109 protein-coding genes, 3 pseudogenes and 1 riboswitch (1 of these 113 running past the window's edge) are annotated in these 109661 nt (G+C 67.7%); of the genes and pseudogenes, 64 read left to right on the plus strand and 48 right to left on the minus strand.

The window, feature by feature from the left end; translation table 11 throughout:
• The 4 genes and pseudogenes from AC1Q6V_RS12345 to chrA all read left to right on the plus strand — a co-directional run.
• Nucleotides 1-426 (plus strand): annotated as a pseudogene (locus tag AC1Q6V_RS12345) (ISNCY family transposase); the annotation flags it as partial.
• A 390-nt stretch (nt 427-816) separates the two neighbouring features.
• Nucleotides 817-1440 carry a hypothetical protein gene (locus AC1Q6V_RS12350; RefSeq protein ID WP_439669071.1) on the plus strand — a complete coding sequence of 208 codons (624 nt, stop codon included), beginning with the start codon at nt 817-819 and terminating at the stop codon, nt 1438-1440.
• A gap of 25 nt (nt 1441-1465) precedes the next feature.
• Nucleotides 1466-1678, plus strand: a complete 213-nt coding sequence (locus AC1Q6V_RS12355; protein ID WP_454750691.1) for a hypothetical protein — start codon at nt 1466-1468, stop codon at nt 1676-1678.
• 109 nt (nt 1679-1787) lie between these two features.
• Nucleotides 1788-3020, plus strand: a complete 1233-nt coding sequence (gene chrA, locus AC1Q6V_RS12360) for a chromate efflux transporter (protein ID WP_454750692.1) — start codon at nt 1788-1790, stop codon at nt 3018-3020.
• 35 nt (nt 3021-3055) lie between these two features.
• Here chrA and AC1Q6V_RS12365 read toward each other — a convergent pair whose 3' ends face one another.
• The 3 genes from AC1Q6V_RS12365 to ampC all read right to left on the minus strand — a co-directional run bounded on the left by AC1Q6V_RS12365 (nt 3056) and on the right by ampC (nt 6227).
• The gene (locus AC1Q6V_RS12365; protein WP_454750693.1) at nt 3056-4435 is read right to left on the minus strand and encodes a YncE family protein; all 1380 of its coding nucleotides are present in this window, start codon (nt 4433-4435) and stop codon (nt 3056-3058) included.
• A gap of 36 nt (nt 4436-4471) precedes the next feature.
• Nucleotides 4472-4918 (minus strand): CopM family metallochaperone, encoded by a 447-nt coding sequence (gene copM, locus AC1Q6V_RS12370; protein WP_454750694.1) that lies wholly within the window; start codon nt 4916-4918, stop codon nt 4472-4474.
• Between the two features lie 157 nt (nt 4919-5075).
• On the minus strand, nt 5076-6227 hold the full coding sequence (gene ampC / locus AC1Q6V_RS12375; protein ID WP_231881511.1) for a class C beta-lactamase: 1152 nt from the start codon (nt 6225-6227) through the stop codon (nt 5076-5078).
• Between ampC and AC1Q6V_RS12380 the strand changes: the two genes are divergently transcribed.
• On the plus strand, nt 6120-6374 hold the full coding sequence (locus AC1Q6V_RS12380) for a hypothetical protein (protein ID WP_231881523.1): 255 nt from the start codon (nt 6120-6122) through the stop codon (nt 6372-6374). The two genes, ampC and AC1Q6V_RS12380, sit on opposite strands and share 108 nt — an antisense overlap.
• Before the next feature lie 72 nt (nt 6375-6446).
• On the opposite strand, the gene mdeB is transcribed toward AC1Q6V_RS12380, so the two are convergent.
• The 3 genes from mdeB to AC1Q6V_RS12395 form a co-directional block, all read right to left on the minus strand.
• Nucleotides 6447-9143: an alpha-ketoglutarate dehydrogenase gene (mdeB, locus tag AC1Q6V_RS12385; RefSeq protein WP_454750695.1), complete on the minus strand. Its 2697-nt coding sequence runs from the start codon at nt 9141-9143 to the stop codon at nt 6447-6449.
• Between the two features lie 165 nt (nt 9144-9308).
• Nucleotides 9309-9788, minus strand: coding sequence for an Lrp/AsnC family transcriptional regulator (locus AC1Q6V_RS12390; RefSeq protein WP_010809356.1), 480 nt, complete (start codon nt 9786-9788; stop codon nt 9309-9311).
• A gap of 168 nt (nt 9789-9956) precedes the next feature.
• Nucleotides 9957-10889, minus strand: coding sequence for a LysR family transcriptional regulator (locus AC1Q6V_RS12395; protein ID WP_454750696.1), 933 nt, complete (start codon nt 10887-10889; stop codon nt 9957-9959).
• 165 nt (nt 10890-11054) lie between these two features.
• Here AC1Q6V_RS12395 and AC1Q6V_RS12400 point away from each other — a divergent pair, with 165 nt between their 5' ends.
• From AC1Q6V_RS12400 to AC1Q6V_RS12425, 6 genes are all read left to right on the plus strand, one after another.
• Entirely contained in the window at nt 11055-11819 is a 765-nt protein-coding gene (locus AC1Q6V_RS12400) for an SDR family oxidoreductase (RefSeq protein WP_010809358.1), read from the plus strand.
• A 129-nt stretch (nt 11820-11948) separates the two neighbouring features.
• On the plus strand, nt 11949-12803 hold the full coding sequence (gene phnC, locus AC1Q6V_RS12405) for a phosphonate ABC transporter ATP-binding protein (protein WP_011617129.1): 855 nt from the start codon (nt 11949-11951) through the stop codon (nt 12801-12803).
• 55 nt (nt 12804-12858) lie between these two features.
• Nucleotides 12859-13851: a phosphonate ABC transporter substrate-binding protein gene (phnD, locus tag AC1Q6V_RS12410; protein ID WP_454749449.1), complete on the plus strand. Its 993-nt coding sequence runs from the start codon at nt 12859-12861 to the stop codon at nt 13849-13851.
• A 78-nt stretch (nt 13852-13929) separates the two neighbouring features.
• Nucleotides 13930-14742, plus strand: coding sequence for a phosphonate ABC transporter, permease protein PhnE (gene phnE, locus AC1Q6V_RS12415; RefSeq protein ID WP_010809361.1), 813 nt, complete (start codon nt 13930-13932; stop codon nt 14740-14742).
• 4 nt (nt 14743-14746) lie between these two features.
• Nucleotides 14747-15283: a phosphonate degradation HD-domain oxygenase gene (locus tag AC1Q6V_RS12420; protein ID WP_010809362.1), complete on the plus strand. Its 537-nt coding sequence runs from the start codon at nt 14747-14749 to the stop codon at nt 15281-15283.
• On the plus strand, nt 15280-15744 hold the full coding sequence (locus AC1Q6V_RS12425; RefSeq protein WP_011617128.1) for a GNAT family N-acetyltransferase: 465 nt from the start codon (nt 15280-15282) through the stop codon (nt 15742-15744). The genes AC1Q6V_RS12420 and AC1Q6V_RS12425 overlap by 4 nt, the downstream gene beginning before the upstream one ends.
• 41 nt (nt 15745-15785) lie before the next feature.
• Here AC1Q6V_RS12425 and phnN read toward each other — a convergent pair whose 3' ends face one another.
• From phnN to phnF, 3 genes are all read right to left on the minus strand, one after another.
• Nucleotides 15786-16376 carry a phosphonate metabolism protein/1,5-bisphosphokinase (PRPP-forming) PhnN gene (phnN, locus tag AC1Q6V_RS12430; protein WP_010809364.1) on the minus strand — a complete coding sequence of 197 codons (591 nt, stop codon included), beginning with the start codon at nt 16374-16376 and terminating at the stop codon, nt 15786-15788.
• Complete coding sequence (locus tag AC1Q6V_RS12435) at nt 16373-17098, minus strand: DUF1045 domain-containing protein (RefSeq protein WP_454749450.1); 726 nt, start codon at nt 17096-17098, stop codon at nt 16373-16375. The genes phnN and AC1Q6V_RS12435 overlap by 4 nt, the downstream gene beginning before the upstream one ends.
• Nucleotides 17099-17228: 130 nt before the next feature.
• Nucleotides 17229-17963 (minus strand): phosphonate metabolism transcriptional regulator PhnF, encoded by a 735-nt coding sequence (gene phnF / locus AC1Q6V_RS12440; protein ID WP_011617126.1) that lies wholly within the window; start codon nt 17961-17963, stop codon nt 17229-17231.
• Between the two features lie 178 nt (nt 17964-18141).
• On the opposite strand from phnF, the gene phnG reads away from it, so the two are divergent.
• The 7 genes from phnG to AC1Q6V_RS12475 are packed head-to-tail and all read left to right on the plus strand — an operon-like array spanning nt 18142 to nt 24014.
• Nucleotides 18142-18627, plus strand: a complete 486-nt coding sequence (gene phnG / locus AC1Q6V_RS12445; protein WP_454749451.1) for a phosphonate C-P lyase system protein PhnG — start codon at nt 18142-18144, stop codon at nt 18625-18627.
• Between the two features lies 1 nt (nt 18628).
• Nucleotides 18629-19246 (plus strand): phosphonate C-P lyase system protein PhnH, encoded by a 618-nt coding sequence (phnH, locus tag AC1Q6V_RS12450; RefSeq protein ID WP_011617125.1) that lies wholly within the window; start codon nt 18629-18631, stop codon nt 19244-19246.
• Between the two features lies 1 nt (nt 19247).
• The gene (locus AC1Q6V_RS12455) at nt 19248-20366 is read left to right on the plus strand and encodes a carbon-phosphorus lyase complex subunit (protein ID WP_010809369.1); all 1119 of its coding nucleotides are present in this window, start codon (nt 19248-19250) and stop codon (nt 20364-20366) included.
• Nucleotides 20363-21265, plus strand: coding sequence for an alpha-D-ribose 1-methylphosphonate 5-phosphate C-P-lyase PhnJ (locus tag AC1Q6V_RS12460; protein WP_010809370.1), 903 nt, complete (start codon nt 20363-20365; stop codon nt 21263-21265). Before AC1Q6V_RS12455 ends, AC1Q6V_RS12460 begins: the two co-directional genes overlap by 4 nt.
• Nucleotides 21262-22038, plus strand: coding sequence for a phosphonate C-P lyase system protein PhnK (gene phnK / locus AC1Q6V_RS12465; protein ID WP_010809371.1), 777 nt, complete (start codon nt 21262-21264; stop codon nt 22036-22038). The genes AC1Q6V_RS12460 and phnK overlap by 4 nt, the downstream gene beginning before the upstream one ends.
• A gap of 5 nt (nt 22039-22043) precedes the next feature.
• Nucleotides 22044-22772, plus strand: coding sequence for a phosphonate C-P lyase system protein PhnL (phnL, locus tag AC1Q6V_RS12470; RefSeq protein ID WP_010809372.1), 729 nt, complete (start codon nt 22044-22046; stop codon nt 22770-22772).
• Nucleotides 22773-22796: 24 nt separating this feature from the next.
• Complete coding sequence (locus tag AC1Q6V_RS12475; protein ID WP_010809373.1) at nt 22797-24014, plus strand: alpha-D-ribose 1-methylphosphonate 5-triphosphate diphosphatase; 1218 nt, start codon at nt 22797-22799, stop codon at nt 24012-24014.
• Between the two features lie 187 nt (nt 24015-24201).
• Here the strand turns inward: AC1Q6V_RS12475 and AC1Q6V_RS12480 are convergent, their stop codons facing one another.
• Nucleotides 24202-25038: an IclR family transcriptional regulator gene (locus AC1Q6V_RS12480; protein WP_454749452.1), complete on the minus strand. Its 837-nt coding sequence runs from the start codon at nt 25036-25038 to the stop codon at nt 24202-24204.
• A gap of 181 nt (nt 25039-25219) precedes the next feature.
• On the opposite strand from AC1Q6V_RS12480, the gene AC1Q6V_RS12485 reads away from it, so the two are divergent.
• On the plus strand, nt 25220-26206 hold the full coding sequence (locus AC1Q6V_RS12485; RefSeq protein WP_010809375.1) for a Bug family tripartite tricarboxylate transporter substrate binding protein: 987 nt from the start codon (nt 25220-25222) through the stop codon (nt 26204-26206).
• Between the two features lie 71 nt (nt 26207-26277).
• On the plus strand, nt 26278-28620 hold the full coding sequence (locus AC1Q6V_RS12490; RefSeq protein ID WP_010809376.1) for a cytochrome P450/oxidoreductase: 2343 nt from the start codon (nt 26278-26280) through the stop codon (nt 28618-28620).
• Between the two features lie 11 nt (nt 28621-28631).
• On the opposite strand, the gene AC1Q6V_RS12495 is transcribed toward AC1Q6V_RS12490, so the two are convergent.
• A complete protein-coding gene (locus AC1Q6V_RS12495; RefSeq protein ID WP_454749453.1) occupies nt 28632-29138 on the minus strand; it encodes a GNAT family N-acetyltransferase in 507 nt (168 codons plus the stop codon).
• Between the two features lie 157 nt (nt 29139-29295).
• Here AC1Q6V_RS12495 and AC1Q6V_RS12500 point away from each other — a divergent pair, with 157 nt between their 5' ends.
• Entirely contained in the window at nt 29296-29874 is a 579-nt protein-coding gene (locus AC1Q6V_RS12500; RefSeq protein WP_011617120.1) for a hypothetical protein, read from the plus strand.
• Nucleotides 29875-29895: 21 nt separating this feature from the next.
• On the opposite strand, the gene AC1Q6V_RS12505 is transcribed toward AC1Q6V_RS12500, so the two are convergent.
• Nucleotides 29896-30801, minus strand: a complete 906-nt coding sequence (locus tag AC1Q6V_RS12505) for a LysR family transcriptional regulator (protein ID WP_454749454.1) — start codon at nt 30799-30801, stop codon at nt 29896-29898.
• A 208-nt stretch (nt 30802-31009) separates the two neighbouring features.
• Between AC1Q6V_RS12505 and AC1Q6V_RS12510 the strand changes: the two genes are divergently transcribed.
• The 7 genes from AC1Q6V_RS12510 (at nt 31010) to AC1Q6V_RS12540 (ending at nt 36890) form a co-directional block, all read left to right on the plus strand.
• Nucleotides 31010-33010, plus strand: a complete 2001-nt coding sequence (locus AC1Q6V_RS12510; protein WP_454749455.1) for an FUSC family protein — start codon at nt 31010-31012, stop codon at nt 33008-33010.
• 26 nt (nt 33011-33036) lie between these two features.
• Complete coding sequence (locus tag AC1Q6V_RS12515; protein ID WP_010809381.1) at nt 33037-33255, plus strand: DUF1656 domain-containing protein; 219 nt, start codon at nt 33037-33039, stop codon at nt 33253-33255.
• Entirely contained in the window at nt 33252-34160 is a 909-nt protein-coding gene (locus AC1Q6V_RS12520) for an efflux RND transporter periplasmic adaptor subunit (protein WP_454749456.1), read from the plus strand. The genes AC1Q6V_RS12515 and AC1Q6V_RS12520 overlap by 4 nt, the downstream gene beginning before the upstream one ends.
• The gene (locus tag AC1Q6V_RS12525; RefSeq protein WP_454749457.1) at nt 34157-35620 is read left to right on the plus strand and encodes an efflux transporter outer membrane subunit; all 1464 of its coding nucleotides are present in this window, start codon (nt 34157-34159) and stop codon (nt 35618-35620) included. Before AC1Q6V_RS12520 ends, AC1Q6V_RS12525 begins: the two co-directional genes overlap by 4 nt.
• A 181-nt stretch (nt 35621-35801) precedes the next feature.
• A complete protein-coding gene (locus AC1Q6V_RS12530) occupies nt 35802-36155 on the plus strand; it encodes a hypothetical protein (RefSeq protein WP_454749458.1) in 354 nt (117 codons plus the stop codon).
• Nucleotides 36156-36243: 88 nt separating this feature from the next.
• A complete protein-coding gene (locus tag AC1Q6V_RS12535) occupies nt 36244-36450 on the plus strand; it encodes a hypothetical protein (protein WP_011617114.1) in 207 nt (68 codons plus the stop codon).
• Between the two features lie 104 nt (nt 36451-36554).
• Nucleotides 36555-36890, plus strand: coding sequence for a cupin domain-containing protein (locus tag AC1Q6V_RS12540; protein WP_010809386.1), 336 nt, complete (start codon nt 36555-36557; stop codon nt 36888-36890).
• An 11-nt stretch (nt 36891-36901) separates the two neighbouring features.
• Here the strand turns inward: AC1Q6V_RS12540 and AC1Q6V_RS12545 are convergent, their stop codons facing one another.
• On the minus strand, nt 36902-37786 hold the full coding sequence (locus AC1Q6V_RS12545) for a LysR family transcriptional regulator (RefSeq protein WP_010809387.1): 885 nt from the start codon (nt 37784-37786) through the stop codon (nt 36902-36904).
• Nucleotides 37787-37907: 121 nt separating this feature from the next.
• Here AC1Q6V_RS12545 and AC1Q6V_RS12550 point away from each other — a divergent pair, with 121 nt between their 5' ends.
• Nucleotides 37908-38339, plus strand: coding sequence for a VOC family protein (locus AC1Q6V_RS12550; protein ID WP_010809388.1), 432 nt, complete (start codon nt 37908-37910; stop codon nt 38337-38339).
• A gap of 17 nt (nt 38340-38356) precedes the next feature.
• Here AC1Q6V_RS12550 and AC1Q6V_RS12555 read toward each other — a convergent pair whose 3' ends face one another.
• Both AC1Q6V_RS12555 and AC1Q6V_RS12560 read right to left on the minus strand, forming a co-directional pair.
• Nucleotides 38357-38680, minus strand: coding sequence for a thioredoxin family protein (locus tag AC1Q6V_RS12555; RefSeq protein ID WP_454749459.1), 324 nt, complete (start codon nt 38678-38680; stop codon nt 38357-38359).
• A gap of 124 nt (nt 38681-38804) precedes the next feature.
• Entirely contained in the window at nt 38805-41075 is a 2271-nt protein-coding gene (locus tag AC1Q6V_RS12560; RefSeq protein WP_454749460.1) for an ATP-dependent DNA helicase, read from the minus strand.
• 232 nt (nt 41076-41307) lie between these two features.
• Here AC1Q6V_RS12560 and AC1Q6V_RS12565 point away from each other — a divergent pair, with 232 nt between their 5' ends.
• A complete protein-coding gene (locus tag AC1Q6V_RS12565; protein WP_454749461.1) occupies nt 41308-42885 on the plus strand; it encodes a fatty acid--CoA ligase in 1578 nt (525 codons plus the stop codon).
• A gap of 3 nt (nt 42886-42888) precedes the next feature.
• On the opposite strand, the gene AC1Q6V_RS12570 is transcribed toward AC1Q6V_RS12565, so the two are convergent.
• From AC1Q6V_RS12570 to AC1Q6V_RS12580, 3 genes are read right to left on the minus strand one after another with little or no spacing between them, the layout of a single operon-like run.
• A complete protein-coding gene (locus AC1Q6V_RS12570) occupies nt 42889-43362 on the minus strand; it encodes an RES family NAD+ phosphorylase (RefSeq protein ID WP_011617110.1) in 474 nt (157 codons plus the stop codon).
• Complete coding sequence (locus AC1Q6V_RS12575) at nt 43359-43874, minus strand: Xre family toxin-antitoxin system antitoxin (protein WP_010809393.1); 516 nt, start codon at nt 43872-43874, stop codon at nt 43359-43361. Before AC1Q6V_RS12575 ends, AC1Q6V_RS12570 begins: the two co-directional genes overlap by 4 nt.
• A gap of 59 nt (nt 43875-43933) precedes the next feature.
• The gene (locus tag AC1Q6V_RS12580) at nt 43934-44899 is read right to left on the minus strand and encodes a DNA-binding protein (protein WP_010809394.1); all 966 of its coding nucleotides are present in this window, start codon (nt 44897-44899) and stop codon (nt 43934-43936) included.
• A 113-nt stretch (nt 44900-45012) separates the two neighbouring features.
• On the opposite strand from AC1Q6V_RS12580, the gene AC1Q6V_RS12585 reads away from it, so the two are divergent.
• Both AC1Q6V_RS12585 and AC1Q6V_RS12590 read left to right on the plus strand, forming a co-directional pair.
• Complete coding sequence (locus AC1Q6V_RS12585) at nt 45013-46140, plus strand: site-specific integrase (protein ID WP_454749462.1); 1128 nt, start codon at nt 45013-45015, stop codon at nt 46138-46140.
• A 246-nt stretch (nt 46141-46386) separates the two neighbouring features.
• Complete coding sequence (locus AC1Q6V_RS12590; RefSeq protein WP_035823937.1) at nt 46387-46812, plus strand: hypothetical protein; 426 nt, start codon at nt 46387-46389, stop codon at nt 46810-46812.
• Between the two features lie 52 nt (nt 46813-46864).
• Here AC1Q6V_RS12590 and AC1Q6V_RS12595 read toward each other — a convergent pair whose 3' ends face one another.
• The 5 genes from AC1Q6V_RS12595 to AC1Q6V_RS12615 form a co-directional block, all read right to left on the minus strand.
• Nucleotides 46865-47047 (minus strand): hypothetical protein, encoded by a 183-nt coding sequence (locus AC1Q6V_RS12595; protein ID WP_010809397.1) that lies wholly within the window; start codon nt 47045-47047, stop codon nt 46865-46867.
• Nucleotides 47048-47124: 77 nt separating this feature from the next.
• Nucleotides 47125-47436, minus strand: coding sequence for a hypothetical protein (locus AC1Q6V_RS12600; protein ID WP_011617106.1), 312 nt, complete (start codon nt 47434-47436; stop codon nt 47125-47127).
• A gap of 315 nt (nt 47437-47751) precedes the next feature.
• Nucleotides 47752-48396, minus strand: a complete 645-nt coding sequence (locus AC1Q6V_RS12605; RefSeq protein ID WP_010809399.1) for a TetR/AcrR family transcriptional regulator — start codon at nt 48394-48396, stop codon at nt 47752-47754.
• Between the two features lie 129 nt (nt 48397-48525).
• Nucleotides 48526-49962: a cardiolipin synthase gene (gene cls / locus AC1Q6V_RS12610; RefSeq protein ID WP_010809400.1), complete on the minus strand. Its 1437-nt coding sequence runs from the start codon at nt 49960-49962 to the stop codon at nt 48526-48528.
• A 225-nt stretch (nt 49963-50187) separates the two neighbouring features.
• Entirely contained in the window at nt 50188-50397 is a 210-nt protein-coding gene (locus AC1Q6V_RS12615) for a hypothetical protein (protein ID WP_136227860.1), read from the minus strand.
• A gap of 2 nt (nt 50398-50399) precedes the next feature.
• Here AC1Q6V_RS12615 and AC1Q6V_RS12620 point away from each other — a divergent pair, with 2 nt between their 5' ends.
• Complete coding sequence (locus tag AC1Q6V_RS12620; protein WP_439672699.1) at nt 50400-51155, plus strand: response regulator transcription factor; 756 nt, start codon at nt 50400-50402, stop codon at nt 51153-51155.
• Here AC1Q6V_RS12620 and AC1Q6V_RS12625 read toward each other — a convergent pair.
• The gene (locus AC1Q6V_RS12625) at nt 51152-52999 is read right to left on the minus strand and encodes a phosphodiesterase (RefSeq protein WP_454749463.1); all 1848 of its coding nucleotides are present in this window, start codon (nt 52997-52999) and stop codon (nt 51152-51154) included. The two genes, AC1Q6V_RS12620 and AC1Q6V_RS12625, sit on opposite strands and share 4 nt — an antisense overlap.
• 230 nt (nt 53000-53229) lie before the next feature.
• Between AC1Q6V_RS12625 and AC1Q6V_RS12630 the strand changes: the two genes are divergently transcribed.
• The 3 genes from AC1Q6V_RS12630 to AC1Q6V_RS12640 all read left to right on the plus strand — a co-directional run bounded on the left by AC1Q6V_RS12630 (nt 53230) and on the right by AC1Q6V_RS12640 (nt 56138).
• Nucleotides 53230-54858: a methyl-accepting chemotaxis protein gene (locus AC1Q6V_RS12630; protein WP_010809403.1), complete on the plus strand. Its 1629-nt coding sequence runs from the start codon at nt 53230-53232 to the stop codon at nt 54856-54858.
• Nucleotides 54859-55049: 191 nt separating this feature from the next.
• Complete coding sequence (locus AC1Q6V_RS12635; RefSeq protein WP_454749464.1) at nt 55050-55646, plus strand: HAD domain-containing protein; 597 nt, start codon at nt 55050-55052, stop codon at nt 55644-55646.
• Between the two features lie 123 nt (nt 55647-55769).
• Nucleotides 55770-56138 carry a 5-carboxymethyl-2-hydroxymuconate Delta-isomerase gene (locus AC1Q6V_RS12640; protein ID WP_010809405.1) on the plus strand — a complete coding sequence of 123 codons (369 nt, stop codon included), beginning with the start codon at nt 55770-55772 and terminating at the stop codon, nt 56136-56138.
• Between the two features lie 225 nt (nt 56139-56363).
• Here AC1Q6V_RS12640 and AC1Q6V_RS12645 read toward each other — a convergent pair whose 3' ends face one another.
• Together AC1Q6V_RS12645 and AC1Q6V_RS12650 are read right to left on the minus strand one after the other, a co-directional pair.
• A complete protein-coding gene (locus AC1Q6V_RS12645) occupies nt 56364-57350 on the minus strand; it encodes an alpha/beta hydrolase fold domain-containing protein (RefSeq protein ID WP_454749465.1) in 987 nt (328 codons plus the stop codon).
• A 129-nt stretch (nt 57351-57479) separates the two neighbouring features.
• Nucleotides 57480-57938: an HU family DNA-binding protein gene (locus tag AC1Q6V_RS12650; protein WP_010809407.1), complete on the minus strand. Its 459-nt coding sequence runs from the start codon at nt 57936-57938 to the stop codon at nt 57480-57482.
• A gap of 349 nt (nt 57939-58287) precedes the next feature.
• Between AC1Q6V_RS12650 and AC1Q6V_RS12655 the strand changes: the two genes are divergently transcribed.
• The 3 genes from AC1Q6V_RS12655 to AC1Q6V_RS12665 are packed head-to-tail and all read left to right on the plus strand — an operon-like array spanning nt 58288 to nt 60670.
• On the plus strand, nt 58288-58638 hold the full coding sequence (locus tag AC1Q6V_RS12655) for a PepSY domain-containing protein (RefSeq protein ID WP_010809408.1): 351 nt from the start codon (nt 58288-58290) through the stop codon (nt 58636-58638).
• A gap of 16 nt (nt 58639-58654) precedes the next feature.
• Nucleotides 58655-59329 (plus strand): response regulator transcription factor, encoded by a 675-nt coding sequence (locus tag AC1Q6V_RS12660; protein WP_439669994.1) that lies wholly within the window; start codon nt 58655-58657, stop codon nt 59327-59329.
• Entirely contained in the window at nt 59330-60670 is a 1341-nt protein-coding gene (locus AC1Q6V_RS12665; protein ID WP_454749466.1) for a sensor histidine kinase, read from the plus strand.
• Here the strand turns inward: AC1Q6V_RS12665 and AC1Q6V_RS12670 are convergent, their stop codons facing one another.
• Nucleotides 60671-61168: an Mpo1 family 2-hydroxy fatty acid dioxygenase gene (locus AC1Q6V_RS12670; protein ID WP_010809411.1), complete on the minus strand. Its 498-nt coding sequence runs from the start codon at nt 61166-61168 to the stop codon at nt 60671-60673. It abuts the gene before it with no gap.
• Nucleotides 61169-61383: 215 nt separating this feature from the next.
• On the opposite strand from AC1Q6V_RS12670, the gene AC1Q6V_RS12675 reads away from it, so the two are divergent.
• The 5 genes from AC1Q6V_RS12675 to AC1Q6V_RS12695 all read left to right on the plus strand — a co-directional run bounded on the left by AC1Q6V_RS12675 (nt 61384) and on the right by AC1Q6V_RS12695 (nt 66736).
• A complete protein-coding gene (locus AC1Q6V_RS12675; RefSeq protein WP_058697089.1) occupies nt 61384-62136 on the plus strand; it encodes a Crp/Fnr family transcriptional regulator in 753 nt (250 codons plus the stop codon).
• Between the two features lie 27 nt (nt 62137-62163).
• The gene (locus tag AC1Q6V_RS12680; protein ID WP_011617097.1) at nt 62164-63030 is read left to right on the plus strand and encodes an arylamine N-acetyltransferase family protein; all 867 of its coding nucleotides are present in this window, start codon (nt 62164-62166) and stop codon (nt 63028-63030) included.
• Between the two features lie 205 nt (nt 63031-63235).
• Nucleotides 63236-64000, plus strand: a complete 765-nt coding sequence (locus AC1Q6V_RS12685) for an SDR family oxidoreductase (protein WP_011617096.1) — start codon at nt 63236-63238, stop codon at nt 63998-64000.
• A gap of 97 nt (nt 64001-64097) precedes the next feature.
• Complete coding sequence (locus AC1Q6V_RS12690) at nt 64098-65846, plus strand: class I adenylate-forming enzyme family protein (RefSeq protein WP_010814170.1); 1749 nt, start codon at nt 64098-64100, stop codon at nt 65844-65846.
• 47 nt (nt 65847-65893) lie between these two features.
• Nucleotides 65894-66736: an acid phosphatase gene (locus AC1Q6V_RS12695; protein WP_454749467.1), complete on the plus strand. Its 843-nt coding sequence runs from the start codon at nt 65894-65896 to the stop codon at nt 66734-66736.
• Between the two features lie 32 nt (nt 66737-66768).
• On the opposite strand, the gene AC1Q6V_RS12700 is transcribed toward AC1Q6V_RS12695, so the two are convergent.
• The 3 genes from AC1Q6V_RS12700 to AC1Q6V_RS12710 form a co-directional block, all read right to left on the minus strand.
• Complete coding sequence (locus AC1Q6V_RS12700; protein ID WP_010814168.1) at nt 66769-67251, minus strand: CreA family protein; 483 nt, start codon at nt 67249-67251, stop codon at nt 66769-66771.
• A 10-nt stretch (nt 67252-67261) separates the two neighbouring features.
• Nucleotides 67262-67747, minus strand: a complete 486-nt coding sequence (locus AC1Q6V_RS12705; protein WP_010814167.1) for an acyl-CoA thioesterase — start codon at nt 67745-67747, stop codon at nt 67262-67264.
• A gap of 210 nt (nt 67748-67957) precedes the next feature.
• Nucleotides 67958-68239: an HU family DNA-binding protein gene (locus AC1Q6V_RS12710; RefSeq protein WP_010814166.1), complete on the minus strand. Its 282-nt coding sequence runs from the start codon at nt 68237-68239 to the stop codon at nt 67958-67960.
• 509 nt (nt 68240-68748) lie between these two features.
• Here AC1Q6V_RS12710 and AC1Q6V_RS12715 point away from each other — a divergent pair.
• Together AC1Q6V_RS12715 and AC1Q6V_RS12720 are read left to right on the plus strand one after the other, a co-directional pair.
• Nucleotides 68749-69951 (plus strand): ammonium transporter, encoded by a 1203-nt coding sequence (locus AC1Q6V_RS12715; RefSeq protein WP_010814165.1) that lies wholly within the window; start codon nt 68749-68751, stop codon nt 69949-69951.
• 213 nt (nt 69952-70164) lie between these two features.
• Entirely contained in the window at nt 70165-71019 is an 855-nt protein-coding gene (locus AC1Q6V_RS12720) for a mechanosensitive ion channel family protein (RefSeq protein ID WP_010814164.1), read from the plus strand.
• A 19-nt stretch (nt 71020-71038) separates the two neighbouring features.
• Here AC1Q6V_RS12720 and AC1Q6V_RS12725 read toward each other — a convergent pair whose 3' ends face one another.
• A complete protein-coding gene (locus AC1Q6V_RS12725; protein ID WP_010814163.1) occupies nt 71039-72244 on the minus strand; it encodes a Bcr/CflA family multidrug efflux MFS transporter in 1206 nt (401 codons plus the stop codon).
• Between the two features lie 393 nt (nt 72245-72637).
• On the opposite strand from AC1Q6V_RS12725, the gene AC1Q6V_RS12730 reads away from it, so the two are divergent.
• Nucleotides 72638-73225 carry a hypothetical protein gene (locus tag AC1Q6V_RS12730; RefSeq protein ID WP_454749468.1) on the plus strand — a complete coding sequence of 196 codons (588 nt, stop codon included), beginning with the start codon at nt 72638-72640 and terminating at the stop codon, nt 73223-73225.
• A 106-nt stretch (nt 73226-73331) separates the two neighbouring features.
• Here AC1Q6V_RS12730 and mdoH read toward each other — a convergent pair whose 3' ends face one another.
• The 3 genes from mdoH to AC1Q6V_RS12745 all read right to left on the minus strand — a co-directional run bounded on the left by mdoH (nt 73332) and on the right by AC1Q6V_RS12745 (nt 78254).
• Nucleotides 73332-75944 carry a glucans biosynthesis glucosyltransferase MdoH gene (mdoH, locus tag AC1Q6V_RS12735; protein WP_081225829.1) on the minus strand — a complete coding sequence of 871 codons (2613 nt, stop codon included), beginning with the start codon at nt 75942-75944 and terminating at the stop codon, nt 73332-73334.
• Entirely contained in the window at nt 75917-77515 is a 1599-nt protein-coding gene (locus tag AC1Q6V_RS12740) for a glucan biosynthesis protein G (protein WP_037025456.1), read from the minus strand. The genes mdoH and AC1Q6V_RS12740 overlap by 28 nt, the downstream gene beginning before the upstream one ends.
• Nucleotides 77516-77882: 367 nt before the next feature.
• Nucleotides 77883-78254, minus strand: coding sequence for a hypothetical protein (locus AC1Q6V_RS12745; protein WP_010814159.1), 372 nt, complete (start codon nt 78252-78254; stop codon nt 77883-77885).
• A 202-nt stretch (nt 78255-78456) separates the two neighbouring features.
• On the opposite strand from AC1Q6V_RS12745, the gene AC1Q6V_RS12750 reads away from it, so the two are divergent.
• Entirely contained in the window at nt 78457-78888 is a 432-nt protein-coding gene (locus AC1Q6V_RS12750; RefSeq protein WP_010814158.1) for an RT0821/Lpp0805 family surface protein, read from the plus strand.
• Nucleotides 78889-78917: 29 nt separating this feature from the next.
• Here the strand turns inward: AC1Q6V_RS12750 and AC1Q6V_RS12755 are convergent, their stop codons facing one another.
• From AC1Q6V_RS12755 to ribB, 4 genes are all read right to left on the minus strand, one after another.
• Complete coding sequence (locus tag AC1Q6V_RS12755) at nt 78918-80624, minus strand: mechanosensitive ion channel family protein (RefSeq protein ID WP_492344488.1); 1707 nt, start codon at nt 80622-80624, stop codon at nt 78918-78920.
• Between the two features lie 396 nt (nt 80625-81020).
• Nucleotides 81021-81254, minus strand: coding sequence for a hypothetical protein (locus tag AC1Q6V_RS12760; protein ID WP_010814156.1), 234 nt, complete (start codon nt 81252-81254; stop codon nt 81021-81023).
• Between the two features lie 175 nt (nt 81255-81429).
• On the minus strand, nt 81430-82017 hold the full coding sequence (locus AC1Q6V_RS12765; protein ID WP_011617089.1) for a surface-adhesin E family protein: 588 nt from the start codon (nt 82015-82017) through the stop codon (nt 81430-81432).
• Between the two features lie 104 nt (nt 82018-82121).
• Nucleotides 82122-82805, minus strand: coding sequence for a 3,4-dihydroxy-2-butanone-4-phosphate synthase (gene ribB / locus AC1Q6V_RS12770; protein WP_454749469.1), 684 nt, complete (start codon nt 82803-82805; stop codon nt 82122-82124).
• Between the two features lie 172 nt (nt 82806-82977).
• Nucleotides 82978-83136, minus strand: a riboswitch (FMN riboswitch).
• A gap of 344 nt (nt 83137-83480) precedes the next feature.
• Between ribB and AC1Q6V_RS12775 the strand changes: the two genes are divergently transcribed.
• Nucleotides 83481-84020, plus strand: a complete 540-nt coding sequence (locus AC1Q6V_RS12775; protein WP_010814153.1) for an acyloxyacyl hydrolase — start codon at nt 83481-83483, stop codon at nt 84018-84020.
• Here the strand turns inward: AC1Q6V_RS12775 and AC1Q6V_RS12780 are convergent.
• From AC1Q6V_RS12780 to AC1Q6V_RS12800, 5 genes are all read right to left on the minus strand, one after another.
• Nucleotides 83995-84888, minus strand: a complete 894-nt coding sequence (locus AC1Q6V_RS12780; protein ID WP_454749470.1) for a helix-turn-helix domain-containing protein — start codon at nt 84886-84888, stop codon at nt 83995-83997. The two genes, AC1Q6V_RS12775 and AC1Q6V_RS12780, sit on opposite strands and share 26 nt — an antisense overlap.
• 36 nt (nt 84889-84924) lie before the next feature.
• A complete protein-coding gene (locus AC1Q6V_RS12785; RefSeq protein WP_011617085.1) occupies nt 84925-85914 on the minus strand; it encodes a LysR family transcriptional regulator in 990 nt (329 codons plus the stop codon).
• A 57-nt stretch (nt 85915-85971) separates the two neighbouring features.
• Nucleotides 85972-86922, minus strand: a complete 951-nt coding sequence (locus AC1Q6V_RS12790; protein ID WP_439672690.1) for an amidohydrolase family protein — start codon at nt 86920-86922, stop codon at nt 85972-85974.
• A complete protein-coding gene (locus AC1Q6V_RS12795) occupies nt 86919-88256 on the minus strand; it encodes an MFS transporter (protein WP_454749471.1) in 1338 nt (445 codons plus the stop codon). Before AC1Q6V_RS12795 ends, AC1Q6V_RS12790 begins: the two co-directional genes overlap by 4 nt.
• Nucleotides 88257-88332: 76 nt before the next feature.
• Nucleotides 88333-89277, minus strand: coding sequence for a YncE family protein (locus AC1Q6V_RS12800; protein ID WP_010814148.1), 945 nt, complete (start codon nt 89275-89277; stop codon nt 88333-88335).
• Between the two features lie 252 nt (nt 89278-89529).
• On the opposite strand from AC1Q6V_RS12800, the gene AC1Q6V_RS12805 reads away from it, so the two are divergent.
• From AC1Q6V_RS12805 to AC1Q6V_RS12815, 3 genes are all read left to right on the plus strand, one after another.
• Nucleotides 89530-90843, plus strand: coding sequence for a hemolysin family protein (locus AC1Q6V_RS12805; RefSeq protein ID WP_010814147.1), 1314 nt, complete (start codon nt 89530-89532; stop codon nt 90841-90843).
• A gap of 316 nt (nt 90844-91159) precedes the next feature.
• Complete coding sequence (locus AC1Q6V_RS12810) at nt 91160-92473, plus strand: GGDEF domain-containing protein (protein WP_010814146.1); 1314 nt, start codon at nt 91160-91162, stop codon at nt 92471-92473.
• A gap of 144 nt (nt 92474-92617) precedes the next feature.
• Entirely contained in the window at nt 92618-92749 is a 132-nt protein-coding gene (locus AC1Q6V_RS12815; protein WP_010814145.1) for an entericidin A/B family lipoprotein, read from the plus strand.
• A gap of 94 nt (nt 92750-92843) precedes the next feature.
• Here AC1Q6V_RS12815 and AC1Q6V_RS12820 read toward each other — a convergent pair whose 3' ends face one another.
• From AC1Q6V_RS12820 to AC1Q6V_RS12830, 3 genes are all read right to left on the minus strand, one after another.
• Nucleotides 92844-93488: a bifunctional 4-hydroxy-2-oxoglutarate aldolase/2-dehydro-3-deoxy-phosphogluconate aldolase gene (locus tag AC1Q6V_RS12820; RefSeq protein ID WP_010814144.1), complete on the minus strand. Its 645-nt coding sequence runs from the start codon at nt 93486-93488 to the stop codon at nt 92844-92846.
• Nucleotides 93489-93553: 65 nt separating this feature from the next.
• The gene (locus AC1Q6V_RS12825; protein WP_439672686.1) at nt 93554-94489 is read right to left on the minus strand and encodes a sugar kinase; all 936 of its coding nucleotides are present in this window, start codon (nt 94487-94489) and stop codon (nt 93554-93556) included.
• A 13-nt stretch (nt 94490-94502) separates the two neighbouring features.
• The gene (locus AC1Q6V_RS12830) at nt 94503-95771 is read right to left on the minus strand and encodes an amino acid deaminase (protein WP_058697078.1); all 1269 of its coding nucleotides are present in this window, start codon (nt 95769-95771) and stop codon (nt 94503-94505) included.
• A 224-nt stretch (nt 95772-95995) separates the two neighbouring features.
• Here AC1Q6V_RS12830 and AC1Q6V_RS12835 point away from each other — a divergent pair, with 224 nt between their 5' ends.
• From AC1Q6V_RS12835 to AC1Q6V_RS12865, 7 genes are all read left to right on the plus strand, one after another.
• Nucleotides 95996-96901 (plus strand): MurR/RpiR family transcriptional regulator, encoded by a 906-nt coding sequence (locus AC1Q6V_RS12835; RefSeq protein WP_010814141.1) that lies wholly within the window; start codon nt 95996-95998, stop codon nt 96899-96901.
• A 2-nt stretch (nt 96902-96903) separates the two neighbouring features.
• Nucleotides 96904-98376 carry an N-acyl-D-amino-acid deacylase family protein gene (locus AC1Q6V_RS12840; RefSeq protein WP_011617077.1) on the plus strand — a complete coding sequence of 491 codons (1473 nt, stop codon included), beginning with the start codon at nt 96904-96906 and terminating at the stop codon, nt 98374-98376.
• Between the two features lie 52 nt (nt 98377-98428).
• Nucleotides 98429-98821, plus strand: a complete 393-nt coding sequence (locus AC1Q6V_RS12845; RefSeq protein WP_010814139.1) for a RidA family protein — start codon at nt 98429-98431, stop codon at nt 98819-98821.
• A gap of 110 nt (nt 98822-98931) precedes the next feature.
• Entirely contained in the window at nt 98932-100293 is a 1362-nt protein-coding gene (locus AC1Q6V_RS12850) for a GntP family permease (protein ID WP_010814138.1), read from the plus strand.
• A gap of 416 nt (nt 100294-100709) precedes the next feature.
• Nucleotides 100710-100895: a hypothetical protein gene (locus AC1Q6V_RS12855; protein ID WP_454749472.1), complete on the plus strand. Its 186-nt coding sequence runs from the start codon at nt 100710-100712 to the stop codon at nt 100893-100895.
• A 110-nt stretch (nt 100896-101005) separates the two neighbouring features.
• Nucleotides 101006-101212 (plus strand): type II toxin-antitoxin system VapB family antitoxin, encoded by a 207-nt coding sequence (locus AC1Q6V_RS12860; protein WP_010814136.1) that lies wholly within the window; start codon nt 101006-101008, stop codon nt 101210-101212.
• Complete coding sequence (locus AC1Q6V_RS12865; RefSeq protein ID WP_011617075.1) at nt 101209-101589, plus strand: type II toxin-antitoxin system VapC family toxin; 381 nt, start codon at nt 101209-101211, stop codon at nt 101587-101589. The genes AC1Q6V_RS12860 and AC1Q6V_RS12865 overlap by 4 nt, the downstream gene beginning before the upstream one ends.
• Nucleotides 101590-101681: 92 nt before the next feature.
• Here the strand turns inward: AC1Q6V_RS12865 and AC1Q6V_RS12870 are convergent.
• Nucleotides 101682-102964 (minus strand): annotated as a pseudogene (locus tag AC1Q6V_RS12870) (ShlB/FhaC/HecB family hemolysin secretion/activation protein); the annotation flags it as partial.
• 1 nt (nt 102965) lies between these two features.
• Nucleotides 102966-103481 (minus strand): annotated as a pseudogene (locus AC1Q6V_RS12875) (two-partner secretion domain-containing protein); the annotation flags it as partial.
• 329 nt (nt 103482-103810) lie between these two features.
• Between AC1Q6V_RS12875 and AC1Q6V_RS12880 the strand changes: the two are divergent.
• The 5 genes from AC1Q6V_RS12880 to AC1Q6V_RS12900 all read left to right on the plus strand — a co-directional run.
• Nucleotides 103811-104728 carry an aldo/keto reductase gene (locus AC1Q6V_RS12880; protein WP_011617074.1) on the plus strand — a complete coding sequence of 306 codons (918 nt, stop codon included), beginning with the start codon at nt 103811-103813 and terminating at the stop codon, nt 104726-104728.
• A gap of 13 nt (nt 104729-104741) precedes the next feature.
• Nucleotides 104742-106109 carry an NTP/NDP exchange transporter gene (locus AC1Q6V_RS12885; RefSeq protein ID WP_454749473.1) on the plus strand — a complete coding sequence of 456 codons (1368 nt, stop codon included), beginning with the start codon at nt 104742-104744 and terminating at the stop codon, nt 106107-106109.
• Nucleotides 106110-106259: 150 nt separating this feature from the next.
• Nucleotides 106260-107723 carry an MFS transporter gene (locus AC1Q6V_RS12890; RefSeq protein ID WP_058697073.1) on the plus strand — a complete coding sequence of 488 codons (1464 nt, stop codon included), beginning with the start codon at nt 106260-106262 and terminating at the stop codon, nt 107721-107723.
• Complete coding sequence (locus AC1Q6V_RS12895; RefSeq protein WP_454749474.1) at nt 107720-109243, plus strand: FGGY family carbohydrate kinase; 1524 nt, start codon at nt 107720-107722, stop codon at nt 109241-109243. Before AC1Q6V_RS12890 ends, AC1Q6V_RS12895 begins: the two co-directional genes overlap by 4 nt.
• An 18-nt stretch (nt 109244-109261) precedes the next feature.
• On the plus strand, nt 109262-109661 hold the beginning of the coding sequence (locus AC1Q6V_RS12900) for a glycerol-3-phosphate dehydrogenase/oxidase (RefSeq protein WP_010814127.1). The gene runs 1280 nt beyond the window's last position; 400 of the gene's 1680 nt are visible here — the first part of the coding sequence; its start codon is at nt 109262-109264; the stop codon falls past the right edge of the window.

The raw sequence follows: 109661 nt of genomic DNA on the forward strand, positions 1-109661 counted from the left end.
ATCGAGTTGTGGGCCGATGGCGCCGCCCTGCCCTACACCACCTATGACCGGCTGGGCGAGATCGACCAGGGCGCGATCGTCGAGCACAAGCGGCTCGGGCACGTGCTGGCGATCGCGGCCCAGGTGCAGGCGCAGCGCGACAGCCGCCAGCAGACAGGGCCATCGCGCACGCTGGCTGGCGCGCCACCGCGCCCGCACCGGCCGGCGCCGAACACCAAGCGGCAGCGGTTGATCAACCGGCTCGATCTGGAGCGCGCGCTCGCCGCGGTCCCGCGCAATCCGGACACCCTGGACATTTCTGCTTGGCCGGCGCGCGTTCAACCGCCCCACCCTGGGCCAGACTCTGCCACCTCAGGCCAGCACCACCGCCCTACCGAAAAAGCCAGGAAAGAACATGACACCGCACAAAAAGCACGCTCGGACTGACATTTCTATTTGGCCAGGCCTACGACATCTAAAAGCCGCCACAACATAGAGTGTAGCGGCTAAGCGGTAATGTCCGGTTCTGGCTAAGTTCAAATGTCCGAGTTTGGCAGGCGTAAGCTTGACGGCTTCCAGCGCGCGGGAGCCCGTCATGCCAGCAGGAGCCATTACCATGACGATGCGGCAGATCGACCGGCGCAAGGTCTCTGCGAGAAACTTGAGAATCCTGAGAAAGTTGAGTAAAGTGCAGGTGCCAATCCCGATGTGAATCCGTCCTGGCGTTGGCTCTAGCGTCGTTAGCCCAAGATCGGTTGTCCTGTGCGCGATCTGATCGCGAAGCGAGCATCCCCCCGCCTTCGCCCCGCCCCGGGTTGTCATCTGATGGAGTTTGATATGACACCGCGTACCCACGTGCCGGCCGCCATTGCGGTCGGCCCCCAACTGGTCGAGAAATTGGTTCACGACATCGACGAGCAACTGGAACACACCATCGACGTGGGCGAACGTGCCCGCGTGATGGACATCGTGCGCCAGTGCCTGACGGCAACGCTCGGACACCCCGGCTCGCCGGCGGCAGATGTCGAGAACCGGCTCGCCGTGTCATATCTGAAGCCCTCGGAGGTCATTGCACAGGGTCTGGTGGCCATGTCGCAGGCGACACTATACCGCGCAGTGGAGGATGCACGCTTTTACTGTGTCACCCCGCGCGGCAAGGCGATCGGCCGCGCCTTCCCGGCCTGGCAATTCGCGCCGCCGGTGCCGGAGCTGCTGGTTCCGGTGCTGCGCCAGATGAAGAACCTGCCGAGTAGCGAAATCCATGCGTTCTGGGTCACCCCGGTCGATGCCTTCGACGACCTGACGCCTGCCGAAGTGCTGGCGGGCAAGGCGTTCCAATCGCGCGCGGCACTTACCGCCGCGCAGCGTGGCCACCTTGCACAATCCGCCGGCGAGCGGCAGGGCTGGGTGATCGCGCAGTTGACCGCGCTGCCCTCGCGCAGTTCGGATCTGATCAGCTGATGTCGACGTCAAAAATCATTGGGACTTGACTGGCGATGGAGCGCCGGTCGGTTTCCGGTATCCGTCGCGCAAGCACAAGAGCCATCTGGCACTGGCCATCCAGTTCGATTCGCTTGAGCAATGGCGCTGCCAGGTCGATATACGGGTGACGCCGTTCGCGGACATGCCGGAGTTCGAAGCGTTGCGCGCCGACGCGAACTACGCCGCCCCGTTCGAGGGCGGGTTTTTGTTGGACTGAAGCCGACTGCTCGGCCACGCCTTTTGCGGAGCCACAGGAATTCCGCATATGGCAAGGCCGAATTTGGGAGGCATAACTGGCCGATGAAGCCTTAACCGAGAAACCGCCGATGCCCACCAACCCCGCCCAGGACTCAAACCGCGCCGCTGACGCAACCACCACACGTGGCACGGCTCCAGAGGTTCTTCGGGCGTTCCTGAAACTTGGCCTGACTTCGTTCGGCGGCCCGATCGCGCACCTCGGTTACTTCCGAGCCGAATTCGTCGAGCGCCGCCGCTGGCTGGACGACAAGAGCTACTCGGACCTGGTCGCGCTGTGTCAATTCCTGCCGGGGCCAGCCAGCAGCCAGGTTGGCATGGCGCTGGGGCTGCAGCGGGCGGGCTGGCTTGGCGCGCTGGCCGCCTGGATGGGCTTTACCCTGCCCTCTGCGATTGCACTTGTCCTGTTTGCCTTTGGCATTGCGCGCTGGTCCGGCGTTGCGGATTCCGGGGCAGTCCACGGCCTGAAGGTGGCGGCCGTGGCGGTTGTCGCACAGGCGGTATGGGGCATGGCCAGGTCGCTGTGTCCGGACCGGCTGCGTGCCGGCATCGCGGTCGTGGCCGCGCTTCTGGTCCTCGCGGTGCCAAGTGCGGTGGGCCAGGTTGCCGCCATTGTGCTGGGTGGCCTGGTTGCGCGCTGGACCTTGCAGCTGAACCATCTGCCTCCTGCCCAGCATCTCAACTACGGTGTGAGTCGCCGGGTCGGCGCTTTGCTTCTCGCGTTGTTCGGCGTGCTGCTGGTGCTGCTCCCGGCCCTTGCCGCAATGACTGGTTCGATGGCGGTGTCGGCCGTGTCGGTCTTCTACCAGGCCGGAGCGCTGGTTTTCGGGGGTGGGCATGTCGTATTGCCGCTGCTGCAGGCTGGCGTGGTGCCCCCTGGCTGGGTCGGCAACGATGCATTCCTGGCGGGCTACGGCGCAGCACAAGCAGTTCCGGGTCCCCTGTTCACCTTTGCCTCGTACCTCGGGGCGCTCTCGCCCGCGCCATTGGGTGGATGGGTGGGCGCGCTGGTACTGCTTCTCGCGATCTTTGCGCCGGCGTTCCTGCTGGTGGCCGGCGCATTGCCGTTCTGGGAAAGCCTGCGCCAGCGCGACGGGGTGCAGAGCGCGATGGGTGGCATCAATGCAGCCGTCGTTGGCGTACTGGCCGCCGCACTGTACGACCCGGTGTGGACCAGCGCGATCCACTCGAAGGCGGATTTCGGCCTGGCGCTGGCGGCCTTCGGCTTGCTCGTCTACGGCCGCGTGTCCCCCGTACTGGTGGTGGCCGGCGCGGCGCTGGGTGGGTGGATCCTGGCGCTCTAGCCGGGGATCCGCCAACCCAGGTCGCCACGCTCAGATCACGGCGCGCTCACCAACACCGCCGCGGCCGGATCCGCCGCCGCATCGCCCTCCATGACGATCAGCTTCGCTGGCGCGGCGCTCTTTGGCGAAAGCGTCGTCACGACTTCGCGCAGCGGGCCAATGGCGGTGCCGTTGGCCATGCCGGCCGCATTGGTGCGGAAGCTTGCCACGGGCGTGGCCTGCCCTGCGACATAGACGCTGTACGTGGTTTGCGGCTTCAGCTTGAACAGGGATACTTCCAATGCGTCGACGACACCGAGATTGCGCGCGACCACAAAGCCCTTGGCATCGCCACGGACCGGTTTAAGGGCGATGTTGACCGGATCGCTGTTCGCTCTCTGCACAAGGTTGGCGGTCCCGTCGCCGCCTGGCACTGCGTTGGAGACATAGACCAGTGCCTGCGGCGCCTGGCCAACCGGCACGCGGGTCGTGACCTGGTTCGTTGCGGTGTCGATCACGTCGACGGCGTCGCCGTTTTCCAGCCCGACATAGATGCGTGAACTGTCATCGGCAGCCCAGATGCCGTGCGGCAGCGCGCCGACCGGAATGGTCGCGACCAGCCGCGGTTCGGCCTCGGTGGTGAATACCTTGACCACGTTTTCGCCGCCCACTGTCACATAGGCGAACGTGCCACGCGCGGTCCTGGCAAAGGCAAGGTGATTGGTGATGAAGCCGGAGTCGAAGACGCCCTTCACTTCCAGTTTCTCGGTGTCGATGCGGGTGACCTTGCCCACGTCCTTGTGCGTCATCCACACCTCGCGGAAGTCCGGCGTGAACTGCAGGAACGGTGAGAACGGGCTGGTGACACTGAGGCGCTTGACCACCTTGTGTGCCCTGACATCGATGACATCCACCACGGGGTTGAAGCTGGACACCACGAAGGCGAGCTTGCCGGCAGGATGGAACAGCACCATGCCCGGCCCTGCCGTGGTCGGGATGCGGCGGGTTTCCCGGAATGTCACCGGGTTGATGACGGAGATATAGTCTTCGCCGCGCACGACTACCCACACCTCTTTTCCATCCGCGGTAAAGAAGCCCTCATGCGGTGAGCGGCCGATATAGGCAATGCCCTTGACCTTGTTGGTCGCCGTATCGATGAACGCGACGGAATTCGATCCGTTCGAGATCGCGATCAGGGTCCGATGGTCGGGCGAGAAGCCAAGGCCGTGGACATTGAGCTCGCCCTTGTAAAGCGGCGACAGCACGTCCGGCCGCGCGTTGCCAAGGCGGATCTGCCCAAGCAAGGTGTTGCTCGCCGGATTGATCACTGAAACGGTGTTGCTGTTCTGGTCGGCGGTGTAAACGCGATCCTGTGGCTGCGGCGCGGCGACTGCGAGAGGCGCGGCCACGGCAAGGATAAGGGCATGTCTTTTCATGATTCGGTCCAGAAGCGGGCGGTGTATGTCCGCCGGTTAGCGAGGATTGGTGGCGCCAGGTGCCCTGGCCTGGCTGCGCTGGAGCCAGGCCTGCATCAGGCGGATCTCGTTTTGCTGCTCGGTGATGATGGCCTGTGCAAGATTGCGCAACTCCGGGTCCTTGCCATACAGCAGCAGCGCCTTGGCCATGTCGATCGCGCCCTGGTGGTGCGGAATCATCATGGTGACAAAGTCGTGGTCGGGGATGCCGTTCATGGCTGCCTGCGCCATGCTGTGATCCATTACGGCCATGGCGTCACCCATCAGGCCGGCAAACGGTTTTGCGGTGCTGGCGACAAAGGGCGGCGGCACCTGCCCCGCAGTGGTTTGGTGATGGTGGTGGGCTTCCTGGGCTGGCGCGGCAAAGCTTGCAGCCCATAGAAGCAGCGCCGGCACGATGCGTGCCGCGGTGCCGACGCCATTGCTTGGGGTTCTCCGTTGCATTGCAGGGTCTCCTTTCTACCGGGCCTGGCGTTAGCCGGCGGCCGGGGGGTACCTGCGTATACACATGGAGGGCGTGGACTATTCCATGGAAAGCCGGATTTTTTGCGGACCAGCCGCTGGACAGGCCTGCGATGCGTGACGCAGCCCCACCCTCCCCTTACGGGGTATCCGCCCGTCCCGGCGCACCGTCCAGGGCCGCCAGTATCCGAAACGCTGCCTTTACCCGCTCCGGTACCGGGAAGTTCTTGTTCGCCAGCATCACGATGCCAATCCGCTTCGCCGGCACAAAGACCACGTAGGCGCCAAAGCCATTGGTCGAGCCGGTCTTGTTGACCAGCACATCGGCGGGCGATGACAGCGGCGGCTCCAGCCGGCTCACCTGGTTCGCCTCGAGCACGACCTGCGGTGAACTGCCGGCCAGCACGCTGTCGACCCGTGTGGGCCAGGCGTACATTTCCCAGCCCAGCCCCTGCACCATGTCGCCGACCTTGAAGTACCCGGTGTGCGTCCCGGCAATGGCACGCCGCAGCTTGTCGTCCAGGCCGGCACTGTCGATGTTGGCTTCGACAAAGCGGATCATGTCGGCCGCCGTGGTTTTCACGCCGTAGGCTTCGGCATCCAGCACGCCGGGCGTCACGCGGACCGGCTTGCCGTCTTTCGAATAGCCATAGGCGTAGTCGCCCATGCGCGCTTTCGGCACCCTGATGTAGGTGTGGGCCAGGCCCAGCGCCGGGAACAGCGTCTTCTCCATCAGGTCATCGAAGGGCTGTCCCATGCTGCTGGCGGCCAGGTAGCCGAACAAGCCGATGCTGGGATTCGAATACTGGCGATGGCTGCCGGCGGCATATCTGGGGCGCCAGCCCCGGAAATAGTCGACCATCGTCCTGGTATCGGTGACCGCATCCGGAAACTGCAGCGGCAGGCCGCCGGCAGCATAGGTGCCGAGGTCGAGCAGGCTGGTCGCGCCCAGGCTGCTTCCCGCAAGCGCCGGCAGGTATTTCCCGGCAGGGTCGGCCAGGGACAGGGTGCCGCGGGCCTGTCCATAGGACGCGAGCGTCGCGGTGAAGGTCTTGCTGACCGAGCCGATCTCGAAGAGCGTGTCGCCGTCGACCTTGCGCCGGCCCTCCTTCGCCGCGACGCCGTAGTTGAAGACGTAGCGCTTGCCGCCGGCCGTGACGGCAACGGCCATGCCGGGGACGCCGTGCGCCGCCATCAGGGGGCGGATGGCATCGTTCACAGCGCGTTCTATCTGGCGCTGGCCGACACTGTCGGCGGCACTGGCATTGGCCGCGAAGAGGCTGCAAGCCATGGCGATGGTGGCGATGCGGGCAACAGGAATCCGTTTCATATCCGGCGCTTGGCGATCATGCTGGGGGGGCGGCGCCGGACCATGGCGGTGCGCGCCCGTGGCGGCACGGACGCGCAACTGGAGCGGCTGCAGAAGGACAAAGCTTAACAGCCGCCGCCGTCGCATGTGGAGTCCCGCACCGAAGCGCCCCGCCTGGCCTGCAAGGTGAAGCCGGCGATATCAGAGCGAGGACGGCGCAGGCTTGTCCGTGTCGATGCCGTAGCGCGTGATCGCCTCGGCCACCACCGACGCCGGCACCGTGCCCTGCGCCGCAAGCGCGCGCAGCGCCGCCACGCAGACATAGGCGCGATCGACCTCGAAGAAGCGGCGCAGCGACGGCCGGTTGTCGCTGCGGCCATAGCCGTCGGTGCCCAGCACCGTGAAGGGAGCCGGCACGTAGGGCGCAATCAGCTGCGGATAGGCGCGCACGTAGTCAGTGGCCGCCACCACCGGCGCGTCGCCGGCCAGCAGCGCTTCCACATGGCTGGGGGCGATGCTGTCCTGCGGATGATGCAGGCGCTGGCGCGCGGTCTCGCGCGCCTCGCGCTCCAGCTCGGAGAAGCTGGTGACGCTGAACACCTCGCTGTCGACCTGCCAGTCCTCGGCCAGCATCTGCGCCGCGGCCTCCACCTCGCGCAGGATGGTGCCGCTGCCGAGCAGCCGCACCCTGGCGCGCCCGCCGCCTTCCACCTGCGCAAGCCGGTACATGCCGCGCACGATGTCGCGCTCCACGCCCGCCGGCATCGACGGCTGGGCGTAGTTCTCGTTCATCACGGTCAGGTAATAGAACACGTCCTCCTGGCGCTCCATCATCGCGCGCATGCCCTCGTCGACGATGACTGCCAGCTCATAGGCGTAGGCGGGGTCATAGGCGCGGCAGTTGGGGATGGTGGCGGCAATGATGTGGCTGGTGCCGTCCTGGTGCTGCAGCCCTTCGCCGGACAGCGTGGTGCGGCCTGCCGTAGCGCCCACCAGGAAGCCGCGCGCACGCTGGTCGCCGGCGGCCCAGATCAGGTCGCCGATGCGCTGGAAGCCGAACATCGAGTAGTAGATATAGAGCGGCAGCATGGCCGTGCCATGGTTGCTGTAGGCGGTGCCCGCGGCAATCCACGACGACATCGCACCGGCCTCGGTGATGCCCTCTTCCAGGATCTGGCCGCGGATGTCCTCGCGGTAGTACAGCATCGAGCCGGCGTCCTCGGGCTCGTACAGCTGGCCCTGCGATGAATAGATGCCGACCTGGCGGAACAGGCTGGCCATGCCGAAGGTGCGCGCCTCGTCGGCGACGATGGGCACCACGCGCGGACCGAGCGCCTTGTCCTTGAGCAGGCCGGTCAGCATGCGCACCATTGCCATGGTGGTTGACATCTCCTTCTGGTCGGCCGCCACCGCGAACTGGCCGTATTGCGCCAGCGGCGGCACCGCCACGGTGTCGGCCTGGCGCTGGCGCGCCGGCAGGTAGCCGCCCAGCGCCTGGCGGCGTTCGCGCAGGTAGCGCAGCTCAGCGCTGTCCTCGGCCGGGCGGTAGAAGCGCATCGATTCCAGGTCCTCGTCGGACAGCTCCAGGCCGAAGCGGCTGCGGAATGCCTTCAGCGCCTCGATGTCGAGCTTCTTCTGCTGGTGCGTGGTGTTCTGCGCCTGGCCGGCATTGCCCATGCCATAGCCCTTGATGGTCTTGGCCAGGATCACCGTGGGCTGGCCCTTGTGCGCGCGTGCCGCGGCAAAGGCCGCATGGAGCTTGCGCAGGTCGTGTCCGCCGCGGTTCAGCGCCGCCACCTCATCCGGCGTCATATGCGCGACCAGTGCCTTCAGCGCTTCGTTCTGGCCAAAGAAATGCTCGCGCCCATAGTGGCCGTCCTTGGCCTTGTAAGTCTGGAACTGGCCGTCCATGGTCGAGGCGAAGGCGCGCAGCAACGCGCCGGAGTGATCGCGCGCGAAGATCGGGTCCCAGGCGCTGCCCCACAGCACCTTGATCACGTTCCAGCCCGCGCCGCGGAACAGCGCTTCCAGCTCCTGCACGATCTGGCCGTTGCCGCGCACCGGGCCGTCCAGGCGCTGCAGGTTGCAGTTGATGACAAAGGTCAGGTTGTCGAGCTTCTCGCGCGCTGCCAGCGGCAGCGCGGCGATCGATTCGGGCTCGTCCATCTCGCCGTCGCCGAACACGCCCCACACGTGCCGGCCCGAAGTGGCCTGCAGCCCCCGGTGCTCCATGTAGCGCATGAAGCGCGCCTGGTAGACCGACTGGATCGGGCCCAGCCCCATCGAGCCGGTCGGGAACTGCCAGAAGTCCGGCATCAGCCAGGGGTGCGGATACGAGCACAGGCCCTGCCCCCCCGCCTCGCGGCGGAAGTTGTCGAGCTGGGCCTCGGACAGGCGACCTTCCAGGAAGGCGCGCGCGTACACGCCCGGGGCCGAGTGCGGCTGGAAGTAGACCAGGTCGCCGCCGTTGCCGGCATCGGCGCCCTGGAAGAAGTGGTTGAAGCCGACCTCGAACAGGTCCGCTGCCGAGGCATAGCTGGAGATATGCCCGCCCAGTTCACCGTAGGCCTGGTTGGCGCGCACCACCATGGCAAGGGCATTCCAGCGCACGATGCCGGTGATGCGCTCTTCCATCGCCAGATCCCCCGGATAAGGCGGCTGGCACTCGACCGGGATGGTGTTCAGGTAAGGCGTGTTGCTCTGAGCCGTGGTCGACACATCCAGCGCGGGGGCGGCATCGAGCAGCCGGCCGAGCAGGAAGCGCGCGCGCTCCTGCCCGCATTGCGCCACCACTGCCTCCAGCGCGTCCAGCCATTCGCGCGTCTCCTGCGGATCGTCGTCGCCGTCGGGCATGGCCTGGGCGAGCAGGCGGGCGTGTGGGGAGGCAAGGTCGGTCATGGGGAAGTCTCCAATGGGTTTTGTCCCATTCTATGGAGTGCCCTCCCGCATGAGGTGCTGAAGTTGACTGCCTATCCGGCAGGTGGCAGCACAATCCACTGCCGCTCACCATAAAAACCACTCGAAAATGCTGAGGCCGCGGCATATCCCATGCCGAACGCCGGGCTAGCGCGGATTGCGCAGCGGCAAGGCTGTGTCGTACATCACCTGCTTGAGTGCGAAGCTGCTGCGGATGTTGGCGACGCCGGGGATGCGCGTGATCTCGTCGACGATCAGCCGCTCCACGGCCTGCACGTCGGCCACCACGGCGCGGATCAGGTAGTCGGCATCGCCCGTCATCAGGTAGCACTCCATCACGTTGGGCAGCGCGCGCACGGCGCGTTCGAAGGCATCCAGCCCCTCGCGCGCCTGCCGCTCCAGCGACACGTGGATAAAGACGTTGACGTTGAGGCCAAGCTTCTGCGGATCGAGCAGCGTCACGCGCTGCCGGATGATCCCGCGCTGCTCCAACGCGCGCACGCGCGCCAGGCAAGGCGACGGCGAGAGGTTGACGCGCGCGGCCAGCTCGACGTTGGTCAGGCTGGCGTCGCGCTGCAACGCCTCGAGGATCCGGATATTGATTTCATCCAGTTCGGGTTCCTGCATGGGGTTCCTGTATGGCCGGCTCGATGTGAAGTGCATGGCGCCCTGCCTCCTTGCGGAAACGGGGCGCCGGGCAGAGCGCTAAAATACAGGCCGCGCGGCGCGGGCGGCAAACCTCCAGGCTTGCAGGGCCGCCACATGGCGATCGTGGAACCCGGCCAGCAGCCGGCATCAGGTTCCCGCGCCCTCCCCGCGTGCCTGCGCCCATGCGTCCCAGTACGGCGGACTGCCGATGGCCGTGCGCACGCACTCCGCAAACGCGCGCAGCCGCGCCGACACCCGCCGGCCTTCCGGGTGGGCGATATAAATGGATTCCGGCTCGGCCCGCAGGCCGACCTCGATCACGGCCAGCGCCCCCTGCCGGATGGCATCGCCGGCAATAAAGGTCGGCAACAACGCGATGCCGACTCCCGCGATGGCGGCATCTCGCATCATGTCGCCGTTGTTGACGCGCAGCGCAACGGCGGCACGGGCGATTTCGGTGCCGTCGGGGCCGTGCAGGCGCCAGTCAGCCGCGCCGCGGTTGGCGTAGAAGATGCCACGGTGCTGCTGCAGCTCCGCCAGCGTTGCCGGCGCGCCCATCTGCGCCAGGTAATCCGGGGATGCGACCAGGAGGCGGTGGCTGGGGGCAAGCTGCCATGCCACCAGGCGCGAGCTCTCCAGCGGGCCGTGCCGCACCACGGCGTCATAACTGTCGGTGGCCGCGTCCACGCGGCGGTCGTCCAGGTCCAGGCTCAGCTCCAGTTCCGGATGCCGGGCCAGGAACGGATAGATGGCAGGCCCCAGGTGCATCCGGCCAAATGTGACCGGCGCGGAAATCCGCAACGACCCGGCCAGGGTGCCGCGCCGCTCGGCAACATCGGTTGCCGCCGCCTCCACTTCATGCAGGATGCGCGTGGCCCGCTCCAGGAAGGCGGCGCCATCCTCGGTCAGCGACAGCCGCCGCGTGGTCCGGCGCAGCAGGTTGGCACCCATCGCCTTTTCAAGGTCGGCCAGGCGTTCGCTGACAACGGACTTGGACAAGTTGAGCCGCCTCGCGGCCTCGCTGATGGAGCCTGCCTCGACCACGGCGACAAAGCTGGCGACACCTTCTAGCTTGAACATTGTTCGGCATATCCGGAAAGTTGTTCCGCGATCTTCAGTCTAGTTCGAACCACGCGCGTTGCCCATACTGGTTTCACGAGGCAGCAGGACGGTTCCTGCTGCCCTACCCGCAAAACCGGCGCTGTGGACCAGCAAGTTGCCCCCGCGCCAGACCGGAGATCGATCATGGGACGTTTGTCTGGAAAAGTTGCCATCATTACCGGCGCCAGTGCCGGCATTGGCCGCGCCACCGCATTGCTGTTTGCCGCCGAGGGCGCCAGGGTGGTAGTCGGTGCCCGCCGCCAGTCCGAACTGGACAGCCTGGTGGCGCAGATCCGTGACGCCGGCGGCGACGCGGTGGCGCTCGCCGGCGATGTTCGGCGCGAGGAATACGCCAGCGCGCTGGTGGCGCTGGCGGTCGAGCGCTATGGCCGCCTGGATATCGCCTTCAACAACGCCGGCACGCTCGGCGAGGGCGGGCCCAGCACCGGGGTTTCGGCAGACGGCTGGAACGACACCCTTGCCATCAATCTCACCGGCGCATTCCTCGGCGCCAAGCACCAGCTTGCACAGATGCTGAAGGATGGCGGCGGTTCGGTGATCTTCACCTCGACCTTCGTTGGCTACACCGTCGCCTTTCCCGGCGTGGCCGCGTATGCGGCAAGCAAGTCCGGCCTGATCGGCCTGACGCAGGCGCTGGCGGCCGAGTATGGGCCGCAGGGCATCCGCGTCAATGCGATCCTGCCGGGCGCCGTGGACACGGACATGTATCGCACCATGAACGACACCGCGGAATCACAGGCGTTCATCACCAACCTGCATGCGCTCAAGCGCGTGGCCACGCCGGAAGAACTGGCGCGCTCGGTGCTGTACCTGGCATCGGACGATTCGGCTTTCGTCACCGGCACGGCATCGCTGGTGGATGGCGGCGTCTCGATCACGCGCACCTGACCCCACCGGCGCCGGCGGCCAGCATGGCCGCCGGCGCCGCCAACCAGTTTCAGCCCCCTTCCGCTCAAGTCATCGTTCTGTCATCCGCCCCGGCCAGAATGCGCAGGTCATTCACGTCAGGGAGTCGACATGACGCACGCAATTGAAGTCCGCGGGCTTTCCAAATCGTTCCGCGCGGACCGCAAGGCGCTTGACGATGTCACGCTGCACATCGCGCCAGGCGAGATGGTCGCCCTGCTGGGTGCATCGGGATCGGGCAAGTCCACGCTGTTGCGCCACGTGGCCGGATTCATCACGGGCGATGCCGGCGCCGGCGAAATCCTCGTCAACGGCCGCCATGTGCAGCGCAACGGCCGCCTGGCCCGCAACGTGCGCAAGGTGCGTGGCGAGATCGGGTTTGTGTTCCAGCAGTTCAACCTGGTGGGCCGTCTTCCGGTCATCACCAACGTGCTGGTCGGCACGCTGGCCCGTGTGCCCAAGTGGCGCAGCCTGCTGCGCATCTTCAAGGCCGATGAAGTCCAGGGCGGGCTCGATGCGCTTGCGCAAGTTGGTATAGACGACTATGCGTTTCAACGGGCCTCGACGCTGTCGGGCGGCCAGCAGCAGCGCGCCGCCATCGCCCGCACGCTGGTGCAGAACGCCAGCGTGATCCTGGCCGACGAGCCGATCGCCTCGCTCGACCCGGAATCGTCGCGCCGAGTGATGTCGCTGCTCAGGCAGATCAACCGCACGCGCAAGGTCGCGGTGCTGGTGTCGCTGCACCAGGTGGACGTGGCGATGCGCTACTGCCCCCGCGTGGTGGCGCTGCGCCACGGCAAGGTGGTCTATGACGGCCCCTCTGCCGCGCTCACGCCCGGCATGCTGCGCGATCTCTACGGCACCGAAGCCGACGAGCTGCTGCTCGATTCCGTGCCAGACGAAGACGTATCCACTGCGGCCATGCCGGCACCGGCAATGGTCACGATGAACCTGGCGGCCGCCTGAACGGCCGCCTGTCCACACCGCTTTATCCCAAAACCGCTTCCCACCGGAGTTGTCCATGCTTCGCAGAACCTTTCTCGCCGTCGTGGCTTCAGGCGTGGTCGCCCTGCCCACCTTCGCGCAGGACGCCAAGAGCCTGAACATCGGCTTTATCTCGACCGAATCGTCGTCGAACCTGAAGTCCGCCTGGCAGCCGCTGATCGACGATCTCAGCAAGACGCTGGGTGTACCCGTCAAGCCCTTCTTTGCGTCCGACTACGCCGGCATCATCGAGGGCATGCGCTTCAACAAGGTGCAGATCGCCTGGTTCGGCAACAAGTCGGCCATGGAGGCCGTGGACCGTGCCAACGGCGAGGTCTTTGCCTCGGTGATCGACAAGGACGGCAACCCGGGCTACTGGTCGGTGCTGATCGTCAACAAGGACAGCGACCTGAAGAGCGTCGAAGACGTGATCAAGCGCGGCAAGGACCTCAGCTACGGCGCCGGCGACCCCAATTCCACCTCGGGCACGGCCGTGCCGGGCTTCTACCTGTGGACCGCCAACAAGGTCGAGCCCAAGACGCTGTTCAAGGCCGTGCGCATCGGCAACCACGAGACCAACCTGCTGTCGGTGCTGAACAAGCAGGTCGATGTGGCGGTGAACAACACCGAGAACATGGAGCGCTATCGCATCAACACCGGCAAGAACGCCTATGACCAGGTGCGGGTGCTGTGGAAGTCGCCGCTGATCCCGGCCGATCCGATGGTCTATCGCAAGGACCTGCCGCCGGAGGTGAAGAAGAAGATCCAGGCCTTCTTCGCCAACTACGGCAAGGGCGCAGACGCCGCGCGTGAAAAGCAGGTGCTGGCCACCCTGACCTACCAGGGCTTCCGCACCGCCAGCGATGCGCAGCTGGTGCCGATCCGCCAGATCGAACTGGCCCGCGAAAAGGCGAAGATCGAATCGGACACCACCCTGGCCGCTGCCGACAAGGAAAAGCGGCTGGCCGAGGTGACCCGCCGCCTGGCCGAGCTGGACAAGGCCGCCGGCAACGCCATCAGCACGCAATAAGCCCATCCCGACGAGGCCGGCGGCCCCCCGCCGCCGGCCCCGCATCGCTTTCGTTCCCCGCTTGATTCCGGATTCCCCATGACTGTCACCGCCAGGCCCGGCCTGCCTCCCACGCCCCAAAGCAACGTGCGCCCGCCGCGCACTTCCCTTGCCGTGATGCTGACCTGGGCAGTCCTGCTGGCCATGCTCGCCCTGTCCTGGCAGGGGGCCGACATGCGCCCGCTGGACCTGCTGCGCGACTCGGACAATATGGCGAAATTTGCCGCCGATTTCTTCCCGCCCGATTTCCGCGACTGGCGGCACTACCTGGACGAGATGCTCGTCACCGTGCAGATCGCGCTGTGGGGCACCGCCCTGGCCGTGGTGATGGCGGTGCCGCTGGGCCTGCTGTGCTCGGCCAATATCGTCCCGGCGTGGGCCTACCAGCCCGCACGCCGCATCATGGACGCTTGCCGCGCCATCAATGAGATGGTGTTCGCCATGCTGTTCATCGTGGCCGTCGGTCTGGGCCCGTTTGCCGGCGTGCTGGCGATCTGGATCCACACCACCGGCGTGCTGGCCAAGCTGTTCGCCGAAGCCGTCGAGGCCATCGACCCGCGCCCGGTGGAAGGCGTGCGCGCCACCGGCGCCGGCCCGATCGAGGAGATCGTCTATGGAGTGATTCCGCAAGTGCTGCCGCTGTGGCTGTCGTTCGCGCTGTACCGCTTCGAGTCCAACGTGCGCTCGGCCTCGGTGGTTGGCATCGTCGGCGCCGGCGGCATCGGCACCGTGCTGTGGGAGATCATCCGCAGCTTCCAGTATGGGCAGACCTGTGCCGTGATGATCATCATCATCCTGTTCGTCTCGGCCATCGACATCATCTCCGCACAAATCCGCAAGGTACTGGTCTGACATCATGCTGAACCTGTCCCGCATCGAAACGCTGTTTGCCGACCATGGCAATGCCTGGTACGGCGGCGAAGCCATCAGCCAGACCGCGCACGCGCTGCAGTGCGCGCAACTGGCCGAGCAGGCCGGCGAGCCCGAGCCGCTGATCGTCGCGGCCCTGCTCCACGACGTTGGCCACCTGCTGCTGGCCGAAAGCACCACCACCGACATGCGCCACCAGGAGGCCGCCGCCGATGCGCTGGCAGAACTGTTCGGTGACGAAGTGACAGAACCCGTGCGGCTGCACGTAGCGGCCAAGCGCTATCTGTGCGCGGCCGATCCGGCGTACTTCGCCACCTTGTCACCGGCTTCAGCGCAAAGCCTGGCGCTGCAAGGCGGTCCGTTCGGCGCCGCACAGGCCGAAGCGTTCACCGCCAGCCGCCACGCCGCTGCCGCGGTGCGCCTGCGCCGCTACGACGACCTCGCCAAGGTGGTCGGCCTGGCCACGCCGCGGCTGGCGCACTACCTGGACATGGCCGCGCGTTGCGCGCGGACTGGCGCATGAACACCATCGCTGAAGCCGTGCTTACCCTGCGTGAAGTGCGCGGTTCCGACGCGGAATTGCGGCACCTGTCCGCGCTGCTGGCCGCGATGGACGATGAAGCGCCGCTGCCGCTGGCCACCATGCGCGAGCGCTACGCGACCATGCGCCGCTATCCGGACTACCGCTGCTACATGATGGTGGACGAGGACGAGGTGCCGCTGGGCACCTTCAGCCTGCTGGTATTTCCCGTGATGGTCCACGACGGGCGTCCCGAGGCCATTGTCGAGGCCGTGGTGGTGGCGCCATCCGCGCGCGGCAGGGGCGTCGGCAAGGCGATGATGCGCGAAGCGATGCGCCTGGCCCGCGAGGCCGGGGCGGCCAAGCTGGTGCTGTCGTCCAACGCGCGGCGCCTGCAGGCCCACCAGTTCTATCGCCGGCTCGGGTTCACCGAGCACGGCATCAGTTTCAGCATCGAACTCTGATGGCAAGGCCGTGCCGGAAGCTTCGCTTCGGCACGGCCTTATCAGCTTAATGTTGCGCTATCGGAGGTAGCCCCAACCAGCCGCGCGAACGCCTCCGCCGCGGTTTCCAGGGCGCCGCTATTGTCGAACTCGACCAGGCGGCACCCTGCCGGCACGGTGAAGGCCTGCGCCGCGCGCGCCAGGCGCCGGGCAATCGCTTCTTCCGACTCGCGGCCACGCTGGCGCAGCCGCGTGGCCAGCACCTCCGGCCGGACGCGCACATGCACGGCGCACAGCTTCGGGTAGCGCGCCACGGCTTGGGGCAGGTACTCGCGCGAGCCATTGACGATCACCGTCAGCCCCCTGGCCAGCCACTGCTCGATCTCGATGCCGATGCCGTAATGGAGCCCGTGGCTGTGCCAGTCCAGCGCCAGGCAGCCGAGCGCCTGGCGGCGCCGGAACTCATCCGTGGTCAGCGCAACGGAGGCCTCGTTGGCATCGGCCTCGCGGGTGATATAGCGATGCGCGATGACGATGCGGTGGTCCGGCCCGAGGCGTTCGCGCAGCGCGCGCAGCAGCGAGTCCTTGCCGCTGCCGGACGGCCCCATCAGGTAGAACAGGCCGTGTCCGTCGGCCGCGCCATGTGCGTTCATGCGTCCAGGTACGCCGCGCCGGCGCCGTCGGTGGTGCTGCCGTTGAATCCGTAGTGGCGGGCAACGATAAAGTCGTCGCCCGGCTCCGGCTGCACGAATACGCTGATCCCGTCCACATGAAGCGGCGCCTGCAGCAGCTTGCCGCTCGCGGCCCCCACGCGCTCGAGGGCGGCGCGCTGGCCGGCAGTATCAAGCATGCCAGTCAGCGTGATATGGAAGACGAAGGTACCGAATACATACGGGTAGCCCCATGCGTCGAGCATGCGGCGCTCTTCGTCGGTCAACTGGTCCGGTTTGCGCCGGCCGAGTTCTTCGGCCGTAGGCGGCGCGCGGAAGCGCTCGAATGCCAGTACGCAGGCATCGGCCAGCGCCTGCATCGGTGGCGATCCGCCATCGGCCAGGCACCACGCCACAAAACCCCGCAGCGCACACAGCGCCAGCGGTGCGTCGAATGCCTCGCGGCCGCGCGCGAAGCCACGCGCAGCGGCGTCGAGCATCGGCCCGTTGCTGCCCTGCACAAGCCGGAACGGCGGCTTCAGCGTGGCATGCAGGCCGTAGCGCGCCGGGGCCTTGACCCATTCGTCGGGCGGCGCCGCCATGCCCGCCGGCGCGGGCAGCGCGGCGCCGGTATCGGCGTCGCGGCCGAGCCACTGGCTGCCAAACGTGCGGAACGGATCTGAGGGCGCCAGGTAGATGGCGTAACGGTGCGCTGGCAAGGTCATGCGGCAAGGTTACCAGCGGCGCCCGGCGCCCGGCGGCGGCGTCTGCCCTGGTTTTGTGGTCTGGACCGCAGACACCTTAGCGCAGGCAGATGACAGCCGGATGTCTAGACCAATGCCACGTCGCTCCGCCTCAATCACTGTCGGAAACCGTCAGCTGCACCCAGTCCCCCGCAAACCGCACCACGCTGTACTGCACCGGCGCCCCGTCGATATCAACGTTCAGCGCCTCCACCTGCAGCACCGGGCGCGTCTTCGGCTGGTTCAGCAGGCGCGCCACCGGGGCGCTGGGCATGGCCGCCGTGATGCGCGACCACTTGCGCGTGTAGTCGGCAATGCCGAAATGCGCCAGCGCGCGCGATACCGATTGCCTGGCGCGCAGCACCTCGTCGATGCCCGGGAAGCGCTTGAGGTCAAAGTAATGCTCGGCAACGTCGATGGTGCGCTCTTCGGCCTTGCCGATCATCTGCACGTGCAGGATCTCCGCCGTGCGCGCCAGGCCCAGTTGCTTTGCCACTTCCGGCGCGCGCACCACCTGGCTGTCGATGATCTCGGCATGTCCGCGCATGCCCTGCGCGGCCAGGTTTTGCGAGAAGCGCGTGCGGCGTCCGATCGCGTAGTCGATCGCATGCTCCTGCACGAAGGTGCCGCGGCCCTGCTCGATCCGCACCAGGCCGCTCAACTCCAGCTCGCCCATGGCGCGGCGGATGGTGTGGCGGTTGACCGCGAAGCGCGTGGCCAGTTCAGGCTCAGGGGGCAGCTGTTCGCCGGGCAGGTACAGCTTCTTGCGGATGTCGTCCGCCAGCGCCTCGCCAATCTGGCGCCATACCGCCACGCCGGAACCCCGTTCCACTTCTCGATCAGACATCTCGCGCTGCCCTCTTGTCATCAAGCGTTCACCATTGCCATGCGATTGTGCCTCAACCGCGCCGCGATGGCGGGGTGCCCGAGCAATGCCCCGCCCCGTCATGAAACGTTCATCTGCCTGTGGTCTAGTAGCTGCGTGTTCAAGCAGTGACATCTAAACGTATAGACGTATAGGGGTGATGATGCAAAGCGAAACCGCGCAGGCCCATGCCGCCCGCGCCGCCTGGCTCCGGATCCTGGCGACGGCGCCCGCCAACGCGCTCGACGGCGCTTACCAGCGGCTTGGCCAGGCGCAAGCGCTGCCGGCCTACCGGCTGCTGCGCAAGCCGGAGTCCGGCATGGCCATGGTCCGGGCCCGCGCAGGCGGGACCGGTGCCCAGTTCAACCTGGGGGAAATCACGGTCACGCGCTGCGCGGTCGTGCTGGAAGACGGCGCTGCCGGGGCCGCTGCAGGCGTGGCCTATATCCAGGGCCGTAGCGCCCGCCACGCCGAACAGGCCGCGGTGCTGGACGCGCTGCTGCAGCGCCCGGCCTGGCACCAGCGCGTGCAGGAGTTCGTGCTGGCGCCGTTGGCAAGCACGCAGGCGCAGCGCGCCGCACACGCAGCGGCCACCGTCGCCCAGACCCGCGTCGAGTTCTTCACCATGGTCCGGGGAGAGGACTGAAATGACTGCCATGCAACCGATCCTGTCCGCCCCGGCCGCCTCGCTGCTGCCGGGCTTCAACAACCCGGTCGACGACGCCCAGCAGGTCTTCCGCGCCGCGCTGCAGGCGTTTGCCCATCCGGGCCGGCTGCAGACGCTGCCCGTGGCCAGCGGCCTGCCCGGCGGCCTGTCGCCCGCGCTGGCGGCGCTGCTGCTGACGCTGGCCGATCCCGATACCCCGGTCTGGCTGCCTGCCGGCGTGCCCGCCGCGGCGCGCGCGTTCCTGCGCTTCCATTGCGGCTGCCCGCTGACCGACGATGTCGGCGCCGCCGCCTTTGTCTGCGTGCCCGCCGGCTATGCCGTACCGGCACTGGCGGATTGCGCGCAAGGCGACCCGGCCTTCCCCGACCGCTCGGCCACGCTGCTGGTGGAGGTGGCCTCGCTTGCCGAAGGCGACACCCTCACGCTGCGCGGCCCCGGCATCGAAACCACGCAGGTGCTGCGCGTGGCGGGGCTGCCCGCGGACTTCCGCGCCGGCTGGCGCGCCAACAACGCCGGCTTCCCGCTCGGCGTGGACCTGCTGCTGGCCAGCGGCGACCGATTCTGCGCGCTGACGCGCACCACGCTGGTGGAGGACTGACATGTATGTAGCCGTCAAAGGTGGCGAGCGCGCCATCCTCAATTCCTACCGGATGCTCGATGCCTACCGCCGCGGCGATACCGCGGTGCCGGAACTCACGCTGGCGCAGATCCGCGAACAGATGCCGCTGGCGGTGTCGCGCGTGATGGCCGAGGGCTCGCTGTACGACCCGCACCTGGCCGCGCTGGCCCTGAAACAGGCCGCTGGTGACCAGATCGAGGCGATCTTCCTGCTGCGCGCCTATCGCACCACGCTGGCGCGCTTCGGCTATACCCAGCCGGTGGATACCGGCGCGATGCGCCTGCAGCGCCGGATCTCGTCCACGTTCAAGGACGTGCCGGGCGGCCAGGTGCTGGGGCCGACCTACGACTACACCCAGCGCCTGCTGGATTTCACGCTCGAAGCCGGCCGCGACCCCGAGCCGCTGCCGCCCTCGCCCGAACCCCTCGCCGCCAGCATGCCGCGCGTGACCGGCCTGCTGGAAGCGGATGAACTGGTCGAAGCCGACCAGATTCCCGCGGGCGACCCCACGCCGCCCGACCTGACGCGCGAGCCGCTGAGCTTCCCCGCCAACCGCGCCGCGCGCTTGCAGAACCTGGCGCGCGCCGATGAGGGTTTCCTGCTGTCGATGGGCTATTCCACCCAGCGCGGCTACGGCAACTCGCACCCGTTCGCGGCCGAGATCCGCTTCGGCGCGGCCGAGGTCGAACTGTTCGTGGAAGAGCTTGGCTTCGCCGTCACCATCGGCGAGATCGAGCTGACCGAATGCCAGATGGTGAGCCAGTTCGCCGGCAATGCCGACGAAGCCCCGCGCTTCACGCGCGGCTACGGGCTGGTGTTCGGCTACAACGAGCGCAAGGCCATGTCGATGGCGCTGGCTGACCGCGCCATGCGCGCCGAAGAACTGGGCGAGGCCGCCGACGCCCCGGCCAACGATATCGAATTCATGCTGTACCACAGCGACAACGTCGAGGCCTCCGGCTTCGTGCAGCACCTGAAGCTGCCCCACTACGTGGACTTCCAGGCCAACCTCGAACTGCTGCGCCGGCTGCGTGCGGAACAGGATGGCGCCGTGACCGCTACCGTGCAGGCGCAACCGCAAGAGGAGACGCTGGCATGACCACCCCCGACACCACCATGGCAACGGGCATTGCCCGCGATGACCACTACAACTTCGGCTACCTGGACGAGTCGACCAAGCGGATGCTGCGCCGCGCGCTGCTCAAGGCCGTGGCGATTCCCGGCTACCAGGTACCCTTCGGCAGCCGCGAAATGCCGCTGCCCTACGGCTGGGGCACGGGCGGCATCCAGGTGACGGCCGCGATCATCGGCAAGGATGATGTGCTCAAGGTGATCGACCAGGGCTCGGACGACACCACCAACGCCATCAATATCCGCCGCTTCTTCGGCCGCGTCACCGGCGTGCAGACCACCGAGCGCACCGCCGAGGCCAGCATCATCCAGACCCGTCACCGGATTCCGGAAACGCCGTTGCACGCGGGCCAGACCATGGTGTTCCAGGTGCCGATCCCCGAGCCGCTACGCTGGCTGGAGCCGAGCGAGGGCGAGACCCGCACCATGCACGCACTGGCCGAGTACGGCGCGATGCACGTCAAGCTGTATGAGGACATCGCGCATCACGGCCATATCGCCACCACCTACGACTACCCCGTGATCGTCAACCAGCGCTACATGATGCGGCCGTCGCCGATCCCCAAGTTCGACAATCCCAAGCTCGACCGCAGCCCCGCGCTGATGCTGTTCGGCGCCGGGCGCGAGAAGCGCGTCTATGCCGTGCCGCCGTACACCGCGGTCAGGAGCCTGGACTTCGCCGACCATCCCTTCACGGTGGAAAAGTGGTCCAGCTGCTGCGCCCAGTGCGGCGCTACCGACAGCTACCTGGACGAGATCATCACCGATGACGCCGGCACGCGACTGTTCGTGTGCTCCGACACCGAATACTGCGCCGACCGCCAGGCGGCCCAGGCCGTCAAGGCCGCTGCCGGAGGTGCCCGATGAGCGCCACCCCGCTGCTGTCGGTGCGCAACCTGACGCGCACCTGGGACGGCCTGCACGGCTGCCATGACGTCAGCTTCGACCTGTACCCGGGCGAGGTGCTGTGCGTGGTGGGCGAATCGGGCTCCGGCAAGAGTACGTTGCTGCAGGCCTTGTCGATGCAGGCGCCGGCGCAGCGCGGCAGCGTCAGCTACGACATGCGCGAGTCCGGCCTGACCGACCTGGCCACGCTGTCCAGCGCGCGCCTGCGGCTGCTGGCCCGCACCGACTGGGGCTTCGTGCGCCAGCATGCGCGCGACGGCCTGCGCATGCAGGTCAGCGCCGGCGCCAATATCGCCGAGCGCCTGATGGCCGTGGGCGAGCGCCACTACGGCAACCTGCGCGAGGTCGCCGGCACCTGGCTGGAGAAGATGGAGATCGACCTGGCCCGGCTGGACGACGTGCCCGGCACCTTCTCCGGCGGCATGCAGCAGCGTTTGCAGATCGCGCGCAACCTGGTCACGCACCCGCGCCTGGTGTTCATGGACGAGCCCACCGCATCGCTGGACGTGTCGGTGCAGGCCCGCCTGCTAGACCTGCTGCGCCGCCTGGTGGCGGACCTGGGCCTCGCCGCCGTGCTGGTCACGCACGACCTGGCCGTGGCGCGCCTGCTCGCGCACCGCACGCTGGTCATGCAAGGCGGCCGCGTGGTGGAGCAAGGCCTGACCGACCAGATCCTCGACGACCCGCAGCACCCGTACACGCAGTTGCTGGTCTCTTCCATCCTGCAGGGCTGACGACGATGCACGCAGAACACCACCCCCAGAAACTGGTCGAGGTCCGCGGCCTCGGCAAGATGTTTACGCTGCACAACCAGGGCGGCATCCGCCTGCCGGTGCTGCGCGCGATGGATTTCGATGCCACCCGCGGCGAATGCCTGGTGCTGTCCGGGCCCTCCGGCACCGGCAAGAGCACGCTGCTGCGCTGCCTGTACGGCAACTACCTGGCCACCGAAGGCAGCATCCGCCTGCGCGATACCAGCGCCGAGGGCGAGCCGTGGGTCGAGCTGACCCACGCCCCAGAACAACGCGTGCTGAAGTTGCGCCGCGACGTGATCGGCTATGTCAGCCAGTTCCTGCGCGCGATTCCGCGCGTCGGCGCGCTCGACGTGGTGGCCGATCCGCTGCAGCAGCGCGGCGCCAGCCATGAGGAGGCCCGCGCCCGCGCGGCAGAACTGCTGGCACGGCTGAACCTGCCGCGCCGGCTGTGGGACCTGCCGCCGGCCACTTTCTCCGGCGGCGAGCAGCAGCGCGTGAACATCGCGCGCGGGCTGATCGGCGGCCACCCGATCCTGCTGCTGGACGAGCCCACCGCCTCGCTGGACGCCGACAACCGCGCCGTGGTGGTCGAGCTGATCCGCGAAGCCTTGGCCGAAGGCCGCGCGCTGATCGGCATCTTCCACGATGAAGCCGTGCGCGATGCCGTGGCCACGCGCCTGCTGCCGCTGCAACCCGCTAGCGCCCTTGCCTGATTTGATCCCAGAACGGAGCCGGACATGTCTGCTACCTACCTGACGCACGCCACCCTGGTGCTGCCGGACCGCGTGCTGCACGACAGCGCGCTGCTGATCGAAGATGGTCGCATCGCCGCCATCGAACCGGCACCCGCAGCGGTCCCCACCCACGCCACCGTGATCGACCTGCATGGCCACTCCGTGATGCCGGGCCTGGTCGACGTGCATTGCGACGCCATCGAGAAGGAAGTCGAACCGCGCGCCAGCGTGCTGTTCCCACTGGACTTTGCCGTGGCTCAGGTCGACCGCCGCAACGCCGCGGCCGGCATCACCACGCCGTACCACGCGCTGTCGTTCGCGGGCAACCAGTTCGGCGTGCGCAATGTCGATACCGCGGCCACGCTGGTGCGCACCCTGGCCGCGTATCGCCGCCACAGCCTGGTCGACAACCGCATCCATTGCCGCTACGAAGTCACCGATTCCAGCGCCGTGCCGGTGCTGGAATCCCTGATGGCCGAGGGCGTGGTCGACCTGCTGTCCGTGATGGACCACTCGCCGGGCCAGGGCCAGTTCAAGACCATGGATGCCTACCTGGCCTACATGATGGGCAACCACGGCATGAGCCGCGAGCAAGCCGCCGATGCGGCCGACAAGAAGGCCGCCGCGCTGGAAGGCGCGCATGAGCGTGTCAACCGGCTGGTGGCCAGGGCGCATGCGCTGGGCATCCCCACCGCCAGCCATGACGACGATTCGCCGCAGCGCATCGCCGCCATGCGCGCGCTGGGCGTGCGCATGAGCGAGTTCCCGATCAACCTGGAAACCGCGCAAGCCGCGTGCGCCCAGGCGCTGCCGACCATCCTGGGCGCGCCCAACGTGCTGCGCGGCAAGAGCCAGAGCGGCTCGATGCGCGCCATCGACGCCATTCACGCCGGCGTGGGCACCATCCTGTGCTCGGACTACCAGCCGTCCACGCTGATCGCCGCCGCGTATGCCGCCGCGCGCCTGGCCGACCTGCCGCTGAACCAGGCGCTGGCGCTGGTCACCGTCAATCCGGCCGACGCCTGCCTGCTGGACGACCGCGGGCGCCTGGCGCCGGGGCTGCGCGCGGACGTGATCGCCGTGTCCGGCGTGGCAGGCCAGCCGATGGTCACGCATACCTGGTCTGGCGGGAGGCTGGTGTTTGCGGCGGGGTATCCGTCGGTGCGGCACGTTGGCGATGCCGCCATGCCGCGCGAAACCGCGCTGCGCGAGGTGGCATAAGGAGGATTGGCCCGGATTCGTAAAATTCCGCTGCGCCTCCGCCAGACTGCTGATCTGAACAGGAAATCGAGCGCAATCTCGGTCATCGCTTGTACGAGCCTGCGTCCGGTCAGGCCGGCAACACAGTAGCGCTGGCTACGGCCGTTCGCTGCTGGCCGATGGCGGCTTCACCCGCTGAGCGATCGGATCAGGCCCCGGGGTTGAACCCCAGCGCCGTGCTGACCGCGCGCGCCTCGCGCCGCACGGCGCTGCCGATGGGCCCGTCGATGGCGGGATCAAAGCCGCCGGTGGCGCCCAGCGCCGTCAGCACTGCGCAGACGCGCCCGGTGTAGTCGCGCACCGGCGCCGCCACGGCGCTGATGCCGGTCAGGTTGGTGTCGCGCACCCAGGCGCAGTCGTCGGCCTGCACCGCGCGGCGCAGCGCGCCGATGGGGTCTTTGCCATCGAGCAACGCCAGCCGCGCCGGACTTGCCGCGGCCAGCTCCTCCTCGGCCTGGGCATGCACGCGCTTTTCATCGAGCAGGCCCAGGAACACGCGCCCGGTGGCCGACCACAGCAATGGCATCACCGAGCCCGCGCGCACATTCACCGTCACCGGCAAACCCGGTTCCTCAAAGCGCATGATGGTCGGCCCCTTGTTGCCCATCACCGCGACAAAGCAGGTCACCTCCAGCGCTTCACGCAGGCGTACCAGCGAGGCTTCGGCCAGCCGGATCGGGTCGGCCTGGCGCATCGCCGCCATGCCGATCTGCAGCGCCTCGAAGCCCAGGTGGTATTGCTGCGTGCCCGTCTCCTGCGCCACCAGCCCCTCTTCCACCAGGCTGACCAGGTAGCGGTGCACCTTGGCCGGGCTTTCGTCGATACGCGCGGCCAGCGCGGTCAGGCTGGCGCGTCCGCCCAGCCGGGCCAGTCCCTTGAGCACGGCCATGCCGGTGACCGCCGATTGCACGCGCTGGCGGCGTTCGCGCGTGCGGGGCGCGTCGGCGGGTTCGATCGGAGGTTGGGCAGCTTTCGGTCGGGGCATGGCGGGAAGATCCGGCAAACGGTGAGCGGTCATCACATGGAAGGCGGATCAAGCCATGCGGCCGCTGCAGGACAGTTCAAGGTTAACCCGCATTCAATCATTACGCAATGCGTATATGATTTACGCGAAATAGAAACACCGGTGCTGTACACCGGGCTGACCAACAAGGAGACAAGCCCCCATGCCCCGCCTCAACTTCAAGCGCCTGGCCATTGGCGCGCTGGCCCTGCCGATGCTGGCCGCCGCCCCCGCGCATGCCGCCGACGCCTACCCTGCCAAGCCGATCCGCTGGATCGTCCCCTACGCCGCCGGCGGCGGCTCGGACTTCCTGGCGCGCACCATCGGCCAGGGGCTGTCGGCCAAGGTCGGCCAGCCGGTGGTGGTGGACAACAAGCCGGGCGGCAATACCGCCATCGGCGCGGCCGAGACGGCGCGCTCGGCCGCCGACGGCTATACCGTGCTGTCGGCCGACAACGGCACGCTGGTGTTCAACCCGGTGCTGTACAAATCGCTCTCCTACAACCCTGGCAAGGACCTGGCTCCGGTGACGCTGCTGGGCCGCTTCCCGATGATCCTGGTGGTCGGCGCGGCCAGCCCGGTCAAGAGCGCCAAGGAATTCATCGCCCAGACCAAGGCCACCCAGGGCGGCATCAATTACGGCTCGGCCGGCGCGGGCAGCCCGCACCACCTGGCGATGGAGCTGCTGAAGGTGGAAGCCGGCCTGTCGATGACGCATGCCCCCTACCGCGGCGCCGCGCCGGCGCTGTCGGACGTGGCCGCCGGACAGGTGGTGGCGATGATGGTGGACTACGCTGCCGGCGCCGGCTTTATCAAGGGCGGCAAGGTCCGGCCGCTGGCGGTGGCCAATGCCACCCGGCTGCCGCAGCTGCCCGACGTGCCGACCTTTGCCGAACTGGGCTACCCGCGCGTGGAAGCCGCCGCGCTGGTGGGCATGGTGGTGCCGGCCGGCACGCCGCCGGAGGTGGTCAACACGCTGAACAAGGATGTGGTCGCGGCAATCCGCGAGCCCGCTGTCAACAAGCGGCTGGTGGACTTCGGCGTTGAGCCGGTCGGCAACTCGCCGGCTCAGTTCAGCGAGCTGCTGCGCAGCGAGTCCACCCGCTGGACCAAGCTGATCCGCGACCTGAAGATCACGCTGGACAATTGAGTCCGGCCGCAACACCGAATGGCCGTCCGGCCCTGACCGGACGGCCCTGTTTTTCGCCAGGAGTACGCAGCATGGCCAACCCCTCCCCCAGCGCCGCGCGCAGCGGCTGCCCGATCGACCACAGCGCCTTGACCGCGCCCAACGGCTGCCCGGTCAGCCACAACGCGGCGCAATTCGATCCCTTCGGCGACGGCTACCAGCAGGATCCGCCCGAATACGTGCGCTGGTCGCGCGAGCAGGAGCCGGTGTTCTACAGCCCCAGGCTGGGCTACTGGGTGGTCACGCGCTATGAAGACATCAAGGCGATCTTCCGCGACAACCTGACCTTCAGCCCGTCGATCGCGCTGGAGAAGATCACGCCCACCGGCGACGAGGCCAATGCCGTGCTGGCCTCCTACGGCTATGCCATGAACCGCACGCTGGTCAACGAGGACGAGCCCGCCCACATGCCGCGCCGGCGCGCGCTGATGGCGCCCTTCACGCCCGCGGAACTGGCGCACCATGAGCCGCTGGTGCGCCGCCTGGCGCGCGAGTATGTCGACCGCTTTATCGACGATGGCCGCGCCGACCTGGTCGACCAGATGCTGTGGGAAGTGCCGCTGACCGTGGCCCTGCATTTCCTGGGCGTGCCCGAAGAGGACATGGACCTGCTGCGCCAGTACTCCATCGCCCATACCGTCAACACCTGGGGCCGGCCGAAGCCGGAGGAACAGGTGGCGGTGGCGCATGCCGTGGGCAATTTCTGGCAGCTGGCGGGCCGCATCCTGGACAAGATGCGCGAGGACCCGTCCGGCCCGGGCTGGATGCAGTACGGCCTGCGCAAGCAGAAAGAACTGCCCGATGTCGTCACCGACTCCTACCTGCATTCGATGATGATGGCCGGCATCGTTGCCGCGCACGAGACCACCGCCAACGCCTCGGCCAATGCCATCAAGCTGCTGCTGCAGCATCCGGATGCATGGCGCGAGATCTGCGACGACCCATCGCTGATCCCCAACGCGGTGGAAGAATGCCTGCGCCACAACGGCTCCGTCGCCGCATGGCGGCGGCTGGTGACGCGCGACGCCGAGGTCGGCGGCATCCGCCTGCCGGCGGGCAGCAAGCTGCTGATCGTCACGTCTTCGGCAAACCATGACGAGCGCCATTTCGCCGATGCCGACCTGTTCGATATCCGCCGCGACAACGCCAGCGAACAGCTGACCTTTGGCTACGGCTCGCACCAGTGCATGGGCAAGAACCTGGCGCGCATGGAGATGCAGGTCTTCCTGGAGGAGCTGACACGCCGGCTGCCGCATATGCGCCTGGCCGAGCAGACCTTCACCTATGTGCCCAACACCTCGTTCCGCGGCCCTGAGCACCTGCTGGTGGAATGGGACCCCGCGCAGAACCCCGAGCGCCGCGACCCGGCCCTGCTCGAGGTGCACCAGCCGGTGCGCATCGGCGAACCGTCCGCGCACACCATCGCCCGCACGGTGGTGGTCGAGCGCGTCACGCCCGCCGCCGATGGCGTGGTCCGGCTGCGGCTGGCGGCGCCTGACGGCAAGCCGCTGCCGCGCTGGGCGCCGGGCTCGCATATCGACGTGGAATGCGGCGATACCGGGCTGTCGCGCCAGTATTCGCTGTGCGGCGATCCGGACGACACCGGGGCGCTGGAAATTGCCGTGCTGCGCGACCCCGACAGCCGCGGCGGCTCGGCCTGGGTGCATGGCAGCGTCCAGGCCGGCGACCGCCTGCGCATCCGCGGGCCGCGCAATCACTTCCGCTTCGATGAAGGCTGCGGACGCGCGATCTTTATCGCCGGCGGCATCGGCATCACGCCGGTCAGCGCGATGGCGCGGCGCGCCCGTGCGCTTGGCATCGACTACGAATTCCACTACTGCGGCCGTTCGCGCCAGGCGATGGCGATGCTGGATGAACTGCAGGCCCTGCACGGTGCGCGGCTGCACGTCCACGCCAGCGATGAAGGCCAGCGCGCCGACTTCGGCAAGCTGCTGGCGCGGCCGGACCCGCGCACCCAGATCTACGCCTGCGGCCCGCAGCGCATGCTGGATGCGCTGGCCGAGAGCTGCGCGGCGTGGCCGGAAGATGCGCTGCGAGTGGAGCACTTCGTATCGAAGCTGGGCACGCTGGATGCGTCGAAGGAACTGCCCTTTTCCGTCGAGCTGAAGGACTCCGGCCTGGTCATGGAAGTCCCGGCCGGCCAGACCCTGCTGAGCGCGCTGCGCGGCGCCAATATCGATGTGCAGAGCGATTGCGAGGAAGGCCTGTGCGGGTCCTGCGAGGTGCGCGTGCTGGCCGGCCAGGTCGACCATCGCGACGTGGTGCTCACGCGCAGCGAGCGCGAGGCCAACCAGCGCATGATGGCGTGCTGCTCGCGCGCCTGTGGCGGCGGCCGGCTGGTGCTGGAGCTCTGAGCGCCCGCCCGTCAGGCGGTGGCGTTGAAGGCGTCGTGGTATTGCACGCTGCCCGCCGGATAGCCGCCGTCGAACGCCAGTGCCTGGAAGTACTCGGGTGGCACGCCGTCCAGCACCAGCCCGGGCCGCGCGGCAAAGCCGAAGCGGCCGTAGTAGCCGGGATCGCCCAGCACCACGCAGCCGGCGGCGCCAAGGCGGCGCAGCTGGTCCAGCGACGCGCGCATCAGTTGCGAGCCAATGCCCTGCCCCTGCAGGTCCGGCGCCACCGAGATCGGGCCCAGTCCGTACCAGCCGGTCGCGCCGGATGAGACCGTAACCGGCGAAATCGCCACGTGTCCCACCAGTTCATCGCCTGCCTGTGCCACCAGCGACACCGTCAGCTGGCCGGCGCGGCGCAGCGCATTGACCACGAACGCCTCGGTGTGGCTGGTATGCGGCGCCGACAGGAAGGCGGCGGTGGTCAGCCGGGCAATGGCGTCGGCGTCGGACGGTGCTTCTGGGCGGATCTGCACGGACATGGCGGGACTCGGGACTTCGATCAGGTCTTGGCGACCCGGATTCTACGCTCTCCTTCACTGGCATGCCGCGGCCGCCAGGGCAAGCCACCGTTGCGCCGTAGGACAACGCCTGACAACGGCGGCAAGGCGCCAAGGCTAAAGTAGCAGCGCGAACCCCATGCAATCCTGTTCCCGTTGCGTCATGCGCCCTGCCCCCGCTGCCCCCGCCGTCCCCGACCACCATCCTTTGCGCAATGCCGCTGTGTGCCTGGGCCTGTCCCTGCTGGCCGGGCCACTTGCCGTTTCCGCCACCGTGGCCGCCACGCCTGCGCCGTCCCCGCAACTGTCCGGGCTGGCCACGCTGCTGCTGGGCACGGTGCGCGGCAAGCCTACGGGCATGAACGGCGTGACCCGCCTGACCGCGGGCGATGTCGACCGTGAGCTGCGCATGGCCTGCCAGGAGCTGATGCGCGCCGGCCCGGTGGACCTGGACGACACCACCCGCTTCGACGGCTGCATGACGCGGCCGGGCAAGATCGTCGAGTTCCAGCTGAAGGTTTCGGGGGTGGATGCGGCGCGTGACGATACCCGCGAGTTCATGGCGACGGCCAAGCCTATCCTGGAGCGCGGCATCTGCCGCAACCCGGATGTGCCGGTGCTCGGCAAGCTGGGGGTCAGGCTGCGCTACCACTACGTGGCCGGGCAGAAATCGCTGGTCTTGCTCGATATCCTGCCGGACCAGTGCCTGAAGAAATGAGGCCGCCGCAAGCGCGCCGGTTCAAGATCCCGTTCCGCCCCCAGGCACCTCTTCGCAAACCGCCAGCCATGCCCGCGCCGCATGCGACAGGTAGCGTCCCGGCGACCAGATATGCGCCATGGTCCAGTCCATTGCCGGCGCGGTCAGCCGCGCCATGGCCAGTGTGTCCTGGCCCTGCAGGCGCTCAGCCAGCGGCTGCGGCAGGAAGGTAGTGCCCAGCCCCGCCGCCGCCATCGATGCCAGGAAATCCCAGTGCCCGCTGCGCGCCACCACGCGCGGCTCGATGCGTGCTTCCAGAAACGCCTGCCGCAGCATGCGCGTCAGCGAGAAGTCATCTGTCAGCATCACCAGCGGCTCATCGCGCAGAGCCGCCAGCGTGACGGTGCGCCCGCGCGCCCACGCGGCCTTGCGCGGCCCCACGGCCCAGATCGGGTAGCGCCCGAACTGGCGCGTTTCCAGCGCCAGGCCACTGTCGCCCGGCAGCACCGTGGCGCCGACCTCCAGCTCGCCGCTTGCCACCAGCTGCTCCACCACCTGGCCGCCGTGCTCGTCCAGCGTCAGCGACAGGTTGGGATAGCGCTGCCGGAACGCGCTGACCGCCGGTGAAAAGAACAGGTTGACCATCGGCGGGATCCCCACGGTCAGCTGCCCCCGGCCCAGCGAGGACAGGTCGGACACCTCCAGCGTGAGCCGGTGCACCACGCCCAGCGCCTCCTGCCCGCGCTCGTAGACCACGCGGCCCACGTCGGTCAGCCGCACGCTCTTGCCTTCACGGATCAGCAGCGGCTGGCCGACCTCGTCCTCAAGCTGCTTGACCATCTTGCTGATGGTCGACTGGGTGACGAACAGCGAGGCCGCGGCCTGGGTAAAGCTGCGCAGCCGGGCAGTCTCGACGAAATAGCGCAGCGCGCGGATATCGATGGGCATGGTGCTGAGGGACGGCGGGCCGCCGGCAGGCCGGTTTCGCCACCCATGAACAAAGGGAATGGAAAGGCCAATATTAAATCATGAATGGAATGCGAAAGGTTTGGCTACACTTCGCTTCCACACATCGCCCCCGCCCAACCGCGCCGCCAATGAAGCGTGGAGCGGCAGGCCGCGGCGTGCCCTCAACTCTTCTTGAAGACCCCGCTCCATGGCTAGCTGGCCGAATGCACGACAGTGGCTGTTCTCGCTGAAGGCATTCGCCGCCGCGATGCTGGCGCTCTATATCGCGCTGGCGCTGGGCCTGCCGCGGCCTTACTGGGCCATGGCGACGGTGTACTTCGTTTCCCATCCCCTGACCGGCGCCACCCGTTCCAAGGCGGCCTACCGCGTGGCCGGCACGATGCTGGGCGCCACCGCCGCGGTGGCCACGGTGCCGCAGCTGGTCAACATGCCGATCGTGCTGATGGGTGCGATCGCGCTGTGGATCACCGTGCTGGTGTACCTGTCGCTGCTGCAGCGCACGCCGCGCAGCTATGTGTACCTGCTGGCGGCCTACACCCTGCCGATCGTCGCGCTGCCGGCCGTCAGCGCGCCGGCGCAGATCTTCGATATTGCCGTGGCCCGGATCGAGGAAATCGTGATCGGCATCGTCTGCGCCGGGCTGGTGGGCTCGGTCGTCTTCCCGGCCAAGGTGGCGCCCGCGCTGCGGTCCCGCGCAGCCACCTGGCTGGCCGACGCGTCGGCCTGGGCATCGGACATACTCACCGGCAGCCCGCGCGCCGACGACAGCCGCCACCGGCTCGCTGCCGACATCCTGGCGCTGGACCAGCTGGTCAGCCAGCTGGCCTATGACACCGAGGGCAGCCACACGCTGCGCCATGCCCGCGCGCTGCGCCAGCGCATGACCATGCTGATGCCGCTGCTGTCGTCGCTGGAGAGCGTGCTGCACGCGCTGCGCGGCCATCCGGACGGCATCCCGTTGCCAGTGCGCGAGGCCATGGCGGCGGCGACCGCCTGGCTGGCGACCGATGCTGCCACGCCGCCTCCGGTCGCCGCGGGCAGCTGGCTTGCCGATAGCCGCGCGGGCGAGGTCGACTGGCAAGCCAGCCTCGCCGCCACGGCGGCGGACCAGCTGCAGCGCCTGGGCGCGTTGTACGCTGAATGCCGCGCCCTGCAGCAAGGCATAGGCGACCGCAGCGCCGGCGCGCCGCAGCTGCGCGGCAACGCGGCCCCGGAGGCTGCAGGCCATCACCACGACCACGGCATGCTGCTGTTCGGCGCCGTGTCGAGCGGCCTGGCCGTATTCTGCGCGGGGCTGCTGTGGATCTTCTCGGGCTGGGAGGGCGGCGCCGGCGCGGTCGCGGTGGCATCGATCGCCTGCTGCTTCCTTGCGGCCATCGACGAGCCGCGCCGCATGGCCGGTGCCTTCCTGCGCTGGAGCACGATCTGCCTGCTGGTGTCGTGCGGCTACCTGTTCCTGGTCGTGCCGCACGCGCACACCTTTGAAGCGCTGGCCGCGATGCTGGCGCTGCCCTATCTCGGCATTGGCCTGCTGATTGCGCGGCCCGGCTTCCAGTTGATTGCGATGCTGCTGTCGGTCAACACGGCCTCGTTCGCCAACGTGCAGGCCGTGTTCGATGCGGATTTCCTCGGCACCTTCAATACCTGCCTGGCCAGCGCCGCAGCCATGCTGTTCGCGCCGCTGTGGTCGATGGCGGTACGCCCGTTCGGCGCGCGCGCGGCGGCGCACCGGCTGGTGCGCGCCAGCTGGCAGGACCTGGCCCAGGCCGCCACGCTGCGAGCGGCCGATGGGGATGCGCGGCTGGGCGCGCGCATGCTGGACCGGCTCGGCCAGCTGGTGCCGCGGCTGGGGGCTGCCGGCGATCCCTTGTCGTCCGACGGCTTCCACGCGCTGCAAGTCGGCTATTGCGCGCTGGCGCTGCAGAAGGCGCTGCCGGCCTTGCCGCCCGCGGCACGCAAGCCGGTGCGCCGCGTGCTGGCCGCGGTGGCAAGGCATTTCCGCGCGCGGCTGCGCGCGGGCCATGCCGTGCCGGCTCCGGCGGGGCTGGCCGCCTGGGTGGCCGATGCCATCGCCGGCGTGGCCGCGTTGCCCGCAGGTGGCCGCCCTGACCACCGCGGCACGCTCGGCGCGCTGGTGGTGCTGCAGGTCACGCTGCTGCCTGGCCCTGTGGCTGCCCTGTCCCGCTGACCTCCCCAACTCTCCGCTGCCGCCGAATGCTCAGTGAAATCGACCTCTATGGCGTATTCGTGCCAGGCGTGCTGGTGCTGATGGTGCTGGCCTTCGCCGCCACTACCGCGATCCGCATGGTGCTGGCCGCGCTCGGCTGGTACCGGCATATCTGGCACCGCTCGATGTTCAACCTTTCCCTCTATGTGATCGTCCTTGGCGCCGTGGCCGCAGTCTTTGTCGCGGTGCCGGGACTGCCGTCATGACCTTCCGACTCCGCCCCCTGCTTCCCTTGCTGCCAACGCTGCTGGCAGCCATCGCCGCCCTGCTGGTGCTGCGCCACCTGTGGGACTACTACACGGCCGCGCCATGGACCCGCGACGGCCATGTGCGTGCCGACATCATCCAGGTGGCGCCCGATGTGTCCGGGCTGGTCACACGCGTACTGGCGCGCGACAACCAGCATGTGCAGCAAGGCGAAGTCCTGTTCGAGATCGACCGCGACCGCTACGCGCTGGCCCTGCAGCAGGCGCTGGCCGCGGTAGCGACGCAGCGCGCCGCGCTGGCGCAGGCGCGGCGCGAAGCCGCGCGCAACCGCAATCTCGACGGCCTGGTTGCCGCCGAAGTCGCGGAACAGGGGCGTGCCCGCGTAGAGCAAGGCGAAGCCGCGCTGGCGCTGGCCGAAGCCGCGGTGCGGCTGGCCCGGCTTGACCTGGAGCGCACCAGCGTGCGCAGCCCGGTGGCGGGCTACCTCAACGACCGGCTGCCGCGCCTGGGCGACTATGTCTCGACCGGCCGCCCGGTGCTGTCGATGGTCGATGCCGGGTCCTTCCACGTGGAAGGCTATTTCGAGGAAACCAAGCTGCACCGGATCCGCATCGGCAGCCCGGTCGACGTGCATATCATGGGCGAGCCCCGGCACCTGCGCGGGCACGTGCAGAGCATCGCAGCCGGCATCGAGGACCGCGACCGCAGCGCGGGCTCGAACCTGCTGCCCAACGTCAACCCGACCTTCAACTGGGTGCGGCTGGCACAGCGCGTGCCGGTGCGCATCGTGCTGGAGGACGTGCCCGCGGATGTGCGCCTGGTTTCCGGCCGCACCGCGACTGTGGCCGTTCGCGAAGCCAGGCGCGACGATGACGCCGGCCGCCGCACGGGGCCCCGGTCGTGAAGCGGCGCCATCCCTGGCTGGCGTGCGCCGCGGCCTGCCTGTGCGCCTGCACCACCGTGGGCCCGGACTATCGTGTGCCGGATCATGCGGCAGTGCGCGCGGCCGCCGCCAACGGCCCGCTTCAGGGAGCCGAAGCGCCCGGCGTGGCCATCGCGCCCGTGCCCGACGACTGGTGGCGGCTCTATGACAACGCGCGGCTCGACCGGCTGGTCGAACAGGCGCTGGCCGCCAACACCGACATCCGCGCCGCCAGCGCCAACCTGCGCCGCGCGGTGGCCCTCCTGCACGAGGTGGAGTCCGAGAACCTGCCGCAGGGCGGCGCCAGCGCCAGCGTTTCGCGCGCGCAGCTGTCGGGCGAAAGCTTCCTGCAGACCACCAAGCCACCGGTATTCAACCTGGGCGACTTCGGTTTCGGCGTGTCCTACCTGATCGATTTCTTCGGCAAGCTGGCCCGCGCCGACGAGGCCGCGCTGGCCGGCGCCGAAGCCAGCGCGGCCACGCTCGACATGGTGCGCGTCACCGTGGCGGCGCAGACGGTGCGCGCCTACGTGCAGGGCTGCGCCGCCACGCATGAACTGGCCGCCGCCACGCAGCAGCTCGCGGTACAGCAACGCACGCTGGACGCCACCGGCCGCCTGGTCGACGCCGGCCGCGGCGAACCCGCCGACGTGGCGCGCGAGCGTGCCCGCACCGAAGCGCTGCACTCTGCCTTGCCAACGCTGGAAGCCGCGCGTAGCGTCGCACGCCACCGGCTGGCGCTGCTGCTGGGCAAGCCGCCTGCGGCACTGCCAGAGGCCGAGGTGGACTGCCATGCCGAACCCACGCTGCGTGTGCCGCTGCCAGTGGGTGACGGCGCAGCGCTGCTCAGGCGCCGGCCCGATATCCGCCAGGCGGAACGCGAACTGGCCGCGGCCACCGCTCGCATCGGCGTGGCCACGGCGGACCTGTATCCATCGATCAGCATCGGCGCCAGCGCCGGGCTGACCGGCGTGCTGAGCCACCTTGGCAGCGGCCCGACGGCGCGCTGGAGCGTGGGGCCGCTGCTGAGCTGGTCGCTGCCGACCAACGGCGTGCGCCATCGCATCCACAGGCATGAAGCCGCGGCCGACGCCGCCCTGGCGCGCTTTGATGGCGCGGTGCTGCGCGCATTGCAGGAAACCGAAACGGCGTTGTCGGCCTACACGCGCGAACTGGAACGGCACGACGCCCTGCACGCGGCGCGCGAACAGGCCGCAGAAGCTGCGCGGCTGCAGCGCCGCCTGCAGCAGGCGGGGCGCATCCCGTACCTGGCGCACCTGGACGCCGAGCGCACGCTGGCCGATGCGGAGGCCGCACTGGCTGCGTCCGAAGGCCATGTCGCCGCGCGCCAGGTCGACCTGTTCCTCGCGCTTGGCGGGGGCTGGCAGGCCGGCGGCAAGGTGGCCGCCATCAATGCGACTGGCAATGAAAAAAACGACTGATCTTTCGACGTTTAAATCATCACAGGAATGCATCGACCTGACTAAACTTCGTCCCGTGCCGCGCGCTTCCCACGCGACGGCACCGCCCAAAAGGCGAACCCGGACGGCGCGGGTGGCAGATCCGCCATCCCCGCGCGGCCCTTCGCGGGCCATGCCGTCCACCCACCCAAAAACAGCAGACATGCATAAAAACGCTCTCAAAGCCCTTCTTGCCACGACCCTCTCGATTGCAGCACTCGGTGCCGCCGCACTGGCCAGCCCTGCCATGGCGCAAGGCCTGAACGACCGCGGCGTCGCCGCCGACCGCAACGGCTACAACCTGCACAACGGCAAGCGCAACCCGTTTACCGACGGTGCGCACGTCAATGGCAAGCGCGACCCCTTCACCGATGGCGCGCGCGTCAACGACCGGCGCGACCCGTTCACCGACGGCGCCAACCGCGCTGCCGCCGGCATGGAAGTGGCAGGCATGGACCGCCGCGGCGTGTCGGCACCGCCGGCGCATGGCGGCTCACGCGTACCGGCTGCCGCCTGACCGGCGCCTGCCCGCGCCACGGCAGCCGCCGTGGCGTGTCGACGGGGCGCAAGGCCCCGTCTCTTTTCCCATACCTCCCTGAACCCTCATGAAAACCATCCTGTTCGCGCTGCTCGGCCTTGGCGCCCTGGCCGCGTCTTTTCCCGCGGCCGCCGGCCCTGACTGGGCTCTGATCGAGCGCGGCCGCGCCGCTGCCAGGACCGCAGCCGAGCGCACCGCACAAGCCCGCAATGCCACGCCTTGCGCACAAGTGGAAGCCGCCGCGTCGGCGACTTCGCCGGTTACATCACGCTGAGTGCTTCTGAGATGCGCGCTCGGGTGCTAGATTGAGAAGGCGTGCCGCCGCCAGGCGCCGGCCGTGCCTGACAAGCCACCCCACCAGAGAGCGAGGAGCCGCGCATGTCCCTTCCCCACCTTGAATCCGGACAGATCGCCAGCGTGCTGCCACTGGGCGCACGGCTGGACCAGACCGCCACCCAGGCCCTGTTCAAGGAAGGCCCGCTGGAAGTGATGCGGCTGGTGCTGAAGGCGGGCAAGCATGTGCCGCCCCATGCGGTAGATGGCCCGATGACTGTGCAATGCCTGGAGGGCGAGGTGCGTGTGCGGGTGGACGGCGCCGAGCGCCAGTTGCACCAGGGCGACCTGCTCTATCTGGGGCCGAGCGTGCGCTACGACGTGACCGCCATCTCCGATGCCTCGGTGCTGGTCACGTTGGTCCTGCCCGGCAGCCGCTGAGTATCGCGCCTTTACACCACGGCAGGCTGCCAGCGCGCGCTGGCAGCCACAAAGGCATCGATCAGCGCCGCCACCGGCGCGCGGCGCAGTGCCGATTCGCGCACCAGCACGCCCACGTCGCGATAGAGCGGCCCGCCCGGCAATGGCGCCTGCACCACGCCCGCGGACTGCTGCAACGGCACCAGTCCGGACGGGATGATGGCGCAACCCAGGCCAGCTGCCACCATCAGCAGGATCACGGCCGGCTCATCCAGCTCCATCCCTTCCCTGACCCATAGCCGCTGCCGCTTCAGGTAGCCGTCCACCAGCTGCCCGCCGGTGCTGTGGCGGTTGTAGCGAATGAACGGAAGCGTCTCCAGCAACGCGCGCAGGTCTGCAGGCGCACCGGCGGGCCCGATGCCGACAAAGCCCTCGCGCACCAGCGGCACCCACTTGAGGTCCGGCGGAAAGCCCAGCCGCGGCCGGATCAGCACGGCGATGTCCAGCTCGCGCGCATCCACCTGCGTCAGCAGCTGGGTGGACATGCCCGGCACCACGTTGACGTGCGAGTCCGGAAACCGCCCCCGGAAATGCCGCATCGCATCGGCCAGCAAGGTGGCCTGGACCGTCGACACAGCGCCCAGCTCCACCGGCGCGGCGTCGGCATGCGGGCCGGCGCGGTCCTTCATCGCGGCATAGAGCTCGACAAAGCGCCGCGCTTCCGGCACCAGCCGGCGCCCGGCTTCGCTGAGCGCGACCGACTTGCCGGTGCGATCGAAGAGTACGCAGTCCAGGTCCTCTTCCAGCCGCCGGATCTGCGTGCTGACGGCCGACTGCGTCAGCGCCAGCCGCGCCGCGGCGGCGGAGAACGAGCCGGTTTCGGCGGCCACCAGGAAGGTCTGGAAGTAGCGGATCATCTATTGAAAATTCTGATACTCAGGCCAAAAATGATTCGCTTCATATTACGGGTTGTGCTGGCTACAATCAACGCGCAGGCCAACGCCTGCCCGCATAACGACCCCGACAAAGGCTTCCCGCATGAGCGCGACTTCCTCTATTCCCCTGTTCCACCTGGCTTTCCCCGTGCGCGACCTGGCCGAGGCAAGGCGCTTCTATGGCGACTTGCTTGGTTGCCCCGAAGGGCGCAGTTCCGAGGCCTGGGTGGACTTCAATTTCTATGGCCACCAGGTGGTGGCGCACCTGTCGCCTGAGGAGTGTGGTCACCGCGCCACCAGCGCCGTCGATGGCGACGACGTGCCGGTGCGGCACTTCGGCGCGATCCTGCCGATGGCCGAATGGGAGGCCCTGGCCGAGCGGCTGCGCGCGGCGGGCACACAGTTCGTGATCGAGCCGCATGTGCGCTTCAAGGGCCAGGTGGGCGAACAGGCCACCATGTTCTTCCTGGACCCGTCGGGCAATGCGCTGGAGTTCAAGGCCTTTGGCGACCTGAGCCAGGTGTTCGCCAAATAAGGCAGCGCGCGGCCGGGCTAGGCAATGCGGCGCATGGCCTCGCGGATCGGCTCGGACTCGGTCGGGCGCACCAGCCGCGCCACTTCCTGCCCGTCGCGCAGGAACACCAGCGTCGGCCACAGCTTGATGTGAAACGACCGGCCAAGCCGGCGCCCGCTGCCGTCCTCGATCTTGAGATGGCGCAATGCCGGATGCACGGCAAAGGCCTCAGCCAGCGCCGGCTTGGCGCGCTGGCAGTAGCCGCACCACGGCGCGCCGAATTCCAGCACGGTGGCGCCCGGCAGCGCATCCACTTCCGTGCGGGTCGGCTCGGTGGCCGCGTATTGCTGGGTCATGGGCATGGATCTGATCCTTTCGCGATAGCTGGCTGATGGTATCCGCATGCCTGCCAGATTCGTTCCAGCGGCGACTTCGGGCAGGCACCGCGCAAAGAGGATGCCCCAGACTGGCCCGGCTGTGTAATTTCTAGGCCGCCGTGGCGATTTCCCACCATGCCGGCAGCAGTTCGCGCACCTCGGCCGCGGCAAAGCGGTCGTCGATCAGGTAGACCACGCCCTGGTCCTGCTGCGTGCGGATGACCCGGCCTGCCGCCTGCACCACCTTGCGCAGCCCGGGATACAGGTAGGCATAGGCATAGCCCTGCCCGAACGCCTGCTGCATGCGCGCACGGAACTGCTCGTTGACCGAGTTGAACTGGGGCAGCCCCAGGGTGGCAACGAAGGCGCCGATCAGGCGCTCGCCGGGCAGGTCAACGCCTTCGGCAAAGGCGCCGCCGAGCACCGCAAAGCCGATGCCCTCGCCGCCTTCCGCAAACGTACCCAGGAACGCCGCCTGCGCGGCTTCGTCCATGCCCCGCGACTGCACCCAATGCGGAATGTCGGGGTGAGACTGGGCGAAGCGGGCCACGGCTTGCTGCAAGTACTCGTGGCTGCTGAAGAACGCCAGGTAGTTGCCGCGCCGTGCGCGGAACTGGCCGGCCATCAGCTCGACGATGGCCGGCAGCGATTGTTCGCGCCGCGCATAGCGGGTGGAGATGCGCGCTGCAATCCGCACCGACAGTTGCTCGGCGCGGAACGGCGATGGCACTTGCACCCGCGCGCAATCGGCCGGCAAACCCAGCGTATCGAGGTAGTAGGCGGCGGGATCGAGGGTCGCGGAGAACAGCGTGACCGAATGCGCGGCGCCAAAGCGCGGGCGCAGGAACGGGGCCGGGATGACATTGCGCAGGCACAGCCGCGCACGGTGGCCGCGGCCGCTGCGCGGCACGCGCTGGATATCGAACAGCGAATGCGCGTCGAGCTGCTCGGCCAGGCGTCCAAAATGCAGCGCATCGAAATAGAAGCGCTGCAGCGCCGGATCCTGCGCGCCTGGGTGCTCGGTCATATGCGTCAATGCCGCCGCGCAGCATTCGTCCAGCGCGCGGCGGAAGGCGGCGGGCACTTCGGGCAGGACTTCATAGGCATCGTCGCTCTGGCGTGCCAGCGCACCCCATTGCCGGGCCAGCCGTGTCAATGGCTTGCGTACGACGGCGGGCGCACCGCGGCGCACCTCGCGCAGCGATTGGGGGTCGAGTTCCGCGGTGTACATGGCGCGGCCGCGTTCGACCAGGTTGTGGGCCTCGTCGACCAGCACGCTGGCGCGCCAGCCATTGGCCGCGGTCAGCGCATACAGCAACGCGCTGCGGTCGAAGTAGTAGTTGTAGTCGGCCACCACCACGTCGCTCCATCGCACCAGCTCCTGCGACAGGTAGTAAGGGCAGATCCCGTGTGCCAGCGCCAGCGTGCGCACCGCGGCGCGGTCGCGCACCGGCACGCCGCGCGCCGCTTCGCGTGCTGCCGGCAGACGGTCATAGAAGCCGCGCGCCAGCGGGCAGGACTCGCCGTGGCAGGCCAGCTCCGGATGCTCGCAAGCCTTGTCGCGGGCCACCAGCTCCAGCACATGCAGCGGCCGCGCGCCGTGGCCGCGCAACGCATTGGCGGCGTGCAGCGCCACCCCGCGCCCGGTGGAGCGGGCCGACAGGAAGTAGACCTTGTCGATGCCCTGCCCCGGCATGGCCTTGAGCACCGGGAACAATGTGCCGACCGACTTGCCGATGCCGGTGGGCGCCTGCGCCAGCAGGTGGCGGCCCGCGCGGTTGGCGTTATAGACCGCCTGCGCCAGTTCGCGCTGGCCCGGGCGGAAACCCTGGTGCGGAAAGGCCAGCTGCGCCAGCGCGCCATCGCGTGCCTGCCGGTGGGCCAGTTCCGCCTGCGCCCAGTGCAGGAACTGCTCGCAGGTCTGCACGAAGAAGGCTTCAAGCGCCTGCGCAGTGAAGTGCTCCGCAACCGGGTGCTCGCGCTGGCTGATGATGTCGAAATAGACCACCGCGATCTCCAGCCCCGGCAGCCCCAGCTTGCGGCATAACAGGCAGCCGTAGACCTTGGCCTGCGCCCAGTGCAGGTGGCGGTGGTTGTCCGGCACCGCGGCATCGCCGCGCACGGTTTTGATTTCTTCGAGCCGGTTGGCGACGGGATCGTAGCCGTCGGCACGGCCGCGCACACGCAAGGGCCCGAAATCGGCGGCAAGCGCCACTTCGGCCTGGTAGGCCTCCCCGCGCCGGCTGGTTACTACCGCATGCCCGGCCACGCCCTCCTGCGCCGATGGCGTCGGCACGAAGCGCAGGTCCAGGTCGCCCGCCTTGGCGGTGAATTCGCACAGCGCGCGCACGGCCACCACGTAGGCCGGTGCGGCTGCCATGGCAGGCGGGGCTGGAATGGGTGGCGGGACGGCGGACACAGGAAACGGGGCGCGGCAGCAACTGTATGAATATACAGTATCACGCAAGAGCCTTATCGCATGACTGCAACTCCGGCATAAGGAAAGAGCAAAACGTTATTTCCATGTGCCCCACCCGCCGCTCTATATTGTCCGGCTTACAAGACAACAACCGCCTGCCGACGCGCCGGCGGACCACGACCGGAGCACAACCTTGACCCGCGGCATCACCCTTGGCGACACCCTCTCCTGGCCCGCGCGCTACCTGCCGCGCAAGACCGCGCTGGTCAGCGGCATCGGTGCCGGGCGACGCGCGTGGACGTATGCGGAGCTCGATGCCGAGGTCAACCGCCACGCGCACGCACTGCAGTCGCTGGGGATCGGCAAGGGCGACGTGGTCGCGGCCTTCCTCTACAACACTCCGGCCTTCGTCTTCACGCTGCTGGCCACGGCGCGCATCGGCGCGGTCTACAACCCGGTCAACTACCGCCTGGCTGCGCAGGAACTGGCCTACATCCTGAACGATGGCGGCGCCAAGGCAGTGCTGTTCGAGCAGGAAGGCGCGGGCGTGGTGGAAAAGGCCGCCGAACTGGCGCCCGGCACCTCGCTGCGCATCTACGCAGACCCCGATGCCGCCCCCGCTTTCGCCACGCATCGGCTCGATACGCTGGCCGCGGCCCAGCCCGCCACGCCGCCCGCGGTGACGGTCCATGAGGACGATCCCTGCATCCTGATGTACACCAGCGGCACCACCGGCCGCCCCAAGGGCGTGGTGCACACCCATCGCAGCAAGCTGCAGCACAACGCGATGATGCACCAGGCCATGACGCTGTCGCGCGAGGACGTGGGCCTGTCGGTGGCGCCGCTGAACCATACCGCCGAGCTGCACACCAGCTTCCTGCCGCGGCTGCAGCTTGGCGCCACGCAGGTGCTGCAGCGCCGCTTCGACGCGGGCGAGGCCTGGCAACTGGTGGAAAGTGAGCGCGTCACGCACTTCTTTGCCGCGCCGACCATGGTGGGCATGTTGCTGAACCATCCGGATGCCGACGCACGCGACGTGTCTTCACTGCGGCTGGTGGAATACGGCGGCGCGTCGATGGCGCCGCACCTGATCCGCGAATGGGACCGCAAGGTCGGCGCCGGGCTGGTGCAGGTGTACGGCACCACGGAAATGGGCCCGTGCATGTCGGTGCTTTACCCGCATGAGCAGCTGAGCCACGCCGGCTCGGCAGGCCTGCCCGCGCTCGGCCATGAGCTGGTGGTGGCCAGGCTGCGCGACGACGGCGAGCCGACCGACCCCATGCAGCCGTGCGTGCCCGGTGAAGTCGGCGAAGTGCTGGTGCGTGGCCCCTGCATGATGCAGGGCTACCTGAACCGCCCGGATGCCAATGCGCGCGCGCTCGCGCACGGCTGGTACCACACCGGCGACCTCGGCAGCCTGGATGCGGACGGCTACCTGTGGATCCGCGATCGCATCGACTACATGATCAATTCCGGCGCGGAGAACGTCTATCCGCGCGAGGTGGAAGACGCGCTGATCGAGCACCCGGCCGTGCTGGAGGTAGCCGTGCTGGGCGAACCCGATCCGACCTGGGGCCAGGTCGTCGGCGCCTATGTGGTGACGCGCGGCGACGGACCGGTCAGCGCGGCGCAGCTCGACGCCTTCCTGTTGCAGGGTGACCGGCTGGCAGCCTACAAGCGCCCGCGCCGCTATCACTTCGTGGACGCATTGCCCAAGACCACCAGCGGCAAGATCCAGAAGCACATGCTGCGCGCGGGCGCCACGGCCTGAGCCTCAGACCAGGCGCGCGTCGTACTGCCAGCGGCGGACCTTGACGTAAGCCAGCCGCGCGGCGTCGGGGTGCGCCGGGTTGACCAGCACGTTGTGCTCTTCAGGGATGACGATGGAAGGCACCAGCAGCAAGGCGCTGGTGCCCCCGGCGGTCCAGGCTTCGCCGGTGTCGAGGCTGGTCTTTCCGGCGGGAATGGCATCCCAGCCTACGGGGGCGGTGTCGACGCTCAGTTTCTGCGCAGCCGCCCATAGCTCGTCGGGGATGTCGATCCGGACCAGGTAGCGGTTCAGCGGCAGCCCGCCTGAACCCAGGTGGACCAGCGTTTCCAGGCAAGCCAGCGCGATGCTGGACGCCGCATAAATCAAGGGCGTGCCCTGCCGGTTCCAGCGCCCGCCGGTGGCCTTGGCGCCGGCGCCGCTGGCGTCGTCGGCGGTGTAGTCTGGGGTGTCGGTCGCGATCCGCCAGGCTGGCCTCACGCGTACGCCCCGCTCTGCATCCTGGCCACCAGGTCGGAAACGATACGCTGGCCGGCGAGCGTATCCATCAGCTCAGCGGGGCGGCGCCCGCCCAGCGCCGGCGAAGGCTGCTCCAGCCACTGCGCCACCCACTGCGCCGCGCTGAAACCGCGCGGATCGCCCGAGCTTTCCACCAGCGCCTGGACCTGCCCGACCAGCCGCGCCATGCCCAGCACACGCTCGCTCTGCTCGCTCGACAGGTTCTGGTGCGCCCGTGCCTTGCGGTCCACGGTGGCGCGCGGCAAGTCCAGTGTCTTGATCAGCTGCTCCTTGGTGGTGCCCATGGATTCGGCCAGGCGGGTCAGGTCTGAAGCCGGCACGCCTTCACGAATCGCGCGGATTACCGACATGGCGCCTTGCGTCGACAGGCTCGCCTCATAGACGGCGACGTAGTTGTTGACGCTCAGCTCGGGCGGAGCCGGGCGTTCATGAGCCAGCGGATAGCGGCCTTTGGGAGTGAGCGTGAGCGGCATGGCAGACCTCATCAAATGAGCATTTAGTATAGCTCAATTGGGAAAAGCCACCTGCTTCACTATAAGGCCCGCGTGCGCCGCCGACTCCCCTTGCCGGCGGCCAGCGCAGCGCGGGCCGGCCGTGTGCGGCGGACTGCCGGACTGGCGGGGCCGGCGGCGGCCGTGGTTGCGGCACCGGCCTGGTCGCGATACTCGGCCAGCAGGCTCTCCCGCTGCCGCACCCGTTCTTCCAGAACGGCGAGCGTCTGGCCAAGACGGGTCATCTCGCTGCCCTGCCGCGACGCGGCCTCGGCGGCACGCGTCAGCCGCTCAACGGCCGCCTTGCGCTCGGCTTCCAGCAGCTTCTGGGTCTCCTTGGCCGTCACACGCGCCGCGTCCAGCTCCAGCGCCATGCGCCGTTCATTGGCGGCGGCGCGCTGGTTCACGGTTTCCCGCTCCTGGTCCCACGCCGCCCGCTGCGCGGCGAAATCCTGCTGCATCGCGTTGTGTGCCAACAGCGCCGCGGCCGACTCTGCGCGCATTGTCTCTCCCTGTTGCTGCAGGGCGACGGCTGCGGCTTCAGCGCGCGCGGCGCGCTCCGTGGCGACGTCGCGGGCCCGTGTCAGTTCCGCCATGGCCGTCTCGGCCCCTTCCAGTCGGGCCTGCATGACCTGGCGTTCCTGCGCCAGGACTTCGCGCTCCTGCTCCAGAGCCGCCCGGGCCTCGGCCAGCGCCGCCTCACGCTGCACCAGCGCGGCCTCGGCCGAGGCCTTGGCTACCTGCAGCGCCGCTTCCCACAGGTAGCGCGCTGCCTCCGTGACTGGTTCCGGGCATCCGGGTGCGGGCGCAAAGGCCTGTGGATCCTGGATACGTCCACCCAGTGCCGCGAACCAGGCATCCAGGTGCGGGCTGACCGTATTGGGAGAGCCCCGCCCCAGGTGCAGGCGGATGCGTTCGATGGTGGGCCGCTGGCCGGCCTTGAGCAGGCTGTCGGCGGCCTGCCAGACGTCGTCCCGGGTAATGCCACGGCTGCGAAGGGTTTCCATGATGGGATCCGGCAAAAAGTCTGTGAGAGGACAAATAAGGTTCGATAATGGAGACTTATCGACTGTTATCTGTCCTATTCATATGATACATTACAGCATACATCATATTTAATATGATAAAAATCCGAGAAGCCCACGAAGCCTACTTTCCACCGATTGCATCCGATGTCGAACTACCGGCGCCGCTTCGCCCGTCCGAACTGGATCCCCTTGCCGAGCAAGCGGCCAATGCCTTGCGCCGCGAAGGCGAATCCCAAAACACGGTGGCAAGCTACCGGTCCGCACTGCGCTACTGGTCTGCCTGGTATGCCCTGCGCTACCGGCAACCTGTGCAGCTCCCGCTCGCGCCTGCCGTCGTCATCCAGTTCATCGTCGACCACGCCACGCGACAGACGCCGCAAGGTCCTGTCTGCGAGATGCCCGCGGCCATCGACCAGGCGCTGGTCGCTGACGGATACAAGGCACGACCCGGCCCGCCCGCGCTGTCCACGCTGACGCACCGGCTGGCGGTACTGGCCAAGGCCCATCGCCTGCAGGCCTTGCCCAACCCTTGCGCCGAAGCTGCGGTGCGCGAACTGATGGCCGGCATCCGGCGCGCCTATGCGCGCCGCGGACAGCGTCAGGCGCGCAAGGCGGCGCTGACCCGCGATCCGCTGCTGCGCCTGCTCGATACCTGTGATGACTCGCTGCGCGGCCTGCGCGACCGCGCGCTGCTGCTGTTTGCATGGGCCAGTGGCGGGCGCCGCCGCTCTGAAGTCGCGCGCGCGACCCTCGGCCACCTCACCCGGCTTGGCCCCGGTGATTTCGTCTATGCACTGGGCTGGTCCAAGACCAACCAGTCAGGCAACGAGCGCGCCGATACCGCCAAGCCCGTAACCGGTGCCGCCGGCCAGGCGCTGGAGGCATGGCTTGCTGCCGCCGGCATCAGCAGCGGGCCGCTGTTTCGCCGCATCCGCCGCGGCGGGCATGTGGGAGAAGGTTTGTCCGATGCGGCGGTCAGCCGCATCGTCAAGACGCGCTGCGCATTGGCGGGACTGGAGGGCGACTACTCAGCGCATTCACTGCGCTCGGGCTTCGTTACCGAGGCTGCTGCGCAACAGGTGCCGCTGGCCGAGACCATGGCCATGACCGGCCACGCAAGCGTGTCGACGGTTGTACGTTACTTCCGCGCCGCGGACGCGCGGCGCTCGCGTGCTGCCGACCTGCTGGCGCAAGCGTCGCAATCCGCCGAAGGCGACTGAGGGCGGCTTGCAACTGGCGCCAATCATGCCGCGCAGCCGGCGCAAATACGGGTATTTCGCTAGCTGGCAGCGCTGGCTCGGGCTGCGGGGCGTGCCTATACTGGCAGCGCGCCGCACAGTGCCAGGCATGGCCGGCCGCGCCCGGAGAATCCAGCAGGCAATCGCCACTGGCACGATGTGCAGCGGCGACCCATGGGATGCAATTGCGCACCGCCTGCCTGGACCGGAACAAGTAGAAACGCGGAGATGGGGATGCCCAACGAACAATTCCTCGCCACCCAGGAAACCCGGCGCTCGGGGCTGAAAGCCCTGCGGGCTGCCTTGCTGCAGGTTCACAAGGAAGTCATCGGCTATGACAGAACCCAGTATGAGCGCCTGAACGGCCCGATTCCTGCAGGCCTGTTTGTGCAACTGGTGACTGAAGACAACTACTTCCGCTGGCTTGACCCGCTGTCGCGCCTGATCATCGAGATCGACGAAGAGCTGGAGGCCAAGGAACACCACGACGAAACCTGCCGTGCAGTCGGACGCGCAGCGGAAAGACTGTTCAGCGACGGTTCTGACCCGGCCTTTCGCAAGCGTTACCAGGAAGCCCTGCAGGACGAGTCCGGCGTCATCGTGGCGCACGGACGGCTGATGTCGGTGATCGGGCAGCTGCGCCAGTTGCCATAGCACGCCGGATCGCGCGGGGCGCGTTGCGCGCGCCGCGGCATAGCCTGTCCGCCTACTTCGCCGGTTTCGGTTCCGGCGTGGGTTTGCGCGGCGCATGGGTATCGACTGCCACCGGGTCGCTCGCCGGGAATGTCTCTTTCAGCCCCTCGTCCAGTTCGCGCTCGATCAGTTCATCCTTGCGCTGTTGTTCACGGGAGGCTGGCGTCTGGTGCTTCTGCGTTGCGGGCTTGGTCATGGCGATGGGGCTCCGTTGGCATCCATGAGCCGATGGTAATCCCGTGCAGGCCGCATTGCCATCACGGCGACGCAGGCTCATCGCCCCCTGCCGCCGCGCCCGCCCCCATGCCAGCCACCGTGCCCACGGCCACCACCGCCATGCCAGTGATGCCCGCCATGCCTGCCGTAGCTGCCGCCGTGGATATAGGTAAAGCTGCCGTAGAAACCACCGTAGCCCGGCCAAGGACGGTAGTACGGGTAGTACGCCGGCGCCGGGTAACCGTCATAGTAGGCAGAGGAAACCGGATAAGCCGGATAAGCAGGGTAGTAAGAGTCGCCAGCATAGGGATAGGCGACGCAGCCAGCCAGCACTGCCACGCAGAGGGCCGCTCCCAATCCATATCGCATGATCCGCTCCTCACCGTGGCGCCGGCGTTCGGCTGCCTGACAGCAAGTTAGACTGTTCTGCAGGCCGCGCAATTCCTCGAAATGCGGACGCGCCCTGATAGCGCGCGGCAATCGACCTGCGTAGATCGAGACAATTCAGGGCGATATTTAAGAAATGTCCGATATTCAGCTGAGAAGCAACGGAATACAGTCCTCTTGCACCCGGCCCGCGGGTGCCCCGACAGAGCCAGGTTGACCCCCTTCCTGGTTCCTTACACTGCCACGATGGTTTCTGGCCATCGTGGCATTTTTTTCGCCGTGATCCTGCTGCAGGCGCTAGAGGCCCTTCTCGACCATGTCGAGCAGGCGCTGCCCGAGGATCTCTGCCTGCTCCTTGGCGCGGCTGCGCAGCGGGCCGTCGATCAGCAGGACGGCCAGGCCATGCACGGCCGACCACGCCAGGTACTCCGCACCCGGCCGGCGCTCGGGCGGCAGCACGCCGGCTTCCACCAGCTTGTCCAGCGCCGCGCCCAGCAGCTGGAACGGATTGAGACCGCTGTTGCCTGCCTTGGCCGGATCGGCATCATCTTCCACTTCATCCGGCACCGAAAACGCGGTGCGGAACAGTCCGGTCTCGGCCAGCGCAAAGCGCAGGTAGCCGGTGCCGACCGCACGCAGGCAGGCACGCGCATGCGCGGCGGCTCCACGGCCCGGGCGCAGCCCGCCGATTTCACCCTCCATAGCAATGGCAAGCGACGACAAGGCCGAGGCCCGCACTGCCTGCAGCAGGTCCTGCCGGCTGGCGAAGTGCCGGTACGCGGCATTGGGCACCACGCCGGCACGGCGTGTGGCCTCGCGCAGCACGATGGCGTCGGGGCCACCCTCGCGTGCCAGGTCGATGCCTGCGTCCAGCAGCGCGCGGCGCAGGTCGCCGTGGCGGTAGGTGGCGCGCGCCGGAGGCGCGGGGACAGCCCGGGTCATGCGGCTCCCCTTGAATATGGATAACGGTTCATGATGTGCATACGCTTATAGTGAACAGTGTACACAATCAGGCCGCAACAAGTCTGTTGCATTGAGAATTGCAGGAACCAGCGGACCGGAACGCGGGCTTCAGAGGATGGGCGCAAACAGCTTGGCGACGTGCATCGCCACGCGCAGCGGCGCCGGCGCATCGAGGAACTCGTTCAGCCCGACGCGCCGGGCCTGGGCGAAGTCGGCTTCGAGCATGGTGGCCACGCTCGCGGCAAAGCCCTTGTCGGCAGTCATCACCATCAGCTCGAAGTTGAGCCGGAACGAGCGGTTGTCCAGGTTGGCGGTGCCGACCGCCGCGGCTTCGTCGTCGATCAGGATGACCTTCTGGTGCAGGAAGCCGGGCTGGTAGCGATACAGCTTGATGCCCGCGGACACGGCCTGGTACGCATAGATAGTGGAGGCGGCATAGACCACCAGGTGATCGGGCCGCGCCGGAATCAGGATGCGCACATCCACGCCGCGCAGCACGGCCAGCCGCAGCACCGCAAACACCGCCTCGTCGGGCACGAAATACGGCGACGTGATCCACAGCCGGTGGCGCGCCGCCTGGATGGCCTCGACAAAGAACAGCGAACAGGTCTCCTGCGCGTCGGCAGGGCCTGACGGCACCACCTGGCAGGTCATGCGCCCGCCCGCTTCTGGCGGCGGCATCAGCAGGTGCGGCACCTCGCGCGCGGCCCAGAACCAGTCTTCGGCAAAGGCCATCTGCAGGTCCAGCACGGCGCTGCCGCGCAGTGCAATATGGGTGTCGCGCCACGGCGCCAGTGGCGGGCGTTCGCCCAGGTATTCGACGCCGACGTTGTGGCCACCGACAAAGGCCTCGCTGCCATCGACGATCACCAGCTTGCGATGGTTGCGAAAATTGAGCTGAAACCGGTTGACAAAGCCGCGGTGCGTGGAGAACGCCCGCGCATCGACGCCGGCCTCGGCCAGCGTGCGCACGTAGCGGCGCGGCAGCGCGTGGCAGCCGATGCGATCGAACAGGAAGTACACCTTGACGCCGGCCCGCGCGCGCTCGCACAGCAGCGCCTGCAGGCGCTGGCCCAGCGCATCGTCATGCACGATGAAGAACTGCACGATCAGCACCTGGCTGGCCCGCGCGATCGCGGCAAAGATCGCCTCGAAGGTCTGCTCGCCGTTGACCAGCAAGCGCACGTCATTGTTGGCCAGGCACGGCATGCCGGTCAGCCGGGGTAGCGCACGCATGCAGGCCTGCGCCGGCGCATGGACCACGCAGGCGCTGCGCGCCTCGCGCTCGCGCGGGGTCATGCCGTGGCGCAGCTCGCGCAGGTGGTCGTCATTGAAGCGCCGGGCGTCGACGTAGCCGGCGAAGGTGCTGCGCCCGAAGATCAGGTAGGGCACCAGCGTGAAGTACGGCATCATCAGCAGCGACCCCGCCCACGCGATCGCGCCGGGCGCGGTGCGCACCGTCATGACGGCATGCAGGGCAGCCACCACGCCGACGACGTGAAAGCACAGGACGATGATGGCGATGACACTCGGGCTCTGCAGCATCGGTGGGCTTGAGTCCCCGGACCGGAACGCGATGCGCGCTATTTTGGCACACCCTGCCCGAATGTTGACAGCACGGCGCCCATAGTGCCCGCGCGCTGCCTTCTTTTTTGGCACGCCGACAGCATCACGGTGCCAGGCCGCAGTCCGGCCACTGCGCCCTGGCTTGTCCACAGGAGCTGTGGACAACTTTCCATATCGCCATCGGCGCCGCCGACATACGCCCCCTCACGCCAACAACGCGAGCGCCATCAAAAAAACAGCAGAAATTTCAGAAATGTCCGATTGTCCTGTGGACCACACTTTTTGTACGCTTGCTGCTTGCGAACGGTAGTGCTGCGTGCGTGCGCGCCTGGTGCCTGCCTTCGTTCCATCGCTGTCCGGCTCCAGCCCTGCCGCGGTCCGGCCGTCCCTGCCACGGCTCTCGTATTTCGCCATCGATGAATATTGCGCTGCTCATGGGCAAGTCGCCCCAACTCCGGCCGGTGCCGGAACTGCTGGCACGTTCCGGTTATCGTTGCAACGTGTTTGAAACGGGCCGCGACCTGATCCACGGTGTTAGCCAGGTACCGTTCGACATGCTGCTGATCGATGATGAACTGCCAGACCTGCCGGCCATCGACGTTATCCGTGCCGTGCGCTGTGCGCGCTCACGCGATGTGCCCATCATCATGCTTGCGGCCGACAGCAGTGAGGACGGCCTCATCGATGCACTCGACGCCGGCGCTGATGACTACGTGTGCCGCCCGCTCAATGTGCGCGTGCTCATGGCACGCATCACGGCGCTGCGCCGCCGGGTGACCGGCGAGCGCCTGCGCCAGGGCCTGGTAGTGCGCGTCGGCCCCTACCAGCTCAACAGCGTGGGCCGCTTTGCCACGCTGCACGACGAGCGCATCGAAATGACGCCGAAGGAATTCGACCTGGCCATGCTGTTGTTTTCCAATGTCGGCAGGGTCCTGTCCAGCGACCGCATCCAGCAGGCGGTGTGGCGGCATGAACTGGCGCCGCTGTCGCGGGCACTGGCGGGACTGATGTCGCGCCTGCGCAAGACCCTGCGCATCGGCATCGCCAACGGCATCGTCATCACTGTCGTCTACGCGCACGGCTACCGGCTCGACGTACTGGAAGGGGGCGCAGCGCCCAGGCTGCCCGCGGCGGACCGCCGGCTCACCAGACGCAGGCAGCCGGACCGCTAGACCGACAGCGTCGCGGCCAGCGACAGGAAATCCAGCACGGCCATGCCGGTTGCCGAGCGCTTGGCCTCGCGCTTGGCCGCCGCCGCGGCGGCGCCGATATGCTGGCTGCCCAGCCGCTGCAGGCCCGCCACGCCCTCGCCGCTCACGCACACCACGCCAACCGCCATCGACACTGGCGCAAAGAAGACCGGCCGCCCGTGGCGGTCTTCGCCATGCATGCCGCCGGCGTTGCGATCGGCGGGCGAATACATGACGCGCGCCGCGTCGTTGAAGCGCCGGATCGCAGCTTGCAGGCGCGCGGCCCAGTCGCTGCTCTGGTACAGCACCAGGAAGTCGTCGCCGCCCACATGGCCGAGAAAATCGCGTGCGGGATCACAGGCCTCGGCCAGGATGGCGGCCGCGCCCTTGAGCATTTCATCGCCCTTCCAGTAGCCATATTTGTCGTTGAAGGGCTTGAAGTGGTTCAGGTCGACATAGCAGGCGCGGAACTCGCTGGCGGCTTCGATCAGGCGCTCGATATGCTGGTTCAGCGGGATATTGCCGGGCAGGAAGGTCAGCGGATTGGCGTATCGCGCCGCCTCCATGCGCACTTCGGTGATGGCCCGGATCAGATCAGCGCCGGTGCCCAGGCCGATATAGCGGCCCTGTTCGGTAATCACGAAACCATCGGCAAGCGAGCGCGTGTTCTCGCCGGACAGGATCTGCGCCATCTCCTCCAGGCTGGCGCGATGGTCAAAGCAGGCCGGCTCGCGGTTGGCCATGGCGATGCAGGCCTTCTTGCCATACAGCTCGCGATGGAATGGCGCCGCGTAGCGGTCGATGAAAGCCTGGCGGCTGATGATCGCCAGCGGCCGGCCTTCGTCATTGACGACGGCCACGGCCTGCAGGTCGGGCTGGTCCTGGAAGACGCGCAGCACCGCATCGTTGCTGGTGGCAGGCGACACCGTCGGCGCAGGCCGCAGCAGGCGCCCGGCGGTGATGCCCGACCAGCCTGAGCGCACCATTTGCGGAAACACGGCGATATGCCGCGAAGCCAACGCCTGGTGCACGTGCTGCGGCGCCTGCGCGGCCGGCCGCAACAAGGGCCGGCCCACGTAGTAGCCCTGGGCGCCGGCCACGCCCAGGTCGCGGATCACGGCGAGCTCGTCTTCGTCCTCGACGCCTTCGGCGATCACGCGCCCGCCAAAGGCGCTCATCACGCGCAGCAGCGCGCGCAGGATCTCCAGCCGCCGCGAACAGGACGCAATGCCCCGCACCAGCGATTTGTCGATCTTGACGAACTGCGGCGACAGGTGCGCAAGCAGGTCGAGGTTGGCATGCCCGGTGCCGAAATCATCCAGCGCGTACTGCATGCCAAGCTCGCGCAGCACCGCCATCGCCTGGGCAAAGCTGGCAGCATCGCCGATCGGGGTCTGTTCGGTGATTTCGATCACCAGGCGCGACGGCGCAATACCGGCCTCCAGCAGCGCCGCCATCAGCCGCCCGCGCTCGGCCAGCAGGTGCCGCAACGTCATGGGGCTGAAATTGAGGAACAGCTTGCCGGGCAGGTCCAGGCTGCGCCAGGCGGCCAGCGCGGTGCGCGCCGCGTGGATCTCCAGCGCCATGGTCGCGGCAACGCCCTGCGCCAGCCGGAACAACGCGTCCGGGCTCGCCCAGGGCGAGCCCGCCGGCCCCCGGATCAGCGCCTCGTAGCCGAGGATCTCGGCATTGTCCGCCTGCACGATCGGCTGGAATACCGCATGCAGCTGCGGCAGCCGCGCATGCGCAAGTGCTGCGGCGATGGGGGTACCAGATGCGACAGGTGCGCGGTCGAGCAAAGGCGTGGCGGCAGGCAGGCCTGTCATGGCGGGAAATCCGGGGATGGGGCAAGAGGGCGAGCGACATTGCATGACATGGATATGACAGCGTGATGACAAAAATCCTCATTCCATGTCACGCCGGCGTCACGTTGATGATCGACCATCCGTGCGCCGCCTGCGACCGTCCCGGACAGAGGACAGCGCGCGCGGCAATTCGGGTCAAGCCCGGGCCGTGCATCCTTCAGGAGCCAGCACGCCCGTTTGGAGTCTTCTCCGTGGTGCAAGTCATCAAGACACACCTGCCCGGCCGCAGCCGGGCAGCTGCCCCCGCGCGGCTGTTCGCGCGGCTTTCCGCACGACTGGGCCGCCTGCCGCTGGTGGCACGCCTGTGCGCTGCCTTTGCCCTGGTGTACCTGTTCGGTGCCGCGGTCGGGTTGACCGGGATCGCCAACCTGGTCTCGATCAAGGCGCGCACCGACACCCTGTACCAGCACGACATGCACGGTGCCATCTCGGCCGAGCGCGCGCAGTCGGCACTGGCCACCCTCGGCCGTGCCCAGCTGGCGTTGACCATGGCCACCAGCAGCACCGAGCGCGACGATGCCGCCGCCGACGTCGCGCTCGGCCTGTCGCAGCTCGATGCTGCGCTGGCCGGCGTACGCCAGGCCGCCGCAGCACAGGCCGCGCCGCTGCTGCGCGAACGCCAGCGCACCGGCGAGCTGGTGCAGGCCTACGTGGCGCTGCTGCGCAAGCAGCCGCTGGACTCGCTGCAATTCGACAGCGCGGTCTCGGTCGACGGCCACTTCGTTACTGAACAGCTGCAATCCCTCAGCCGGCAAGTGGAAGCCGTGCGCCAGCAGCAGGAACAAAAGGCCGCCGCCACGGTGGCCAGCGTGGCGGCCAGCCAGCTGCGCGCGCAGGCATGGATGGCCGCCCTGCTCGGCGCCAGCCTGCTGGCGGCCGCCGCGCTGGCGTGGATCGCTGCGCGCAGCCTGCGTGCCGAACTTGGCGGCGAGCCGCGCGACGCCGCCGAGATCGCTCGCCGCATAGCCGCCGGCGACCTGACCGCCACTATCACCCTGCGCCCGTCGGACCATAGCAGCATGCTGCACCACGTGGCCGGCATGCGCGACCAGCTTGCCGGCGTACTGGCCCGTATTCAGGCCAGCGCCCAGGAGATCACCGCGGCCGGCCAGCAGATCGCCGAAGACAACCACGCCTTGTCGGCGCGCACCCAGCGGCAGGCCAGCGCGCTCGATGCCACCACCGGCAGCATGCAGGCACTGGCAGCACGCGTGGCCGACGCGCACGCCCAGGCCACCGAATCGAGCCAGATGGCCAGCCAGGCACGCGCCGCCACCGATGCCGGCGCTGCCGTGGTGCAGCAGATGCGCGGCGCGATGGATACGCTGCACGGCCACTCGCGCCATATCGCCGAGATCGTCGGCGTGATCCAGGGGATCGCCTTCCAGACCAATATACTGGCGCTGAATGCCGCGGTGGAAGCGGCCCGCGCCGGCCCCGCCGGCCGCGGCTTCGCGGTGGTCGCGCAAGAAGTGCGCGCGCTGGCCCAGCGCAGCGCCGATGCGGCGCGCGAGATCGGCGGCATCGTCAGCACCGCTACACACGAGATCGAGCAAGGCGCGCGCCTGAGCGCCAGCGTGGTGGCGGCGATGGACCGCATCGCGGCTACCGTCGGGCACAGCCATGCGCTGTCCGAGGCCTTGCGCACGCTTGCCGACGAGCAGGCCGGCAGCGTGCAGGCCGCCGGGCAATCCGTATCGCAGCTGCGCCAGACCGCCCAGCAGAACGCGGCGCTGGTCGATGAGCTGGCCAGCCAGGCAGCCCGGCTGGACCAGCACGCAGCGGCACTGGCCGACGATGTGGCCCGCTTCCGCTTCTAGTGCGTGTCATCTTTGTAACGGGCAGATGTGTCTGGGCGAAACATTTGTCATGGCGACGTAACCGGCATTTACGTCTACCCCGATAAAGTTACAGATCTGTTTCAACTGAACCCGCGCCGGTTACGTGTCAGCCTGCCCGTGGCGAGTAATCTTGGTTCACACCAACTGAACTGTCACCCGCACAGGAAACCATGGCTGAACGACTCATCATGCTGGACGTACCCGGCGTCCTGTATTCCGACCGCTCCCGCACCCGCCTCGGCGGCATTCCGGATTCGGGCACGCTGCGCGACGTCCGGTTCTTTGATCCTGTCGCGCTGGGGTTCGTACGCAGGTTGTTCGGCGTGGCCGGCGCCCGCGTGGTGGTGTCCGACGCCTGGCGCCGCGGCACGCCCGCGGCAATCCTGCAGCAGCTGGACCTGCAGGTCGAAGCCATGACCCCGCCGGCCGCAGGCGGCCATGGTGCGGAGATCGAAGCTTATTTCGCCCAGGGCGCCAAGCCGGTTCACTACGTGATCATTTCCTGCGCCGCCCCGGAGTCGATGCCCGAGGCCTTGCGCGAGCATCTCGTCACCGTTGACCCGGCTGCCGGGCTGACCCTGGAGAACTTCCAGCAGGCGCTCGGCATCCTGGGCGTGGCCTGCCCGTCCACGGTGATGCCTGCACCGAAACTGGATACCGGCCTGAAGGCCAAGCTGGCCCAGCTGCAGCAGCTCGCCCGGGAAAATCCGGCCCGCTTTGGCGGCGCACTGGCACCGGCACGCGAGCGCACGCCCGTCCCCGCCTGATCCGCACCAGCAGCACATCCCGACGGGGCGCCATAAAGCGCCCCGTCTGCATTGGTGCGCCCGCCACGCGCCCCCGATCCCGTATCATGCTCGGTTTCACCGGAACACAGTCAGGACGCCGCCATGCCTCACCTCGTCATCGAACTCACCGAAAACACCCGCCTGAACTGCTCGCAGGAAGAGTTGCTGGATGAAGCCAATGCCGCCCTGCTGGCCTCCGGACAGTTCCAGGAGGCGGACATCAAGTCGCGCTGCGTCACGCTGTCGACTTACCGCCAGGGCGTGGACGCGGTCGAGCGGGCCTTTGTCCACGCGCGCCTGTCGATCCTGGACGGCCGCGACACCGCCGTGCGCCAGGCGCTGGCGCAGGCCGTCTGCGACGTGATCGCCGAAGCCGTGCGCGCCGGCTCCGGCACCGGCCAGGACGTGCAGGTGTCGGTAGAGGTCTGCGAGATGGCGCGGGCAACCTATGCCAAGCAGGTGGTGGCCTGAGTTTGCGGACCGGATGGTGGCCGCCAAATAAAAAACCCGCAGCCATTGCGGCCGCGGGCGGAAGCTTCAGGAAGACTCCGGAAGCTCTGTCATGGGGAGCGCCCCCGCACCCATGACCTGACCGATTCTAGGGGGGCGCCCGTCCTGTCCATTTGACGCAGGTTAAACTTGCTCCAGTCGGATCCGGTTGCGGCCAGCCTGGCGTGAATCACCGGGCGGCCGGCATCAACCCGGGTCGGTCACCTCCTGCGGGGCAACGGCAGTGCGCACAGGCGCCAGCCCGTCCCTACCCTCCGTGCCGTGCGCGTCGTCGGCAAGCACTGACCGCACAATCTCGGCAAACGCCGCGTCCGCTTCCGGCATCGGCAGCAGCATCCAGACGTGGAACATTCCCTCGCCCTCGTGATACCGAAGCGGCAGGCCCTGCTCGTCGGCCATCTGGCGGAACTTCCTGCAGTCGGGCAGCAGGATGTCATGGGTGCCGATAAACAACGTGGTGGGCGGCAACCCGCGCAACACGCCGTGCATGGGACTGACCTGCGGCAGGGTGACCGGATCCGCGCCGGCATAGACGCGCCCGCATTCAATGCCCCCGGGGCGTGACAGCATCGGGTCGAACGGCTCCAGGGCATCGATGCCGGGATTGTCGCCGGTGGCATCCAGGAACGGCGACAGCAACACCAGCCGCCGCGGCAGCGGCTGGCCGCTGTCGCGCAGCACCTGTGCCAGCGCCAGTGCCATGCCGCCGCCAGCGGAATCGCCCATGACGGTCAGGTCTGCGCCCGGATAGCGCTGCTGCAGCACCTGCCACAGCGGCACCATGGCCGCGAACACGTCGCGGTGGGTATGTTCAGGCGCCAGCGGATAGACCGGCACCGTCACCGCGCAGCCAAGCGCGTCCACCAGCTTGCCGATGAAATCCCAGTGCTGGCTGACGATGTCGAAGACATAGCCGCCGCCGTGCAGGTAAAGGATATGGCGGGATTTACCGTGCGCAGGCCCGCCCCTGGGCCGCACGGTGTAGACCTCCATTCCAGCGATCCGCTCCTCGCTGACCGCATGCCGCGCACGCAGGCGCCGGGACGGATAGGCGCGTCCGACGATACGGCGCCGCCGGATTTCATCATGGAGCGCCTGGGCGCTGGCAAACCGCCGCTTGCGGCGGACCAGGCGCAAGGCAAGCCGCCACAGCTGGCTTTGCAGACTTGGCATCGTGTCTCCTCCCGCGCCGGTCTGTCGCCGGCGGCTGGAAATGCAGGAACGCGCGGCACGTATTGCGCTCGCGCATAAAAAAAGGAGCCGGCAAGCGGCTCCTTTTTTGTCAGAACAACGTGGCGCAGATCAGGCTGCGGCGTCCTTCAGCTTCTTCAGCGGACGGACCTTGACCTTGACGCTGGCCGGCTTGGCCGGGAACCAACGCTCTTCACCGGTGAACGGGTCCTTGCCGAAACGCTTCTTCTTGGCCGGCACTTGCTGCGCCGTGACCTTCAGCAGGCCGGGCAGCGTGAACTCGCCAGCGCCCTTCTTGTTCAGCGCGCCGATGATGGTGGTTTCCAGGTGGGCCAGCACCGTCTTCACGGCCTTGGCTTCCAGTTGGGTCTGGGCTACCAGGTGAGCGACCAGGCTCGACTTGTTGAAGGTGTCCTTCAGCGGGCGCGCAACGGGCGCAGCGGCGGGAGCAGCCTTCTTGGCCGGCGTGGCCTTCTTGGCGGCAGCCTTCACGGGTGCCTTGGTTGCCGCGGCCTTCTTGGCAGCGGGCTTGGTTGCAGTCTTCGCGGTCGGTTTCGCTTTGGTCGCCATATCGATATTCGTAAGTTGAACAGATGGGTGTCGGCAGGTGTTTCGCATTGCTTCTCAGCGTTGCGCAATCGTCTGCTCGACGCCCACTGAATCATAGCGGAAAGTACCGTAAGTCAAGGGGTTTTCGTGCATTCGAAACGTAAAACCCCGTGAAAACCCCGGGTTTTGTCGCGGCTTTGCCTCAGTGGAAACGCGAATACGGCCTACGTACCCCCGTTTTGGCGTTCGCGGCAGGCTCTTCGGTGCCTGTGCGCGCAGCGATGCGCGTGCTGCGGCGCTACCGTTTGCTGCCTGGTCACGAGGGTTCCGTTCAGCCCGCATTCAGGCAATCTGAGGCAAACTCCGGGCCATGAAGTTCAACTTCCCGGCCCTCCTGCGCCCCGGCGTGCTGGTCGCTGCGGCGCTGCTGGCGCTGGCGGCGATGCCGGCCGCGCACGCCGACAAGGACGCCGACCGCGCCCGCGCGGCCGTGCAGTCCGGCGAAATCCTGCCGCTGTCGCGCATCCTGGAAACGGTATCGCGCCAGTACGAGGGCGACGTCATCGGCGTTGAGCTGGACCGCGACGACGGCATCTGGCAATACGAGGTCAAGCTGTTGTTGCCGGGCGGTTCGGTGGCCAAGCTCGAGTACGATGCACGCACGGCCGCCCTGCTCAAGGCGAAGGGGCGTGGGCTGGAAAACGCCCGCCGCAAACCCTGACCGACAGGAAACCCCGATGCGCATCTTGCTGGTCGAAGACGAAGCCGCCCTCGCCGCCCAGGTCCGTGCCAGCCTGGCCGACGCCGGCTATGCCGTCGACGTGGCCGCGGACGGCCTGGATGCCTGCCACCTGGGCGAGCAGGAGCCCTACGACGCCGTCATCCTGGACCTGGGCCTGCCGCGGCTGGACGGCCTTTCGGTGCTGCGCCGCTGGCGCGCCGCGCAGGTCAGCGTGCCGGTGCTGATCCTGACCGCGCGCGACAGCTGGACCGAGAAGGTCGAAGGCATCGATGCCGGCGCCGACGACTACCTGGCCAAGCCATTCCGCATGGAAGAGCTGCTCGCGCGCATCCGCGCGCTGATCCGGCGCGCGCACGGCATGCCGGCGCCGGAGCTGCAATGCGGCCCGGTGCGGATGAATCCGCGCGCAGGCAAGGTCACCGTCGACGGCACGCCGGTGGCACTGACCTCGCATGAATTCCGCGTGCTGGACTACCTGATGCACCATCCCGGCGCCATCGTCAGCAAGACCGCGCTGACCGAGCATATCTATGCCCAGGACTTCGACCGCGACAGCAACACCATCGAGGTCTTCGTCGGGCGGCTGCGCCGCAAGCTTGGCGTGGATGTCATCGAGACCGTGCGCGGCCAGGGCTACCGCATGCGGCCGCCGTCGCCACCGCAGCCCTAGATGCCGGCCCGCCTGCGCCGATCCCTTGCGCTGCGCCTGCTGGCAGTGGCGGCGGTCTGGCTGGCAGCGGCGCTGGGCGCCAGCGGCTGGCTGCTGGCGACGCTGTTCGAGCGCCACGTCAACAACACCTATGTGCGCCAGCTCGACCACCAGTTGGCGGGCCTGGCCGCGGCGCTGGACTGGAGCGCCGACGGCAAGCTGGTCCTCACCCGTACCCCCGCCGATCCCCGCTACGAGCTGCCCTACTCCGGCACCTACTGGCAGGCGCGCGCGCCGGGCGCGCTGCTGCGCTCGCGCTCGCTGTGGGATACGGAAATGCCGGTGACGGTGGAGCGCCGCCTTGCCGGCGCCCAGGCCGACGTGCGCCCGGGCCCCGGCAACCAGTCGTTGCTGGTGGTGTCGCGGCAACTGGTGCTGCCGTCCGCGGATACCCCGGTAGAGATCTCGGTGGCACTGGACCGGACCGAGCTGCGTGCCGCGCGCCGCAGCTTCAACCGGACGCTGGCGTGGTCGCTGACGGCGCTGGGACTGGGGCTGATGCTGGCGGTTGCGGCGCAGGTGAAGTTTGGGCTGGCGCCGCTGGCGCGGCTGCGGCGCGCGCTGGGCACGATGCAGGCGCGGCGCGAGGCACGCCTGGGCGGCAACTGGCCCACCGAAGTCGAACCCCTGGTGGCCGAGATCAATGCCCTGCTGGCACGCAACACTCAGGCGCTGGAACGCTCGCGCCGGCAGGCGGCGGACCTGGCGCACGCGGTCAAGACGCCACTGGCAGTGCTCGCCAACGAGGCCGCGGCGCTGCCGGGGGCGCCGGCGCAAGCCGTGGCGGCGCAGGTCGAAGCGATGCGCCGGCAGGTCGACCGCCATCTGGCACGCGCCCGCGCCGCGGGCGCCGCGGCGGCGCGCGGCCAGCGTATCGATGCCGGCGCGCCGGTGCGGGCGCTGACCCGAGCACTGGCGCGGCTGCACGCTGAGCGCGCGCTGACGCTGACGGTTGAAGGCGCCGGGCACTTTGCCGGCGACCGGCAAGACCTGGTCGAAATACTCGGCAACCTGCTCGACAATGCCTGCCAGTGGGCGCGCACGCGCGTGCGCGTCACGCTGCAGGAAGCGGATGGCGAGCTCGAAATACTGGTCGAGGACGACGGCCCGGGCATGCCGCCGGAGGCGCAGGCACTCGCCACCGCCCGCTTTGGCCGGCTCGACGAGGCCGCTGCCGGCAGCGGGCTGGGCCTGGCGATCGTGACGGAAATCGCCGCGATGTACGACGGCAGCCTGGCGCTGGCATCGAGCCCGCTGGGCGGGCTGGCGGCGCGGCTGCGGCTGCCGGCGGGGCTGCCCTGATCAGTGCGCGCGGGCGGCCATGGCCTCGCGCGTGCCGCGTGCCAGCCCCAGCGCAAAGGCGGTTTCCGCCACCAGGAACAGCGGACCGATCAGCAGGCCGACCAGGTCGTCGACGAAGGCCGGCTTGCGCCCCTCGTAATAGTGGCCGATGAACTGGATCACCCATCCCACCACGAACAGGCCAAGGCCGATGGCAAGCCACCAGGCGGTGGGCATCGCCGCAATGTGGGCGCCGGCATAGAGGAAGAACGCCAGGATGACCGCCATCGCCACCCCGAACACCAGCGACAGGCGCAGGTAGAACAGGCACGACAGGATGTACAGCAGCATCGCCGGCGTCAGGTAGGCAGAGCCGTCGCCCAGCGGCAGCGCCGGGCGCGCCAGCAGCGTCGTCACTGCCAGCACGATCATCGGAATGCCAATGAAGTGCGTAAAGACGTTGCGCGGGTCGCGATGGTAGGCGGCGTAGTTGGCCAGGTGTTCGATCAGGGTTTTCACGGGGGTATCTCCTTGTATGCGCAGGCGTGCGCGTGCCGCGCCGCAAGGGCGGCCGGACGCTGCCGCCTGCTGCTGCGCGGCGGGCGGGATGTGGATTTATAGTAGTGGGCGCGCACAGTCTGGTCTGTCAGGTTTTTGACAGTCCGGACCGTCGCAGCGTGCCCTTGTGTGTCCCTGCTGACACCCGGCACAACCCCATATGAAAGGAGACCGGCATGGGACTGGCGAGCCCGCCGCAACGCCCTCAACCGCAATTCGCCGGCAAACTGCCCGGCACGGTGCCGCCGCGCGACGATGCGCTTGCTGCCGTACGTGCCGGCGCCTGGTTCAGCCAGTTGCCGCCCGCACTGCGCCAGGCACTGCTCGATGATGGCAGCCTGCGCCGGCTGGTGGCCGGCGAGACGCTCTTTGCCCGCGGCGACCGTTTCGACGGCCTGTATTGTGTCGCCAGCGGCACCATGCAGATCCACGCCAGCGGCGAATCGGGCAAGGCGGCGTTGCTCGGGCTGCTGGAACCCGGCACCTGGTTCGGCGAGATCTGCCTGTTCGACGGCCTGCCGCGCACCCACGACGCGCGCGCGGTCAGCGCCACGACACTGTGGCATGTGACGCGCTCCAGCCTGGAGCAGCGCCTGGCGCAGCAGCCGGCATGGTGGCAGGCCTTCGGGCAATTGCTGGCAGCCAAGACGCGCCAGGCCTTCAACTATGTCGAGGAAGCGCAGTTGCTGCCGCCGGCGGCCCGCATTGCCCGGCGCCTGGCCGCGATCGCACATGGCTACGGCAACCTGCCGCAGGTCCAGGCCACGCAGCGCGTGCGCATCCCGCAGGAGCAGCTGGCGCAGATGCTGGGCCTGTCGCGCCAGACCGTGAACCACGCGCTGCGCGAACTGGAAGCGCGCGGGCTGCTGCGGCTGGAGTATGGCGGCATCGAACTGCTTGACCTGCCGGCGCTGGAAGCGCTCAACTGAACGCATCGCACCGGAGCCCCGCACACCATGATGACCCTGGACGCACCCCAACAGGATGCCTGGCTCGCGCGCCTCGGCATCGCCGCCCCGCCCTCGCCCACGCTGGAAGCGCTGGATATCGTACTGGCCGCGCACCTGGCCAGCATTCCGTTCGAAAACGTCGATCCGCTGCTGCGACGGCCAGTACGGATCGAGCTGGATGCGGTCTTCGACAAGCTCGTCGCGCGCCGTCGTGGCGGCTACTGCTTTGAACTCAATACCCTGCTTGCGGCCGGGCTGAGCGCGCTCGGCTACGTTGTGACGCCGCTGGCCGCGCGCGTGCGCTGGGGCGTTCCCGACGACGTGCCGACCGCGACCTCGCACATGCTGCTGCGGGTGGAGGTGGCGCATCGCAGCTACCTCGCCGATGTCGGCTTCGGCGGCCCCACGCCATACAGGGCGATGCCGCTGTCCGAGCCGGCCGATGACAGCTTCCCCTACCGTCTGGCGCCTTCGCCGCCGCAGACCTCCGCCACCGCGTTCCACAGCTACGACCTGGAGGCGCGCGGCGATGCCGGCTGGATCAAGGTCTACCGCTTCGACCTGACACCGCAGCCGTGGATCGATTTCGTGCCGCGCAACTGGTATGTATCGACGCACCCTGACAGCGTATTCCTGCAGCGGCTGATGGCCGCGCGCACCGACGGCGGCACCCGCGTGACGCTGGCCGACGGCGAGCTGGCCGAGCGCGCAGCTGACGGCACCGTGCGCCGAACCCGGCTGGCCTCGCCCGAGGCCGTGGTGCAGGCCTTGTCGGATCGCTTTGGCGTGCTGCTGGACGATGAGCTGCGGCGTGGCCTGGCCGACGCCCTGCCAGCGCTGCTGGCGCCCGCAACGGCATCCTCCGGCACCTGAGGCGCCATTATTCTGCTGTGCAGCATGCCTGCCATGCACGGCGCGCATTGCCCGCAGAAAGAATCCTGATATGGCCGGCGCACGGCACCCGGGCCTGTGGACTGGGGCCAGCGGCGCCACCATAATGTCCCGGCGATGCTGCCTGCGGGCGCGTCGCCAGGACAAAGCCGGCCCCTGACGCCGGCGCAGCCATACAGGAGACTCCATGTCATTGTTTGATCTGACGGGCAAGGTTGCCATCGTCACCGGCTCCTCGCGCGGGATTGGCCGCGCCATCGCCGAGCAGATGGCCGTCCAGGGCGCCAAGGTGGTCATTTCTTCGCGCAAGATCGAGGCCTGCCAGGAAGTGGTGGATGCCATCAACGCCCGCCACGGCGCCGGCACCGCGATCGCGGTCCCTGCCAATATTTCTTCAAAGGACGACCTGCAGCGCCTGGTCGACGAGACCAACCGCGCCTTCGGCAAGATCGACGTGCTGGTCTGCAATGCCGCGTCCAACCCGTACTACGGGCCCATGAGCGGCGTGTCGGACGACCAGTTCCGCAAGGTGCTGGACAACAACGTCATCTCCAACCACTGGCTGATCCAGATGGTGGCCCCGCAGATGATCGACCGCAAGGACGGCTCGATCATCATCGTGTCGTCGATCGGCGGCCTGCGCGGCTCGCCCACCATCGGCGTGTACAACATCTCCAAGGCCGCCGACTTCCAGCTGGCGCGCAACCTCGCCGTAGAGTTCGGGCCGCACAACGTGCGCGTGAACTGCATCGCGCCAGGGCTGATCAAGACCGACTTTGCGCGCGCGCTGTGGGAAGATCCCGAGCGCTACAAGCAGTCCACCCAGGGCGCGCCGCTGCGCCGCATCGGCGAACCCGTCGAGATTGCCGGGGCGGCGGTCTACCTGGCGTCGGCGGCCAGCACCTTCATGACCGGCCAGGCGCTGGTCGTGGACGGCGGCGTGACCATCTGAGCGTCTGACCCCAGCGTTGCGGGTGCCGGCCTTGAGGCCGGCGCCCGCCGCTTTCCTGCATTTCCCTCAACCTGCAATGCAGTTCCGGGAGGCAGTCATGTCGAGCAATCCGCAGTTGGCCGGCACCTGGCCGGTCATGTCGCTGGCCGAGGCCCACGCCCGGCTTACCGCGCCCGGCGCGCCGTTCGAAACCGAAACGCGCGTGATCCGCGGCATCCCCACCACCGTCTGGAAGAACGCACCGCCCACGCTGCGCGAGCTGTTGCTGAACACGCGCGCGTTTGCCGACCGCACCTTCGTGGTCTATGAGGACGAGCGCGTCTCCTACGATGCCTTCCGTCGCGCCGCCATCGCCCTCGCCCATGCACTGGTGCGCGATGGCGTGCGCAAGGGCGACCGCGTGGCCGTAGCCATGCGCAACCTGCCTGAATGGCCGGTGGCGTTCTACGGCGCGCTGCTGGCGGGTGCCATCGTGACGCCGCTCAATGCCTGGTGGACCGGGGCCGAGCTGGAGTACGGCCTGGCCGATTCCGGCAGCCGCGTGGCGATCGTCGATGCCGAACGGCTCGACCGCATCCTGGAACACCTGCCGGGCTGCCCGGCGCTGGAACGCGTCTATGCCTCACGTGCCGGCGGCACCGCGGCCGAGCCGCGCGTGGCCCCGCTGGAAAGCGTGATCGGCAGCCCGGCTGACTGGGCCGCGCTGCCAGACCAGGCGCCGCCGCAGGTCGATATCGATCCGGACGACGACGCCACCATCTTCTACACCTCGGGCACCACCGGCAAACCCAAGGGCGCGCTCGGCACGCACCGCAACTCCACCAACGTGGCGGTTGCAGGCAGCTTCAGCCCGATGCGCAACCTGTTGCGCCGGGGCGAGCCGATTCCCGCGCCGGACCCCGCCGCGCCGCAAAAGGCCATGTTGCTGGCGGTGCCGTTCTTCCATGTCACCGGCTGCATGGCGGTGCTCAACGGCGCCATCGCCACCGGCGGCAAGATCGTGCTGATGCACCGCTGGGACGCGCTGCGCGGCATGGAGCTGATCGAGCGCGAGCGCTGCACCGCGGCCGGCGGCGTGCCCACCATCGCGTGGCAGATCCTGGAGCATCCGGAGCGCGGCCGCTTCGACCTGTCCTCGCTGGAGAACGTCAACTACGGCGGCGCGCCGGCATCGCCCGAACTGGTGCGGCGCATCGGCGAGGTATTCCCGCTGGCCGCTCCCGGCATCGGCTGGGGCATGACGGAAACGTCGTCCACCTTCACCAGCCACAGCGCCGAGGAATACGTGATGCGCCCGGACAGCAGCGGCCCGGCGCTGCCGATCGGCGAGATGAAGGTGGTGGACGGGCACGGCCGCGCCTTGCCGCCCGGCGCAACCGGCGAGCTGATGGCGCGCGGTGCCAATGTCGTGCGCGGCTACTGGAACAAGCCCGAGGCCACGGCGCAGACCTTTGCCGACGGCTGGCTGCGCACCGGCGACATTGCGCGGCTGGATGAGGAAGGCTACGTCTATATCGTCGACCGGATGAAGGACATGCTGATCCGCGGCGGCGAGAACATCTACTGCATCGAGGTGGAAAGCACCCTGTACGAGCATCCCGCGGTTATGGATGCCGCGGTGGTCGGACTCGCGCACAAGACGCTGGGCGAAGAACCGGCCGCGGTGATCAGCCTGAAGCCCGGCATGCAGGCAAGCGAGGCCGAGCTGCAGGATTTCGTGCGCACCCGGCTGGCGGCATTCAAGGTGCCGGTGCGTATCCTGATTTACCAGGAGATGCTGCCGCGCAATGCCAATGGCAAGATCCTGAAGTCGAACCTGCGCAAGCTGTTCGACGCTGCCACCTGAGCTGCGGCAGGACCGCCGACTCGACAAGAACAACAAGGAACGACAAATTGACGGAACAAGCAAAGCGTGACCACTCCCCGTCCGCCCCGGTGCGGGCAACTATCGCGGTGGCACTCGCCGCCCTGGTGGCTGGCTGCGCCGCCGGCGGCACCAACCTGTCCACGGTGCCGGAACTGCGCCCGGGCGTGCCTGCCGGCTACCTGGCTACCGACGCGCGCCCGGACAGCCTGAAGCTGCTGCCCGCGCCGCCGGCGCAGGGCACGGCAGCGCTGGCGCTGGATGAGGATGCCGCGCGGCAGGCCGGGACGCTGCGCGGTTCACCGCGCTGGCAAGTGGCTGGCGAGGATGCCGTGTTGACGTTCCCGCAGGCCGCCAGCGCATTCTCCTGCGCGCTGGGCGTGCCGGTCAGCGAGAAAGAAACGCCGTACCTGAACATCCTGCTGCGCCGCAGCCTGGTCGATGCCGGCCTGTCCACCTACAAGGCCAAGGACCACTACAAGCGCACACGCCCCTTCGTTGCCAACAAGACCCAGATGTGCACGCCGGCCGAGACCGCCAAGCTGGAAAAGGACGGCTCGTACCCGTCCGGCCACAGCGCCATCGGCTGGGCCTGGGCGCTGATCCTGGCTGAGGTCGAGCCGGAACGCGCCAATGACATCCTGGCGCGCGGGCGCGCGTTCGGCCAGAGCCGCGTGGTCTGCAACGTGCACTGGCAAAGCGATGTCAACGAGGGCCGCATGATGGCCGCGGCAACGGTGGCGCGGCTGCATGCCGACCCCACCTTCCGCGCCGACCTGGACCGCGCCCGCCGCGAAGTGGCGGCGGCACGCGCCAGCGGCGCGCGCCCGTCGCGCGACTGCCAGGCGGAGAGCGCGGCGCTGGCTCCCTGATCCACCAGGTGCCGGGGCCGGCTGCTGCAGGGTTACTTCACCGGGATAACCGTGCCGGCCGGCACCGGCACGGCGGTGACGCTGTTCTGCGGGCTGCCGCTGACAATGCGGTCGGAGTACGTCAGGTACACCAGCGTATTGCGCTTGCGGTCGACCGCGCGCACGACATGCAGGGCCTTGAACAGAATCGACATGCGTTCGGAGAAGACGTTGTCCTGTTGCCGGATCGGCCCCTTGAAGGCGATCGTGGCCACCTGCCGGCAGGCGATCGATGCCTCCGGCGGGTCTTCGGCCATGCCCAGCTGGCCCTTGATGCCGCCCGTGCGGGCGCGCGACACATAGCAGGTCACGCCGTCCACCTGGGGGTCGTCATAGGCTTCGATCACGACCTTGTCGGAGCCGGTCATGCGGAAATTGGTACTGACGCTGCCGATCTCCTCGGCGTGGGCGCCCGAGGCGGCCGTCAGACAGACGACGGCCAGGACCGTGCGGATGCGATTGCAGTAGCGCTTCATGGCGGGGTATTCAGGTCACCGACGACTTGATGTCATCGTGGCGCTTTTCCATTTCCTGGCGCAGCGCGCGGCGCTGCTGGGCGGCGGCAAAGCGCTGGCGCTCCACCTCGTCGCGCGGCTCCAGCGGCGGCACCTCGGCCGGCGTGCCGTTGTCGTCCACGGCCACCATGGTGAAGTAGCAGCTGTTGGTATGGCGCACCAGCTTGCTGCGGATATTTTCCGTCACCACCTTGATGCCGATTTCCATCGAGCTGCGGCCGGTAAAGTTGACCGAGGCCAGGAAGGTCACCAGCTCGCCCACGTGGATCGGCTGGCGAAACACCACCTGGTCGACCGACAGCGTTACCACGTAGCGGCCGGCGTAGCGGCTGGCGCAGGCATAGGCAACCATGTCCAGGTACTTGAGGATGGTGCCGCCGTGGACGTTGCCGGAGAAGTTGGCCATGTCCGGCGTCATCAGCACGGTCATGGAAAGCTGGTGGGACAGATCGTTCATGATGCGGGTACGGATTGCGGGGGCGGGATTTCTGGGGCGAACCTGCGACGGCGGCATTGCCTGACTGCACGCCGGAACGCTGGCGCCGGCAGTTTAACCCGGATCGTGCCCGCCGTTGCCGGCTGCAGCCCGGTACCGGCAGGCGTGGCCGTGCCATGCAACAAAAAAGCGGCCTGCAAGGCCGCTTTTCACGCTGTGGACGCAAACTGCTTACTTCTTCTTGTTCACCGCGTCCTTGAAACCCTGCCCGGCAGAGAACTTGACCGTCTTGGCGGCCGGGATCTTGATGGTTTCACCGGTGCGCGGATTGCGGCCGGTGCGGGCGGCGCGTTTGCCGGCGCTGAAGCTGCCAAAGCCCACCAGCGTCACCGAATCGCCCTTTGCCACTGCCTTCTTGATACTGTCCAGCGCTGCGTTGAGCGCGCGCTCGGCGGCGGCATTGCTCAGTTCTGCTTCCGCGGCGATGGCCGATACCAGTTCACCTTTATTCATGGCTGATTTCCCTTGTTGGTCGTCGTCACCGATGTGCGTGCCTCGCGGCAAAGCCATCGATCGGCGCAGTCTAATCTGCCCGTCGCGCGTAGAGCAATCCCCAGTGGCACCAATGCGACAAAAAAACCCGCAAATCCTTGATTGAGGCCGGTTAGCGGGCAATTTTCCACGCTTTTCCCGCTTGCCAGAAGCCGGCTTTGCCGGGCCGTTCCGCAGCGCGGCAACGCCAGACCGGCCCGCGCGTGGGGCAAACCAGCAGCATAGGATAGATTCCCACAAATGGGGCGCCGCACCATAACGGTTCAGCCCGCGCCGCCGTTTCGCGCCATTTTGGCGCATCTGCACTATCACGGCGATGCCAGCGGCAACGCTACCAGCAGCGCCCGCCCCTGCCTGCGCGCGGCATTCCGGTGCGGTTTTACCCGACAAGGTGCACATGGCACCAGGATGCGGCCGTTGCTGGAATGCTTTTTGCGTACTCACGCTCCCATTTTGAGCATGAGGTCACTATGGACGACTGGAAGACCGGCACCGACGCCCTGTTTATCCTGCTAGGCGCCATCATGGTGCTGGCCATGCACGCCGGCTTCGCCTTCCTGGAACTGGGCACGGTGCGCAAGAAGAACCAGGTCAACGCACTGGTAAAGATCCTGGTGGATTTTGCAGTTTCGACCATCGCCTATTTCTTTATCGGCTACACCATTGCCTACGGCGTGCAATTCATGTCCGGGGCCGAAACGCTGGCGCAGAAAAACGGTTACGAACTGGTCAAGTTCTTTTTCCTGGCGACATTTGCCGCGGCCATTCCTGCGATTATCTCGGGCGGTATTGCCGAGCGTTCACGCTTCAACCCGCAACTGGTCGCCACCTTCGTGCTGGTAGGTTTTGTCTATCCGTTCTTCGAAGGCATCGCCTGGAACCAGCGCTATGGTGTGCAGGACTGGATTACGCGCGTGGCCGGCGCGCCATTCCATGACTTCGCCGGCTCGGTGGTGGTGCATGCGCTGGGCGGCTGGATCGCGCTGCCCGCGGTGCTGCTGCTGGGCGCACGGCGCGGGCGCTACCAGAAGGACGGCCGCATCAGCGCCCATCCGCCCTCAAACATCCCGTTCCTGGCGCTAGGCGCCTGGGTGCTGGCGGTGGGCTGGTTCGGCTTCAACGTCATGAGCGCGCAGACGGTCGACAAGGTCAGCGGCCTGGTGGCAATCAACTCGCTGATGGCAATGGCCGGCGGCACGCTGGCGGCCTGGGCGGCCGGACGCAACGACCCGGGCTTTGCCTACAACGGGCCGCTGGCCGGACTGGTGGCGGTGTGCGCTGGCTCGGACCTGATGCACCCGCTCGGCGCGCTGATCACCGGCGCGGTGGCCGGCGCGCTCTTTGTCTATATGTTCACGCTGGCGCAGAACAAATGGCATATCGATGACGTGCTCGGCGTGTGGCCTCTGCACGGGCTGTGCGGCGCCTGGGGCGGCATTGCCGCGGGCATCTTCGGGGCCAGGACGCTGGGCGGGTTGGGCGGTGTGTCGCTGGGCGCGCAGGCGATCGGCACCGTGCTTGGCATCGTGGTGGCGCTGGCCGGGGGCACCCTGGTATATGGCGCGCTGAAGAAGCTGGTGGGCATCCGGCTCGATGCCGAAGGCGAATTCAACGGAGCGGACCTGACCTTGCACCGGATTTCGGCAACGCCGGAACGGGAAACCAACTGGTAATGGCGTGCGGGCCGTCCTGATTTAAATTGACAAGCTGCGCAAGGCAGCTTGTCTTAACAATAATTTGCTTGCACTTCCGGTACGGCGTCTCAATAATTGCCGTGCCCATGTATTGCGCCGCAACAGCGCGCAGGGCTAGCACATTGCTGCCGGCTGAATCGGGGGATGTTGTGCCGGCGGCCGGCCGGACACCAACATGAAAGGACTACGCCGATGGATGCCACTACCTTCGATAACCTCAAGGCCCTGGTCGTCACCTACGCGACAGAATTCGGGGTCAAGATCCTGGCGGCCCTTGCCTTCTGGGTCATCGGCCGCTGGCTGATCCACTTTGTCGTGCGCATGGTGCAGAACGCGCTCGGCAAGCAGAAGGTCGATCCCACGCTGCTGCGCTATGTCGGCTCGATCGTCACCGTGACGCTGAACGTGGTGCTGGTGATCGGCATCCTCGGCTACTTCGGCATCCAGACCACGACCTTCGCCGCACTGATCGCCGCCGCTGGCGTGGCCATCGGCATGGCCTGGTCGGGGTTGATGGCGAACTTCGCTGCCGGTGCGTTCCTGGTGGTGCTGCGCCCGTTCAAGGTGGGAGACTTCGTGACGATCGGCGGCGTGACCGGAACAGTGCGCGAGATCGGCCTGTTCGCGACCTCGCTCGACACACCGGACAATGTGCAGACCGTGGTCGGCAACAACAAGATCTTCAGCGATACCATCCAGAACTTCACGGCCAACCCGTACCGGCGCGTGGAACTGAAAGCGCAGCTTGCCGGCAGCACCGACACCGCCCATGCGGCAGCGCTGCTGAAGGCCCGCATCGCGGAGATCCCCAACGTGCTGGCCGAGCCCCCGGTCGATGTCGAGATCCTGGAGTTCACGCTGGTCGGCCCGGTGCTGGCGGTGCGTCCGTACTGCCACAACGACCACTACTGGCAAGTCTATTTCGATACCAACCGCATCATCCGCGAGAGCTTCGGCCAGGCCGGCTATGCCGCACCAATGCCGGCGCAGATGGTGGTGGTGCAACAGGCTTTGGCGCAGCAGGCCGCCGCGCAACAGGCTGCCTGACGACGGCTCGCAGACGGTATCAGCGGGGGCCTGAGCGCCCGTAGTATCGCATCAGCACCGCGCCCGCGCCGCAGGCTGCCATCACCACGCCCAGCGGCAGCGCGGTGCCGTCGCGCCACAGGCTGACTGCCGCGCCGCCCAGCGTCCCGAGTGAAAACTGCAGCGTGCCCATCAGCGCCGAAGCCGTGCCGGCGCGATGGCCCTGATGGGCGAGCGCCAGTGCCGATGCATTCGGCGATACGCAGCCGAGCGCGCCGATAAAGACAAAAAAGCCCGCCAGCAGCACCGGCAGCACCGCCACGCCTGCAAGCGCGGCAACAGCCAGCGCCAGGCCCGCCGCACAGGCAGCCAGCAGCGCGCCCCCGAGCACCTGATCGAGCGAGCGGCCGCGCACCAGCCTGGCGTTGAGCTGCGACATCGTGATCAGGCCCAGCGCATTGGCACCGAACACAAAACCGTAGTGCGACGGCGCAATGCCGTGCAGCTCGATCAGCACGAACGGCGAGCCGGAGATATACGCGAACATGCCCGCCGAGCCGAAACCCGCAGACAGCGAATAGCCGAGGAATTCGCGATCCCGCAGCAGCTCGGCGTAGCTTTTCGCCACCGTGCCGAGCCTCAGCGGCGCCGCATGGCGCCGGTCCAGCGATTCCTCCATGCGCAGGTGTACCAGCAGCAGGATCAGCATCCCTGCCACCGCCAGCACCCAGAAGATCGCGCGCCAGCCCGACACCGAGAGAATGGCGCCGCCGACGATCGGTGCCAGGATCGGCGCAACCCCCATCACCAGCATCAGCGACGAGAAGGCGCGCGCCGACTCATGCGCCTCAAGCCGGTCGCGGATCACCGCGCGTGCCATCACCATGCCGGCGCAGCCGCCCAGCGCCTGCAGGAAGCGCCACAGCATCAGCGACTCCACGCTGCGTGCCAGCGCGCAGCCCACCGCGGCGGCCACATAGAGGCACAGGCCGACATAGAGCGGCGGCTTGCGCCCGAAGCGGTCGCTGAACGGCCCATAGAAAGCCTGCCCCAGCGCCAGCCCCACCAGGAATGTGCCGAGGGTCAGCTGCACCTGGCCGATGTCCACGCCGAGATCGCCGGCCAGCGACGGAAAACTCGGCAGGTACATGTCGATCGACAACGGCGCGATCGCCATCAGCGAACCGCAGATCAGCAGCCAGGCAGGAAAGCGCGCGGCCGAGGCAGCGCTGGTGGAACGGAGCATGGGAAGTATCCGGGGGGAACGGCGTTGTCATGCACGGCCAGCCTGCTTGCGCCGCAGCCCGCGCCTGCAACCCGTGAAAAGACGCAATTGTTGCACAGCATAACGAAAGCGGTACGGCGCTGGCGTAGCCGGTTTTGAAACAGTCGTTCAGAAAAACTGCCCCGCCAAGGTCGGGTTCGATCATGCTGGCGAAGTTGGCGCTATTGGTGAATAGTGGTGTCAGGTCATTTGCGATCACGGCAGCGCGAATCCGGCGCTGCGGATGCCCTTGCGGGGTGGCGCGGCTTTCACCTGTGGCAAGGTGGAGGGTACAATGCCAGCCTGTCGGCGCAAGCCACACCGTCGGCCACGCAGAGACGGACGACAGTATCGGTCCCGGCAACGTTAGCCTGCATGAGAATACGACACACGCCGCTTTCCGCTTCGCTAGGCCCGGCCGCACTCGCGGCTGCGCTGCTGTTGCCTCTGCCCCAGCCCGGCAACGCCGCGCCGGTGCAGGCGCGCAATGTCGCCGCCTCGGCGCCGGCCCCAGCGATCGATGAGGCCGACCCGCTGTCACGCATGCTCAAGGGCGCTGCCACTGGCCAGAACACCGGCGCCGCCGGCGTGCCTGAATTGCTGCGCAACACCACGCGGCCCGACAACGTGCTGGCACGCGCCTGCCGCCAGCTCAACGACGCCCTGCCAATCGAAATCGACGGAGAAACGCGGCTGCGCCGCTGCCAGTCGATCCCCGGCAAGCATGTGCTGTTCCAGCTGGAGCTCACCAACTACCGCGGGCCGATGCTGGACCTGGCCAGCTTCGAGGTCAACTACGCTGCGCCCCTGCAGCGCAATATCTGCGCCAACCGCGACGTCGAGATCCTGACCAAGCTAGGCATCAGCCTGATGTTCCGCTACATGACGCGCAAGGACCGTGGCGAGCGCCGCATCGGCGATGTCTACATCAACGCGCCCATCTGCACGGCCGCGCTGCGCTAGCCAATACAAACAAGAATCGATTGCAATTGATGCGGCACGGCACGCCGCCCGCGCAAAAGAAAGACGGCCCGCAGATGCGGGCCGTTCTCGTTTGGGTCAGTACCGCTCAGGCAGCGCGCGGGCGCAGCGGCAGCACGTTGGCCGCGCGCCGCACCAGGATGCGCGTGTCCTTCCAGCCGGCATCGGCCAGCGGCGAGCCCCACACCAGTTCATGCAGGCGTGCCAGTGCAAACGGATTGCCCAGCAGCACATGCTTCTGCGCGGGCGTCAGCGCGCGCGGGCCATGCGTGAGCGCATGCTCGACCAGGGCCTCATGGCGCTTGCGTGCCGATTCCGGCTGCACCACGCGCGGCGTGGCGGTCGCGCACATCAGCGCATTGGTAACCGGGTCCACCACGGCATCGACAAAGTCAGGCGTTTCGGCCGCGGCTTCGACATGCTGCTGCGTCTCGACGATCTCGCGCGGTACCTGCGTCTCCTCGGGGATCATGAAGAGGCCCGCATTGCGCGAGGCGCGACCGAACGACACCCGCGACAGCATCACCGACAACGGGATCGACAGCGCCAGCGAGCCCACGATCGGCAGCAGCCACAGCACGTAGGACGGGTTCAGCCAGTACACCAGGCCACCCCAAGCCAGGCCCAGGGCCGTGTGCCAGCCGTGGCGACGGAATGCCTCGCCCCAGCTGGTCTCGGCGTCTTCGCGCGGGGGCGACTTCCACGAGATGCCCCAGCCGCTGTACGCGGCGATCACGAACTTGGTGTGGAACAGCATGCGCGTGGGCGCCAGCAGCGCGGACAGCATCACCTCGATCAGCATGCTGGCAATCAGCTGCACCGCCCCGCCATAACGGCGCGCCTGCTTCAGCAGCAGCACCACGCTGGCCAGCTTGGGCAGGAACAGCAGCGTGGCCGTGGCGGAGAACAAGGCCAGCGCTTTTTCCGGATGCCACTCGGGCCAGGTCGGGAACAGCTGGTATTGCTGCGTGAAGTACTCCGGCGGCACCAGCGCGTGCTTGGCCAGCATGGCCGTGGACAGCAGCAGGAACAGCAGCCACAGCGGCGCCGACAGGTAGGCCATGATGCCGGTCAGGAACACCGCGCGGTGCACCACGTGGAAGCCCTGCTTGAGCCACAGCCTGAAGTTCATCAGGTTGCCCTGGCACCAGCGGCGGTCGCGCTTGACCTCGTCCAGCAGGTTCGGCGGCAGTTCTTCGTACGAGCCTTCCAGGTCGTAGGCGATCCACACGCCCCAGCCAGCACGGCGCATCAGCGCGGCTTCGACAAAGTCGTGCGACAGGATCTCACCCGACAGCGGGCCGCGGCCGGGCAACGGCGCCAGCGCGCAGTGCTCGATGAACGGATGCACGCGGATGATGGCGTTATGGCCCCAGTAGTGCGATTCACCCAGCTGCCAGTAATGCAGGCCGGCCGTGAACAGCGGCCCGTACACGCGCGTGGCGAACTGCTGCACGCGCGCGTAGAGGGTCTCGCGACCCACTGCCAGGGGTGCGGACTGGATGATGCCCGCGCCGGGGTTGGCTTCCATCAGCCGCACCAGCGTGGCCAGGCAGTCGCCGCTCATCACGCTGTCGGCATCGAGTACCACCATGTAGCGGTACTTGCTGCCCCAGCGGCGGCAGAAGTCGGCCACGTTGCCGGTCTTGCGCTTCACGCGGTGGCGGCGCCAGCGGTAGAAGATGCGGCCAAAGCCGCCGACGGCGCGGCACAGCTCCATCCACGCGTCATGCTCGGCGGTGCGCAGGTCCGGATTGCCACTGTCCGACAGCACGATGAAATCGAAGTTGGACAGGTGGCTGGTGCGCGCCAGCGATTCATAGGTGGCGCGCAACCCCGCGAACACGCGCGTCACGTCCTCATTGCAGATCGGCATGATGATCGCGGTGCGCGCCTCGGGCGCTATCGGCCCGTCGGGCGCGGCCGAGCGCGAGATCAGGTGGCGGTCGCCGCCCTTGGCCAGCACCAGGAAGCCCATCATTGCCGTCCAGAAGCCGGCCGACACCCATGAGAACAGGACGGCGAACAGCACCAGGATGGCGATCTCGAGCGGATCGGCGCCGTGGTATGGCAGCACGTTGCTCATGAAGTAGGTGGCCAGCACGGTCTGGATCACGACCAGGCCCAGCAGGAACCAGCGTCGGTGCGAGCCGGCGGGATGCCATTTGCCTTCGGCATCGGGACCGTCGTGCAGCGTGTCCCAGGTCTCGGGCACGGGCGGGCGGCCGAGCATGCGGCGCCAGGTATTGCGCAGCCAGCCGGTGACGATATGCGGCGGCCATTGGCGCGGCACCATCGAGCTGCGCTCGGGCTCGGGGCCGGTGTCGACCTTCACGGTGCCGTCTTCGCGCCGCTGCAGCAGCGGTGCGCCATCCACCTGGGGATTGCCGTATGCGATCGTGAAACGCCGGCCGACAGAGGCGTAGGCACTGCCGCCTTGCGCGGGCGGCGTGTCCTTGGCCGCCAGGCGCGACTGCAGGCGCGTGATCGCGTCCTGCGCATCGCGGCCGTCGGCGGTAACGGCGATCACGGGGGCAACGGATGCCACGGGCGTGACCGGTGCGACCGGCGTCGCGGGCGCGCCGTCTGCCAGCAGTTCGCTGCGCACTTCAGGCGATACCGGCAGGCGGTCGACATAGCGCTCGCATGCCGCCGCCTTGGCCGGTCGCTGCTTTAGCCTGGGGGTAAGATGTAGCTCCACGTCTCGGATAGGGTTGTATTGCCGTTGCGAAGATAGCCGCGCAACTCTACCGGCTTGGTTTCGTCCTTGCGGCGCATCACCATGGTCATGCGCCAGCCGCCGGTCGCCTCATTGCGCTGCACCGACGTTTTCAGCAGCTCACCGTTGGCATCGGCCGAAACTACCGGGTCGATGCGCACGTTCGCCGGCAGCTTGCCGAAGGCAGGGCCTTCGAAGTCCACCACCAGCGAAAAGCTCGTGTCTTCCTTGTTGCGGGTCTGGCCCTGCCCCAACCGGGTCTGGGTCACCCACGACAGCGGCGGCTGTTGTTCGCCGTCCTTCTGCCACAGCAGCCGGTACTCATAGTCGAAGGGTTGCTTCGGCTTGGGCGGGTTGTCCGGCACCCAGTACGCGACGATATTGTCGTTGGTCTCGTCCGGCGTCGGGATCAGCACCAGCTCTACCCGGCCCGAGCCCCAGTTGCCTCGCGGCTGCACCCAGCCACTCGGCCGGCGCTCATACCACGATCCGATCTCCTGGTAGCTGTTGAAGGTGCGGTCGCGCTGCATCAGCCCGAAGCCCTGCGGATTGGTCGCCGCGAACGAGGTGACCAGCAAGCGCTTGGGATTGACCAGCGGGCGCCAGACCCATTCGCCGGTGCCCAGGTGGATCGACAGGCCGTCAGAGTCATGCACCTCGGGACGGAAATCCTGTGCGGGCGACGGCTGGTTCTCGCCGAACAGGAACATGCTGGTCAGCGGCGCCAGGCCCAGCTTGGTCACGTTCTCGCGCAGGTAGAGGCGCGACTTGACCTCCATCGCGGTCTCGGCGCCGGGCTTGATGGTGAAACGGTACGCGCCGCTCATGCGGCGCGAATCCATCAGCGCGTAGATCGTGATCTCCTTGGCATTGGGGCCGGGACGCTCGATCCAGTACTCAACAAAGCGCGGGAACTCCTCGCCCGAATTGAGCGCGGTGTCCACCGCCAGGCCGCGTGCCGACAAGCCGTACCACTGGTCCTTGCCCAGCGCACGGAAATAGCTCGCGCCCAGGAACGACGCCAGCTCATCCTTGCGCTTGCCCTGGTTCAGCGGATACAGGATGCGGAAGCCCGCGAAGCCCAGGCCCTTGAGCTTGCCGGCATCGACCTTGTGCGGGCCGTAGTTGAACGCGGACGGGTCGAAGCGGAATTCACGCACGCTGTTGCCCACCACTTCATGGATGCGCACGGGCTGGTCGAACACCATGCCCTCGTGGAAGAATGACAGCTCGAACGGCACGCGCGTGCCGCGCCAGGCAAAGCGCTCGGGCTTGTATTCGATCTCGCGGTAGCGCTCGTACGACAGCTCGCGCAACTCGCGCGGCAGGTTCTGCGGGGGCGCCTTGTAAGGCGAGGCTGCCAGCTGGCGCGCGCGCGCCGCCACCGTGTCGAAATCGAACGCCTGGGCTGCCATGGCACACAGCGCCAGCGCGCTGCCACCAAGCCAGGCTGCGATCCGCACACCCGCCCGCGCCGCCCGGCGGCGGGCCCCCGGCCCGGCGGCGGGCAAGGTATGGGGAATGGACAGGCGTGGCGTGGCGATCTGTGACATGTATGCCAGGGTAAGCGGTTGAATCGGGGTGACCGGCATCGGCGGTCGGAACGAAGGACGACACAGCAAGAGACGGGCCCGGCGCCGAGTGGCGAGGCCCGGACACGAGGCAGACGGCCCGCGGGGCACTGTGTCCGGTTTGTTGCGATGCGCAATAAACCATAACAATTCGAGACGCAAAAGTCACGTTTCGATCACGCAAGGTTTGAAACAAAATGTTGGCCAGGTTGCCTGAAAGCCGCTCCGGACAAGGCTTTGCGGGCGTCGGGATCACGCGGCCGCAAGCTCCGGCGAGGCGAACGCCTCCCGGCTGCGAGAATCTGGTGCGGATCGGGGCCGGCCGGCAGCCGGCCCTTTTAATACGGTGTTACTTTTTAGCGCCTTCGCTGTACGGATCGAACTTGCCGCTCTTGGCGCCTTCGGAATACGGATCGAACTTCCCGCTCTTCATGCCACCCTGGCTATATGAGTCGAAGGATTTCTGCGCGCCGCCCTGGATCGGCTCCATCTGGTCAGGGCGGGCACCCGGGTTCAGCGAAGTCACGTTGTCGCTTTTTGCGCCATCCGAGTACGGGCTGAATTTGTCCTGCTTGGCGCCATCGGAGTAGGTACTGAACTTGTCTTGCTTGGCGCCGTCGGTGTAAGGATTGAATTTGTCGGCCTTGCCCGTGGTCTGGGCGTGCAGCGTGCCGAATGCGCAGGCCAGGGCCAGGCCGATGGTCAGATAGCTCAGCTTCATGGGATCTCCTCTCGCTGGGGGAAATGCGCTTGCCTTGCAAAGCGCACGGCAGGCGCCGCTGCCGGCCGACGCGAAGCGCGGGGGCAACAATCAACGCTAGGTCAGCGGCTGGCACGTGTCAACCGCACCGCAGCGCCGCTGCGGCGCTGCATTGCGCTTACAATGCCACCCAAACGCCACCACGAAGCCACAAGGAATCGTCATGCTGCCTCGGCCATCCGACCCTACCGTCAGCCCTGTCCGCCCTGCCCTGCGCGCCGCCGTCACTGGCGCGCTTGGTGCCGCCCTGCTGTTTGCCGCTGCGGCACCGGCGCAGGCGTACTTCGACAACTACCTGAGCGGCACCATCATCGGCACGCTCAACGACAAGGAAGGCGCATCGCTGGCCAAGTCAGTGCGCACCGCACTGAACGATACGGCCGACGGCAAGACGGTTGAATGGACGTTCCCGGCGGCGGGGCGGCGCCAGCAGATCGACGGCACCATCACGCCGGTCGAAAGCAAGACCGACAAGGGCCAGCCCTGCCGGCGCCTGAAGTCTGACCTCAAGCGCGGCAGCGCTGAAGAGCACTGGAGCGGCTGGTTCTGCAAGCAGTCCAACGGGCAATGGAAGTCGCGCCACGTCGATGAGTAAGCGGCGCTGAGCGCTCGCGCCGCCGGCGTTCATGCCGCGCGCGACGGCGCGCGATGCGGCCGCGCCGCCGGATCGACCTGCGGCGACCCGGGTTCCTCGTACCACCTGGTCCCGGGCACGTAGACGGTCTTGTCCGGCTGCGCCATGAAATGCGGCGACATGATCTGCACCCCGTGGGTGTTGAACTGGTCCTGGATCGCCGCGTGCAGGGCCGACAGCGCGTAGAAGCGATTGCGCGGGTGGTCCAGCGCGCAGAACAGTTCGTACTCGACGTAGAAGTCGGACAGCCCCCGCTGCAGCACGAATGACGTCGGCGACGGCGCAATATGCGCCGCCTCGGCGGCGGCTGCCAGCAGCATCGCATGGACCTGCCGCCAGGGCGTGTCGTAGCCGATCGTGACCGAAGTCGAGATCAGCGCAGCCTGCCAGCCTTCCTGCACGCGGGGATCACGCACGCTGCCGTGCCGGGTGTAGTTATGGATGGCACTGCCGACCACCACCGCATTGGGCAGCGTCACCTCTTCATTGCGCAGGTTGATCACCTTCACCGACAGGGCGTCGAGCGAGGCCACGGTGCCCACCGTATCGCCGATGCACACCATGTCGCCACGCCGCAGCGCACGCGAATACACCACCACCATGCCGCTCATCAGCTGGTTGACCACGTTGGCCGATCCCAGCGTCACCATGAAGCCCAGCAGCACTGACAGCCCCTTGAAGACATCGCTGTCCGAGCCCGGGATGTAGGGGTAGGCAAAGGTGAAGCCCAGCGCCCAGATCACCACCGCCGCCAGCCGCCGCGTGGCGCCTGCGGTTTCCGGATGCATGCCGGGCACCGTGATCTGGCCCTTCTGCACCGCCTTGAAGATATTCGACACCAGCCGCTGCACCGCGCGGGTAATCAGCACGATCACCGCCACCGTGACCAGGCCCGGCACCGACGACACCATCGACAGCGCGATCTGCGACAGCAAGCCGACGATAAAGGCGCCCATGCGGTCGCCCATGGGCTGGGTCAGCGGAAACAGCTCGAGCGCAAACTCCAGCCAGGCAAAGGCCAGCACCAGCACCAGCCCGATCGCCAGGATCTGCACGATGCGGGCAACCAGGTGGTAGAGCGCGCCGGTCCAGTCGAACTGGCCGCCGACGCGCCGCGCCAGGTGGCGCTCCAGTGCCACCTGCAGGCGAGCGCGCAGGGCCACGCCGGCTCGCGCCACGCCCCATGTCAGCGCGGCCAGCACGGCCAGGCCAAGCAGGCTCAGCGCGGCGCCGCGCAGCAGGTTGGGCCAGTGCAGGTGCGCGCGCCGCGCGGCAATGGCCTGGCGCAGGCCCGCCGCGGTGCGCGTTGCGGCAGCCTCAAGCGTAAGGTGATCCTCCGGGGAGAGGTCTTGCGAGGTCAGCGCGAACAAGAGCCGGTCGCCCAGCCGGAAGGCGACCATCGGCGCATCGCCGAACGTGCCGCTGACCTGCCCGAGCGGCAGTGCCAGTTCGCTTTCCGTCAGGTCGTCGAACACCAGCTGCGCGCGCGAGACGCGCATGGCCGGGGTGGCTCCCGCGATCTCGGCGCGCATGGTGGCGATGGGCCTATCCATCAGGCGCAGCTCGACCGCAGCGCCGCTGCGCACGGCGATCGGAGCCGGCACGGCCGCGGGCTCGGACGCCGGCGCAGCCAGGCTGGCTTGCATCCACAGCGTGCCTATCACCCAGCCCAGTCCCGCCATCCAGAATGCCGTCAATCGCCGCCACCGCCGCCACACCGCTAGCGTTGCCATAAGACCGCTCCCGTCCGAGTTGGCCTGCGCCGGCGCGAGGGCTCCACGCCCGGTCCGGCACGATGCCCGCAAGCATAGCGTGCGGCGGCGCAGGCGCAAAGCCGGCGCGGCGGCAGCCGCCCTGCGGCAGCGGACGAAAAAAAGGAGGCCGAAGCCTCCTGGTTGCGATCCGCCCGGACATGCCCTGCTCTATCCCCCCGGAAGACACGCAACGCGTGCCGCGGGGCTGTCCTGCGCACGGCGGGTCCGCGCCATGCAGGCGCGGCCGGCCATTATCTGCGTGGCGGCATGGCAGTCACGGGCGCAGCCTGCCTCCCCGCTTGCCGGGGAGCCGTGCGCCCGCCGCCATCATCAGCGCGCTCAGGCGCCTTTGTTCTTCGTCGGATCCTTGGCCGCAGGCGCGTGGCTCTTCTTCTTGCTGCTGGTCTTCTTGGCCTTGGCCTTGCTGCTGTCTGCCTTGGCCGGCGCGGCCTTGTCAGTCGACGCTGCCGCCGGCGTGGCCGGGGTGGCAGGCGTCGCCGGAGTAGCCGGCGTCTGCGCCATCGCGCCCGCACCGAACATTGCCATCGACAGCATGACGATCCATTTCTTCATTTCCGTCTCCTCGTTTGCCCTGCGGGTAGGTATGGCAGGGATGCCTGCCATGACGGGCGCTTTTGGCTCGCGCCCTGTCACCAGCATCAACGAGGAAGGTTTGCGCGCCGTTGACCGGGACAAACCCTGATAGGGAGCTGGACAGGCAGCCGTGGATCGCCGCTCGCCGCCAGGCTTACCGGCACAGCTTGCGCAGCAACTCTCCGGCAATCGTGCCGGGGCCGGCGACCTGGAAGGTGCCGTACTGCGGCGCGCGGATCGTATAGAGCGAATCGCCGCGCGCAAAGCGCTTGCTGTAGAGCGTCTGCTCGACCACGGCGAACATGGACGTGGCGCAGTTCAGCACCATGCGCTTGAGCGACGAGCGGATCGGCTCGCCGCTGGCGGTGCGGATCACCCCCGACGGCGAATTGCGCATCACCACCACGCCGACTTCGGTGCCCTGGCGGCGCACCGTGGATTGATCGAAATACGAAATCACGCCGTTGGCACCCATCAGGGGAAGCCATCGTTGCGGATCGGGGGCGGCGGGATCGGGTGCCGCGACCAGCCGGCAGCCTTCCCTGGGCGTGGACCGGAATACCGTGCCGGTGCCAGCGACCTGGCACTCGTACAGGCCAGCGGCGGCAGCCGGGCGGGTGGTGCTGGAGGGAACGGGGGACGGCGCCGTCGCGGCGCTGCCTTCGGCATGCGCCAGCGGTGCGGCCAGTCCGAGCAGGCAGCCAGCAAACGCGGCTGCGTGCCTAAAAATGCGGAACATCATGGAATTGCCCTCATATAGACGGGAAAAAGCGATCCGCATTGTCGCACAGGAAGCACGCATCCCGGGCGCGTTTGCATGCCGGGGTGCGTGCAGGCGGCGACTTTTCAGTCGTGCAGGCGGCGCCAGGCCACCAGGTCCTCGATGGTCAGCACCGGTAGCTGGTACATCTCGGCAAAGGCCAGCGCCTCCGGCCGGCGTGCCATGGTGCCGTCGGGGTTCATCAGCTCGCACAGCACCGCGGCCGGTGACAGGCCTGCCATGCGGGCCAGGTCGACCGAGCCCTCGGTATGGCCGCGGCGCACCAGCACCCCGCCGTCGCGCGCCACCAGCGGAAACACATGGCCGGGGCTGACCACAGCATCGGTGCCCGCATCCCCGGCAATGGCAGCGCGGATGGTGGTGATGCGGTCGGCGGCGCTGACACCCGTGCCGACACCTTCGCGGGCTTCGATCGATACCGTGAAGGCGGTGCCATACTGGCTGCGGTTGTGCTCGACCATCGGCCGCAGGCCGAGGCTGCGCACCTTGTCCTCGGTCAGGCACAGGCAGACGATGCCGCTGCATTCGCGGATCATCATCGCCATATTGGCATTCGTCAGGCGTTCCGCGGCCAGAATCAGGTCGGCCTCGTTCTCGCGGTCGTCATCGTCGAGCAGCACGACCGGACGGCCTTCGCGCATGGCGTCCAGCGCCTGCGCGATGCGCGCGGCCAGGGAACGGGCGGCGGCATCGGCGGCAAGATCCGCGGACACCTCGGGTGCAACAGCTTCGGTGGAAAGGCTAGGCATGAAACGCTCCTTGTTCAGCATCAATGGGCGTTCCAGGGGAAGGATCAACGGAGTTGCAGCGCCGCACGCCGCGCCTGAAGCGCACGCACGAACAGCCGCGCCCTGCGCGCGGCGCAAGGCAACAGCGAACCGCAAGGCTCGGGCAAGGCGCCGGGCCGCGCGGGCAAGCTCCGCCCATCTTCTTTCATCCGGACTATGACCGTCGGCCCTGGCCTCTCACCAGGTCTGCTGACCTCGCACGGGAATGCGAGCGCTCGCGGGCTCGCCGGACACGCACTGCGCGCCGCGGCATACCGCCGGTGGGGACTTTCACCCCGCCCTGAAGACGTAACGAACCGGCGCGGCCTTGTAGCCGGCGCCGGCGCGCGAATGTTAGCACGATTATTTTTTTCTTTGTCCCGACGCAGAGCGCCGGACGGGCGCTCGACCACGCTTGAACAAATCCGACCATCGCAACGTGGCCTCGCGTGTACTACAAATAAGGCAGGGAGGCAGCGCATGTGCAAGCTGGCGCCCGCCGTGGCGGCCGGCTCATGCCTTGCCGGACAACAACGCAGCACCTCTTCATCCGTGCTTCCCATGCGCCGACACGAACCAGAAGCCAGACAAGACCGCCGTGTGAGTTGTTCCTCGTTCCATCCACCCCCGCCCTGCCGACATGCGTGGCAACAGCGGGTGCGCCGCACCGTCGCCGCGGGCCTGCTTGCCCTGCCCTTGTGCCTGGCAGCGACGGCACGCGCCGCGCCTGCCGTGCAGCTTGGCTACGGCTTCGACGATGGCCACGACGTGCAGAAGGCGGAGGTCGCCATGTTGTGGGATTCGGGCTTTGCGTGGGGCAATCCGCAAGGCTGGCAGGTCGACCTGCAATGGGAGGTCAACATTGCGCGCTGGCGCAGCAGCAGCGACAACCAGCCCAACGACCTATGGGAGTTTGGTGCCTCGCCGGTGGTGCGGATCGCATGGTGGCGCCACACCTGGGTGCCCTTCCTCGAGCTGTCGGTCGGGCCGCGCCTGCTGACCAGCACGCACACCTCGGCCAACCACGACATTTCCACCGCCTTCCAGTTCTCGGAGTACGCCGGGATCGGCTTGACGGTGGGCAAGGACCGGCGCTTTGCCGCGGGCTACCGGTTCCAGCACCTGTCCAATGGCGGCATCAAGGACCCCAATCCCGGCACTACCTTCCACGTCATTTACCTGCGCTACCGCTTCTGACAGCGGCCGCTGCAGCCCCGGCCTGCGCTTCAAACAAGGTGCGGGTGGCGTCGTCAGCCGGGAAGAAGCACTCGATGCGCAGCTCCTGCAGCGTGATGTCCTGTGGAATGCCGAGCGTGGTCAGGGTCGAGAACAGCGACGCGCGGAACGCGCCCGCATGCAGCACCACCGGCAGCAATGGCGCCGGCGGGCCATCGGTGCCGTCGTCCTCGGGCAGCAGCGTGCCGCCCGGCCCGACCATGTCAGGATGCCAGGCGGCGATGCGCCCGAAGATCTCGCGCGCGGTCTGGTCGTGGGCCTGCACCTGCAGCTCCTGCCACACGCGCCGCAACAGGTAGCGTCCAACCTGGCGCGCGTTCTCGATCACTGGCCACAGGCCCTCCGGATCAAACACGGTCAGCATCAGGTTGATCCTGTGGCTGCCTTCCGTGAGCAATGCCGGCTCGCGCCCGCCCAGCAGGGTCTCGAGCATGCGCCGGTAGGCCGGGTTGGCATCCACCAGGTTCCAGAAACGGTCCAGCACCACGGCCGGGTACGGCTCCTGCTTGGCCAGGATCAGCGCGATCGCCTGCTGCACCATCTGCAGCGGCGGCGAAGCCAGCGCGTGTTCGCTGTAGGCCGGGGCAAAGCCGCCGGCCAGCAGCAGCCGGTTGCGCTGGCGCAGCGGCACGCCCAGGCGCTCGGCCAGCGCCAGCACCATTTCACGGCTGGGGCGGGCGCGGCCGGATTCCAGGAAGGAGATGTGGCGCTGCGACACCCCGGCGGCCAGCGACAGCGCCAGCTGGCTGTAGCCGCGCTTGCTGCGCCAGTAGCGCAGCAGGCCGGGGAAGTCGAGGGTGGCCTCGGAGGCTGGGGTCAGCGTGTCCATGGCATGCATTACAGCATGCACCGCGGCGTATGACCATTACCTTGCAGGTAATGGCTCCAATTCAGTCATCGCCTGCGGAGCGCCGGGCCCCGCCGCGCGCACCGCGTCGATCAGCAGGCGCATGGCCGGCGTCGCGGCCCGCCGCCGGCGCAGCACAATCCCATAGGGGACCAGCCGCCCGCGCATCGCCACCGGCAGGACCGCCAGCGCACCCAGGGCGACGAAGTACTCCGCGATCGCGCCCGGCACGACGGCAATGCGGTCGCTATCCGCCAGCAGCGGCAGCGTGCCCATGATCGACGAAGTCTCGATGATGTCTTCCGGCAGCGGCACGCGGTTGTCGCGGAAGGTCTGGTCGATGATCTGCCACATCGGCACCGCCGCTGGCGGGATGATCCAGGGATAGCCGGCCAGGGAAGCCAGCTTGACGCCGCGCTTGCCTGCCTGCGGATGGCCGGCGCGCGCCACGATGGCCAGCGACTCTTCGAACAGTGGCTCGAAGTCGAGATCGTCGGCCACCGTGCCTTCGGGAATGCGTCCGATCACCACGTCCAGCGCATCCTGCCGCAGCGCCTGTACCAGTACGTCGCTGGTATCGACCTGCATCACGATATGCAAACGCGGATAGCGTGCCTTGAGCGCGTTGATGACGCCCGACAGAACGGAAGGCACCGGGGCCAGGATCGAGCCGAGCCGCACCTTGCCCACCTCGCCCGCGGCGATGGCGGCAAATTCATCGTGCAGGGCATCCAGGTCGGCCAGCACCACGCGCGCATAGCGGATCAGCGCCTCGCCGAACACCGTCGGCTCGATCCCGCGCGCATGCCGCGTGAACAGCAACGTGCCGACCACGCTCTCGAGCTCGTGCAATGCCTTGGTGACGGCTGGCTGGGACAGCGCCATCTGTGCCGCGGCGCGCCGCAGCGAGCGGTGCTCGGCAAGGGCCAGGGCCAGGCGCAGATGCCGCATATGCAAGCGTTTGCGCAGGGTGGCGGCACTGGAGAGGGTGGCTGGGAGGTCTGGCATGGTGGCCGGGCTGCGGCGAAGATAGGACTTATAGCATGCTTGTGCCTGCCGCTGGTTCTAGGCCAGCTCGGACGGCCTTGGAACATTGATCCGATAGAACCTGGCCGCATTGCCAGCCAGCACGCGCTGCCTGGCGACGGGATCCGGCAGCGCCTCGCACACCGTGCCGAGGATCGTGCCCAAGTCCGCGCTCAGGCCCGACACCGGCAGGTTGCTGCCGAACATCGCCCGCTCATGCCCGAATATCGCCAGCACCTCGCGCACGATGCCGCGGTTGCCCTGCGCATCCCAGCGCCCGCCGGCCAGCCCGAACTCCGACAGCTTGACCGACACATTGGCGCAGGCGGCCAACGCCTCCATGCCGGCGCGCCAACTGGCCAGGCCCTCCTTCGAGCGGTCCAGTGGCAGGCCCGCGTGATTGAGCGCGATCGGCACGCCCGGCAAGGCGGCCGCCACCCGCGCCGCCTCGCGCAAATGCCAGAACGGTACCCGCAGATCCCACGACAAGCCATGGCGCTCCAGCCGCGCCAGGTCGTCCAGCCAGGCCTGGTCCTGCATCGACCCGGGCCGCCCTGCCACTGACTCGCCCTGCGCCGCGGCTGTCAGCGGTTTGCACCGGATCCCCCTGACCCGCGCGAAACCGGCCTGGCGCGCCAGCAGCTCCGCGCATCCTGGAGTGCCGAACGGCGCGTAGGCCACCACCGCGGCAGCCATGCCGGGGCGCCAGGCCTGGCCGTGCAGCCACGCGGTCTCGTCGACGGCTTCGCGGCGGTCGCGTTCGGCCTCTACGTGCACAGTGGCCAGCACTGTGACGGCGCTAGTGTCATACGCGTACTGCGCCTCAAGGTAATCGCTGCGCAGGGCCTGGTAATCGCCGAGAAAGAAGCTCTGTGGCCGGTATTCGTCCTGCAGCCAGGGATAGCGGCCGCGCCCGAGTTGCCACAGGTGGTGGTGGGCGTCGACGATGGCCAGGCCTGCGGGCAGCGCGGCAGTTGTTACGCTGCTCATCGGCACCGCCTCGGCAGCGTGGCGGCCAGGGCGCCGGCCATCACCAGCGCGGCGACCAGCAGGTAGACACCGGCGCCCGCGCTGACGCGCTCGATCAGCACGCCCGCGGAATAGGGACCGCAGAATCCGCCCAGGTTGCCCAGCGCATTAATCACGCCGCGCGCCACGCCCGCGTGCTCGGCGGCCAGCAGCCGTGGCGGCAGGGTCCAGAAGACCCCCGCGGCGGACTGCAGGAAGAAGCCGCTGCCGACCAGCAGGCCATAGGACAGCCAGGTATTGTCGTGCCACCAGACCGAACCGGCCAGGCAGGCGGCGAAACCCAGCAGCGGCCAGACCACGAAGTCCTTGCGCCGGCCGGTGCGGTCGGACAGCGAGGAGATCGCGAGGATGCCGGCCATGGTGCCCAGGTACGGCAGCACGGCCAGCATGCCGACCTGCCCCATGCCGCCTCCGGTCAGGCCCTTCAGGATCGTGGGCAGCCACAGCGTGTACCCGTAGATCCCCATCTGGTAGAGAAAATTGACGGCGATCAGGCGCCAGATCACGTCCTGCGACAGGATGTGCGCCAACACCGCCCGCGTGCCGGCCGCGCCCTGCCCCACGCTTGCGCCAGCGGCGGCTGCCTGCTGCTCTTCCTCGCGCAGGCGGGCCAGCAGATAAGCCTTCTCTTCGGCGGAAATCCAGCGCGCCTGCTCCGGCCGGTCACAGGCCAGCTTCCACCACACGCCGAGGCAGGCCAGCGAAATCAGGCCTTCCACGATAAACAGCCAGCGCCAGTCGAGCGCCGCGATTACCAGGCCCGACAGCGGCGCGGTGATGACGCCGGCGATCGGCACGAACAGGATCACCAGGGCGTTGGCGCGTCCGCGTTCGTGGTCGGGAAACCAGTTGCCGACCATGGTCAGCACCACCGGCAGCATGCCGCCCTCGGCCACCCCCAGCGCAAAGCGCAGAATCAGCAGTTCGGTCTCGTTGCGCACCAGGCCGGTCAGCACGGAAATGACGGCCCAGGCCAGCATCGACCAGGCGATGAAATTGCGCCCGCTGCCGCGCACGGCCAGCTTGCCGCCGGGAATCTGCAGGAACAGATAGCCGACAAAGAAGATGCCGCCGGCCAGGCCGGCCATGCTGGCGCCGATACCGAGCGCATCGCCCATCCCGCCCGGCATCGCGAAGGCGATATTGACGCGATCCATGTATGAGACGATGCAGACCATCAGGATCGGCGGGATGATGCGCCACCAGCGCTGGGCTGGAATGCTGGCGGCACCGGTGAGTGGTGTCGCATCGATGGCGACCGACGTGCCGGCGCCGGCTTGGTCCAAGCCTTTCATACTCTGTCTCCGTATTGATTTCCGGGTATGGGCCGCTGGCATCCGCGCTGCCTTCGCGGCCGTGAACGCCGGTTGACTACCGCGTCGGCAAAGCCAGGATGGCAAGACCGTCCGGTTCCTTGCCGGTGGTGAAGGCATGGCGCAGGGCCAGGCCAGGCAGGTCAAGCTGGCCGACGGTGTGGTCGTTGAGCGCGATATAGGCGCGGCTCGGGTCAGCCGGATGGAAGGCGAGCGCAATCGGCCTGGCGCCGGTGTCGACCCGGCCGGTTTCGGCGAGCGTGTCGGGGTCGAAAACGCGGATGCTGCGCTCGCCGTAGTTGAGCACGAACAGGCGGTCGTCCGGCGACCAGTAGATGCGGGTGGGATCCTCGCCGGTCGGCACCGTGCGCACCGCTTCCATCGTGCGCGCGTCCAGCCGGGTCAGACTGTGATCGTCGCGGCTGGCGACGTAGAGCGCCGCTTCGTCGCGGCTCAGGCAGCAGCCCTCGGGGCGCCTGCCGGCGTACGCCGCGCGCGGAGCGCGGGTGGCATCGTAGGGGTGGACCAGTGTCACGGTATGCGACAGCAGGTTGGTCACGTAGGCACGCTCGCCATCGGCCGACAACACGAACAGATGGCTTTTCACCCCGCCCGCGGGCACGGCGCGGTCAGGCACGGGGTGCTCCAGCGGCGCCTCGAACACCACCAGCATATTGTCGCGCTCGCTCAGCGCGTAGACGCGTCCTTGCCGGTCGATCTGCAGGCCATGGATACGGTGATAGGGCGAGCAATCGAGCCGTGCCCCCACTGCGCCGCGCATCAGGTCGACCGCGATCACCGCGGCGCCGCCGTCGCCGGCGTGCGCGAAGGTCTGCACGCCATAGTGTCCGACGTAGCCGCACAGGCGCTCGCGGTCCACCACGAATTCATGCGGATAGTCAGGCAACTGCACACTGAAGCGGCGCTCGCCGCCATCCAGTTCGTAAGCGCTGAAGCTATGGCCGAATTTCTCCACCAGCACGGCCGTCCATTGGCTTTCCATTCTGTCTCCTTGTGATTCGCACGCCTGTAGGCTCCAGGCTGTTCGGAAGGCGGCACAGGTGCTGCCATGGGCGGAAGTCTGGCGCAGCCAACGATAACTATCTATTGAATATTAGGTATCGAGCTATCTCCATTAGTTATCGCCACGCCAGGCGGAGGCGCCACCATCACCTGCACCGGGGAACCGCCGGGCCGTCATGCGCGGATGGTATGCTTGGTGCTTTCAACTCACACGCAAAGAGCGCGTACCCTGATGGAAATTGCCATACTACTGGCGCTCATTCTGCTTAACGGCCTGTTCGCGATGTCCGAGATCGCGCTGGTCACGGCCCGTAAGGCACGTCTGCAGCGCCAGATCGAGAACGGTGACCGCGGCGCGATTGCCGCGGTCCAGCTGGGCGAGGACCCCACGCGCTTCCTGTCCACGGTGCAGATCGGCATCACGTCGATCGGCGTGCTCAACGGCGTGGTCGGCGAATCCACGCTGGCGCAGCCGCTGGGCCTCTGGCTGCAAGGCTTCGGCTTGTCGCCTAACACCTCCGGCTATGTGGCAACCGCCATCGTGGTGGCCGGCCTGACCTACTTTTCCATCGTGCTGGGCGAACTGGTGCCCAAGCGCCTGGGCCAGATGGCCCCCGAAGCCATCGCGCGGCTGGTGGCGCGCCCGATCGGCTGGCTGGCGGTGGCCTCCACCCCGTTCGTCAAGCTGCTGTCCAGCTCAACGCGGCTGGTGCTGCGGCTGCTCGGCACCAAGGTCGACCGCGGCCCGGGCGTGACCGAGGAAGAAATCCACGCGCTGCTGGTCGAGGGTTCCGAAGCCGGCGTGATCGAACAGCACGAGCACACCATGGTGCGCAACGTGTTCCGGCTGGACGACCGCCAGCTGGCATCGCTGATGGTGCCGCGCGGCGATGTCGTGTACCTGGACGTGGAAGAGACGCTCGATGAAAACCTGCACCGCATCGAAGAATCCGACCACTCGCGCTTTCCGGTCGTGCGCGGCGGCATGCACGACATCATCGGCGTGGTCAGCGCGCGCCAGCTGCTGGCGCGCCGGCTGCGCGGCGAGGAAGCCGACCTGAAGGCCGCGGCGCAGCCGGCGGTGTTCGTGCCCGAGAGCGTGACCGGCATGGAGCTGCTGGAGAATTTCCGCGGCTCCGGCGGCCAGATGGCCTTTGTCATCGACGAATACGGCGAAGTGCTGGGCCTGGTGACGCTGCAGGACCTGATCGAGGCCATCACCGGCGAATTCAAGGCCGACGCCGCCGGCGAGGAATGGGCGGTGCAGCGCGACGACGGCTCGTGGCTGCTCGACGGCCTGATCCCGATCCCGGAACTGAAGGACCGCATCGGCCTGCGCCAGGTGCCCGAGGAAGAAAAAGAGCGCTACCACACCCTGTCCGGCATGCTGCTCCTGCTGCTGGGCCGCCTGCCGCAGATCGCCGACAGCGTGCAATGGGGCGACTGGCGCTTCGAGATCGTCGACATGGACGGCAAACGCATTGACAAAGTGCTGGCCGCGCGCCTGCCCCCGCAGGAAGGACCTGAGGAAGAGACCACCGGCTGATCAGGCCAGCCCATCCGCCGCTGCCGGATTCCGGCGGTGGCGTCAATCCAGGATCACGGCCAATTCCGGCCATATTGATCCATATCAAGTTGCAGGTTGCGACCAAGTCACCTTGGCGCAATTTGCAATGTTCCGCACCTTCCCCTTCGCTTATGATCGGCCTGTGCGGCCCGCATGCGGCCGTGGCAGGCGTGGATTACCAAGGCCTGACGACAAGCGCCGGCGGCCGTCCCAGCGGCAAGCCGAACGACCAAATCTGATACCGGGGAGACGCGGGCAGCGCACGGCCTTCAACAGGCTGCCCGCAAGACCATCCATGCATCCTGATGCCGATGACAACGCCGCGGGCGCGCCTGGCGCGATGCAGCCGTCCGCCCTGGTGTCCGCGCTAGCGGCACGCCGCTCCGGCACCGGGCAGCCAGCGACGATCCTTTCTATCCGCCTGGACCGGTTTGCCAGCGCCTGCGAAACCCTGGGGCCACGGCGCGCGGCCAGGCTGCAGGCCATCGTGCAGGCACGCATCGCCTGCCTGCTGCCGCCCGGCGCCATCATGCACTGGATGGCGCCGGCAGACCTGGTGGTCATTACCGCGCTGCCGGACGGTGAGCCCGACCCCGGCCCGGTGGCCAGCCGGCTGGCCGACGACCTGTCCCGGCCGTTCGCGCTGGAGGGCTTCGAGCTGTTTATTTCGTGCAGCATCGGCGTGGCCACCGACCATCCGGATATCCCGGCGGAACGCAGCCTGCAGCAGGCCCTGGACGCCATGCTGCGGGTCGATCGACGGGGAGGCGACGGCCTGGCGCGCGCCGACAAGCCCGCCGCGCCACCGACGGCGCCCCTGCTGGCCGCCCTGCCCGACGCACTGGAGCGCGGCGAACTGAGCCTGCAGCTGCAGCCGCGCGCCGACTTCGCCAGCGCCGTGGTCAGCGGCTACACCGTGCGGCTGCGCTGGCACCATCCGGCGCTCGGGCGGGTGGCGCCGCAGGATTTCCTGCCGGCGGTGGAGTCGCTGGGGCTGGTCGGCCGGATTGGCAGCTGGCTGCTGGAAAGCGTGCTGCCGCTGGTACGCGCCGCCGAAAACGTGGCCCCGCTGCAATTCACCCTGCTGGCCTCCAGCGCCCAGCTGCACCGCCCGCAGATGGTGGAGGCACTGGCCCAGGCCATCGACGCAGGCGGCATCGCACCGGACCGCCTGTGCATCGAAGTGTCGGCCAGCGCGGTGCCGGCCGACGCCGACATCATTGCCCGCTTTGCCGCCCTGCGCCGGCGCGGACTGCAACTGACGCTGGGCGATTTCGACGACAGCCCGGGCTGCCGCCAGTTGCTGGCGGCGCTGCACCCGGACCGCGTCACGCTGGACGCGCGCCGGCTGGGCCATGCCCCCCGGCCCGGTGATTCCGCCAACCGTGCCGACAGCCTGCGCGCCGCCTGCCGGCTGGCCCGGGGCGCCGGCGTGTCGGTCTGCGCCAAGGGGATCGAGACCCGCCAGCAGCTCGAGGCGGTGCGTGCCTGGGGCTGCCACAGCGTGCAGGGCTACCTGCTGGCGCAGCCATTCCCTGCGACCTGGCTGCTCCAGACCCATGCGGCAATCCAGCAGCGCGCCCGGGAACTGCTGGCGCCCCACGCCTGAGAAGCGGCTGGCGTTGCGCCCGTTGCACGATTTACAAATTGGCACATACCAGATGTCAAACCCGCTCACAGCAGCGGTAAAATCGGCGCAAATCCCTCAATCCCTGAATCTCTCGATTCTTGAAATCCTCGAAAGGAGCCCGGCGTGAAGAAAGGTTGGATCTGGTGCGTTTTGTTTGCCACACTGTTGGCTGGATGCAACACGATGGCGGGGCTCGGCCAGGACATTCAGCGCGGTGGCCAGAAGCTCGAAAGCTCGGCGGACCGTCACAAGTAAGCCGCCAGCCCCCCAAGTCTGATGCGGCCCGGACCGCGTCGATATGAAAACGGCACGCCGCATGGCGTGCCGTTTCTCTTTGCGCTGCCGCTGCTCAGCGCTTGTTGCGCAACGCCCTGGCCTGCTCGGCCAGCGTGCGGATGCGGCCCCAGTCGCCACTGGCAACCGCGTCCTTGGGCACCACCCACGAACCGCCCACGCACACCACGTTCGGCAGCGCCAGGTAGGTCGGCGCCAGCGCGGCGTCGATGCCGCCGGTCGGGCAGAAGCGCAGCTGCGGCAGCGGGCCGCCCAGCGACTTCAGCATCGGCACGCCGCCCGCTGCCTGCGCCGGGAAGAACTTGAGGAAGGTGAAGCCGGCTTCCAGCGCCGCCATCGCCTCACTGGCGGTGGCCACGCCCGGCAGCAGCGAGATGCCCGCGCCCTGCGCGCCCTCGGCCAGCGCCGGGGTCAGGCCGGGCGAGACGGCAAACTGCGCGCCCGCATCGCGCACGGCGTGCAGCTGCTCGACGTTCAGCACCGTGCCGGCTCCGACGCAGGCCTGCGGCAAGGCTGCCGCCACCGCCTTGATCGCCTCCAGTGCCACCGGCGTACGCAGCGTGATCTCAAGCAGCGGCAAGCCGCCGGTGACCAGTGCCTCGCTGACGTGCAGGGCCTCGTCGACCGAGTGGAATTCCAGCACCGGGATCACCGGCACGTCGGCAAGGCGTTGAAGCAGCGGGGAAGTCTGGTTTTGCATGGCTGTCTCGGAGTAGGGAGTGCAGAAGCAGGGTTTCAGGGAAGCAGGAGTTCAGGCCAACCGGGTCATGCGATCACCGACACCGACTGCGCCAGCCGGCCCAGCACGGTCTGGGCGTCGGGGATCGGCGCCACCGCGCCATAACCGGTGGTCGACAGCGCGGCAGCCACGTTGGCATAACGCGCCGCCTCGAACGGGTCGGCACCCGCGGCCAGGCGCGCAACAAAGCTGCCGCCGAAGCAGTCGCCCGCCCCGGTGGCATCGACCGGCTTGACCGGATAAGGCGGCACCAGCGCGCGCGACTCTGGCGTGGCCACATAGGAGCCCTCTTCGCCCAGCTTCAGCGCGACCAGGCCGATGCCGCAGCCCAGCAGGTAGTCGACGATGGCGTCGCGGTCGTCCAACCCGGTCAGCACGGTGATGTCATCCCAGCTGGGCAGGCACACGTCGGTCAGCATCAGGGCCTCGCGCATGATGCCGCGCGCGCGCGCCAGCGACCACAGCCGCAGCCGCAGGTTGGTGTCCAGCGTGACCTTGGTGCCGGCCTTGCGCGCATGCTCCATCGCGTCCAGCCCGGCATCGCAGGCGCTGGTGCTGATGGCCAGGCTGATGCCCGACAGGTGCAGGTAGCGCGCCGCGGTGATCGCGCCCAGCGGCAGATGCTCGTGCTGGTAGCGGCTGGCAGCAGAGCCTTCGCGCAGGTAATCGAAGCGGTGGCCGTGGTTGTCGTGCGAGACAAAGTAGACCCCGGTAGGCGCGCTCGGGTCGACGCGCACGTGGCGGGTATCGACCCGCTCCTGCGTCCATAGCGCGCGCAGGCGCTCGCCGAAGGTGTCGGCACCGACCGCGCAGATATAGCCGGTGCTGGCGCCCTGGCGCGCAGCGGCAATGCAGAAGTTGGAAGTGTCGCCGCCAAAGCCTTGCAGGTAGCGCGACGGATCGTCGGGCTGTTGGTTGAACTCCACCAGCGGTTCGCCGTAGGCCAGGATATCGATGCTCATGGGGCTGCCTGCCTCAGAAGAAGGTTTGCACGATGTCGATCACGCGCATGTCGCGGTCCAGCACCGGGATATGGCGCCACTTGTCGAAAGTCAGGCACGGGTGCGAGATATCGAAGGCGATCATGTCGCCGACCTGAACGTCGTCGCCAGGCTTGACCTGCAGGTAGGCGTGCTGGTCCATCATGCCGGTGACTTCCCAATGCGCGGGGACGTCCACCGGCGCCTCGGTGCCAGGCCGGTACAGCCGTGCCGGGATCGGCATGCCGGCGTCGAAGGCCGCATCGCGCTTGCCCATGCCGATGATGACGCGGTCCGGCTCGGGGATCGACTGCACATAGGCCCACAGCTGCAGCGCCGGCAGCAGGCCCTCGCGCATCTTCTGCGCGACCGGGTTGCTGGCCAGGATGCGCTGCTGCGCGGCGCGGTAGATGCCCACGTCATGCGTCAGGTAGCAGCCCGGGCGCAGCACGATGTCGATCGGCGCGCCGATCTCGGTGCGCGCGAATTCCTCGGCCACCACGTCGTACCAGGCCGAACCCGCGCCCGACATCACCACCGGGCTGCGGCCGAAGCGGCCTTCCTGTGCCAGCTGCCGCGTTACCGCCACGGTGCGCTGCAGGAACTTGCGGATATCGGCTTCTTCCTTGAGCACGCCTTCATAGATCTCGACGCCGGCCAGCGACAGCGCCTGCGGCCAGCGCGCCAGCGCGTCCAGCACGGCCTGCTGCTGCGCGTCGTCGCGTACGCCGGTGCGCCCGCCTTCCACGCCCAGTTCCAGCAGCACCTGCAGCTTCTGGCCGCGCTCCTGGAAGAACTTGCCGAGCTGGTCGACCAGCGCGGCCGAGTCCACCAGCGCGAAGAATTCGAAATCCGGATCGCGCAGCAGGTCAGCGATGATTTCCATATTGCGCCGGCCCACCAGCTGGTTGGCCATCAGCACGCGCTTGACGCCGTGCGCATGCGCGGCAGCGGTCTGGTGCGCGGTGGCCAGCGTGATGCCCCACGCGCCGGCGCCAAGCTGGCGCGCAAACAGCTTGGGCGCCATGGTGGTCTTGCCATGCGGCGCAAGCTGCACGCCGTATTCGTTCATGAAGCGGCGCATCCATTCCAGGTTATGCGCAAGCCGGTCTTCATAGAGCACCGCGGCCGGCAGGCTCAGCTCTTCCCGCAACAGGTTCCAGCCGGTCTGGCCGGCCGCATCCGGGGCGATCGGGGTCTCCATCCGTCCCAGCGCCTTGTTGAGCGGATCGATCACGCCAGCCTGATACTTTATTTCACGCATGCTTGTCATCACCCTGAAAAAATCTGATTGACGTAATGATAGCCCTGAAAATAAGATATTTCATCCTTGTTATAAAGTAACACGCAGATGCCCGGAAGGGCTAGCCGGGACCACGCGACTGGCATCCGCCACGTGCGCCAATCACTGTTATAGCCCCTGCCTGCAAGCACCGCAGTTTTCGTCACATTTCGATCCGACCCGTCTTCCGACCAGACCTGCCGCCCATGACCGCGCCCTTCGACATCCTGACCCGCATCGCCGAGCGCGGCCCCGCGCTGCGCCTGGCCGAGCAGAAGGTGGCGCAGGTGGTACTGGAAGACCTGGCCGGCGCGGCCGCCGCCAGCATCAATGAGCTGGCGCGCAAGGCCGGCGTCAGCGAGGCCAGCGTGACGCGCTTTGCCAAGGCCATCGGCTGCCGCGACGTGCGCGACCTGAAGCTGCGCCTGGCGCAGGCCACCGCGGTGGGTGCGCGCTTCCTGCAACCCGGCAGCGTTCCCGCCGGTGAAGCCACCCCGGCCACACTCGCTGACAGCATCCACGCCGACATCCTCACCGCGCTCGAAGTCAACCGCGGCATGATGGATGCGCAGCGCATCGAACAGGCCGCGCGCCTGTTGCTCGGCGCACGCATGGTCTACGCTTTTGGCATGGGCGGCGGCTCGTCGTTCATGGCCGACGAGGCCCGCCATCGCCTGGCGCGCCTGGGCCAGCCGGTGGCGAGCTACCAGGACGCGCTGCTACAGAAGATGGTGGCGGCCACGCTGGGCCGCGACGACGTGGTGCTGGCCTTCTCGGCCAGCGGCCGCGTGCCGGAGATGCTGGCCAGCTGCGATATCGCGCGCGAGTACGGTGCCCGCCTGGTGGCCGTGACCGCGCTGGGCTCGCCGCTGGCCGCGCGCGCCGACGTGCTGCTGCCGGTGCGCACGCTGGAGACGGATTTCATTTTCAAACCGTCGGCATCGCGCTACGCCATGCTGATGGTGCTGGACGTGCTCGCCACGCAATGCGCGCTGTTGCAGCCGGACCAGAGCAAAGAGCGCCTGCGCCGGCTCAAGTACGTGCTGGACAGCCACCGCGGCGAAAGCGGCCCCGCCCGGGGCCCTGACAGCCGCCAGCCGCTCGGAGACTGACCATGCCACACCTGTTCGATACCCTGATCCGCTGCGTCACCCTGATCGACGGCTCCGGCGCCGCCGCACGCCTGGCCGACGTGGCCCTGCGCGACGGCCGCATCGCCCGCATCGATGAAGCCGGCGCGATCGATCCCGACGCCGCCTCGCATGTAGTCGAAGGCGACGGCCTGGTCCTTGCACCGGGCTTTGTCGACGTGCATACGCACGACGATACCAACGTGGTGCGCCAGCCCGCGATGACGCCCAAGCTGTCGCAGGGCGTGACCACGGTGGTGGTCGGCAACTGCGGCATCAGCGCCGCACCGGTGACGCTGGCGGGCGAGCCGCCCGACCCGATGAACCTGCTCGGCCATGCCGACGCCTTCCGCTACCCGGATTTCAAGTCCTACGTCGATGCGGTGGAAGCCGCGCAGCCCGCGGTCAACGTTGCCGCGCTGGTCGGCCATACCGCGCTGCGCAGCAACCATATGGACCGCTTCGACCGCGCCGCCACGCCGGAAGAAATCGCGGCAATGCGCGCGCAGCTGGAAGAAGCGCTGCAGCACGGCGCGCTGGGCCTGTCCACGGGCCTGGCCTACGCCAACGCCTTCAGCGCGCCGACCGATGAGGTGCTGGCGCTGGCCGAACCGCTGGCCAAGGCCGGCGCGCTCTACGCCACCCACCTGCGCAGCGAGTTCGCCGAGATCCTCGACGCCATGGATGAGGCCTTCCGCATCGGCCGCCATGCGCGCGTGCCGGTGGTGATCTCGCACCTGAAATGCGCGGGCGTGGCCAACTGGGGCCGCAGCACCGAGGTGCTGGACGCGCTCGACGGTGCGCAGCGCTGGCAGCCGGTGGGCTGCGACTGCTACCCCTACACCGCCAGCTCCTCCACGCTGGACCTGAAGCAGGTCACCAGCGACTTCGACATCATGGTGACCTGGTCCGAAGGCGCGCCCGAGATGGGCGGCCGCCTGCTGGCCGATATCGCCGCCGAATGGCAGGTAAACCTGCACGAAGCCGCGCGCCGGCTGATGCCCGCGGGCGCGGTCTACCACTGCATGGAAGACGCCGACGTCGACCGCATCCTGAGCCATCCGGCCACGGTGGTCGGGTCGGACGGGCTGCCCAACGACCCGCTGCCGCATCCGCGCCTGTGGGGCGCCTTCCCGCGCGTGCTGGGCCACTACGCCCGCGACCGCGAGCTGTTCCCGCTGACGGTGGCCGTCAACAAGATGACCGGCATGTCCGCCGAGCGCTTCGGGCTGCAGGAGCGCGGCTTCGTGCGTGAAGGCTACTGGGCCGACCTGGTGCTGTTCGACGCCACCACCATCCGAGATGCGGCCAGCTTTACCGATCCCATGCAACCGGCCGAGGGCATTGCCGCGGTCTGGGTCAACGGCGAGCTGTCATGGCAGCAGCGCCAGGCCACCGGCGTGCGCGCCGGCCGGTTCCTGCCGCGAGGCTCGCGGCCTGAGTTCGGCGCCGCCTGACCGGCGCGCTGCCCTCCTTCCTTCCCATATCCAACCCATCCCAGGAGTACCCATGGACATCAAACGATTCGGCGTCGAAGGCGGCACCGGTACCGGCGGCCAGCACATGCCCTTTGCCCGCGCGGTCGCGGCCGACGGCTGGCTCTACGTCTCCGGCCAGGTGCCGATGGTCAGCGGCGAGGTCATCGACGGCGGCATCGTGCCCCAGACCCACCAGGCCATCAAGAACGTGCTGGCCATCCTGGCCGAGGCCGGCTACGGCCCGGAGCACGTGGTGCGCTGCGGCGTCTGGCTGGACGACACGCGCGACTTCGCCTCGTTCAACAAGATCTTCAAGGAATACTTCGGCGCCAACCCGCCCGCGCGCGCCTGCGTGCAGTCGAGCATGGTGGTGGACTGCAAGGTCGAAGTGGACTGCATCGCCTACAAGAAGCCGGCGGCCTGAGCCTGCTGCCTGCGGATTGCGTGCCCTCTCCCGCTACCGCGGGAGAGGGGAAAAACTAAAAACTAACCCCTGCCGCCACAAGCGGCCTTTTTTCCACACAAGGAGACTATATGGGTGCCGTCACCGGAACCACGCTCTTGGTGTATGCGCTGATCGCAGTGATCGCACTGGTGGTGCTGATCGCGCGCTTCAAGCTCAACCCCTTCATTACCCTGGTGGTCGTATCGGTGCTGCTCGGCTTTGCCGTGGGCATGCCGATGGGCGACATCGTCAAGTCCTTTGAAGCCGGTGTCGGCGGCACGCTGGGCCATATCGCGCTGGTGGTCGGCCTTGGCACCATGCTCGGCAAGATGATGGCCGAATCCGGCGGCGCGGAGCGCATCGCGAACACACTGATCGATTTCTTCGGCGCGAAGAACGTGCATTGGGCAATGGCCACCATCGCCTTTATCGTCGGCCTGCCGGTGTTCTTTGAAGTGGGCTTCGTGCTGCTGGTGCCGATCGCCTTCAACGTGGCCAAGCGCACCGGCACGTCGATGGTGCTGGTCGGCATCCCGATGGTGGCCGGCCTGTCCGTGGTGCACGGCCTGATCCCGCCGCACCCGGCCGCGCTGCTGGCGGTGACCGCCTATGGCGCCGACATCGGCAAGACCATCATGTACGCGCTGATCGTTGGCATTCCCACGGCAGCCCTCGCCGGCCCGCTGTTCGCCAAGCTGATGGACCGCTACGTCAAGCTGCCCGAGGTCAACCCGCTGGCGGACCAGTTCACCGAAGAGGATGAGCGCGTCAAGGCATCGCACGAGTTGCCGGGCTTCGGCATCACGGTGTTCACCATCCTGCTGCCCGTGATCCTGATGCTGATCGGCAGCTGGGCCGACCTGTTCACCACGCCCAAGACCTTTGCCAACGACTTCCTGAAGCTGATCGGCAACTCGGTGATGGCGCTGCTGATCGCCGCGCTGGTGAGCTTCTACACCTTCGGCAAGGCGCGCGGCTTCAACCGCGAGACCATCCTCAAGTTCACCAACGAGTGCGTGGCGCCCACCGCCATCATCACGCTGGTGGTCGGCGCCGGCGGCGGCTTTGGCCGCATCCTGCGCGACTCCGGCATCTCCAACGCCATCGTCGACGTCGCCACCGGCGCCAACGTGTCGGTGCTGGTGCTGGGCTGGCTGGTGGCGGTGATGATCCGCATCGCCACGGGCTCGGCCACGGTGGCCATGACCACCGCCGCGGGCATCGTCGCGCCGATCGCCGCCAGCGTGCCGGGCACCCGCCCGGAACTGCTGGTGCTGACCACCGGCGCCGGCTCGCTGATCCTGTCGCACGTGAACGACGGCGGCTTCTGGCTGGTCAAGGAGTACTTCAACATGACCGTGACCCAGACCTTCCAGACCTGGTCGGTCTGCGAAACCATCATCTCCGTGGTGGCACTGCTGCTGACGCTGGGCCTGGCCACGCTGATCTGAGCATTACCTCCCACGCCCCCGCCCCGGGGGCGCGCCGGGCGGCCCCGGCAGGCCCCGGTATCCACCGGGATTGGCTTGCCTGCGCGGGCCATCCCAGCTTCATGGCCGTGACTGCCTTCGACGGCATGGGCGCGGTTTACGAAAGCCGCACGTGCATTTTCAAGAGTCGGCGATTTCTGGATCCGCTGCATGGATTCAAACTTCGCCCGCCCCTGGAAATGCGACATCTCTCATCGATTCCCCTGCACCGACAGCAAATACTGGTGGCGTCATCGGATCACCGATGATCGGGTGTGGAAAGCCCGGATGTCTGACGAGGACAGGCGTTGCTCGTCAGACCGGTCTTTCCACCCTCGTTGACTGGCCCGCCGCCCTCACGTGGAAAGGAGTGGCGCGCACTCACCAGTGAGGAATCAATGACGACGATCGATAAGATGGCTAACGAATGCTTGCAGCAGGTCCGCGCTGGTATCGACGGAGTTCTCGTACTTCTGGATCACGAAAGCGAACGCTCGGAGGGCTGCTTCAGCGCGCTTTGCCTGCTTGGCATGGTGAAGGCGCAGCTTGATGGACTGCTGGCCGAACGGGAGCGGATGATGTAGCGGCGCGTTGGTGTGACGGGGCAGTCACCGTCACACCATCCTGCGGGCAACCTTGCCTAGATGCTTTTTTTGATGCACCATAACATCAAATTTGAGGCAAGGAGCATGCTATGCGCACGACCGTCACTATCGATGACGCCCTTTATGAACAAGCACTAGAGATAGCCGACCCTGGCATGGACAAATCTGATCTTTTTCGTGAGGCAATCAAGACTTTCGTGCGGGTGCAAGCAGCCAAGCGCCTCGCGGCGCTGGGTGGCACCGCGCCCGACATGGAAGATGTGCCACGTAGCCGCATGGAACCCGAATCGAAATGAGCGTGCTCGTCGACACCTCTGTGTGGGTGGATCATTTCAAGAACCGCAATGACGCACTGGTCAGTTTGCTCGTGTCGGATCAAGCACTGACCCACCCCATGGTCCTGGTTGAACTAGCCTGCGGCACGCCCCCGGCACCGCGTGCGCGGACACTCGGTGACATCGGGCTGTTGCAGCCCGCAAGGCAGGCCAGCCTGGCAGAGGTAATGGCGTTCATCGAGCACGAGAAATTGCATGGACTCGGTTGCGGCCTGGTGGATGTCTCATTGCTGGCTTCCACTTTGATCACGCCAGGCGCACGGCTATGGACACTGGATCAGCGTCTCAACGACTTGTCAGTGCGTTTTCGTGTGGCGCATCGACCCAAGCTTCACTAGCAGGCTGCTGAAGTACGCCCCGCTACAACCGGATGCTTGCCAACTGTTGGTGTGCCGATGATTCTGCACTGTCACGCCTCGTCCTGCGGGAATCAGTACCGATACACCACCTGCAACCCAGCCGTCACCGCGGCCGTATGGAACGCTGCGGGCTTATAGACCGGCATACCGACGAACACGTCATACGAGACTGAGCCCAGCCGCGAGCCCAGCCCTCCGCGTAGTCCAATCACCGCCCCGGTCAGTTGGGTGCCGGCCAGCGCAGTGGTAATCGGCCCGAAGACCCTTCCATAATCGAGTCCTGCAGACAGCGCCTGCCCGGCTGCCGCCCAGAGGCGCATGTAGCTCATTGCGCCAATAGAAGCCGCGCTCGCTGGCCAGCAGGTTCTCTCCATCGAAGCCACGCACCGTGTAGCGGCTGCCGATGGTGAGCGCATCAATGTAGTAGAGCCGGTCGTTGGTGAACTGGCCGTGGAAAGTGGTGACATACCGCAGCGGCAGCTCGCCCAGCTTGAACGGTACCGACAGGTTGGCGTCCGCCACGAGCATCCGATAGCGCCAGGGGGGCCGCCACTGTCGGCCAACACATCGTCCTGCGCGCCGAATCCGCCGATGCCCTGGCGATAGGCCAGCGTGCCGTCGAACTGCGCCGCGCCGAAGTAGTGGCGATCCGTGATGCCCGCCTCGAGCACCGTATTGTTGCGGCGCTGCTGCGCGATCTCGGTGTCCTCGATGAAGCTCTTGCCAAAGCGCCGGGTCAGGCGAAACTGCATGCCGAACACATCGTTCTGGCTGCGGTTGAGCACGCGGTGCAGCTTCAGGTCCGCTGTCTCCGACTTGCCGCTGGAGATGAAGGTCTGATTGACACCGGCGATCTGCTGGAAATAGTTGTTCACCGAGTAATAGCCATTCCAGCCACGCGTGCCTGTTCCTTGTTGGCGAAGCCCAGATCCTGGTTGTAGCCGACGTTGAAAAGGTCGTTCAGGCCGAGCGGATTGTCCAGACTCACGCTCAGGTTGCCCTGCCACTTGCCGGTCGAGCGCGTGCCGGAATTGTCCACCGAGGCCACCACCGTCCAGGGCTTGCCGCGTTTGACGGCGATCACCACACCGCTCACGCCCGGCGCCTTCGTCGGCACGATCTGCATGTCCACATCCTGGCTCGGCACACGCTTCATTTGCTCCAGGCCTTGCTCAAGGTCGCGCAGGTTCAGCAAGTCGCCTGGGCGTGCGGGGAAAGCCGATTTCCGGGTGCCCCACAGGTCGGGCTCGGCGAAGCGCAGTTCGCCTATGACGCCGGGGAGCAGTGCCAGCTTCAGCGTGCCGGAACTCAAGTCCTGCTCGGGTACCAGCACGCGGGTGGTGACGTAGCCCTTGTCCGGCAACCTCCAGGTAGCCGCGCAACTGGCTCGGCAGTGTGCCGGTGGCCTGGTTGACGATGATGCGGGCCGAGCCGCCCGGCAGCAGGTTCGGGTTGCCGTTGACGTACCCCGCCTGCTGGGTAGCCACGATCGACGGCGAATTGTTCAGGATGATGCCGGCCTTGGGGACGTCGAACTGGGTGTAGGCGTTGACGGACACGCCGGCGGTGGACGGCCGGGTGATATTGACCTGCTGCAGCCCGTTCGCGGTCTGGACCACGGCGGGCCGGTTGGCGCCCGCGTTCGGGTCCGCCACCACCTGTGCGCTGGCCGCCCATGGCAGCCCCATTGCGCACCAGGCGGCCAGGGTCGTTGCCGGCAGGCCGAAGCGCGCCATGCGGGTGAACGCCGGAGCCTGTGTGCCGCGTGACCCGGCGCTGCGCCGCTTGCCCAGGCCGCTCGCCGATTCCTCGACCGCCATCAGCATGGCGCGTGACCGATTGAAGACAAGGCGGTAGCAACGGCGATTCATGATCTGGGTAACGGCACACGGTTTGATACGTGCGCAACTTTACCCAAACCACTAAGAAATAAATGTCAAAAATCTCAAAATGAGACAAAACATGAAAATCTGAATTGCCTGATTGATTCCACAAGAAATTTAACGTTAGTGGCTCATTTTCGCCTGTGTCCGGAGCCACCGCGCCCCTCCAGGCCGCGCTCACCAGCGCATCCAGCCGCGCCTTGCCATTCCCCGCCCTGAACGGCGAAGTCTGCCGCGCAACCGATCAACGCAACGGTTTACAAGGCTCCGCCCACCGCCTAAGGTCAACCAGTAAGTGACTTGCCGGGAACCATCCCATGTCGATCGACCGCCGCTCCTTCCTCAGCCTTGCAGCAGGCCTGGCCGCTACCGGCCTCGGCCCTGTGCTGCCGGCTCATGCCGCCACCGTCGCCGCCCCCTTGCGCCGCAATATCCCGGGCACCACCGAAGCCCTGCCCGTGATCGGCATGGGCACCGCCGACACCTTCAACGTCGGCACCGGCGCCGCCGAACGCAAGCCGCTGGCGGAGGTAATGGGCCTGCTGCTGCAGAGCGAAGGCTCGGTCGTCGATACCGCGCCCAGCTACGGCAGCGCAGAGGCCGTGACCGGCGACCTGCTGCGCGCGGCCAACGCCCGCAGCCGGGTGTTCCTGGCCACCAAGATCTCGGCCAAGTCCGGCGCGCCCGCGCAGGCGCAATGGGCGCGCTCGCTGGCCGACCTGCATGTAGACAAGGTCGACCTGCTGCAGATACACAACCTGATTGACTGGCAGGCCAACCTGCGCTGGCTGCGCGAGCTGAAGGAACAGGGCCGCATCCGCTACCTGGGCGTCACCCACTACCGCGACGATGCGCACGAGGCGCTGGAGAATATCGTGCGCAGCGAGCGCGTGGACTTTGTCCAGATCAACTATTCAGTGGCCGAGCGCAATGCCGAGCGCACGCTGCTGCCGCTGTGCGAAGCACGCGGCGTGGCGGTGCTGATCAACCGGCCATTTCAGGACGGGCGCCTCTTTCGCGCCGTCAAGGACCGACCGCTGCCGCCGTGGGCCGGCGATATCGACTGCGGCTCGTGGGCCCAGCTGTTCCTGAAGTTCATCGTCAGCCATCCCGCCGTGACCGCGGCGATCCCGGCCACCTCCAAGCCGCCCAACATGGCCGACAACCTCGGCGCCGGACTGGGCCGCATGCCTGACCCCGGCCAGCGCGAGCGCATCGCCGCGCTGCTGCGCTGAGCGGCAATCTATCGTGGACGATCCCGCGCGCGAGGCGCCTGCCGGCGGCCTGGCCCGGCTGCGGCGCGGCTTCGGCATCCGCCCCGGCGAGACCGGCGCCGTGGTGGCCGGCTTCCTGTTTTTCTTCTGCCTGTTCGCCAGCTATTTCATGCTGCGCCCGGTGCGCGAGACCATGGGCATTGCCGGCGGCGTGAAGAACCTGCAGTGGCTGTTCACCGCCACCTTTGTCGTGATGCTGGCCGCGATCCCGCTGTACGGCGCGGTCTGCGCGTGGCTGCCGCGGCGGCGCTTCGTGCCCTGGGTGTACGCCTTCTTTATCGCCAACCTGCTTGGCTTTGCGCTGGCCACTCGCGCCCTGCCTGACAACGTCTGGCTGGCGCGCGTGTTCTACGTGTGGCTGTCGGTGTTCAACCTGTTCGTGGTGTCCGTGGCATGGAGCCTGATGGCCGATGTGTTCCGCCCCGAGCAGGCGCGCCGCCTGTTCGCATTGCTGGCCGCCGGCGCCAGCGCGGGCGGACTGGCCGGGCCGGTGCTGGGCGGCTGGCTGGTGCCGCAGATCGGCCTGACCGGGCTGATGCTGCTGTCGGCAGCGCTGCTGGCCGCAACGCTGCCGGGCGTGGGCTGGCTGTTCGGCTGGCGCCGCCGCGCCGGCGCGGGCGTGGTGCAGCCGGGCGAAGCCCCGGCCGGCGCGGCGCAGGATCCGGCCAACCCCATCGGCGGCGGGCTGCTGGCCGGGCTGTCGCTGCTGCTGCGCTCGCGCTACCTGCTTGGCATCGGCCTGTTCGTGATCCTGCTGGCCACGGCCAGCACCTTCCTGTATTTCGAGCAGGCGCGGCTGGTGGCCGAGGCCTTCCCGGAGCGCACCCGCCAGACCCAGGTCTTCAGCGCGCTGGATGCTACCGTGCAGGCGCTGACCATCCTGGTCCAGCTCTTCTTCACCGGCCGTATGGCGCGCCGCTATGGCGTCACCGTGCTGCTGACCGCGGTGCCGCTGGCGGTGACCTGCGGCTTTCTCGTGCTGGCGATGCTGCCGACCTTCGGCGTGCTGGCCGGCGTGATGATCCTGCGGCGCGTGGGCGAATACGCGCTGCTGCGCCCCGGGCGCGAGATGCTGTTCACCGTGGTCGATCCCGAGACCAAGTACAAGGCCAAGAACGTGATTGACACCGCGGTCTACCGTGCGGGCGATGCGGTCAGTGCGTGGGTCAAGACGGCGATCGATGCGCTGTCGGGCCATCCCGCCACGGTGGCGCTGGCTGGCGCCGTGCTGGCGCTGGTGTGGGCGGGGCTGGGCTGGTGGCTGGGGCGGCGGCATGAGGGGCAGTTGCGACCGCCGGATGCCAGCCTCAGCCGTGCAGTGGGAAATACCGCTGCACGCTAATGCCCGGGACAAGGGTTTTCCCGGTTGACGCTGTGCCTGCGAAGCCATACATTGGTCACGCAGATCTAGATAAGAGACCATCTGTAAGATGGTCTCTTCGCGCCTTGCAGTTGCTGCGGCCTCTTACAGAACAAATAAGAGGAGACCGCCGTGCAACACTCTGCCATCAAGATTCGTGGCATCGATGATGTCATTGCCTACATAGATTCCTGCCCGGGCATTCGCGGCAGGGCCGGTGTCATCTGGTGGCTCGCACTCGGCGGGCTATTCCTTGACGCGTTTTCCAATTCTGCGCTGAGCGCCGGCCTCGGGCCGATGACGCGCAACCTTCAACTCGCGCCTGCAAAGGTCGCCCTGTTGACCTCGTTTGCCTCCTGGGTGGCCATTGCCTTCAACCCTATCGGCGGCTGGATGGCCGACCGCTGGGGCCGCGTCCGCCCGCTGGTTCTCGCCAAGGTCCTGGCCGTGGTCGGCGCATTGCTGGTGGTGTTTGCCCCCGGCTTCGAGGTGATCCTGGCCGGTCGCTTCTTTGTCGGCGCGGCCTACGGCATCGACTTTGCCATCGCCATGGCGGTGCTGGCGGAGTTCACGCCGGTGAAACTCAAGAGTCGGCTGAACACGTGGCAAGGCATGTGGTACACGGCCGTCTGCTCCAACCTGCTGCTGGCACTGCTGTTCTACTCCTGGGACGTTGGCGATACGATCTGGCGCTACTCGGTGGCAGCCACCGCGGTCTTCGGCGTGATCATCCTGCTGCTGCAGGGCCTGTTCCTGGTGGAAAGCCCGATCTGGCTGGCACGCAAGGAATTGCTCGATGCCGCCGCACACGCCATGACGCGCATCTACGGACGTGAGTTCGTAGCCGCACCGCCCGCGGAACGCATCCCCGTCCTCAACCAGGCGCGCCGCGGCCTGGCCAACGTTCTGCTGATCTTCCGCGGCGTCTACCTGCCGCGCACCGTGCTGGCGGCCACCGTGCAAATCGGGCAGTCGATCCAGTACTTCGCGATCGGCTGGTACCTGCCGCTGATCAGTGCGGCCCTGTTCGGCAAGGACTTTGTCTACGCGACCATCGGCGCGCTGGTTTTCAACGTCTGCGGCATCTTTGGCGGCTTCCTCTCGCCCTTGATAGGCCGCAAGCTGGGCCTGCGCCGCGCCTCGGCGTTCGGCTTTGCGGCGGTATTCGCCATGCTGCTGATCCTGGGCCTGTTCAACGGCAAGATGCCGATGTGGATGGCAGTGGTGGTTCCGTCGCTGTTCATCCTGTTCCACTCGGGCGGGCCCGGCGCGAATGGCAAAAGCCTGTCGTCACTGTCCTTCCGCAGCGAACTTCGCGCGGGCGCCAACGGCATCATCGGCGCGCTCGGCGCCATCGGCGCTGCACTGGGCCTGCTGGTGTTCCCGCTGTTCCGCGCACAATATGGGCTGGAAACCACCTTCCTGATTCTCTCTGTGGTCCCGCTGCTGGCCAGCATCATCTGCTTTGCGATCCGCTGGGACCCGACCCGCACCACCATCAACCCCGACAATGAAGCCGATGCCCCGCAGTTCAAGGGCGATGTGCCGGACGCTCCGGGTTTCATGAATCCCGCGATTGAGAAGGCCCGCCCATGACCCAGCGCAGAAATGTCATCCTTGCGATCGATGAGGGCACCTCAGGCACCCGGGCAGCGGTGGTCGCCGCTGACGGTCATGTCATGTGCCTCGAGTACACCACGCTTGAGGTCCGTTCGCCCTGCCCTGGCGTGGTCGAGCAGGACGCCGACGTCCTGCTCGACAAGACCCTGGCAGTTTGCCACGCCACCCTGGCACAGGCTGCCCGCGAAAACCTGACCGTCACCGCCCTCGCCATCGCGACCCAGCGCGCCACCTCGGTACTGTGGGACACGCAGACCGGACGTGCGCTGGTACCCGCCATGGTGTGGCAGGACACGCGATACGCAGCCGATCTGGATCAGCTTGCGCCGGCATGGGACGCGACTCTGCGCGAAGCAGTCGGCCGCCCCACCGGTGTGCGCTCGCCTTACCTATGGGCGGCGCGGCACCTGCGCGACACGCCGGCTGTGGCTGACGCCTTCCGTGCGCGCCGGCTCGCCTTCGGCACCATCGACAGCTGGCTGCTTTGGCACCTGTCGACGGCACGCACGTGCATCACCACGCCGACCAACGCCACTTCCTGCAACGCCTATGTACTGACCGGGCATCGCTACCAGCTCGACTGGATCGACGCGCTTGGCTTTCCGCGCGAGCTGCTGCCTGAGCTGCGCCAGGATGCGGACAACTTCGGCCGCACGCGGCCGGACGTGCTGGGGCTTGACGTGCCGATCCTGGCTTGTGCCGGGGACCAGCTCGCCGGCGCAATCGGCCTGGGATGTCTCGATGCCGGCCAGGCGATGTGCCTGCATGGCACCGGCAGCTTCGTCGACCTGTTAGTCGGTCCGAACCTTCCTGCCCGCAGCGGCAAGTCGGACAGCACCCTGACCATGACCGCGCGCCGGCAACTGGGCGTGTCGCATTTCTCCGTCGAAACCTTTGTCGCCACCACCGGCTCCGCGCTCAACTGGGTCTGCGACAAGCTCGGCTGGTTCGAGAACGCCAGGCAAATCAGTGCGCTGGCCAGCACCGTTGCGTCTTCACGAGGCGTGACCTTTATTCCCGCGCTGACCGGCCTGCGCGTCCCACGCATGCAGCCCGAGGCGCGCGCCGCACTGACCGGCATCTCGATGGCAACGACGCAGGCCGAGATGGCCTTTGCCATCCTTGAAGGCATTGCGCATTCGGTGACTTCCTGCATCGAGGCAAACCGGAAGATCGCGGGCGTGCCGGTGTCGGAGCTCGTGGTTGGCGGCGGCTTGTCCGGCAGCGATGCGCTGCTGCAGATGCAGGCGGATCTCAGCGGAATTTCCATCCACCGCATGAAGGAGACCGACCGCGCCAGCCTGCGCGGCATCGCTTACCTTGCCGGCTCGTCCGGCCTGCTTTGGGATTCCATGCAGCAGGCCCGGACCACCACCACCCCGGACGCAGTATTCGAACCGGCGATCAGCGCCGATGAGCGCGCCCAGCGGCGCGCGCTCTGGCATGCGCGGGTGGCATCCGAGCTCAACCATGCGGACGCGCTTGCGGTCCATTAATCAGGAGCAATAACAGACATGGTGATTTTTCCATCCCGCAGCGCTAACCGCGAGCGCGCCGCCATGACCAGCACCGAGCCGTTGCGGCTGGTGCGCCGGGACCTGCTCGACCGCCTGGAGGCGGATGCGTTCGACATCCTGGTGGTCGGCGGCGGCGTGACGGGCGCCTACGCCGCGCTGGATGCCAGCTTGCGCGGCTATCGCGTGGCGCTGGTTGAAAAGTGCGACTTCGCCGCGGGGACCTCTTCCAAGTCATCCAAGATGGTGCACGGCGGCCTGCGCTATATCGAGCAGGGCAATCTCGGCCTGGTACGCCATTCACTGCTGGAGCGCCAGCGCCTGCGCCGCAACGCGCGCCACCTGGTGCAGCGGCTGCCGTTCCTGTTCCCGGTGATGGAGCGCAACGGCGTGTTCGACA

The sequence above is a fragment of the Cupriavidus sp. GW823-FHT07B10 genome, from assembly GCF_058794355.1.

Bases quoted from the DNA above. Each gene is read 5' to 3' on its own strand.
- AC1Q6V_RS12350 (WP_439669071.1), top strand. From the start codon at position 817: ATGACACCGCGTACCCACGTGCCGGCCGCCATTGCGGTCGGCCCCCAA.
- chrA (WP_454750692.1), top strand. From the start codon at position 1,788: ATGCCCACCAACCCCGCCCAGGACTCAAACCGCGCCGCTGACGCAACC.
- AC1Q6V_RS12365 (WP_454750693.1), bottom strand. From the start codon at position 4,435: ATGAAAAGACATGCCCTTATCCTTGCCGTGGCCGCGCCTCTCGCAGTC.
- copM (WP_454750694.1), bottom strand. From the start codon at position 4,918: ATGCAACGGAGAACCCCAAGCAATGGCGTCGGCACCGCGGCACGCATC.
- ampC (WP_231881511.1), bottom strand. From the start codon at position 6,227: ATGGCTTGCAGCCTCTTCGCGGCCAATGCCAGTGCCGCCGACAGTGTC.
- mdeB (WP_454750695.1), bottom strand. From the start codon at position 9,143: ATGACCGACCTTGCCTCCCCACACGCCCGCCTGCTCGCCCAGGCCATG.
- AC1Q6V_RS12390 (WP_010809356.1), bottom strand. From the start codon at position 9,788: ATGCAGGAACCCGAACTGGATGAAATCAATATCCGGATCCTCGAGGCG.
- AC1Q6V_RS12395 (WP_454750696.1), bottom strand. From the start codon at position 10,889: ATGTTCAAGCTAGAAGGTGTCGCCAGCTTTGTCGCCGTGGTCGAGGCA.
- AC1Q6V_RS12400 (WP_010809358.1), top strand. From the start codon at position 11,055: ATGGGACGTTTGTCTGGAAAAGTTGCCATCATTACCGGCGCCAGTGCC.
- phnC (WP_011617129.1), top strand. From the start codon at position 11,949: ATGACGCACGCAATTGAAGTCCGCGGGCTTTCCAAATCGTTCCGCGCG.
- phnD (WP_454749449.1), top strand. From the start codon at position 12,859: ATGCTTCGCAGAACCTTTCTCGCCGTCGTGGCTTCAGGCGTGGTCGCC.
- phnE (WP_010809361.1), top strand. From the start codon at position 13,930: ATGACTGTCACCGCCAGGCCCGGCCTGCCTCCCACGCCCCAAAGCAAC.
- AC1Q6V_RS12420 (WP_010809362.1), top strand. From the start codon at position 14,747: ATGCTGAACCTGTCCCGCATCGAAACGCTGTTTGCCGACCATGGCAAT.
- AC1Q6V_RS12425 (WP_011617128.1), top strand. From the start codon at position 15,280: ATGAACACCATCGCTGAAGCCGTGCTTACCCTGCGTGAAGTGCGCGGT.
- phnN (WP_010809364.1), bottom strand. From the start codon at position 16,376: ATGAACGCACATGGCGCGGCCGACGGACACGGCCTGTTCTACCTGATG.
- AC1Q6V_RS12435 (WP_454749450.1), bottom strand. From the start codon at position 17,098: ATGACCTTGCCAGCGCACCGTTACGCCATCTACCTGGCGCCCTCAGAT.
- phnF (WP_011617126.1), bottom strand. From the start codon at position 17,963: ATGTCTGATCGAGAAGTGGAACGGGGTTCCGGCGTGGCGGTATGGCGC.
- phnG (WP_454749451.1), top strand. From the start codon at position 18,142: ATGATGCAAAGCGAAACCGCGCAGGCCCATGCCGCCCGCGCCGCCTGG.
- phnH (WP_011617125.1), top strand. From the start codon at position 18,629: ATGACTGCCATGCAACCGATCCTGTCCGCCCCGGCCGCCTCGCTGCTG.
- AC1Q6V_RS12455 (WP_010809369.1), top strand. From the start codon at position 19,248: ATGTATGTAGCCGTCAAAGGTGGCGAGCGCGCCATCCTCAATTCCTAC.
- AC1Q6V_RS12460 (WP_010809370.1), top strand. From the start codon at position 20,363: ATGACCACCCCCGACACCACCATGGCAACGGGCATTGCCCGCGATGAC.
- phnK (WP_010809371.1), top strand. From the start codon at position 21,262: ATGAGCGCCACCCCGCTGCTGTCGGTGCGCAACCTGACGCGCACCTGG.
- phnL (WP_010809372.1), top strand. From the start codon at position 22,044: ATGCACGCAGAACACCACCCCCAGAAACTGGTCGAGGTCCGCGGCCTC.
- AC1Q6V_RS12475 (WP_010809373.1), top strand. From the start codon at position 22,797: ATGTCTGCTACCTACCTGACGCACGCCACCCTGGTGCTGCCGGACCGC.
- AC1Q6V_RS12480 (WP_454749452.1), bottom strand. From the start codon at position 25,038: ATGCCCCGACCGAAAGCTGCCCAACCTCCGATCGAACCCGCCGACGCG.
- AC1Q6V_RS12485 (WP_010809375.1), top strand. From the start codon at position 25,220: ATGCCCCGCCTCAACTTCAAGCGCCTGGCCATTGGCGCGCTGGCCCTG.
- AC1Q6V_RS12490 (WP_010809376.1), top strand. From the start codon at position 26,278: ATGGCCAACCCCTCCCCCAGCGCCGCGCGCAGCGGCTGCCCGATCGAC.
- AC1Q6V_RS12495 (WP_454749453.1), bottom strand. From the start codon at position 29,138: ATGTCCGTGCAGATCCGCCCAGAAGCACCGTCCGACGCCGACGCCATT.
- AC1Q6V_RS12500 (WP_011617120.1), top strand. From the start codon at position 29,296: ATGCAATCCTGTTCCCGTTGCGTCATGCGCCCTGCCCCCGCTGCCCCC.
- AC1Q6V_RS12505 (WP_454749454.1), bottom strand. From the start codon at position 30,801: ATGCCCATCGATATCCGCGCGCTGCGCTATTTCGTCGAGACTGCCCGG.
- AC1Q6V_RS12510 (WP_454749455.1), top strand. From the start codon at position 31,010: ATGGCTAGCTGGCCGAATGCACGACAGTGGCTGTTCTCGCTGAAGGCA.
- AC1Q6V_RS12515 (WP_010809381.1), top strand. From the start codon at position 33,037: ATGCTCAGTGAAATCGACCTCTATGGCGTATTCGTGCCAGGCGTGCTG.
- AC1Q6V_RS12520 (WP_454749456.1), top strand. From the start codon at position 33,252: ATGACCTTCCGACTCCGCCCCCTGCTTCCCTTGCTGCCAACGCTGCTG.
- AC1Q6V_RS12530 (WP_454749458.1), top strand. From the start codon at position 35,802: ATGCATAAAAACGCTCTCAAAGCCCTTCTTGCCACGACCCTCTCGATT.
- AC1Q6V_RS12535 (WP_011617114.1), top strand. From the start codon at position 36,244: ATGAAAACCATCCTGTTCGCGCTGCTCGGCCTTGGCGCCCTGGCCGCG.
- AC1Q6V_RS12540 (WP_010809386.1), top strand. From the start codon at position 36,555: ATGTCCCTTCCCCACCTTGAATCCGGACAGATCGCCAGCGTGCTGCCA.
- AC1Q6V_RS12545 (WP_010809387.1), bottom strand. From the start codon at position 37,786: ATGATCCGCTACTTCCAGACCTTCCTGGTGGCCGCCGAAACCGGCTCG.
- AC1Q6V_RS12550 (WP_010809388.1), top strand. From the start codon at position 37,908: ATGAGCGCGACTTCCTCTATTCCCCTGTTCCACCTGGCTTTCCCCGTG.
- AC1Q6V_RS12555 (WP_454749459.1), bottom strand. From the start codon at position 38,680: ATGCCCATGACCCAGCAATACGCGGCCACCGAGCCGACCCGCACGGAA.
- AC1Q6V_RS12560 (WP_454749460.1), bottom strand. From the start codon at position 41,075: ATGGCAGCCGCACCGGCCTACGTGGTGGCCGTGCGCGCGCTGTGCGAA.
- AC1Q6V_RS12575 (WP_010809393.1), bottom strand. From the start codon at position 43,874: ATGCCGCTCACGCTCACTCCCAAAGGCCGCTATCCGCTGGCTCATGAA.
- AC1Q6V_RS12580 (WP_010809394.1), bottom strand. From the start codon at position 44,899: ATGGAAACCCTTCGCAGCCGTGGCATTACCCGGGACGACGTCTGGCAG.
- AC1Q6V_RS12585 (WP_454749462.1), top strand. From the start codon at position 45,013: ATGATAAAAATCCGAGAAGCCCACGAAGCCTACTTTCCACCGATTGCA.
- AC1Q6V_RS12590 (WP_035823937.1), top strand. From the start codon at position 46,387: ATGGGGATGCCCAACGAACAATTCCTCGCCACCCAGGAAACCCGGCGC.
- AC1Q6V_RS12595 (WP_010809397.1), bottom strand. From the start codon at position 47,047: ATGACCAAGCCCGCAACGCAGAAGCACCAGACGCCAGCCTCCCGTGAA.
- AC1Q6V_RS12600 (WP_011617106.1), bottom strand. From the start codon at position 47,436: ATGCGATATGGATTGGGAGCGGCCCTCTGCGTGGCAGTGCTGGCTGGC.
- AC1Q6V_RS12605 (WP_010809399.1), bottom strand. From the start codon at position 48,396: ATGACCCGGGCTGTCCCCGCGCCTCCGGCGCGCGCCACCTACCGCCAC.
- cls (WP_010809400.1), bottom strand. From the start codon at position 49,962: ATGCTGCAGAGCCCGAGTGTCATCGCCATCATCGTCCTGTGCTTTCAC.
- AC1Q6V_RS12615 (WP_136227860.1), bottom strand. From the start codon at position 50,397: ATGGCGAAATACGAGAGCCGTGGCAGGGACGGCCGGACCGCGGCAGGG.
- AC1Q6V_RS12620 (WP_439672699.1), top strand. From the start codon at position 50,400: ATGAATATTGCGCTGCTCATGGGCAAGTCGCCCCAACTCCGGCCGGTG.
- AC1Q6V_RS12625 (WP_454749463.1), bottom strand. From the start codon at position 52,999: ATGACAGGCCTGCCTGCCGCCACGCCTTTGCTCGACCGCGCACCTGTC.
- AC1Q6V_RS12635 (WP_454749464.1), top strand. From the start codon at position 55,050: ATGGCTGAACGACTCATCATGCTGGACGTACCCGGCGTCCTGTATTCC.
- AC1Q6V_RS12640 (WP_010809405.1), top strand. From the start codon at position 55,770: ATGCCTCACCTCGTCATCGAACTCACCGAAAACACCCGCCTGAACTGC.
- AC1Q6V_RS12645 (WP_454749465.1), bottom strand. From the start codon at position 57,350: ATGCCAAGTCTGCAAAGCCAGCTGTGGCGGCTTGCCTTGCGCCTGGTC.
- AC1Q6V_RS12650 (WP_010809407.1), bottom strand. From the start codon at position 57,938: ATGGCGACCAAAGCGAAACCGACCGCGAAGACTGCAACCAAGCCCGCT.
- AC1Q6V_RS12655 (WP_010809408.1), top strand. From the start codon at position 58,288: ATGAAGTTCAACTTCCCGGCCCTCCTGCGCCCCGGCGTGCTGGTCGCT.
- AC1Q6V_RS12660 (WP_439669994.1), top strand. From the start codon at position 58,655: ATGCGCATCTTGCTGGTCGAAGACGAAGCCGCCCTCGCCGCCCAGGTC.
- AC1Q6V_RS12665 (WP_454749466.1), top strand. From the start codon at position 59,330: ATGCCGGCCCGCCTGCGCCGATCCCTTGCGCTGCGCCTGCTGGCAGTG.
- AC1Q6V_RS12675 (WP_058697089.1), top strand. From the start codon at position 61,384: ATGGGACTGGCGAGCCCGCCGCAACGCCCTCAACCGCAATTCGCCGGC.
- AC1Q6V_RS12680 (WP_011617097.1), top strand. From the start codon at position 62,164: ATGATGACCCTGGACGCACCCCAACAGGATGCCTGGCTCGCGCGCCTC.
- AC1Q6V_RS12685 (WP_011617096.1), top strand. From the start codon at position 63,236: ATGTCATTGTTTGATCTGACGGGCAAGGTTGCCATCGTCACCGGCTCC.
- AC1Q6V_RS12690 (WP_010814170.1), top strand. From the start codon at position 64,098: ATGTCGAGCAATCCGCAGTTGGCCGGCACCTGGCCGGTCATGTCGCTG.
- AC1Q6V_RS12700 (WP_010814168.1), bottom strand. From the start codon at position 67,251: ATGAAGCGCTACTGCAATCGCATCCGCACGGTCCTGGCCGTCGTCTGT.
- AC1Q6V_RS12705 (WP_010814167.1), bottom strand. From the start codon at position 67,747: ATGAACGATCTGTCCCACCAGCTTTCCATGACCGTGCTGATGACGCCG.
- AC1Q6V_RS12710 (WP_010814166.1), bottom strand. From the start codon at position 68,239: ATGAATAAAGGTGAACTGGTATCGGCCATCGCCGCGGAAGCAGAACTG.
- AC1Q6V_RS12715 (WP_010814165.1), top strand. From the start codon at position 68,749: ATGGACGACTGGAAGACCGGCACCGACGCCCTGTTTATCCTGCTAGGC.
- AC1Q6V_RS12720 (WP_010814164.1), top strand. From the start codon at position 70,165: ATGGATGCCACTACCTTCGATAACCTCAAGGCCCTGGTCGTCACCTAC.
- AC1Q6V_RS12725 (WP_010814163.1), bottom strand. From the start codon at position 72,244: ATGCTCCGTTCCACCAGCGCTGCCTCGGCCGCGCGCTTTCCTGCCTGG.
- AC1Q6V_RS12730 (WP_454749468.1), top strand. From the start codon at position 72,638: ATGAGAATACGACACACGCCGCTTTCCGCTTCGCTAGGCCCGGCCGCA.
- AC1Q6V_RS12740 (WP_037025456.1), bottom strand. From the start codon at position 77,515: ATGTCACAGATCGCCACGCCACGCCTGTCCATTCCCCATACCTTGCCC.
- AC1Q6V_RS12745 (WP_010814159.1), bottom strand. From the start codon at position 78,254: ATGAAGCTGAGCTATCTGACCATCGGCCTGGCCCTGGCCTGCGCATTC.
- AC1Q6V_RS12750 (WP_010814158.1), top strand. From the start codon at position 78,457: ATGCTGCCTCGGCCATCCGACCCTACCGTCAGCCCTGTCCGCCCTGCC.
- AC1Q6V_RS12760 (WP_010814156.1), bottom strand. From the start codon at position 81,254: ATGAAGAAATGGATCGTCATGCTGTCGATGGCAATGTTCGGTGCGGGC.
- AC1Q6V_RS12765 (WP_011617089.1), bottom strand. From the start codon at position 82,017: ATGATGTTCCGCATTTTTAGGCACGCAGCCGCGTTTGCTGGCTGCCTG.
- ribB (WP_454749469.1), bottom strand. From the start codon at position 82,805: ATGCCTAGCCTTTCCACCGAAGCTGTTGCACCCGAGGTGTCCGCGGAT.
- AC1Q6V_RS12780 (WP_454749470.1), bottom strand. From the start codon at position 84,888: ATGGACACGCTGACCCCAGCCTCCGAGGCCACCCTCGACTTCCCCGGC.
- AC1Q6V_RS12785 (WP_011617085.1), bottom strand. From the start codon at position 85,914: ATGCCAGACCTCCCAGCCACCCTCTCCAGTGCCGCCACCCTGCGCAAA.
- AC1Q6V_RS12790 (WP_439672690.1), bottom strand. From the start codon at position 86,922: ATGAGCAGCGTAACAACTGCCGCGCTGCCCGCAGGCCTGGCCATCGTC.
- AC1Q6V_RS12795 (WP_454749471.1), bottom strand. From the start codon at position 88,256: ATGAAAGGCTTGGACCAAGCCGGCGCCGGCACGTCGGTCGCCATCGAT.
- AC1Q6V_RS12800 (WP_010814148.1), bottom strand. From the start codon at position 89,277: ATGGAAAGCCAATGGACGGCCGTGCTGGTGGAGAAATTCGGCCATAGC.
- AC1Q6V_RS12805 (WP_010814147.1), top strand. From the start codon at position 89,530: ATGGAAATTGCCATACTACTGGCGCTCATTCTGCTTAACGGCCTGTTC.
- AC1Q6V_RS12810 (WP_010814146.1), top strand. From the start codon at position 91,160: ATGCATCCTGATGCCGATGACAACGCCGCGGGCGCGCCTGGCGCGATG.
- AC1Q6V_RS12820 (WP_010814144.1), bottom strand. From the start codon at position 93,488: ATGCAAAACCAGACTTCCCCGCTGCTTCAACGCCTTGCCGACGTGCCG.
- AC1Q6V_RS12825 (WP_439672686.1), bottom strand. From the start codon at position 94,489: ATGAGCATCGATATCCTGGCCTACGGCGAACCGCTGGTGGAGTTCAAC.
- AC1Q6V_RS12830 (WP_058697078.1), bottom strand. From the start codon at position 95,771: ATGCGTGAAATAAAGTATCAGGCTGGCGTGATCGATCCGCTCAACAAG.
- AC1Q6V_RS12835 (WP_010814141.1), top strand. From the start codon at position 95,996: ATGACCGCGCCCTTCGACATCCTGACCCGCATCGCCGAGCGCGGCCCC.
- AC1Q6V_RS12840 (WP_011617077.1), top strand. From the start codon at position 96,904: ATGCCACACCTGTTCGATACCCTGATCCGCTGCGTCACCCTGATCGAC.
- AC1Q6V_RS12845 (WP_010814139.1), top strand. From the start codon at position 98,429: ATGGACATCAAACGATTCGGCGTCGAAGGCGGCACCGGTACCGGCGGC.
- AC1Q6V_RS12850 (WP_010814138.1), top strand. From the start codon at position 98,932: ATGGGTGCCGTCACCGGAACCACGCTCTTGGTGTATGCGCTGATCGCA.
- AC1Q6V_RS12855 (WP_454749472.1), top strand. From the start codon at position 100,710: ATGACGACGATCGATAAGATGGCTAACGAATGCTTGCAGCAGGTCCGC.
- AC1Q6V_RS12860 (WP_010814136.1), top strand. From the start codon at position 101,006: ATGCGCACGACCGTCACTATCGATGACGCCCTTTATGAACAAGCACTA.
- AC1Q6V_RS12865 (WP_011617075.1), top strand. From the start codon at position 101,209: ATGAGCGTGCTCGTCGACACCTCTGTGTGGGTGGATCATTTCAAGAAC.
- AC1Q6V_RS12880 (WP_011617074.1), top strand. From the start codon at position 103,811: ATGTCGATCGACCGCCGCTCCTTCCTCAGCCTTGCAGCAGGCCTGGCC.
- AC1Q6V_RS12895 (WP_454749474.1), top strand. From the start codon at position 107,720: ATGACCCAGCGCAGAAATGTCATCCTTGCGATCGATGAGGGCACCTCA.